This window comes from Pseudoalteromonas sp. APC 3893, assembly GCF_030408095.1.
GTDB lineage: Bacteria > Pseudomonadota > Gammaproteobacteria > Enterobacterales > Alteromonadaceae > Pseudoalteromonas.
In genome coordinates this window covers 1-115,343 of record NZ_JASDCD010000013.1, presented here as the reverse complement: position 1 = coordinate 115,343, position 115,343 = coordinate 1, and the positions used below count along the sequence as shown (strand labels likewise).

Annotated in this window: 110 protein-coding genes, 1 tRNA gene, 1 rRNA gene and 1 pseudogene (1 of these 113 running past the window's edge); 45 read left to right on the top strand and 68 right to left on the bottom strand. The window is 41.1% G+C overall.

Annotated features, from left to right (window positions below):
- The 3 genes from QMA12_RS14900 to yjjG all read left to right on the top strand — a co-directional run.
- Window positions 1-75, top strand: the end of a protein-coding gene (locus tag QMA12_RS14900; protein WP_087531090.1) for a phosphoribulokinase. The gene continues 825 nt to the left of window position 1, outside the view; 75 of the gene's 900 nt are visible here — the last part of the coding sequence; its start codon lies beyond the left edge, outside the window; the stop codon is at window positions 73-75.
- Between the two features lie 70 nt (window positions 76-145).
- The gene (gene yjjX / locus QMA12_RS14895; protein WP_290210475.1) at window positions 146-700 is read left to right on the top strand and encodes an inosine/xanthosine triphosphatase; all 555 of its coding nucleotides are present in this window, start codon (window positions 146-148) and stop codon (window positions 698-700) included.
- Window positions 701-1,375 carry a pyrimidine 5'-nucleotidase gene (gene yjjG / locus QMA12_RS14890; protein WP_290210474.1) on the top strand — a complete coding sequence of 225 codons (675 nt, stop codon included), beginning with the start codon at window positions 701-703 and terminating at the stop codon, window positions 1,373-1,375.
- Window positions 1,376-1,494: 119 nt separating this feature from the next.
- Here yjjG and lpxC read toward each other — a convergent pair whose 3' ends face one another.
- The 16 genes from lpxC to mraZ form a co-directional block, all read right to left on the bottom strand.
- Window positions 1,495-2,406, bottom strand: coding sequence for a UDP-3-O-acyl-N-acetylglucosamine deacetylase (gene lpxC, locus QMA12_RS14885; RefSeq protein WP_290210473.1), 912 nt, complete (start codon window positions 2,404-2,406; stop codon window positions 1,495-1,497).
- A 105-nt stretch (window positions 2,407-2,511) separates the two neighbouring features.
- Entirely contained in the window at window positions 2,512-3,753 is a 1,242-nt protein-coding gene (ftsZ, locus tag QMA12_RS14880; RefSeq protein WP_290210472.1) for a cell division protein FtsZ, read from the bottom strand.
- Window positions 3,754-3,774: 21 nt separating this feature from the next.
- On the bottom strand, window positions 3,775-5,007 hold the full coding sequence (gene ftsA, locus QMA12_RS14875) for a cell division protein FtsA (protein WP_087531095.1): 1,233 nt from the start codon (window positions 5,005-5,007) through the stop codon (window positions 3,775-3,777).
- Entirely contained in the window at window positions 5,004-5,783 is a 780-nt protein-coding gene (locus QMA12_RS14870; RefSeq protein ID WP_087531096.1) for a cell division protein FtsQ/DivIB, read from the bottom strand. The genes ftsA and QMA12_RS14870 overlap by 4 nt, the downstream gene beginning before the upstream one ends.
- A gap of 1 nt (window position 5,784) precedes the next feature.
- Window positions 5,785-6,705 carry a D-alanine--D-alanine ligase gene (locus QMA12_RS14865; protein WP_290210471.1) on the bottom strand — a complete coding sequence of 307 codons (921 nt, stop codon included), beginning with the start codon at window positions 6,703-6,705 and terminating at the stop codon, window positions 5,785-5,787.
- Entirely contained in the window at window positions 6,702-8,111 is a 1,410-nt protein-coding gene (gene murC, locus QMA12_RS14860; protein WP_217896156.1) for a UDP-N-acetylmuramate--L-alanine ligase, read from the bottom strand. The genes QMA12_RS14865 and murC overlap by 4 nt, the downstream gene beginning before the upstream one ends.
- A gap of 53 nt (window positions 8,112-8,164) precedes the next feature.
- Window positions 8,165-9,247: an undecaprenyldiphospho-muramoylpentapeptide beta-N-acetylglucosaminyltransferase gene (murG, locus tag QMA12_RS14855; RefSeq protein ID WP_290210470.1), complete on the bottom strand. Its 1,083-nt coding sequence runs from the start codon at window positions 9,245-9,247 to the stop codon at window positions 8,165-8,167.
- Window positions 9,244-10,419, bottom strand: a complete 1,176-nt coding sequence (ftsW, locus tag QMA12_RS14850; protein ID WP_087531100.1) for a cell division protein FtsW — start codon at window positions 10,417-10,419, stop codon at window positions 9,244-9,246. Before ftsW ends, murG begins: the two co-directional genes overlap by 4 nt.
- Window positions 10,416-11,741, bottom strand: a complete 1,326-nt coding sequence (murD, locus tag QMA12_RS14845) for a UDP-N-acetylmuramoyl-L-alanine--D-glutamate ligase (protein ID WP_087531101.1) — start codon at window positions 11,739-11,741, stop codon at window positions 10,416-10,418. The genes ftsW and murD overlap by 4 nt, the downstream gene beginning before the upstream one ends.
- Window positions 11,742-12,824, bottom strand: coding sequence for a phospho-N-acetylmuramoyl-pentapeptide-transferase (mraY, locus tag QMA12_RS14840; protein WP_087531102.1), 1,083 nt, complete (start codon window positions 12,822-12,824; stop codon window positions 11,742-11,744).
- Entirely contained in the window at window positions 12,818-14,206 is a 1,389-nt protein-coding gene (murF, locus tag QMA12_RS14835; RefSeq protein WP_087531103.1) for a UDP-N-acetylmuramoyl-tripeptide--D-alanyl-D-alanine ligase, read from the bottom strand. The genes mraY and murF overlap by 7 nt, the downstream gene beginning before the upstream one ends.
- Complete coding sequence (gene murE / locus QMA12_RS14830; RefSeq protein WP_290210495.1) at window positions 14,203-15,681, bottom strand: UDP-N-acetylmuramoyl-L-alanyl-D-glutamate--2,6-diaminopimelate ligase; 1,479 nt, start codon at window positions 15,679-15,681, stop codon at window positions 14,203-14,205. The genes murF and murE overlap by 4 nt, the downstream gene beginning before the upstream one ends.
- Window positions 15,674-17,491 (bottom strand): penicillin-binding transpeptidase domain-containing protein, encoded by a 1,818-nt coding sequence (locus tag QMA12_RS14825; RefSeq protein ID WP_290210469.1) that lies wholly within the window; start codon window positions 17,489-17,491, stop codon window positions 15,674-15,676. Before QMA12_RS14825 ends, murE begins: the two co-directional genes overlap by 8 nt.
- On the bottom strand, window positions 17,488-17,814 hold the full coding sequence (gene ftsL / locus QMA12_RS14820; RefSeq protein ID WP_290210468.1) for a cell division protein FtsL: 327 nt from the start codon (window positions 17,812-17,814) through the stop codon (window positions 17,488-17,490). The genes QMA12_RS14825 and ftsL overlap by 4 nt, the downstream gene beginning before the upstream one ends.
- Window positions 17,811-18,749 carry a 16S rRNA (cytosine(1402)-N(4))-methyltransferase RsmH gene (gene rsmH / locus QMA12_RS14815; protein WP_290210467.1) on the bottom strand — a complete coding sequence of 313 codons (939 nt, stop codon included), beginning with the start codon at window positions 18,747-18,749 and terminating at the stop codon, window positions 17,811-17,813. The genes ftsL and rsmH overlap by 4 nt, the downstream gene beginning before the upstream one ends.
- Window positions 18,750-18,779: 30 nt before the next feature.
- Window positions 18,780-19,238 (bottom strand): division/cell wall cluster transcriptional repressor MraZ, encoded by a 459-nt coding sequence (mraZ, locus tag QMA12_RS14810; protein WP_087531108.1) that lies wholly within the window; start codon window positions 19,236-19,238, stop codon window positions 18,780-18,782.
- Window positions 19,239-19,731: 493 nt separating this feature from the next.
- Between mraZ and QMA12_RS14805 the strand changes: the two genes are divergently transcribed.
- The 4 genes from QMA12_RS14805 to QMA12_RS14790 all read left to right on the top strand — a co-directional run bounded on the left by QMA12_RS14805 (window position 19,732) and on the right by QMA12_RS14790 (window position 24,184).
- Complete coding sequence (locus QMA12_RS14805; protein WP_290210466.1) at window positions 19,732-20,067, top strand: DUF883 domain-containing protein; 336 nt, start codon at window positions 19,732-19,734, stop codon at window positions 20,065-20,067.
- Window positions 20,068-20,074: 7 nt separating this feature from the next.
- Window positions 20,075-20,521: a hypothetical protein gene (locus tag QMA12_RS14800; protein ID WP_290210465.1), complete on the top strand. Its 447-nt coding sequence runs from the start codon at window positions 20,075-20,077 to the stop codon at window positions 20,519-20,521.
- A gap of 21 nt (window positions 20,522-20,542) precedes the next feature.
- Window positions 20,543-20,800 carry a hypothetical protein gene (locus tag QMA12_RS14795; RefSeq protein WP_290210464.1) on the top strand — a complete coding sequence of 86 codons (258 nt, stop codon included), beginning with the start codon at window positions 20,543-20,545 and terminating at the stop codon, window positions 20,798-20,800.
- Between the two features lie 294 nt (window positions 20,801-21,094).
- Window positions 21,095-24,184, top strand: a complete 3,090-nt coding sequence (locus QMA12_RS14790; RefSeq protein WP_290210463.1) for an EAL domain-containing protein — start codon at window positions 21,095-21,097, stop codon at window positions 24,182-24,184.
- A 4-nt stretch (window positions 24,185-24,188) separates the two neighbouring features.
- Here the strand turns inward: QMA12_RS14790 and QMA12_RS14785 are convergent, their stop codons facing one another.
- Window positions 24,189-25,169, bottom strand: coding sequence for a YihY/virulence factor BrkB family protein (locus QMA12_RS14785; RefSeq protein ID WP_290210462.1), 981 nt, complete (start codon window positions 25,167-25,169; stop codon window positions 24,189-24,191).
- A gap of 125 nt (window positions 25,170-25,294) precedes the next feature.
- Here QMA12_RS14785 and QMA12_RS14780 point away from each other — a divergent pair, with 125 nt between their 5' ends.
- The gene (locus QMA12_RS14780; protein ID WP_290210461.1) at window positions 25,295-26,407 is read left to right on the top strand and encodes a mechanosensitive ion channel domain-containing protein; all 1,113 of its coding nucleotides are present in this window, start codon (window positions 25,295-25,297) and stop codon (window positions 26,405-26,407) included.
- A 57-nt stretch (window positions 26,408-26,464) separates the two neighbouring features.
- On the opposite strand, the gene QMA12_RS14775 is transcribed toward QMA12_RS14780, so the two are convergent.
- On the bottom strand, window positions 26,465-28,894 hold the full coding sequence (locus QMA12_RS14775) for a zinc-dependent metalloprotease (protein WP_290210460.1): 2,430 nt from the start codon (window positions 28,892-28,894) through the stop codon (window positions 26,465-26,467).
- A gap of 162 nt (window positions 28,895-29,056) precedes the next feature.
- Here QMA12_RS14775 and QMA12_RS14770 point away from each other — a divergent pair, with 162 nt between their 5' ends.
- From QMA12_RS14770 to QMA12_RS14745, 6 genes are all read left to right on the top strand, one after another.
- A complete protein-coding gene (locus tag QMA12_RS14770) occupies window positions 29,057-30,025 on the top strand; it encodes a class 1 fructose-bisphosphatase (protein ID WP_290210459.1) in 969 nt (322 codons plus the stop codon).
- A gap of 522 nt (window positions 30,026-30,547) precedes the next feature.
- Window positions 30,548-31,168 carry a guanylate kinase gene (gmk, locus tag QMA12_RS14765; RefSeq protein WP_087531117.1) on the top strand — a complete coding sequence of 207 codons (621 nt, stop codon included), beginning with the start codon at window positions 30,548-30,550 and terminating at the stop codon, window positions 31,166-31,168.
- Window positions 31,169-31,272: 104 nt separating this feature from the next.
- A complete protein-coding gene (gene rpoZ, locus QMA12_RS14760; protein ID WP_058560306.1) occupies window positions 31,273-31,548 on the top strand; it encodes a DNA-directed RNA polymerase subunit omega in 276 nt (91 codons plus the stop codon).
- A gap of 128 nt (window positions 31,549-31,676) precedes the next feature.
- Window positions 31,677-33,782: a bifunctional GTP diphosphokinase/guanosine-3',5'-bis pyrophosphate 3'-pyrophosphohydrolase gene (gene spoT / locus QMA12_RS14755; RefSeq protein ID WP_087531118.1), complete on the top strand. Its 2,106-nt coding sequence runs from the start codon at window positions 31,677-31,679 to the stop codon at window positions 33,780-33,782.
- 10 nt (window positions 33,783-33,792) lie between these two features.
- On the top strand, window positions 33,793-34,185 hold the full coding sequence (locus tag QMA12_RS14750) for a RidA family protein (RefSeq protein WP_087531119.1): 393 nt from the start codon (window positions 33,793-33,795) through the stop codon (window positions 34,183-34,185).
- Window positions 34,186-34,586: 401 nt separating this feature from the next.
- Window positions 34,587-36,191: a FapA family protein gene (locus QMA12_RS14745; RefSeq protein WP_087531121.1), complete on the top strand. Its 1,605-nt coding sequence runs from the start codon at window positions 34,587-34,589 to the stop codon at window positions 36,189-36,191.
- Window positions 36,192-36,241: 50 nt separating this feature from the next.
- Here the strand turns inward: QMA12_RS14745 and asnA are convergent, their stop codons facing one another.
- Window positions 36,242-37,237, bottom strand: coding sequence for an aspartate--ammonia ligase (asnA, locus tag QMA12_RS14740; RefSeq protein ID WP_290210458.1), 996 nt, complete (start codon window positions 37,235-37,237; stop codon window positions 36,242-36,244).
- A gap of 189 nt (window positions 37,238-37,426) precedes the next feature.
- On the opposite strand from asnA, the gene asnC reads away from it, so the two are divergent.
- Genes asnC through recG form a run of 3 tightly spaced genes read left to right on the top strand, consistent with a single transcriptional unit; the run spans window position 37,427 to window position 40,756 of the window.
- The gene (asnC, locus tag QMA12_RS14735; protein ID WP_087531123.1) at window positions 37,427-37,885 is read left to right on the top strand and encodes a transcriptional regulator AsnC; all 459 of its coding nucleotides are present in this window, start codon (window positions 37,427-37,429) and stop codon (window positions 37,883-37,885) included.
- Window positions 37,886-37,927: 42 nt separating this feature from the next.
- A complete protein-coding gene (trmH, locus tag QMA12_RS14730) occupies window positions 37,928-38,614 on the top strand; it encodes a tRNA (guanosine(18)-2'-O)-methyltransferase TrmH (protein WP_087531124.1) in 687 nt (228 codons plus the stop codon).
- A 60-nt stretch (window positions 38,615-38,674) separates the two neighbouring features.
- Window positions 38,675-40,756, top strand: coding sequence for an ATP-dependent DNA helicase RecG (gene recG, locus QMA12_RS14725; protein ID WP_290210457.1), 2,082 nt, complete (start codon window positions 38,675-38,677; stop codon window positions 40,754-40,756).
- Window positions 40,757-40,850: 94 nt separating this feature from the next.
- On the opposite strand, the gene QMA12_RS14720 is transcribed toward recG, so the two are convergent.
- A complete protein-coding gene (locus tag QMA12_RS14720; protein ID WP_087531126.1) occupies window positions 40,851-41,768 on the bottom strand; it encodes a porin in 918 nt (305 codons plus the stop codon).
- Window positions 41,769-42,369: 601 nt separating this feature from the next.
- On the opposite strand from QMA12_RS14720, the gene QMA12_RS14715 reads away from it, so the two are divergent.
- Genes QMA12_RS14715 through hisC form a run of 9 tightly spaced genes read left to right on the top strand, consistent with a single transcriptional unit; the run spans window position 42,370 to window position 53,960 of the window.
- Window positions 42,370-44,475 carry a TonB-dependent siderophore receptor gene (locus QMA12_RS14715; protein WP_290210456.1) on the top strand — a complete coding sequence of 702 codons (2,106 nt, stop codon included), beginning with the start codon at window positions 42,370-42,372 and terminating at the stop codon, window positions 44,473-44,475.
- A gap of 9 nt (window positions 44,476-44,484) precedes the next feature.
- Window positions 44,485-45,204, top strand: coding sequence for an ABC transporter ATP-binding protein (locus tag QMA12_RS14710; RefSeq protein WP_087531128.1), 720 nt, complete (start codon window positions 44,485-44,487; stop codon window positions 45,202-45,204).
- Window positions 45,204-46,604: a DUF3526 domain-containing protein gene (locus QMA12_RS14705; protein ID WP_087531129.1), complete on the top strand. Its 1,401-nt coding sequence runs from the start codon at window positions 45,204-45,206 to the stop codon at window positions 46,602-46,604. Before QMA12_RS14710 ends, QMA12_RS14705 begins: the two co-directional genes overlap by 1 nt.
- Window positions 46,601-48,070: a DUF3526 domain-containing protein gene (locus QMA12_RS14700; RefSeq protein ID WP_290210455.1), complete on the top strand. Its 1,470-nt coding sequence runs from the start codon at window positions 46,601-46,603 to the stop codon at window positions 48,068-48,070. The genes QMA12_RS14705 and QMA12_RS14700 overlap by 4 nt, the downstream gene beginning before the upstream one ends.
- On the top strand, window positions 48,067-49,401 hold the full coding sequence (locus QMA12_RS14695; protein ID WP_290210454.1) for an alanine racemase: 1,335 nt from the start codon (window positions 48,067-48,069) through the stop codon (window positions 49,399-49,401). Before QMA12_RS14700 ends, QMA12_RS14695 begins: the two co-directional genes overlap by 4 nt.
- A 35-nt stretch (window positions 49,402-49,436) precedes the next feature.
- Window positions 49,437-50,495 (top strand): cysteine synthase family protein, encoded by a 1,059-nt coding sequence (locus tag QMA12_RS14690; protein ID WP_290210453.1) that lies wholly within the window; start codon window positions 49,437-49,439, stop codon window positions 50,493-50,495.
- Between the two features lie 2 nt (window positions 50,496-50,497).
- Window positions 50,498-51,481, top strand: a complete 984-nt coding sequence (locus QMA12_RS14685) for an ornithine cyclodeaminase (protein ID WP_290210452.1) — start codon at window positions 50,498-50,500, stop codon at window positions 51,479-51,481.
- Window positions 51,475-52,851, top strand: a complete 1,377-nt coding sequence (locus QMA12_RS14680; protein WP_290210451.1) for an MATE family efflux transporter — start codon at window positions 51,475-51,477, stop codon at window positions 52,849-52,851. The genes QMA12_RS14685 and QMA12_RS14680 overlap by 7 nt, the downstream gene beginning before the upstream one ends.
- Complete coding sequence (gene hisC / locus QMA12_RS14675; protein ID WP_290210450.1) at window positions 52,848-53,960, top strand: histidinol-phosphate transaminase; 1,113 nt, start codon at window positions 52,848-52,850, stop codon at window positions 53,958-53,960. Before QMA12_RS14680 ends, hisC begins: the two co-directional genes overlap by 4 nt.
- Window positions 53,961-53,982: 22 nt before the next feature.
- On the opposite strand, the gene QMA12_RS14670 is transcribed toward hisC, so the two are convergent.
- Window positions 53,983-54,891 carry a DUF1015 family protein gene (locus QMA12_RS14670; RefSeq protein WP_290210494.1) on the bottom strand — a complete coding sequence of 303 codons (909 nt, stop codon included), beginning with the start codon at window positions 54,889-54,891 and terminating at the stop codon, window positions 53,983-53,985.
- Window positions 54,892-54,934: 43 nt separating this feature from the next.
- Window positions 54,935-55,792: a LysR family transcriptional regulator gene (locus QMA12_RS14665; protein WP_087531131.1), complete on the bottom strand. Its 858-nt coding sequence runs from the start codon at window positions 55,790-55,792 to the stop codon at window positions 54,935-54,937.
- A 91-nt stretch (window positions 55,793-55,883) separates the two neighbouring features.
- Here QMA12_RS14665 and QMA12_RS14660 point away from each other — a divergent pair, with 91 nt between their 5' ends.
- The gene (locus tag QMA12_RS14660; protein ID WP_290210449.1) at window positions 55,884-56,258 is read left to right on the top strand and encodes a DUF413 domain-containing protein; all 375 of its coding nucleotides are present in this window, start codon (window positions 55,884-55,886) and stop codon (window positions 56,256-56,258) included.
- Between the two features lie 106 nt (window positions 56,259-56,364).
- Complete coding sequence (locus QMA12_RS14655) at window positions 56,365-57,600, top strand: response regulator (RefSeq protein ID WP_290210448.1); 1,236 nt, start codon at window positions 56,365-56,367, stop codon at window positions 57,598-57,600.
- On the opposite strand, the gene rarD is transcribed toward QMA12_RS14655, so the two are convergent.
- A complete protein-coding gene (rarD, locus tag QMA12_RS14650) occupies window positions 57,597-58,520 on the bottom strand; it encodes an EamA family transporter RarD (RefSeq protein WP_087531134.1) in 924 nt (307 codons plus the stop codon). The genes QMA12_RS14655 and rarD overlap by 4 nt on opposite strands.
- A gap of 52 nt (window positions 58,521-58,572) precedes the next feature.
- Window positions 58,573-59,028 (bottom strand): thioesterase family protein, encoded by a 456-nt coding sequence (locus QMA12_RS14645; RefSeq protein WP_290210447.1) that lies wholly within the window; start codon window positions 59,026-59,028, stop codon window positions 58,573-58,575.
- Between the two features lie 109 nt (window positions 59,029-59,137).
- On the opposite strand from QMA12_RS14645, the gene recQ reads away from it, so the two are divergent.
- From recQ to QMA12_RS14625, 4 genes are all read left to right on the top strand, one after another.
- On the top strand, window positions 59,138-60,961 hold the full coding sequence (gene recQ, locus QMA12_RS14640; RefSeq protein WP_087531135.1) for a DNA helicase RecQ: 1,824 nt from the start codon (window positions 59,138-59,140) through the stop codon (window positions 60,959-60,961).
- 15 nt (window positions 60,962-60,976) lie between these two features.
- A complete protein-coding gene (locus tag QMA12_RS14635; protein WP_087531136.1) occupies window positions 60,977-61,276 on the top strand; it encodes a DUF3630 family protein in 300 nt (99 codons plus the stop codon).
- A gap of 114 nt (window positions 61,277-61,390) precedes the next feature.
- Complete coding sequence (locus QMA12_RS14630) at window positions 61,391-63,046, top strand: BamA/TamA family outer membrane protein (protein ID WP_290210493.1); 1,656 nt, start codon at window positions 61,391-61,393, stop codon at window positions 63,044-63,046.
- Window positions 63,047-63,099: 53 nt separating this feature from the next.
- Entirely contained in the window at window positions 63,100-63,663 is a 564-nt protein-coding gene (locus tag QMA12_RS14625) for a mechanosensitive ion channel domain-containing protein (protein ID WP_254911131.1), read from the top strand.
- A 54-nt stretch (window positions 63,664-63,717) separates the two neighbouring features.
- Here QMA12_RS14625 and QMA12_RS14620 read toward each other — a convergent pair whose 3' ends face one another.
- Genes QMA12_RS14620 through QMA12_RS14610 form a run of 3 tightly spaced genes read right to left on the bottom strand, consistent with a single transcriptional unit; the run spans window position 63,718 to window position 66,107 of the window.
- Window positions 63,718-64,776: a succinylglutamate desuccinylase/aspartoacylase family protein gene (locus tag QMA12_RS14620; RefSeq protein WP_290210446.1), complete on the bottom strand. Its 1,059-nt coding sequence runs from the start codon at window positions 64,774-64,776 to the stop codon at window positions 63,718-63,720.
- Entirely contained in the window at window positions 64,763-65,668 is a 906-nt protein-coding gene (gene rimK, locus QMA12_RS14615) for a 30S ribosomal protein S6--L-glutamate ligase (RefSeq protein WP_087531138.1), read from the bottom strand. The genes QMA12_RS14620 and rimK overlap by 14 nt, the downstream gene beginning before the upstream one ends.
- Window positions 65,669-65,678: 10 nt before the next feature.
- Window positions 65,679-66,107: an ATP-dependent zinc protease gene (locus tag QMA12_RS14610; RefSeq protein WP_290210445.1), complete on the bottom strand. Its 429-nt coding sequence runs from the start codon at window positions 66,105-66,107 to the stop codon at window positions 65,679-65,681.
- A 150-nt stretch (window positions 66,108-66,257) separates the two neighbouring features.
- Here QMA12_RS14610 and zntB point away from each other — a divergent pair, with 150 nt between their 5' ends.
- Window positions 66,258-67,229, top strand: a complete 972-nt coding sequence (zntB, locus tag QMA12_RS14605; protein ID WP_290210444.1) for a zinc transporter ZntB — start codon at window positions 66,258-66,260, stop codon at window positions 67,227-67,229.
- Here zntB and QMA12_RS14600 read toward each other — a convergent pair.
- Complete coding sequence (locus QMA12_RS14600; RefSeq protein WP_290210443.1) at window positions 67,207-67,428, bottom strand: Rho-binding antiterminator; 222 nt, start codon at window positions 67,426-67,428, stop codon at window positions 67,207-67,209. The two genes, zntB and QMA12_RS14600, sit on opposite strands and share 23 nt — an antisense overlap.
- Before the next feature lie 67 nt (window positions 67,429-67,495).
- Window positions 67,496-67,570, bottom strand: a tRNA-Arg gene (locus QMA12_RS14595).
- Window positions 67,571-67,822: 252 nt separating this feature from the next.
- On the opposite strand from QMA12_RS14595, the gene QMA12_RS14590 reads away from it, so the two are divergent.
- Window positions 67,823-68,005 (top strand): helix-turn-helix domain-containing protein, encoded by a 183-nt coding sequence (locus QMA12_RS14590; RefSeq protein WP_087531142.1) that lies wholly within the window; start codon window positions 67,823-67,825, stop codon window positions 68,003-68,005.
- A 29-nt stretch (window positions 68,006-68,034) separates the two neighbouring features.
- Here QMA12_RS14590 and QMA12_RS14585 read toward each other — a convergent pair whose 3' ends face one another.
- Genes QMA12_RS14585 through QMA12_RS14575 form a run of 3 tightly spaced genes read right to left on the bottom strand, consistent with a single transcriptional unit; the run spans window position 68,035 to window position 69,735 of the window.
- Window positions 68,035-68,826, bottom strand: a complete 792-nt coding sequence (locus tag QMA12_RS14585) for a phosphotransferase (RefSeq protein WP_290210442.1) — start codon at window positions 68,824-68,826, stop codon at window positions 68,035-68,037.
- A gap of 8 nt (window positions 68,827-68,834) precedes the next feature.
- Entirely contained in the window at window positions 68,835-69,458 is a 624-nt protein-coding gene (gene pnuC / locus QMA12_RS14580; RefSeq protein WP_290210441.1) for a nicotinamide riboside transporter PnuC, read from the bottom strand.
- A gap of 25 nt (window positions 69,459-69,483) precedes the next feature.
- Window positions 69,484-69,735, bottom strand: coding sequence for a hypothetical protein (locus QMA12_RS14575; RefSeq protein ID WP_087531145.1), 252 nt, complete (start codon window positions 69,733-69,735; stop codon window positions 69,484-69,486).
- A 132-nt stretch (window positions 69,736-69,867) separates the two neighbouring features.
- Between QMA12_RS14575 and QMA12_RS14570 the strand changes: the two genes are divergently transcribed.
- Complete coding sequence (locus QMA12_RS14570) at window positions 69,868-70,107, top strand: DUF2960 domain-containing protein (RefSeq protein ID WP_087531146.1); 240 nt, start codon at window positions 69,868-69,870, stop codon at window positions 70,105-70,107.
- Between the two features lie 2 nt (window positions 70,108-70,109).
- On the opposite strand, the gene alr is transcribed toward QMA12_RS14570, so the two are convergent.
- From alr to radC, 23 genes are all read right to left on the bottom strand, one after another.
- Complete coding sequence (gene alr, locus QMA12_RS14565; RefSeq protein ID WP_290210440.1) at window positions 70,110-71,189, bottom strand: alanine racemase; 1,080 nt, start codon at window positions 71,187-71,189, stop codon at window positions 70,110-70,112.
- Window positions 71,189-72,568: a replicative DNA helicase gene (dnaB, locus tag QMA12_RS14560; RefSeq protein ID WP_087531148.1), complete on the bottom strand. Its 1,380-nt coding sequence runs from the start codon at window positions 72,566-72,568 to the stop codon at window positions 71,189-71,191. The genes alr and dnaB overlap by 1 nt, the downstream gene beginning before the upstream one ends.
- A gap of 108 nt (window positions 72,569-72,676) precedes the next feature.
- Window positions 72,677-73,621 (bottom strand): DUF4097 family beta strand repeat-containing protein, encoded by a 945-nt coding sequence (locus QMA12_RS14555; protein WP_087531149.1) that lies wholly within the window; start codon window positions 73,619-73,621, stop codon window positions 72,677-72,679.
- 9 nt (window positions 73,622-73,630) lie between these two features.
- Window positions 73,631-74,113: a hypothetical protein gene (locus QMA12_RS14550; RefSeq protein ID WP_176372485.1), complete on the bottom strand. Its 483-nt coding sequence runs from the start codon at window positions 74,111-74,113 to the stop codon at window positions 73,631-73,633.
- Window positions 74,100-74,651 carry an RNA polymerase sigma factor gene (locus tag QMA12_RS14545; protein WP_087531150.1) on the bottom strand — a complete coding sequence of 184 codons (552 nt, stop codon included), beginning with the start codon at window positions 74,649-74,651 and terminating at the stop codon, window positions 74,100-74,102. Before QMA12_RS14545 ends, QMA12_RS14550 begins: the two co-directional genes overlap by 14 nt.
- A gap of 197 nt (window positions 74,652-74,848) precedes the next feature.
- A complete protein-coding gene (locus QMA12_RS14540) occupies window positions 74,849-76,669 on the bottom strand; it encodes a hypothetical protein (protein ID WP_290210439.1) in 1,821 nt (606 codons plus the stop codon).
- A complete protein-coding gene (locus tag QMA12_RS14535) occupies window positions 76,670-77,191 on the bottom strand; it encodes a prepilin-type N-terminal cleavage/methylation domain-containing protein (RefSeq protein WP_290210438.1) in 522 nt (173 codons plus the stop codon).
- A 1-nt stretch (window position 77,192) separates the two neighbouring features.
- Entirely contained in the window at window positions 77,193-77,594 is a 402-nt protein-coding gene (locus QMA12_RS14530) for a prepilin-type N-terminal cleavage/methylation domain-containing protein (protein ID WP_290210492.1), read from the bottom strand.
- A complete protein-coding gene (locus QMA12_RS14525; protein WP_290210437.1) occupies window positions 77,594-78,043 on the bottom strand; it encodes a GspH/FimT family pseudopilin in 450 nt (149 codons plus the stop codon). The genes QMA12_RS14530 and QMA12_RS14525 overlap by 1 nt, the downstream gene beginning before the upstream one ends.
- A 2-nt stretch (window positions 78,044-78,045) precedes the next feature.
- The gene (locus QMA12_RS14520) at window positions 78,046-78,480 is read right to left on the bottom strand and encodes a type IV pilin protein (RefSeq protein WP_290210436.1); all 435 of its coding nucleotides are present in this window, start codon (window positions 78,478-78,480) and stop codon (window positions 78,046-78,048) included.
- 285 nt (window positions 78,481-78,765) lie between these two features.
- Window positions 78,766-79,218, bottom strand: coding sequence for a 50S ribosomal protein L9 (rplI, locus tag QMA12_RS14515; protein ID WP_087531154.1), 453 nt, complete (start codon window positions 79,216-79,218; stop codon window positions 78,766-78,768).
- Between the two features lie 35 nt (window positions 79,219-79,253).
- The gene (gene rpsR, locus QMA12_RS14510; RefSeq protein ID WP_002962753.1) at window positions 79,254-79,481 is read right to left on the bottom strand and encodes a 30S ribosomal protein S18; all 228 of its coding nucleotides are present in this window, start codon (window positions 79,479-79,481) and stop codon (window positions 79,254-79,256) included.
- Between the two features lie 12 nt (window positions 79,482-79,493).
- Entirely contained in the window at window positions 79,494-79,796 is a 303-nt protein-coding gene (gene priB / locus QMA12_RS14505; protein ID WP_087531192.1) for a primosomal replication protein N, read from the bottom strand.
- 68 nt (window positions 79,797-79,864) lie between these two features.
- Window positions 79,865-80,206: a 30S ribosomal protein S6 gene (gene rpsF, locus QMA12_RS14500; protein ID WP_036980061.1), complete on the bottom strand. Its 342-nt coding sequence runs from the start codon at window positions 80,204-80,206 to the stop codon at window positions 79,865-79,867.
- Window positions 80,207-80,499: 293 nt separating this feature from the next.
- Complete coding sequence (lpdA, locus tag QMA12_RS14495; RefSeq protein WP_290210435.1) at window positions 80,500-81,927, bottom strand: dihydrolipoyl dehydrogenase; 1,428 nt, start codon at window positions 81,925-81,927, stop codon at window positions 80,500-80,502.
- 195 nt (window positions 81,928-82,122) lie between these two features.
- Window positions 82,123-84,021, bottom strand: coding sequence for a pyruvate dehydrogenase complex dihydrolipoyllysine-residue acetyltransferase (gene aceF / locus QMA12_RS14490; protein WP_290210434.1), 1,899 nt, complete (start codon window positions 84,019-84,021; stop codon window positions 82,123-82,125).
- A gap of 11 nt (window positions 84,022-84,032) precedes the next feature.
- Window positions 84,033-86,699, bottom strand: a complete 2,667-nt coding sequence (gene aceE, locus QMA12_RS14485; protein WP_290210433.1) for a pyruvate dehydrogenase (acetyl-transferring), homodimeric type — start codon at window positions 86,697-86,699, stop codon at window positions 84,033-84,035.
- A gap of 96 nt (window positions 86,700-86,795) precedes the next feature.
- Window positions 86,796-87,545 (bottom strand): pyruvate dehydrogenase complex transcriptional repressor PdhR, encoded by a 750-nt coding sequence (pdhR, locus tag QMA12_RS14480; RefSeq protein ID WP_087531158.1) that lies wholly within the window; start codon window positions 87,543-87,545, stop codon window positions 86,796-86,798.
- An 825-nt stretch (window positions 87,546-88,370) separates the two neighbouring features.
- The gene (gene ampE, locus QMA12_RS14475) at window positions 88,371-89,222 is read right to left on the bottom strand and encodes a beta-lactamase regulator AmpE (RefSeq protein WP_290210432.1); all 852 of its coding nucleotides are present in this window, start codon (window positions 89,220-89,222) and stop codon (window positions 88,371-88,373) included.
- 23 nt (window positions 89,223-89,245) lie between these two features.
- Window positions 89,246-89,791, bottom strand: coding sequence for a 1,6-anhydro-N-acetylmuramyl-L-alanine amidase AmpD (gene ampD, locus QMA12_RS14470; protein ID WP_290210431.1), 546 nt, complete (start codon window positions 89,789-89,791; stop codon window positions 89,246-89,248).
- Between the two features lie 141 nt (window positions 89,792-89,932).
- Entirely contained in the window at window positions 89,933-90,088 is a 156-nt protein-coding gene (gene rpmG, locus QMA12_RS14465) for a 50S ribosomal protein L33 (RefSeq protein WP_004587947.1), read from the bottom strand.
- A gap of 11 nt (window positions 90,089-90,099) precedes the next feature.
- The gene (rpmB, locus tag QMA12_RS14460) at window positions 90,100-90,336 is read right to left on the bottom strand and encodes a 50S ribosomal protein L28 (protein ID WP_006793236.1); all 237 of its coding nucleotides are present in this window, start codon (window positions 90,334-90,336) and stop codon (window positions 90,100-90,102) included.
- 273 nt (window positions 90,337-90,609) lie between these two features.
- Window positions 90,610-91,284, bottom strand: coding sequence for a DNA repair protein RadC (gene radC / locus QMA12_RS14455; protein ID WP_290210430.1), 675 nt, complete (start codon window positions 91,282-91,284; stop codon window positions 90,610-90,612).
- A gap of 164 nt (window positions 91,285-91,448) precedes the next feature.
- Between radC and coaBC the strand changes: the two genes are divergently transcribed.
- From coaBC to QMA12_RS14440, 3 genes are all read left to right on the top strand, one after another.
- On the top strand, window positions 91,449-92,642 hold the full coding sequence (coaBC, locus tag QMA12_RS14450; RefSeq protein WP_290210429.1) for a bifunctional phosphopantothenoylcysteine decarboxylase/phosphopantothenate--cysteine ligase CoaBC: 1,194 nt from the start codon (window positions 91,449-91,451) through the stop codon (window positions 92,640-92,642).
- 112 nt (window positions 92,643-92,754) lie between these two features.
- Window positions 92,755-93,342, top strand: a complete 588-nt coding sequence (gene slmA / locus QMA12_RS14445; protein ID WP_087531162.1) for a nucleoid occlusion factor SlmA — start codon at window positions 92,755-92,757, stop codon at window positions 93,340-93,342.
- A gap of 207 nt (window positions 93,343-93,549) precedes the next feature.
- Window positions 93,550-96,309: a prolyl oligopeptidase family serine peptidase gene (locus tag QMA12_RS14440; protein ID WP_290210428.1), complete on the top strand. Its 2,760-nt coding sequence runs from the start codon at window positions 93,550-93,552 to the stop codon at window positions 96,307-96,309.
- A gap of 65 nt (window positions 96,310-96,374) precedes the next feature.
- On the opposite strand, the gene QMA12_RS14435 is transcribed toward QMA12_RS14440, so the two are convergent.
- Both QMA12_RS14435 and QMA12_RS14430 read right to left on the bottom strand, forming a co-directional pair.
- Window positions 96,375-98,549 (bottom strand): YgiQ family radical SAM protein, encoded by a 2,175-nt coding sequence (locus QMA12_RS14435; protein ID WP_087531164.1) that lies wholly within the window; start codon window positions 98,547-98,549, stop codon window positions 96,375-96,377.
- A gap of 103 nt (window positions 98,550-98,652) precedes the next feature.
- Window positions 98,653-100,848 carry an EAL domain-containing protein gene (locus QMA12_RS14430; RefSeq protein WP_290210427.1) on the bottom strand — a complete coding sequence of 732 codons (2,196 nt, stop codon included), beginning with the start codon at window positions 100,846-100,848 and terminating at the stop codon, window positions 98,653-98,655.
- 186 nt (window positions 100,849-101,034) lie between these two features.
- Here QMA12_RS14430 and QMA12_RS14425 point away from each other — a divergent pair, with 186 nt between their 5' ends.
- Entirely contained in the window at window positions 101,035-101,613 is a 579-nt protein-coding gene (locus QMA12_RS14425; protein WP_290210426.1) for an SRPBCC family protein, read from the top strand.
- On the top strand, window positions 101,582-102,469 hold the full coding sequence (locus tag QMA12_RS14420) for a TIGR03899 family protein (RefSeq protein ID WP_087531167.1): 888 nt from the start codon (window positions 101,582-101,584) through the stop codon (window positions 102,467-102,469). The genes QMA12_RS14425 and QMA12_RS14420 overlap by 32 nt, the downstream gene beginning before the upstream one ends.
- 25 nt (window positions 102,470-102,494) lie before the next feature.
- On the opposite strand, the gene QMA12_RS14415 is transcribed toward QMA12_RS14420, so the two are convergent.
- From QMA12_RS14415 to QMA12_RS22225, 8 genes and pseudogenes are all read right to left on the bottom strand, one after another.
- Window positions 102,495-103,274, bottom strand: a complete 780-nt coding sequence (locus QMA12_RS14415) for a TIGR04219 family outer membrane beta-barrel protein (protein ID WP_290210425.1) — start codon at window positions 103,272-103,274, stop codon at window positions 102,495-102,497.
- Between the two features lie 3 nt (window positions 103,275-103,277).
- Entirely contained in the window at window positions 103,278-104,264 is a 987-nt protein-coding gene (locus tag QMA12_RS14410; protein WP_290210424.1) for a DUF2333 family protein, read from the bottom strand.
- A gap of 8 nt (window positions 104,265-104,272) precedes the next feature.
- The gene (locus QMA12_RS14405) at window positions 104,273-104,794 is read right to left on the bottom strand and encodes a copper chaperone PCu(A)C (protein ID WP_290210423.1); all 522 of its coding nucleotides are present in this window, start codon (window positions 104,792-104,794) and stop codon (window positions 104,273-104,275) included.
- Between the two features lie 89 nt (window positions 104,795-104,883).
- The gene (locus QMA12_RS14400; protein ID WP_087531171.1) at window positions 104,884-105,216 is read right to left on the bottom strand and encodes a hypothetical protein; all 333 of its coding nucleotides are present in this window, start codon (window positions 105,214-105,216) and stop codon (window positions 104,884-104,886) included.
- 10 nt (window positions 105,217-105,226) lie between these two features.
- On the bottom strand, window positions 105,227-105,430 hold the full coding sequence (locus QMA12_RS14395) for a PspC domain-containing protein (protein WP_290210491.1): 204 nt from the start codon (window positions 105,428-105,430) through the stop codon (window positions 105,227-105,229).
- 11 nt (window positions 105,431-105,441) lie between these two features.
- A complete protein-coding gene (locus QMA12_RS14390) occupies window positions 105,442-106,110 on the bottom strand; it encodes a PspA/IM30 family protein (protein ID WP_290210422.1) in 669 nt (222 codons plus the stop codon).
- Between the two features lie 259 nt (window positions 106,111-106,369).
- Complete coding sequence (gene dusA, locus QMA12_RS14385; protein WP_290210490.1) at window positions 106,370-107,302, bottom strand: tRNA dihydrouridine(20/20a) synthase DusA; 933 nt, start codon at window positions 107,300-107,302, stop codon at window positions 106,370-106,372.
- 231 nt (window positions 107,303-107,533) lie between these two features.
- Window positions 107,534-107,626: pseudogene (locus tag QMA12_RS22225) on the bottom strand (MarC family protein); the annotation flags it as partial.
- Window positions 107,627-107,780: 154 nt separating this feature from the next.
- On the opposite strand from QMA12_RS22225, the gene QMA12_RS14380 reads away from it, so the two are divergent.
- The 4 genes from QMA12_RS14380 to QMA12_RS14365 all read left to right on the top strand — a co-directional run bounded on the left by QMA12_RS14380 (window position 107,781) and on the right by QMA12_RS14365 (window position 110,528).
- Window positions 107,781-108,215 carry a transcriptional repressor gene (locus QMA12_RS14380; RefSeq protein WP_087531174.1) on the top strand — a complete coding sequence of 145 codons (435 nt, stop codon included), beginning with the start codon at window positions 107,781-107,783 and terminating at the stop codon, window positions 108,213-108,215.
- Between the two features lie 81 nt (window positions 108,216-108,296).
- The gene (locus QMA12_RS14375; protein ID WP_087531175.1) at window positions 108,297-108,764 is read left to right on the top strand and encodes a chemotaxis protein CheX; all 468 of its coding nucleotides are present in this window, start codon (window positions 108,297-108,299) and stop codon (window positions 108,762-108,764) included.
- The gene (locus tag QMA12_RS14370) at window positions 108,761-109,189 is read left to right on the top strand and encodes a secondary thiamine-phosphate synthase enzyme YjbQ (protein ID WP_290210421.1); all 429 of its coding nucleotides are present in this window, start codon (window positions 108,761-108,763) and stop codon (window positions 109,187-109,189) included. The genes QMA12_RS14375 and QMA12_RS14370 overlap by 4 nt, the downstream gene beginning before the upstream one ends.
- 250 nt (window positions 109,190-109,439) lie before the next feature.
- The gene (locus tag QMA12_RS14365; protein WP_290210420.1) at window positions 109,440-110,528 is read left to right on the top strand and encodes a GGDEF domain-containing protein; all 1,089 of its coding nucleotides are present in this window, start codon (window positions 109,440-109,442) and stop codon (window positions 110,526-110,528) included.
- A 72-nt stretch (window positions 110,529-110,600) separates the two neighbouring features.
- Here QMA12_RS14365 and QMA12_RS14360 read toward each other — a convergent pair whose 3' ends face one another.
- A complete protein-coding gene (locus tag QMA12_RS14360; RefSeq protein ID WP_087531178.1) occupies window positions 110,601-111,785 on the bottom strand; it encodes an NAD(P)/FAD-dependent oxidoreductase in 1,185 nt (394 codons plus the stop codon).
- A 313-nt stretch (window positions 111,786-112,098) separates the two neighbouring features.
- Here QMA12_RS14360 and QMA12_RS14355 point away from each other — a divergent pair, with 313 nt between their 5' ends.
- Window positions 112,099-114,228 (top strand): S8 family peptidase, encoded by a 2,130-nt coding sequence (locus QMA12_RS14355; RefSeq protein WP_290210419.1) that lies wholly within the window; start codon window positions 112,099-112,101, stop codon window positions 114,226-114,228.
- Between the two features lie 87 nt (window positions 114,229-114,315).
- Here QMA12_RS14355 and QMA12_RS14350 read toward each other — a convergent pair whose 3' ends face one another.
- Together QMA12_RS14350 and rrf are read right to left on the bottom strand one after the other, a co-directional pair.
- The gene (locus QMA12_RS14350) at window positions 114,316-114,789 is read right to left on the bottom strand and encodes a peroxiredoxin (protein ID WP_290210418.1); all 474 of its coding nucleotides are present in this window, start codon (window positions 114,787-114,789) and stop codon (window positions 114,316-114,318) included.
- 429 nt (window positions 114,790-115,218) lie between these two features.
- Window positions 115,219-115,333: ribosomal RNA gene (gene rrf, locus QMA12_RS14345) — 5S ribosomal RNA — on the bottom strand.
- Window positions 115,334-115,343: the final 10 nt, after the last annotated feature.

Below are 115,343 nucleotides of genomic sequence, written 5' to 3'. Positions count from 1 at the left end.
ACACCACTTATCAAAGACATCATTTTAAAGAAACGCGCCCTTGCTGATCTGTCTCCTGTAGATATCCCTATTTAATCAGTTCTTTAAAATATACTTTTAATACAAATAACGTACACTACGACTTTGCGATGTAAAGGAGTAGTGTATGAAGTCTCATACTCAGATACTAAACATTCTTGTTGGCTCAAAGAACCCAGTTAAGATCAATGCCGCAGCGCATGTTTTCACTGCGTTTTTCCCACAACACGAAATAAAGTGTGTAGGTATACATGCCCCTTCAGAGGTGCCAGATCAACCGATTGGTGAAGAACAAACCCGAGTTGGCGCAGAAAATCGCGTAACGTATGTAAAACACCATCACCACGCAGATTTTTATGTTGCGATGGAAGGTGGAGCTGCGCAGTTTAGCTATGGGCCAGCCACTTTTGCTTATGTTGTGATAGCCAATACAGCACAACAAAGTATAGGCCGCAGCAGCAATTTGCCTTTGCCTCAAATTTTATATAATGCCGTCTTATATGGTGAAGAACTTGGCGATGTAATGGACAATGCATTTAATACCCACAATATTAAGCAGCAAGGGGGCGCTATTGGCTTATTAACTAATAACCAAGCCACACGTCAAAGTACATATACTCAAGCACTCACACTCGCTATGGCGCCTTTTTTACATCCCGAACTTTATGCTAAGGAAGTTTAAATGAAGTATACCCATGTTCTATTTGATGCTGACGAAACATTATTTAGCTTTAATGCCTACGCTGGCCTAAAGCGCATGTTCGCCACTTACGATATAGATTTCACCCCGGCTGATTACGATCATTACCAACTAACAAATAAGTCTCTATGGCTCGCTTATCAAGATAATAAAATATCGGCGACTCACCTTCAGGTTACGCGCTTTAGTGAATGGGCCACTAAACTCAAAGTGCCAGCACAGCAGCTTAATGATGACTTTTTAACTGCAATGGCAGAAATTTGTCAGCCGCTACCCGGTGCAGTGGAGCTTTTAACTAAACTTAAGCCCAATGCAAAACTGGGCATTATCACCAATGGTTTTACGCAATTACAAGCACGTCGCTTAGAACACACTGGTTTAAAAGATATGTTTGATTGGCTGGTTATCTCTGAGCAAGTGGGTATTGCTAAGCCTGCTGTAGAAATTTTTGACCATACATTTGAGCTTATGGGCAACCCTGCGAAAGAGCAGATTTTAATGGTGGGTGATACTGCTAACAGCGATATTCTCGGTGGTATGAATGCAGGTATAGACACATGTTGGTTACAGCACCCGGGCTTTGAACTACCATCAGGAATAACGCCAACTTATAAGATTACTGAACTGGTGCAATTACAACAGCTTTTGAGATTGTAGCAAGGTTCAAGGTTCAAGGTTCAAGGTTCAAGGTTCACAATTAAAAACTAGGGCATAATATTTAAGCAAAAAAAATGACGCTAAAAGCGTCATTTTTTATAACTGTTTAGTGTAAGCAATTAAACTGTAGCTACTTCAAGCCCTGGTGCTGGCATTGTAACTGGGGTATCAAATGTAGCCCACTCCCATGCTGACTCAGTTGCCATAATTTTACGAAGTAATTTATTGTTTAAGTCATGCCCTGATTTGTAAGCAGTAATTTTACCTAATATATTGTGGCCAGTCATAAACATATCACCCACACAGTCTAGTATTTTATGCTTTACAAATTCATCGCTGTAGCGCAAGCCGTTTGGATTGAGTACTTTAAATTCATCCAATACAACTGCGTTATCCATGCTGCCACCAAGTGCTAAGTTATTAGCATGCATGTACTCTATGTCTTTCATAAAACCAAAAGTACGAGCACGACTGATCTCTTCAGTGAAGCTTTGCGCCGTAATATCTAAACCAATACGCTGGCGGCTTTCATTGATTGCAGGGTGATCAAAAGCAATTTCAAAGTCGATATGAAAACCATCGTACGGTTCAATCTCAGCCCATTTATCGCCTTCTTCAATGCGTACTTTTTCTTTAATACGAATAAAGCGTTTAGCAACTTTTTGCTCTTCAATTCCGCCTTTTTGTAACAAGTATATGAATGGTAATGCACTACCATCCATAATAGGCACTTCTGAGCTGTCTAATTCAACGATTAAATTATCAATGCCCATTGCTGCAACTGCCGCAATAAGGTGCTCAGTTGTAGATAAGCGAACGCCATCTTTATTTGTTAAACAGGTACACAATTGCGTATCACCAACGGCTTCAGGTGTTGTTTCAAAATCAACAACCGGATCAAGGTCGACACGACGAAATACAATCCCAGTATTTGCGCTCGCAGGTCGGAGAGTTATTGTGACCTTCTCACCTTTATGAAGTCCAATTCCTATGGCTTTGACTACTTTTGCAATCGTACGCTGTTTAATCATAGGTTCGCTCACTTATAGTTACAGTTAGACGGCGGATTGTATCACAAATACTATCAGCTGCCAAATTTGTTTACTTTTCACACAAAAACATTATTATTTTTGTGCTTAATCAGCCTGCTTTCTCAAAAACGCAGGGATGTCGAAATAATCGCCACCTTCTGATTTATCAGATTTACCACTGCTTTGTTCTGTTTTCGCATTGCTGTTTTGCGTGGTCATGCTTGACTCTTGCTTTTCAATTGTAGGCGCTGCATCCGCTTCTTGGCTGCTATTGCCTTGGCTTGCAAAGCTTGGTACATACATGCTGCTTGTTTGATTAGTAGAGCTTGTCACATCAGAGCCTGATGCTTTTTTAAAGCCATTATCTACAATACCAAACTGTGGACGACGATCGCCACCAAGACCAGTTGCAACAACCGTAACACGTAACTCGTCACTCATTTCTGGATCAATTACGGCACCAACAACAACCGTTGCGTTTTCTGATGCAAGTGCTTTAACGTGGTTACCAACAATTTCAAACTCTTCAATTGCGATATCCATACCCGCGGTGATATTAACCAAGATACCTTTGGCACCAGTTAAATCTACATCTTCTAATAATGGGCTAGAAATAGCGGCTTCAGCTGCTTCTTGTGCACGATCAGGACCTGATGCAGACGCTGTGCCCATCATCGCTGTGCCCATCGCTGACATTACAGTACGAACGTCGGCGAAATCCACGTTGATTAGACCTGAACGGGTAATCAACTCTGCAATACCTTGCACCGCACCAAACAATACGTCATTTGCTTTAGCGAAGGCATCTAGAAGTGTAGTCCCTTTCCCTAAAACTTTAAGCAATTTATTGTTAGGAATTGTAATAAGTGAATCTACAATTTCTGACAATTCATTAATACCTTGTTCAGCAGCAGCTGCACGCTTTTTGCCTTCAAAGTCAAACGGGCGTGTAACCACAGCAACCGTTAATATACCTAAATCTTTAGCAATCTTTGCAACAACAGGGGCTGCACCAGTACCTGTACCACCGCCCATACCAGCGGCGATAAATACCATGTCAGCGCCTTCAAGGCTGTTGCGAATCGTCTCAGCGTCTTCTTCAGCTGAATTACGCCCTACTTCAGGGTTTGCACCCGCACCTAGCCCAGATGTGATCTGAGTACCTAGTTGCACGGTAATATCCGCAGATGAGTTACGTAATGCCTGAGCATCTGTATTCGCTGCGATAAAACGCACACCTTCGATTTGTTGTTTCACCATGTGCTCAACAGCGTTACCGCCGCCACCGCCCACGCCGATTACTTTTATGACAGCTTCTTCGCTGTGTTGTTCCATCATATCAAACATGTTTACTCTCCGACTTGAGTATTAAAACTCGCCTTGGAACCACTTCGTTATACGGTTCCACCAATTGTTATCACCTTCAGGTTTCGACTTTTGTGCATTCATCGATTGCATTGTACGGCCGTACTTTAATAAGCCCACCGCCGTTGCATATGAAGGATCATCTACATAATCTGTCAAACCAACCATCCCGATTGGTTTGCCTACTCTTACTGGCATTTGGAAGATATCTTCTGCTACTTCCATTGCACCGGCCATTTTAGCACTGCCGCCTGTTATGACGAGCCCTGCTGCAATTTGGTCTTCTAAACCTGAACGACGAATTTCTTCCATCGCCAGTTCAAATAATTCTCTAAAACGTGGCTCAACGACTTCTGATAAAGTATGACGCGACATTAACCGTGCCGGTCGCCCACCTACGCTTGGTACTTCAATCGTGTCTTCGCTACTGGCCATTTGGCTGCTCGCACATGCGTATTGTACCTTGAGAGATTCAGCATGTGATATCGGCGTGCGAAATATTTTTGCAATGTCACCGGTTACTTGGTTACCTGCAACGGGGATCACTGCCGAATGACGTAGCGCGCCGTTAATATAAATAGTGATATCCATTGTACCACCACCAATATCGAGCACGGCAACACCGAGTTCTTTTTCATCATCAGTTAATACTGAATAGCATGACGCTAAGGCGGTAAATATAAGTTGGTCAACTTCTAAGCCACAACGCTCAACACACTTTTCAATATTTTTTGCCATATCGTTTGAGCAAGTAATGATGTGAGCGCGGGCTTCCATTCGTACACCACTCATACCTAATGGGTTTTTAATCCCCTCTTGCATATCTATGCTGTACTCTTGTGGTAAAGCATGCAACATTTTGCGTTCAGCAGAAATCGGTACCGAGCGCGCAATGTGAATGACATTCTCAATATCTTCATCAGTGACTTCGGTATTATTAATTGCCACCACACCGTTTTCGTTTTGACATTGAATGTGCTTACCCGAAATACCCAAGTAAACTGAGCTAATACGACAATCAGCCATTAGCTCTGCTTCATCAATTGCTCGACGAATAGACTCTGATACCAAATTAAGGTCGTTCACACCACCTTTATCCATACCATGGGATACTTGGCTACCAACTCCAACAATGCTGAGTTTATTATCTGCGGTGATTTCACCAACCGTGGCCACCACTTTTGAGGTACCAACGTCCAATCCAATCACTAGGTTTCTTTCTGCTGACTTAGTCATGCCTTACTCTTATTTTGTAATTGTGCTTCTTCCAGGAGCTTCCAGCTCACCGCAAGGCCGGTATCATACCGTAAATCCACTACATCTACTTGTGCATCTGCACGTTTTTCCATTCTCGGGTACACATCTATAAACCGCTGCACCCGCTTTGCTTTTTCTTTTCGGCCCAAATTAAGCTTAATACCATTTGCAAGCCACAACTGCCATGAAAAGCGCTCCGACAACGCCAAGCTAGTGAGTTGTAAGTTGTTCAAACTAAGCATGTCATTAAACTGTTTAAATGCAGTCCAAGCCTCTATTTCACTGCCTTCAGGACCGTATAACTGAGGTAGTTCATCAACTAGCTGCTCACTACTGGCCTGAAACACCTCGCCGCTTTGGTTAAGCAATAAATCACTATTCCAAATAGCAACAGCTTGATGTTCAACAACATAAACCTGTAGTGTGTCTGGCCACTGTTTACGTACTGATGCTGTAGCTACCCAAGGTAAATCCTGCACTAAATTTTGTACATGGATGACATCTAGATCAAAAAAACTTGATAAATCAGCTTGTTTAATCGCTTTAATAATGGCTGTTTCATCAGTGTATTTTGGCTCACCTAGCACTGCTAAATGTTTTATTTGAGCATCTTTATTCTCTACTAGCCATTGTCTAACACCACTGGTGACTTGCACTAAACTAAATATCACCACCAAAAAAAAGCTAACACCAAAAATCAGCGACCAATTTAATCGCTGTTTTAACTGCTGCGCTTTTTCCAAAAGGGGATGCATATTAAAGTGTTTGCTCCAAAATGCGAACAACTAATTGCTCAAAGCTTGCACCATTTGCTTTTGCAGCCATTGGCACTAAAGATTTTTCAGTCATTCCGGGTACAGTATTAACTTCTAATAAATAGAAGTTACCATGCCCATCCTGCATAGCATCTACTCGTCCCCACCCACTGGCACCAACTAAGTCAAATGCTTGTAGTGCCATATCTTGCAGTAGTTGTGTATCTTGTGCTGGTAGATCTGCAGGGCAATGGTACTGCGTTGTGCTTGATTGATATTTAGCTTGATAGTCATAAAAACCATTCGGCGTGGTCATTTCAATCACAGGTTGTACATCATCACCAAGTACCGTGATAGTAAATTCACGGCCAGATATCCATTGCTCAACCAATACTTGGCTGTCAAATTTAAACGCTTCATTGAGCGCTGCGGTTAATTCATCAGCATTATTAGCCTGTGCCATACCAATGCTTGACCCTTCATGAGAAGGCTTAACCATTACTTTTTTCAGCTCAGTCATTATCGTTTGAGCATCAAAGCCACGTTTGTTATCAACCACAGCATAAGGTGCCGTACTCAAACCTGCCGATTTAAATAATTGCTTACAACGAATTTTATCCATTGCCAGTGCCGACCCTAGTACATTACTACCCGTATAAGGTATGCCCATAAATTCAAGCGCACCTTGAATAGTACCATCTTCACCACCGCGACCATGTAGGGCGATAAATACGCGCTCTACAGCAAGCTCTTTAAGCTGCCATAAAGGCTGCTCTTTCGGGTCAAAAGCAATGGCATCAACACCCGCATTTTGCAATGCATTAAGCACTGCTTGACCTGATTTTAGCGATACTTCACGTTCAGCTGAATGGCCGCCTAATAATACTGCAACCTTGCCAAATTGTGTGCTTAAATGAGTCATACTTCTACCTGCTTAAGTTGTTCTATTGACAACTCGGTTGCTGCTAACTTTTTAACTAATTGACCTATATTACCAGCCCCTTGCGTTAAAACTAAGTCATTGTCTTGTAATATATTTGCCAACACCCCAGCCAATTCTGAATTACTTGCTATATGCAACGGCTCTTTGCCACGCTGACGCAGGCTACGACACAGACTTTTACTATCAGCACCTATAATTGGATCCTCGCCTGCACTGTATACATCAAGCAATAAAAGTTGATCAACATCAGCGAGAACTTTAACAAAGTCTTCATATAAATCACGGGTTCGAGTAAACCTATGCGGCTGATAAATCATAACTAAGCGCTTATCAGGCCAACCTTCTCGCACTGCTGCGATTGTAGCCGCTACTTCTGATGGGTGATGACCATAATCATCTACTAACATCACATCACCACACTCGGTGGCAAAATTACCATAATGCTGAAAACGACGGCCCACGCCTTCAAACTTTTGTAAGGCCTGTAAAATTGCTTGATCAGAAATATTCTGATCTTTGGCAACAGCAATCGCAGCCGTTGCGTTAAGTGCATTGTGTATACCTGGCATATTCAGTTGAATATTTAGCTCATTGCCTTGCTTTGTTCGTACTGTAAAGTCACAGGTATTACCTTGTTGGCTAAAGTTCAGCATGCGGTAATCTGCATCTGCAGATTCACCATACGTGATCACTGGGCGACCAAAGCGTGGGATAAGTTCAGCGGCCACCTCTGAATCGATACACACCACGGCTAAGCCATAAAATGGTAAGTTATGAATGAAATCCACATAGGTGTCTTTCATTTTCTCTAAACTACCACCATAGGTTTCCATGTGATCTTCTTCGATATTAGTGATCACTGAGACCATGGGTTGTAAATGCAGAAACGACGCATCACTTTCATCCGCTTCAGCAATTAAAAAATCACTCTTCCCAACCTTTGCATTGCTGCCGGCACTATTAAGTAAACCACCAATAATAAAGGTTGGATCAAGCCCTGCTTGGGCATAAATACTAGCAATTAGGCTTGTTGTAGTGGTTTTACCATGAGTACCTGCAATCGCAATACCGTGGCGAAAACGCATTAGCTCAGCTAACATTTCAGCACGGCGAACAACGGGAATACGCGCCGCCTTTGCTGCAATAATTTCTGGGTTTGTTTCATCGATCGCACTTGAAACCACAACTACATTGGCATCTTTTACGTTACTTTGATGATGACCAATAAATACTTCTGCACCTGCTTGAATTAAACGCTCTGTCATGGCGCTATGAGCAATATCAGAACCTGTGATTCGATACCCCTCAAAGGCAAGCACTTCTGCAATACCGCCCATGCCAGCACCACCAATTCCTATAAAGTGAATGGTGTCGATTCGTCTCATCGCTGGGCGTGTTGATCTTTGTTGCTCAACATTTATTTGTTTATTTAATTCGTTCACACGGCTCTCTTTTTATCTATTACTTGCTCACAATGCTGTGCAACATGCGCTGTGGCATCCAGTATAGCGAGTGCTTTAGCACGTTTCGCCATCTGATCAATTAATTCAGGTTTTGCTAAAAATGAGCGTAACATGTCAACAATGGCGTCTTGTTGAAATTGTCCCTGTGGCATTAATAAAGCAGCGTCAGCGTTTACCAAAAATTGAGCATTAGCAGTCTGATGATCGTCAACAGCATGAGGAAACGGCACAAATAGCGCCATTTTTCCTGCCGCTGCTATTTCACTCACAGTTAACGCCCCTGCGCGGCAAATAACAATATCTGCCCAGCCATAAGCGGTGTCCATGTCATCAATAAATTCAGCCGCTCTTATTTGCTCAGTATTAAAATTTTGCTCTGTGTAAGCCTCTGTAACCGCACCTAAATGCCCTTTACCCGTTTGATGCCAAATATTTAGCTCGCATATATAAGATAATTGCTTAAAGGTTGTAGGTAGTGTGCTATTTAGTACCTGAGCTCCTAATGAACCACCTACAACTAAAATATTAATAGGGCTGGTAGCATTGCGAACAGCTACCTGCGTTACACTTTGGCGAACAGGGTTACCGACAACCTCACTCTGACCACTCGCAAATGCACTGGGAAATGCAGCCAGTACTTTATTAGCAAATTTTGCCAACCACTTATTACTCATCCCAGCGACCGCATTTTGCTCATGGATAACCAAAGGTATACCTAAGCTTTTTGCTGCAATACCAGTTGGCCCTGTGACATACCCCCCCATCGCAAGTACCACATCGGGGCGCTGTTGTTTTAATACTTTACGAGCTTGTAAAATGGCATTAATTACCATAAAAGGTGCTTTAACTAAGCGTTTTAAGCCATTACCACGCACCCCTTTGACGTTAATGAAATCAATCTCAATATTATGCTTAGGTACAACCTGCGCTTCCATTCTATCAGCGGTACCAATCCAGCTTACTTGCCAACCTTGTTGTGTTAAATGTTGTGCTACAGCTATACCAGGAAAGATATGCCCGCCCGTACCACCGGCAACGACGACTAATTTTTTGCTCATCGCTTACCTCCTCGGGATGTTGCTTGTTTGGTTGCCATTTTTGTTTCAAAATCAACGCGGAATAAAATCCCTGCGGCAATGGTCATAATCAATAAACTGGAACCACCATAAGAGACAAATGGCAAGGTAAGCCCTTTGGTTGGTAAAATACCGGCACTGGCGCCTACATTAACCATCGTTTGAAAGGCAAACCAAATACCTATCGCTAATGAAAAGTACCCTTCATATTCTTTGCCACATTTAAGCGCTTGTTGCCCAATTAAAAGAGCACGAAAAACTAAAATGCAGAACACCATTAAAATACTTAATACGCCGATAAAGCCAAGCTCTTCGCCTATTACAGCAAAAATGAAATCGTTGTGTGCTTCTGGCAGGTATTGTAATTTTTGTACGCTATTGCCAAGCCCTTGACCAAACCAACCACCTTGACCATAAGCCATTAATGATTGTACCAGCTGGTAACCTTTACCAAATGGGTCATCCCATGGCTCTAAAAAGCCAACTACACGTGCCATGCGATAAGGCTCAACAATAATGAGTAATACCACTAAACCTATACCCGTTAAGATCAATGCAAAAAACTGCCAAAGTTTAGCGCCCGCTAAAAATAACAGACCAACGGTGGTCACAAACATAACCACCACAGTCCCTAAATCCGGCTGGAGTAAAATTAACAGTGCGTATACTGCAAATACTGCTATAGGTTTGGCAAAGCCTTTGATGTTCTCTTGCACTTCAGCACGCTTGCGCACCAGGTAACCGGCAATATAACTAAAGAAGAACAGCTTTGCGGCTTCTGCTACTTGAAAACCAATAGGGCCTATGGGGATCCAACGTTTAGCACCGTTCACTTCGCGGCCAACAATTAATACTATAATTAACAGCACCATTCCCAATAATAATAAATATGGGTTGGAGCGCTTCCACCAATCCATTGGCATACTGCAAGCTATCCAAAATAACGCAAAGCTCATGGCTAAAAACATACTATGGCGAATAGTGATATGGTAAGGATTATCAAATAAACGCTCAGCGGTAGGCATTGAGGCGCTGGTTACCATGACAAAACCAACACCAATAAGCATGATCACACAATAAAGCAAAGGCACATCATAAAGCTGAGCCGACTGCTTAGGTGTAAGCGCTTCTCGAATATCTGTCAGTGCTATCATTGCTCACCCGCCCTAACGCACTCGCTAAAATGATCGCCACGTTGCATGTAGTTGTTATACATGTCGATACTGGCACACGCTGGTGCTAGCAGCACATAATCACCGGTTTCAGCCAATGTTTTAGCCAGATTTACCGCCTGTGGCATGTTTTCTGTCAAACGGCCTTTATCACTCAGTGCCACAAGTGCATTCGCATCTTTACCAAAACAAATCAGTGCTTTAACTTTATCTTGCAAATAAGGTTTTAGCGCATCTAAATCCGCACCTTTGGCATCTCCGCCAGCAATAACAATAAGTTGCTTTGCTTGCTCTGAAAGACTATCTATTGCGGCAATTGTAGCCCCTACATTCGTTGCTTTTGAGTCATTAAAGTATTTAACTCCATCTTGCTCAGCAACAAACTGACAACGATGAGCAAGTCCTTTAAATGCAGAAAATGCCTTAGCAAATTGCTCAACTGGCACCTCAAAAGGTTGCAATAACGCCATAACTGATAACGCATTGAGTTGATTATGACTGCCCACAACACCTAGCTTGCTCACAGGTAAAACGGCTTTACCATAAGCTGTAAAATACGGCTCGCCATTGTATGTTGATATACAATAATCTGCGTTTGATAAACCAAAGCTCACTTGCGGATTAATATCGCAATGTGTCGCCACATCACTTTTGTTAACTACAGCTAAAGCAGCATGGCTATAAATTGTTTGTTTTGAGTCTATGTAAGCTTGGTAATTAGCATAACGATCAAGGTGATCTTCTGATACATTTAAGACCGTGGCGCTAATAGGTTTTAAGCTTTTAGTGGTGTCTAATTGAAAACTCGAAAGCTCCAGCACAAACACATCAAAATCGTCTGCAAGTAAATCAAGTACCGCTGTGCCAATATTGCCACCTAAACCCACTTTGAACCCAGCCGTTTTGAGCACATCAAAGGCAAGTGTCACCACGGTTGATTTACCATTTGAGCCTGTAACCGCAATCACTGGTTTATCGTTAAGTCGGGCAAATAATTCAATATCACCTATTACTTCAACACCCGCAGCAATTGCCTCAGCCACAACGGGTGTCGATAAGCTAAGCCCTGGACTGATAATAATAATATCTTGAGTGTTGAGTTCAGCATTATTTAAATCACCAAACTGAGTACTAAGCTGTGAGGCATGCTGGTTTAACCAATCTATACCCGGTGGAGATTGGCGACTATCAGCAATGGTTGGCGTAATATTATGAGACAATAGAAAACGCACAATGCCCAGACCGGTTACACCGAGTCCGAGCACTGTTATACGTTTGTTTTGTATCTCGTTTAAATAGCTCATTTACCTGATCTTTAATGTTACTAAGCCTGCCAACACAAGTACGATTGATATAATCCAAAAACGTACAATTACTCTAGGCTCAGGCCAACCTTTTAATTCGTAATGATGGTGAATAGGTGCCATTCTAAAGATTCGCTGACCGCGAAGTTTGTATGAGCCCACTTGTAAGATTACTGACAAAGCTTCCATTACGAACACGCCGCCCATAATCACCAATACCAACTCTTGACGAACCAATACGGCAATAATACCCAGAGCGCCACCAAGTGCAAGGGAACCTACATCCCCCATAAATACTTGCGCTGGATAAGTGTTAAACCATAAAAATCCAAGCCCAGCACCAACTATCGCAGTACACACAACAACTAACTCACTGGCTAGCGGTAAATGCGGAATATGTAAATAAGCTGAGAAATTAACGTTACCGGTTAAATACGCAATAATTGCCAAGGCCGCCGCCACTAAAATGGTTGGTACAATTGCCAAGCCATCAAGACCATCGGTTAAATTCACCGCGTTCGATGTACCTACAACCACAAAGTAAGTCATTACGATATAAAACAAACCTAATTGCGGTAATACATCTTTAAAAAATGGTACTACAAGCGAGGTTTCATTAGCGTGATTGGCAGTGAAAAACAATGCACAGGCAACAACCAACGCGATAACTGATTGCCAAAAGTACTTCCATTTAGCTATCAGGCCTTTAGGGTCTTTTCGAATTACTTTTCGATAATCATCCACAAAGCCAACAATACCCAACGAACCAATTACAAATAAAGTTGCCCATACATATTTATTTGCTAAATCTGCCCACAACAATGTACTGGTAAATATTGACGCTAAAATAAGTAAGCCCCCCATCGTTGGGGTGCCTTTTTTCGATAGGTGGGATTCTGGTCCGTCATTGCGTACTACTTGGCCAATTTGCATTTTTTGCAAGCCACGTATTAGCTTAGGGCCAAAATATAACGAAATTAATAACGCCGTTAAAATACCAAATACGGCGCGAACCGTTAGGTATGAAAATACATTAAATGCACTGTAATATTGAGTTAAATATTCTGCCAGCCAAACTAACATCTAGGTACTCCATTGCTGCCAACTTGCTGGCTGTTAACTAAATCTTGTACGAGTAATTCCATTCGAGAACTGCGCGATCCTTTCACGACTATGGTGGTTTTTTGTGATTTGTCAGTTAACCCAGCTTCTAATTGCTGTAGCAATTGGTCACGACTAGAGAAATGTCTATTTGGTTTTTCAAATTCATCACTGGCATACTTACTCAGCACACCTAAGGTGTAAAGTTCATCAATGTCTTTATTTTTTGCGTATTCACCTACTTGCTGATGGTACATACGAGCTTCTTCACCAAGCTCCCCCATGTCACCAAATGCTAATATGCGCTGTCCTTCAATATCACTCAGTAAGTCAATGGCTGCTTTTACAGATTCAACATTTGCATTATAAGTGTCATCAATTACAGTCAACGTGTCGCTCACGTTGATTATATTAACGCGCCCTTGCACTGCGCTCATAGTAGCAAGTGCGACAGCTGCGTTTTCAATACTGACACCAAACTCGCTGGTTAATGCAACGGCAATTAATGCGTTCATCACATTATGACGCCCAGGTAAAGCCAGCTTAACGGGCACTCGGTGAGCTTTATTACAAATATAAAATGATGCGTGAGCATGTGCATCAAGGGAAATGTCTTCAGCCCATACATCTAGCTGCTGCGAGCTGGATATACGTTTAACATTATTTTGCGCTAGTTTATCTAACCATTGTTGGCTAAATTCACTATCACAATTAACAATAGCGACACCATTTGGCTTTAAACCATCGTATATTTCGCCTTTAGCAGTAGCGACACCTTCGAGTGAGCCAAACCCTTCTATATGTGCAGCTGCAACATTGCATACCACAGCAACATCAGGTTTTGTCATCGCTGCAGTATAAGCTATTTCACCGAGGTGGTTTGCACCTAACTCGATAACTGCATATTGGTGTTGTGGCTCTAACCTAAGTAAAGTTAATGGCACACCTATATCGTTATTAAAATTACCTTTAGTGGCAAGTACTTCACCGTGCGATGAAAGAATGGCCGCGCACATTTCTTTCACTGTGGTTTTACCGACACTACCGGTAATAGCGATGGTCTTAGGAGCAACAGTTGCCATTACTGCCGCACCTACTTCACCTAAAGCTAAACGAGTATCTGCCACTAAAAATTGAGGAATATCTACATCAACTTTACGGTGGACAATCGCCGCGATTGCGCCTTTACTTTTTGCTTGTTCGACGAATTTGTGGCCATCAAAATTAGGCCCTTGTAGCGCTAAGAACACCTCACCGCCGCACAACGTACGGGTGTCGGTGTTTATGTTTTTTATTATTTGATTGCCACGTGGGCTATCAGTTGCCAGCACACTCGCTAGCCAATCAAAATCCATAGGGATCATAACTGCGATCCTCTTATTTGTTCTTTTAAGTAGTGTTGTACAAATTTGCGGTCACAAAAATCAATTTTTTGCGACCCTATAATTTGATAATCTTCATGCCCTTTGCCAGCGATTAAAACCACTTCATTATCTTTAGCATTATCAATAGCAAATGCGATTGCTGCGCCACGATCCGATTCTAAGTGTGCTGCTTGCGGTTTATCTAAGCCTGCCGCGACGTCTGACATGATCTGTTCAGGGTCTTCACTACGAGGATTATCGCTTGTTACAATCACTTTATTCGCATACTGCTCAGCAGCCTTAGCCATCATCGGGCGCTTACCCTTATCACGGTCACCACCACAACCAAATACACAACTTACACCACCTGGCACATGTTGTTGTAATGCTTGTAATGCCAGTGCTAAGGCATCTGGGGTGTGTGCATAGTCAACAATACATGTTGGTTTATTTGCTGCACTAAAAGCCTGCATACGCCCAGCGACAGGTTGCAAACTTGCACAGCCTGCGGCCAAGTTTTGTAGTGGAAAACCAAGCCCCAATAAGGTGGCAAACGCAGCAGTTAAATTATATAAATTAAACTCACCAAACAATGGGCATTCTATAGCGATATCGCCCCAACTTGTCGTTAACTGTGCCGAAATACCTGATTTGTGATAGTTTACATCGGTAAAGTACACAAACCTAGCGCCTTTGGGCACTAAATTTTTGCGGCCATAGCATATTAAGTTATTGAAATCGTATTGCTCTAACCACTGCTGCACTTGATTATCATCTTGATTTAAGATGACTAATTCGGCCTCAAAGTCTCGCATTAGCATTAACTTAGCATCAGCATAACTTGCCATATCACCGTGATAATCTAAATGATCACGAGATAAGTTAGTAAATACAGCTGCTTTGAATTGGCTACCAGTAACACGGTGTTGCACTAGTCCATGAGATGATACTTCCATAGCCACGAGCTGTTTTTGCTCTGTCACTAATTCAGATAAAATACGTTGTAAATCAACACACGAAGGCGTGGTATTGATAAGTGGTATTAGCTGCTCAGGTGCGCCATACCCTAAGGTGCCAATAATAGCTGCGGGCTTTGCACAGTAATTTGCTAAATGAGCAATCATCGCTGTGGTTGTGGATTTACCATTCGTGCCGGTAACACCAATTAAATCGAGCTGTTTACTAGGCTTTTGGTAAAAATGATTAGCAAGTACAGGAAGTTTTTTATCTAAATCCGAAGATAGATATAATTGCTCAAAGTCGCTCTCAAATTCACACAATCGATCTGCAATAACTGCCACCGCGCCATTGTCAATTGCTTGCTTTATAAAATGACCGCCATCCAACTGATGACCTTTAATGGCAACAAATACATCACCGGGTTTTACCTCACGACTATCAAGTCGCAACTCATTAACCACTAGGCTGGTTGCATCAATCTCAATATGTTTTAGTATCGCTTTTAAATCACGCACCATCGTCTTCGCCCTTTACGTATGCCATTGCATCTTTATCTGGCGCTACGTTTAAAATTCTTAGTGAGTTAGAGATTATCTCGGCAAATGCAGGTCCTGCTGTTGCACCGCCATAATAAACATCTCCACCGGGCTCATTGATCAATACCACCACTGCTAAACGTGGATTACTTGCTGGCGCCAAGCCTGCAAAATAGCCAACATATTCATCGCCATAACCACCCACAGCGGCTTTTTTAGAGGTACCTGTTTTACCTGCAGCACGATAACCATCAACCTTTACGCGCCTAGCGGTACCACCTTCATCAAATACGCTTTCCATCATATGAACCACAGCTTCAACATCTTGCTGCTGAAAGATTCGTTCACCTTCAGGAATGCCATCTTGTTTTAAGATAGTGAGTGGGCGATTCACACCACCAGCACCTAACATCGCATAAAACCGCGCCATTTGAGCAGTACTTACGGCAAGATTATAGCCAAACGATAGTGCTGCAATTTCATGATCAGACCAGCGACGGTTTGGATAAAATAGCCCACTACTCTCGCCAACCATACCTGTACCACTGTCACTACCAAAGCCTACTTTTTGATATAAACCTACAAAGTAATCTTTAGGGACTGTTTGGCTTATTTTGGTCACGCCCATATTGCTTGAGTATTTTAAAATCTCACGCAGAGTCATTTCACCATGGTTACGCGTATCTTGTACTAAGCTGCCACCTAAACGCATCCAGCCTGGGTAAGTATCGACCTTGTCATCCGGTTGGATTGTGCCGTAGTCTAATCCAGCCAAAATGGCTAGAGGCTTAACGGTTGAGCCCGGTTCAAACAAATCGGTTATTGCGCGGTTGCGACGTTTATGTGGGGCAGCATCATTTAAGTTGTTCGGATTAAATGAAGGGCTATTGACCATTGCTAGTACTTCGCCAGTTTTAACATCAACCACCATGGCAGAGCCCGAAGTGGCTTTATAAGTTAACACCGCTGATTTAACAGCTTTATAAGCAATAGCTTGAATACGTTGATCTATACTTAATTGGATATTTTCAGGCTCTACACGTTCACGTTCGTCAAGCACTTCTACTTCACGGCCTCTAGCATCTTTACGAATAGTGCGTCGGCCTTCTTCACCTGTAAGCGCATTTTCGTACAGTTTTTCGATACCTTCAATTCCTTTACCATCAATATTGGTAAAGCCAAGAACATGGGCTGTTACTTCGCCAGCTGGGTAGTATCGTTTTGACTCATCCAGTAAGTGAATACCAGGTAGACGTAAGTCTCCTATGTAATTAGCTACGGCAGGTGTAACCTGACGCTTTAGATAGACAAAGCGACGGCTGGCATCATTACGTAAACGGCTGTCGATTTTGTTCGGCTCAATCCGTAACACATCAGCGAGTTCTCGCCAACGAAGATCGTTTTGATAGTATTGTGCCACTCGTTGTTCAAGTAAAGGGGTGTTCTGTGCTAATGCTTTATGATCTTCGCCATTTTTACGAGCTTGTTTTAATACTTTAGATACCAAAGATTTATGTAGTGCTTTTGGATCAGCATACACGCTTACAACTGGAACACTTACAGCAAGTTCTTTACCGTGACGGTCAAATATCATTCCGCGTTGAACATGGAGCTTTTCAACTCGTACTGTCCGCTTGTTACTTTCTGAGCGCGCTTTATCTGGCTCAATAACTTGTAAATAAGCTGCCCGCGCTACCAAAGTAACAAAGACAAGCAGCACAACAGAACACACCAGCATAAAGCGCCACGTGATCAAGCTATTGACTGGTCTCTTACCTTTACTTCTCATGGCAGTATTATCACCTGTTCATCTTGGCTAGTAGGCCGTTTCATCTCAAGTTGCATAGTGGCAATTTCTTCAATGCGCGCATGCTGTGAATAAAATTCTTCTTCTACGAGTAAATAACGCCATTCAAGATCAAGCTCATCCCGCTCTTGCAGCAGTTGATCTTGCTCAATTAACTCTTGGCGAGCTAAATGGGTAATTTGCACAACGCTCAAACTTGATGCGAATATCACAACCAATAAGGCCGAGGTTAGCTTATTTGCTCCTAGGCCTTTGATAATCTCTAAAAATAAATTGGGCTGACGATGATTCGCTTTTGCCTTCATCCCAGCCTCTGCGCAACCCTAAGTACTGAACTACGCGAACGTGGATTACGTTCAATTTCATCTTTGCTTGGCTTAATAGCTTTACCCACAGCTTTTAACGTTAGGTCTTTATTTATTTGTGCTTCAGTTAAAGGCAGACCTCTGGGTAATGCTGCTCCCTTACTCTGTTTTTTAATGAACTGTTTAACAATGCGATCTTCAAGCGAGTGAAATGAAATAACAACGAGTCGCCCGCCTGGTTTTAATACATTGATCGCTGCTTGCAATGCGGTTTGAATCTCTTCAAGTTCACTATTGATATAGATACGAATAGCTTGGAATGTTCGAGTCGCAGGGTGCTTAAACTTATCTTTTACTGGCACCGCTTCATCAACTAAATCAGCTAACTGCTTAGTCGTAGTGATGGGTGTATGCTCACGAACCTCTAATACCTTGTGTGCTATACGACGGCCAAACTTCTCTTCGCCGTAGGTTTTTATCACATGAGTAATATCTTCAAGCTCAGCTTCTGCGAGCCATTGCGCGGCACTTCTACCACTAGTCGGGTCCATACGCATATCGAGAGGTCCGTCTTTCATAAAACTAAAACCTCGCTCAGCGTCATCTAGCTGTGGTGAAGACACCCCAATATCTAGCAGGATACCATCTACTTTACCTAACAGATCGTTTTGCTGTGCGACATCGTATATATTTGAAAAACGCGTATGAGCAATGGCAAAACGGTGGTCGTTCGCAAATTTTTCAGCAGCTTTAATTGCTTGGGGATCCTGATCAATTGCCTGTAAACGGCCTGTATCTCCTAAGCGCGCTAAAATTTGCCCAGAGTGTCCGCCACGACCAAACGTACCATCCATGTAAATACCGTCAGGCTTAATAGCAAGGGCATCGATGGTTTCGTCCATTAGCACGGATATGTGTTCAAATTGCGCTGTCATTAGTTAGTTTTTGCCTTTTTATTTCGCTGATCAGAGTGAGAAATTATCTAAGTCAGGGCTAGATTCAAAGTCACCAAGTCTTTCTATTTCGGTGTCTTGGCGCATTTGTTCATGCCAACGCTCTTCATCCCAAATCTCAAATTTATTCATTAAACCGACCAACATTATTTTTTTACCTAAATCTGCGTGCGCACGAAGTGACGGTGCAAGTAAGATTCGGCCATTTTTGTCTAGTTGGTATTCTGTCGCGTTACCTAACAGCATGCGTTGCATGCGTCGGGCGCGTGGGTTCATATTAGAAACTTTAGCTAAGCGCTCTTCAATATCTTGCCATTGCGCAAGTGGATACAACCACAGACAAGGCTCATTAAGAGCTATTGTGCATATCACTGTGCCAAAGTCTTCAGACAATAGAGTATCTCGGTACTTAGTCGGTACCGCAAAACGTCCTTTGTCATCCATACTAAGTGAACTCGCACCGCGAAACATAAAAGCCTATTTTAAATTAGTTGTTAATCCATTTAGATTAAGTTTGATCCAATTTGATCCACTAAAAACCACTTTTTACCACAGTGCTCCAGTTTAGGGCTTGACAAGCTATTTTGTCAAGTCGGCAAAATCTTATAATCCCCTGTTCAAGCCAGAAAATATAAGGGCTCACGCAAAGCTACTGAATTACGTGGGAAAAAGGGGGGAAACATAAAAAAATATTTTTTTATGGTTTTTTAGCATGCTAGGTGGTTTAAACCGCTTAATGAATGAGCAATGAATAGTAACAAAATAGAAGACATGTAAAACGGCTGGATTTGCTCGTTGTAAAATTTACTCAATCAGCCTGAAATTGTTACGCCAAAATTTTAAATAAGAAAATATTTCTTTTAAATTAAAAGTCAAAACATTGATTTTTAATAATTTTTAAGAATGGTATAAAGGCTGCATAGTTAAATGCACATCGAGTTTAATTATTTAAGGAAGGAATACTATGGCTACTACAACGACGAATACGACCACATCAGCAAATAGCAAGACTGATCCAAAAATGCCACATGCAGAAGCTCCATTAACTGATAAAGCAACTTCTGCTGCTCACAACGCGGTTGACGCCTTATCTACTCGCGCAGCAACAGCAGAGCAAAACATCCGTGAAGGTGCTAATAGCTCAGCTGAAACATTGTCAGAAAAACAGCAAATTGCGCGTGAGAAACTAAACCAATACAGTGGTAAAACCCGAAAATTTGCCGCTGAAAACCCATTAGCAACAGCGGGAATAGCTTTTGCTGCGGGTATGTTAGTTTCAGCACTAGTTCGTAATAAGTAATCTGACTATGGAACAGCCTACCAACTCAGGCAATAGTGATCATTCAGCCACTGAGACTGCATCGCAAGGTGCAGAACAGTGGCAAGATCATCTAGCTAAACTTGCTCAATATGGTGAACAGATATATCAAGATTATCGCCAGCAAGCAGGTATCTGTAAGCAGGTTGCCGTTGCCGAATGGCGCTTATCTACCCGTTCACTTGCTCTTACGATCATATTACTGGTTAGTTTTGCAGGCGGACTCGTTTTACTATGGGCCGGCCTTTTAGCAACTATTGGCTTAGCTATTTTTTCTGCAAGTCATTCCATTTGGTTAGCTGCGTTATCATTGATAGTGATGCAACTGCTGTGCTTAGCTTGGTTATGGAAAAATATTGGTCATATAAGTCGTAAAATCGGCTTTGATAAAACTTCTCGCAGCGTCAAGCAATTATTCAATATTAACGAAGAGTAAATCTGTGTATTAAGGATAGCCATGTTCATTGATTATTTTATTCATAAACCCCAAAGCAAGGTCGACCAACTCAGTACCGAAATGGATACCTTAGATGAATTAAAACGCCAACATCAACAAGCATTTAAATACAGGTTAAAACGCTTTACCGTCTCTAAGGCAGGTTTAGCAAGTGCCTTCACGGCAGGCGCAGGTTACCAAGCTTTAAAATCGAATGAGAACTCAACTAGTGTTATCAGTACTGTGGGTAAATTCACTTGGCTTTTGCGCTTACTGTAATAATTAAAGCCCCAATAGAGCAAAACTTATTACACATGATAAATCAAAGAAGTCTTTAACCCATAAATCCGAGTGTGCGATCAACTTATGCTTATCTATAAATGCATAGCTTTCCAACGGATATATTTTTACTAATATTCTCTTATAGTTAAATAAAAATGCCTCATACTTTAATCACACTCTTTAAAAAGTCCTGTGGATAAAACAGTTTATTACATTCGGTTACACCAAAAGTGCTATAACCTTATTAAAAGCATGGTTTTTTAGTGAGTTATTGACTACAATTTGGTCCAAATGTTAAGAGTAAAGAGTGTCGTCATTTTATCATCATCATTACAAGAGCGTCTTTATCGTTTATTCGTCTTATTAAGCTTACCCGGCGTTGTAGTAATTCTATTTAGTCTTTGGCATGCAAAAGAAAATGTGCTCAAAGAAAGCCGTTTGCAAGCATTAGCTATTGCAGAACAGTTAGCGGCGCAACAAACAAGCTTACTCGATGAGATTGAACATTTTACTGTCGAGCTTGCACAACTAGACGCTTTTACGGCTCCGTTACAGTCTGGTTGTCCGCCTTACCTCGAAAAAATACAGTCCCTTAATCCTGAAATTGCAAATATCGGTATTATTAACCTTAAGGGTCAACCGCAATGTTTACTAAGCGGAATGAATAAAGACATAAATATTTCAGATCGCCAGTACTACATCAACGCACTCGAAACTCAAAGTTTTGCTATAGGTTTTTTTCAAAAAGATCGAAGTTTAGGTACACATACAGTCAATTTCGCATACCCGCTGCTCGACACTCAACAGACCCCATATGGCGCAGTCGTAACTGTAATCACTTTAGATTGGTGGAGTAAAAAGCTAGCCAACTTTCGCTTACCTGATGGAGCTATAGCCGTTATCACCGATAACCACAACCGTATTGTTGCTAATTCAAATCATGATAGTGACATGTTTGGTCAAAGCATAAACCAGTATGGATTTAGCAATAGCACTTCAGGTGTGAGTAACATTGTTGATTTTAAAAACAAAAGCTATGTAATTCATAGTCAGCAAATGTATAGGGATAACGTTAATAATTCACTTAATGTTTATGTTGCTATTCCTTTTAACGTGCCAATAGGTAAAGCGAATCAATTATTTTTTAATACTCTGATCGCTTTTATCCTGATGATAGTTCTACTTTGCATTTTTGCCCGTATACAATTAAAACAAGTCGTATTAACCCCCTTAGCACGCTTAACTACAGCAATACAAGACCTTGCAAAAGGTGATTTACCCAAACAATTTAGCCTTAAAAGTGAAGAGCTTAATAATTTATATAAACATTTTGAATATATGGCTCAAACTCGTTTAGCTTCTGAAGCACACATAAAACGGCAGCACGACGAGCTTAACGGCTTATTAAGTGCTCTACCCGATATTTATATTCGCATCAATATCCATGGTGATGTACTTAATTTAGGAGGCCAATTCTCTAAGCTAAATAGCCCTTTGAAAGTGCGAGACAAATTGCATTTACGAGATCTGCTTGATGAAGAAGCTAGTAAGCAAATACTAAAAAAATTACCCACACAAAATGATACTGCACAATTTGAGGTAGTTCAAAGTAGCCCTAGTACTAAGCATATATACGAAGTCAGGATCAGCGCTAAACAAACCAGTAATGAATATACTATTGTATTACAAGATATCAGCCAGAGAAAAAAAGCCGAGCATGCCTCAAATTTAGCCTCTTTAGTTTACGCTAATAGTAGTGAGGGCATGGTTATAACTGACCCAAGTGCAATTATATTAGATGTTAATCCCGCATTTTGTGATTTAACCCAGTATCGTAAAGATGAAGTATTAGGGAAGCCAATATCAATTCTTAGTTCAGGCAATCACAAAAAAGTCTTTTATAAAAAAATGTGGCAAGCAATAGAAGAAACAGGCCGCTGGCAAGGAGAAGTCATCAACCGACGTAAAAATGGCGAGCTATTTACCGAATGGTTAACCATAGACACTGTTTATGATGAACATTACCAACCTCATCGTAGGGTTGCTATTTTTACTGATATTACAGAGAAAAAAGCAGCCGATGAACTTATTTGGCATCAAACCCACTTTGATCATTTAACGAACTTGCCCAACAGAATTGAATTAAAAGAGCGTTTAAATCAACGTTTAGCTAGCAACGTTAGCGTAAATGAACCTCTGGTGGTCATGTTACTTGACCTTGATCACTTTAAAGATATCAATGACACTCTGGGGCATTTTTATGGTGATAAATTATTAAAACTCACTGCTAAAAGGTTGCTGGAGAATATTACAGACATTGAATTTATTGCCCGTATTGGTGGTGATGAGTTTGTTATAGTACATTCCAAATTGATCAGCGAAGAGCACATTAAAAAAGTTGCCCAAGATGTACTTGATGCCATGTCAGCATCCTTTAAATTAGAAGGTGAAGAAGTTTATATTGCAGCAAGTATCGGTATTGCTATTGCTCCTAATGATGGAGATAGCTGTGAACAATTACTTAAAGCAGCCGATCAAGCAATGTTTCAAGCTAAACAAAATGGCCGTAATTGTTATAAGTTTTTCAATGTAGATTTACGAGAGCAAGCCCAAGCAAGGATGGAGCTGTTAAAAGATATGCGCCACGGCATTGAGCAACAAGAATTTGACTTACACTATCAGCCAATTGTAAATCTTGATACAGGTAAAATACATAAAGCTGAAGCTTTAATACGTTGGCAGCACCCAGACAAAGGCCTAATTAACCCTGCACATTTTATCCCCTTAGCTGAAGAGTCTCGGTATATTAATCCATTAGGTCAATTTGTATTTACTACTGCAATAGACACACTAAACACTTTAAGATCACAAGTGGATGAAGGTTTTCAATTAAGTATCAACGTGTCACCTGTACAATTTAGCTGCTTAGATAGTGGTATAGATGAGTGGCCTGAGCTACTAAAGGCTGCTAATTTACCGCTCAGTTCAATCGTCGCAGAAATTACAGAAGGGTTAATGATAACCCCTGAGCCATTAACTCAAAGACGTCTTAAAACATTAGAGCATTCAGGTATGGAGTTAGCTCTTGATGACTTTGGTACGGGCTATTCTTCTCTTGCTTACTTACAGCAAATGGATGCTGATTACTTAAAAATAGATAAATGCTTTGTCGATAACATAAAGGCAGGAAACCAAGAACTCGCTCTTTGTAGAGCAATCATTACTATGGCTCACCAATTTAATCTCAAAGTTATTGCCGAGGGGATCGAAACCCAAGAACAACATCTGCTACTCCTTGGACTCGGGTGCGACTACGGCCAAGGTTATTTATTTTCTAAACCATTACCAAAAGCTGATTTTTTAACTCTCTTAAAAAAGTAACGTGCTAATCTTGGTAATCTTTACTGTGTATTTGTTGTTGCTTACTCGTTAGTTCGTCAGCAACAAAAGCACCACGCTCACCACGTTTTTTTGCTTTACCTTTGGTACTATCTTGCATGGTTTGTTGTTCAATACTGGCATTCAGTGCTGCACCAAAAATGATGATGTATGCACTTAAATACAACCACATAAGCATAATTACCACCCCACCTACTGAACCATACGTTTCATTATATGAAGCGAGTGTAGCAACATAAAATGAGAAACCAAGTGACGCAACAATCCATAATATAGTTGCCAATAATGAACCTGGTGTCACCCATCGCCATTTAGCTGCTCGCCTGTGAGGGGCGTAACGATATAGGCAAGCCAACGCAAAATTAAAAATAAATGCGAGCAGCGGCCAAGATATCAATTGAATAATGAGATCAATACTTTGAGTAAAGCCAACTAAATTAAGAACAATCGGCAAAATACCAATAATAAGTAACGCTACAACAGCAACCGTAATTGCACCGACTGAAAAAATAAATCTAAACAGCAATGCGATAAAGAATTGCCGCGTATGATTTTCATGATAAGTAATATTACATGCAGTGATCAGCGCTTGGCTACCCTTACTGCTACTCCAAATAGCCAGCAATAATGTACTCAAAGCACTTAAACTCAATGACGCTTGTGATCTTTGGCTCACTGCTGTGACTTGCTCAAGTACTATTTCACTGGTGCTTGGTGGTAACAAGGTGATGAATTTACTCAATAGAGCCGAGATATCAGCTGGTGACGCAAAATAAGCATAAACAGAAACTAAAGCTGCAATTGCCGGAAAAATAGCAAGTAATGCATAAAACGCCACACCCGCGGCAACAAAAGATAAATTATCTTGCGCAAGGCTTGTATAAACGCGCTTACAAATACTCCACCAACCCCGCAATGGGATTTCATTTGGCTTGTTAGCTTGATAACCATATTGACTTTGTGGCATTTGAGAACTCTGAATTATCGTTATGTAATCTTTTAGATATAGCAATCAGCTTGCCAATACAGTATGGCCTTCGACTTGCATTAAAAAACTGAGATGGAGAGTGTAGAACGCATCAGGAAAAAGCCATGTATAATTTTTTTAGCAATATAAATCAATACGCTAGCACTTTATCTAGTAATGAAAAAATACTACCAAACGAGCAAACATGGCAGTTAACTCTTGCAAGTGTTAACTCTCAAGTCATGCAGTTTTTACATGCTGCTGGGCAAATGCTACCCGCATTAATATTAGGTGTACTCGCGATTATCGGTTGCTATTTTCTTGCTCGACCACTCTCTTACTTACTCATAAAACCACTGGGGTATGTCAGTGAAAGTCGCTTATTACATGTCGTAACTAGGCGCTTTATTAGCATATTAATTATATTATTTGGCGTATATTTATTTCTTCGCTTAGCGGGGCTGACCCAATTTGCTGTGGCCGTAATGAGTGGTACTGGCTTACTAGGTTTGATACTTGGTTTTGCTTTTAGAGACATTGCCGAAAACTTTATTTCAAGTATGCTCTTGAGTGTACAAAGGCCATTCAAAATAGATGATGTAATAGAGGTAAACGGTCATCTTGGCGTAGTAAAAAAGGTAACTGCCCGTGCCACCACTCTGGTTGATTTTGATGGTAATCATATCCAGATACCAAATGCGAATGTATATAAAAACGTTATTAAAAACTTAACCGCCAACCCGAAAATGCGTGGTCATTTCACCTTAGGTATTGGCTATGATAATGATATTAAAGCGGCTCAACGACTTGCATTAAATATTCTGAACAAACAAGCGCCGGTTTTGAGTGAACCTGCCCCACAAGTACTTATTAATGACTTAGGCTCAGCCACTGTTAACTTCACTATTTATTTTTGGGTTAACAGTGAACAGCACAGCGTATTAAAAGTTGCATCACAACAAATGCGAGAGTTGGTCAATAACTTCACTGAGCAAGGTATTAGCATGCCCGACGATGCGCGTGAGCGTGTACTCGTAAATAGCCAAGGCGATGATATTTATCCTACGCTCGATAATGATGAAAAGTCAGCTCTTAAAGCCAAAAGAGCTAACAGAGTCGATACACCGATTCACCAAGATGACGACACAAATATTGATGATGTCAGTAGTGATACAGATGAAATTAGAGAGCAAGCAGAAGAGTCTCGTGACCCCGAGCAAGGCAATAATATAATTTAGCGTAAATCTAAGGGAGCATTTATTCGCTCCCTTAAAAAATGAGTGTAATAACCCACTTTAAATAGGCGAACCCGGTGGTATTGGCAACGCTTTAAAGTTATCTGGCCACTGTCCAGATGATAAGAACAGCTTAACTTGCTCCGCTAAGTATTGCTTAAAGGCACTTTCACCAATGCTGACACTGCTAAGCAGTGAACCTTGTTGGAAATCTTTACTGAGCTTAACTAAATAATAACGAAGCTGTGCTTGCACCTCCGGAGCAACACTATCACTGGCTGCCAAGTCAGCAAATTGCTTGGCCGTTAATAGTTGTACGCGCTGGTTAATTTTAGCGGCCATTGGCGTTTCATTACTCGCTGTAAACACTTGCTCATATACTTGTGCAAGCATTTCATCAAGACTGAAAAACGCATTACTGCGCGCTTGCTGTTGAGCTAACCGATTTAACCGTTGGCTATTTAGCATAAGCGATAAACTATGCTGTGCTGCGACTTCCGGCAACGCCATAGCATCCAGTGTTAAACCAGTGCGACCAACAATACTCTCACGGTTTTTAGACTCACCGTAAGCCTTAGGTGGGATAAGAGCCAAAATACTTTCTGGTAAAACTAAGTTGTCAGCCTTTAACGTGCTAAGCATTGCTGTGAGTGCATGTTGTTGCACTTCTTTACTTACAACTTGCGCGCCTTTTATAGCGCCTTCACTACGTATTTCATAGTCATAATCAACACCTGCAATCAGCTTAACCGCAGATTCTACTTGGTAACGATGAAATAAATACAGCGGCACCAGCATTTCCTCAAGCTGCGACAGTGCAGTACCTGTTTTAATATTGTTAATACCAAAATTAGCTAATGCATGTTTGCGCACCTCAAGCACTCGGGTTAGCTCATCACTGGGTGAAGTGCCATTATCCCAAAGATGGGCCGTTGGGTGTGCACCACCTTTTGCTCGTGCATCGCTATCAGAGATAAACTCAAGTCCCTTGCTTTTATTCTCGGCTAAAATAGCAGCCAGCTTTGTGTTCTCATCAAAGCCAGTAAAGTCACTGTAACCATATTTAATAACTTGAGTATCCCACTGCCCCATACCGTGCGCATAGCCACGGCTCACATCAAGCTCACCTTTATCATTGAAGCTTAATAATGGGTGAGGATAATCCATTACAGATGCTCTATCGGCCACTGATGCAGCAAAGTTGTGTGCAATCCCTAATGTATGGCCAATCTCATGCGCACTCAATTGACGGATACGGTCTAGCGCCATCGCTTGCAAGGTTTTAGTAACCTCATTCCCTTCAACATAAGGCGCAGCAAGAGCTTCAGCAATTAAAATATCTTGGCGTACACGTAGTGATCCCAAGGTAACGTGACCTTTTAAAATTTCACCTGTACGAGGGTCAATCACTGAACTGCCATAAGACCAACCACGCGTAGCACGATGCACCCATTGAATGACGTTATAACGGATATCCATAGGATCTGCGTTATCAGGTAATACTTTGACGATAAATGCATTTTTATAACCTGCTGCTGCAAATGCATCACTCCACCATTTCCCGCCTTCTAATAATGCTGTTTTTACTGGCTCTGGTACGCCTGGATCTAAATAATATACAATTGGCTCGATAGGTTCACTAATTGGCAATGATGGGTCTTTTTTAGCAAGACGATGGCGCGGAATATAACGCACTAACATAGAGTCACTTAATGAAGCCGCGTAATCTTTATGCTCAACACTCCAGTAACCAGATTGCGGATGAAATGCACGTGGTGTGTAGTTATCGTCAGGCAGTTTAATTAACGAGTGATGCATATGTACCGTTAGCGCATATGGGTCAGCACTGACTTGGCGAATATATTGCCCCGGCTTGCTACCTTTAAAGGTAAGCACCGCTTCAAGCTCAGTATTCTTCATAAACGCTTTAGAGCGTGGCATAAATACCGCACTACGATTTTCATCTAAACTAAAGCTACCTTGTTTACGAGCTGCAAGCGTGCGACTAACACCGTGAACGTCACTTAATAAATAAGGCGTGTAATCAATTAATACCGCTTGCGGGCTTTGCGCCACGACCTTAAAGCCAGCTAAAATACTTGAAGCAAAGGCTTCTTGAATACTTTTTTGTTCAGCTTTATTACTGGTATTTGCGCGGTAATATGTATTAATTGCTCTGAGCATCACTTTGTCGCCAAAGTGCTCAAACTGCACCAGGTGAGTATTGCCTAATTGGCCACGATCAAGACCTATATCATTCGAACCAACACCATAAGGTAAGCTTTGCTGTAATAAAAACTGTTGCTCTAATTTGTCTACCTTTAAGTAGACTTTGCCATTTTCGGTATCGTAAAAGAATGAAAAATAGCCAGGAAAATGATTCATTTGTGAAGTAAAATCATTTATAGACTTAATTGCTGCGTGCGCTTGGGTTATCATAGTTAGCAACACAGTAAAGAGTATGTAACGTATCAGTGGTATTTTTTGCATAATCTTATCTTTGTTATTCGCGTTTTAAATAAGTTTAAAGGTGATGCCAGTATAATGTATCCACTTTAAAATACATCTATTTAAGACGAAATTCAGCGCTAGCTTTGATGATCCCTCTCACCCTATGATTATCATGGCCCTTAACGTTATCAGGAAAATAGAATGCGTAGACTACCCCCAGTATTACTTGAAGACGGTTGCCCTAGAGATTTAATTTCGTTGATCAGAACAGTATTAGCGGCATGTAAAGAAATTTCATTCCGTGTCGGCCAAGGCGCATTATCTGGCGTACTTGGTTCAACCCTCGACGAAAACATTCAAGGTGAAACACAAAAGAAACTTGATGTACTAACCAACCAGCTACTAAAAGACATATTACTGGAATCAGGTTACGTTAAAGCCATCGCATCAGAAGAAGAAGACTACACGGTTGCAGGCAACCCAGATGCAGATTACATCGTAGCGTTTGATCCGCTCGATGGCTCGTCAAATACTGATATTAACTCATTAGTAGGCACTATTTTCTCAATAATGAAAGCGCCTGAAGGCTCTGATCCTGCCGATCAAAGAATTTTTATGCAACCGGGTAAAAATCAAGTTGCAGCGGGCTACGTACTTTACGGCCCATCAACAGTTTTAGCCCTAACGACAGGTAAAGGCACTCGCTTTTTCACTTTAGATAAAACTCACGGCACGTTCTTGTTAACTGAAGATTTCGCTAAAGTACCAGAAGATACCAATGAGTACGCTATTAACGCATCAAACCAGCGTCACTGGCAGCCAGCTATGCAAAACTATATTAACGATTTAATTGCTGGTGATACAGGCCCTAGAGCGCGCAATTTCAACATGCGTTGGATTGCCGCTATGGTGGGTGACGTCCACCGCGTATTATGCCGTGGTGGTATTTTTACCTACCCTACCGACACTAAAGATCCTAACAAACCAAATAAACTGCGTTTACTTTACGAAGCAAACCCAATGGCCATGTTAATCGAGCAAGCTGGCGGTATCGCGTCAACAGGCACTGAGCGTATTATGGATATTCAACCAGATGCCATCCACCAACGTGTAGCAGTGATTTTAGGCTCTAAAAACGAAGTCGAAACCTGTTTGGGATATCATAAGTAACTCTCAGCCTATCTCTTGATCACAAGTCGAGTTCTTTCATAAAAGCATAGGACTCGGCTAGAAATACCAATTTCACCTAGCCATCTCAGATGGCTTTTGTGCCGACTCGACCTATTCGTTTGCTGTCATGCCAGCCCCCCAGCTTTGCTATCACATAGAACAACCAAAAAGTGGCCAGGCTATGTTGATGGAAATCGTGCTCGATAAAGCCCTTCAAAACTGCTATGTTTTAATCCCAACAACAGCGTTAAACAGCACTGTTTTTCCATTGTTAACCACTAAAATTTAGTAAAAGCCATAGGCAGTTTGGTGGGGAAACAAGCACTTTTGAACGCTTTACTTTCGGTAAGCTATTGAGTTTGTTAAGGTCTAGGCCGCTACTCAATAAGCAGTTCCAGAATATTGTATAAGTGTTTATTCGCTCAACTTGAGCACAATTACTTAAATAAAGTACAATAGAACTATTAAAGGCTTGAGTTACTTGTAACTCGAGCCTATTTATTTTTAGTAGAGAACCAAATCATGGCGCAAACTCGCGGAAATTTATTTATATTATCAGCTCCTTCTGGGGCTGGTAAATCAAGCTTAATCAATGCACTACTAGCTAAGCATAGCGATATGAAAGTATCGGTATCGCACACGACTCGCTCGCCGCGCCCAGGTGAAGAAAATGCTGTTCACTATCATTTTGTAACAGTCGATGAGTTTAAGCGCTTGATTGAACAAAATGACTTTTTTGAATGGGCGCAAGTATTCGATAACTATTACGGCACTTCTAAGCAAGCGATTGAAGAGCAACTTGCTGCTGGCATCGATGTGTTTTTAGATATTGACTGGCAAGGCGCGCAACAGATGCGTAAATTAGTTGATAACGTTGAAACTATTTTTATTCTGCCCCCATCCAAACAAGAATTAGAATCACGCTTAAATAGCCGAGGTCAAGATTCAGCCGAAGTAATTGCTGGACGTATGGCACAGGCACAATCTGAAAGCTCTCACTATGATGAGTATGACTATTTAGTTGTGAATGATGATTTTAATACTGCACTGGCACAAATTGAAACAATAGTGCTTGCAAAACGCTTGTCATTGCAGTGTCAGTCAGTTCGTCATAAAGACCTAATTGCTGACTTAATAAAATAACTATTGATATATTTATAGATAAAAATTAACCACTAGCTATTGGCGAATCTTGCTGGGTGCAGTAAACTACGTCTTTGCTTAAAAATTTATTTGGAGTGCTGAAGATGGCTCGCGTAACTGTTGAAGATGCAGTAGATGCAATTGGTAATCGTTTTGACTTAATTTTAGTTGCGGCTCGTCGTGCCCGCCAAATCGCAGTGGGCGGTAAAAACCCATTGGTTGACCCAGAAAACGATAAGCCAACAGTCGTTGCTTTACGTGAAATTGAACTTGGTTTAGTTGATAGTTCATCAATGGATGTTATTGATCGTGAAGAGCAACAACACCAAGAAGCGGCTGAAATGGCTGCCGTTGCCGCTATCGTAGGTGGCAACCAATAATCTGACTTCCCGGTCTGATTTAGCCAACGGTGTAGTATTTCTACTCTAGCCGTTGGCAATCCCTTCTTTTCATCGTATATTCTTAACATACCGTTACCTATTTGCTTCACGAGAACATTGGAGTGTGAATGTATCTTTTTGAAGGTTTAAAAAAGAAAATATCAGAATACTTGCCACCGGCAGATGTAGAACTGGTACAAAAAGCCTATGTAGTTGCTCGAGAAGCGCACGAAGGTCAAACTCGCTCAAGTGGCGAACCTTATATAACTCACCCAGTTGAAGTGAGCCAAATTCTTGCGGGCATGCACTTAGACCATGAAACTCTCATGGCTGCCTTGATGCACGATGTAATCGAAGATACCGACTTCAGCCAACAAGACTTAGCCGAAATTTTTGGCGACACAGTTGCAGAGCTCGTTGAAGGCGTGAGCAAGCTCGATAAACTCAGCTTTAAAGATAAAAAAGAATTTCAAGCTGAAAACTATCGTAAAATGATTATGGCGATGACGCAGGATATCCGTGTTATTTTAATTAAGCTTGCCGATCGTACTCATAACATGCGAACTTTGGGAGCGCTTCGTCCTGATAAGCGACGCCGAATTGCAAGAGAAACACTTGAGATTTATGCACCCATAGCTAACCGTTTGGGTATTCATGATATTAAAAATGAACTAGAGGATTTAGGCTTTCAAGCCCTCTACCCTATGCGCCACAGAGCGCTAAAATCGGAAGTTGCAAAAGCACGCGGAAACCGCAAAGAAGTTATCTCAAATATTCAAACAGAAATAACAGCGCGCCTTGAAGAAGCCGGTATTACTGCGACTGTATCTGGACGTGAAAAACACTTATATAGCATATATAAAAAGATGCTAAATAAAGAGCTATTATTTAATGAAGTCATGGATATTTACGCGTTTAGAATTGCCGTAGAGTCTATGGATACCTGCTACAGAGTGTTAGGTGTTGCGCATAACTTATATAAGCCTATAGAAACGCGCTTTAAAGATTACATTGCCGTACCAAAAACCAATGGTTATCAATCTTTGCACACTTCACTTGTCGGCCCTCATGGTATTCCAGTTGAGATACAAATTCGTACTCATGATATGGACCATATGGCTGATAAAGGGGTCGCAGCACATTGGATGTACAAAAAAGCGGGTGATGGCGCTGGCCATACGGCGCAACAACGTGCTCGTCAATGGATGCAAAGCTTATTAGAGCTGCAGCAAAGTGCAGGTTCATCATTTGAATTCGTTGAAAACGTTAAAACCGAATTATTCCCTGAAGAAATTTACGTGTTTACTCCCGATGGTCGCATTGTCGAGCTACCTATGGGTGCAACGGCTGTTGATTTTGCTTACGCTGTTCATACAGATGTAGGCAATACCTGTGTTGGGGCTAGGGTTAACCGCAAGCCTCACCCACTGAGTCAAGCATTAGATACAGGCCAAACAGTCGAAGTCATAACCAGCTCTGGTGCACACCCAAATGCAACTTGGCTTAACTTTATTGTTACCGGTAAAGCACGCTTAGGGATTCGTAATTACTTAAAGAATCAACATCAGGAAGAAGCACTGCAATTAGGGAGGCGCTTACTTGATTCAGCATTAGGTGAAACAAAATTCAGTGACTTACCTGATGAAAATATAACACGAGTATTGGACGAGCATAATTTAAACACTGTATTAGAGTTACTGGTTGAAATTGGCTCTGGCAATCTAATGAGTATGTTAATCGCTCGGCGCTTGCTGCAAAACGATGATGAAGATTTAAGCGATATAGCGAAGAATGCCAAAGCAACTATCATCGGCACCGAAGGCATGCTGGTTAACTACTCAAAATGTTGCCGCCCAGTGCCAGGTGATGCTATTACTGCCCATATAAGCCAAGGTAAAGGCGTTACCGTACACCGCCAAGAATGTAAAAACATTCGAGGCTGGGAGTCTGAGCGCTCTAAATACCTGGTCGTAAAGTGGGATGATAACCCAGAAAAAGAATATATCGCTGCCCTGCGCGTTGAAATAATCAACCATCAAGGCGCGCTGGCAAAATTAACCAATGTCGTGGCAACTACACAAGCAAATATAGTTGAAATAACGACTGACGAAAAAGAAAGTAATCTCTATGTGATAGACCTTGGGATCACCGTTAAAAACCGTGTTCACGTTGCTAACATCATGCGCCGTATTCGCGTAATGCCTGATGTGCAAAAAGTCTATCGTAAAAAATAATAGGAAAATCATGAATAAAGCATTTATTTCTACCGAACAAGCCCCTGCAGCTATTGGTACATACAGCCAAGCAGTTAAGGTCGGCACTGCCGTTTACCTATCAGGGCAAATACCACTTGTGCCTGAAACAATGGAAGTGATTTCAGAAGATTTTGCTGAGCAAACACATCAAGTGTTTAAAAACGTCAGCGCAGTTTGTAAAGAAGCCGGTGGGACTATTCAGGATTTAGTGAAAGTGAATATTTACCTAACCGATCTATCAAACTTTGCTACTGTTAATGAAGTAATGAGCCAGTATTTTAAAGCTCCTTATCCTGCCCGTGCAGCAATAGGCGTTCGCGCTTTACCTAAAAACGTACAAGTTGAAATAGATGGCATCATGGAATTGCCTTCAACCAACTAAACCTATCAGGCATCCAAACTATTTGGATGCCACTCCCCTCTAATAGCCACCCTAATTTCTTGACAGTTATTAATTTCTCTAGCACTCTATACCCAAGCCACCTCAAGGTGCGATTTTCAGTTGGAATTAAAAGCGATTTAGGCAAGGCATTGATTGCAAGTAATAGTGGTTCTATTGTTAAAATCAATAACGCAGTATAAATCGCTTTTAAACCAACCCTTTGGGCGTTTCACAGAGACTTACTCTCATCGTTGTTACTTCTTAAAAGGGATGGCCATTCTTGCAAAGTAACGCCTTGATATTAAGCTCCTGTGAAACGCTGAATTCTGCATATTGAGGTGGTTTGGGTATATAATAATAAAAATAAAACCTTTAACTTTAGCAGTGCAAAAGGATAATGTGTGTTTAAGCTAGCCCATAATGGTAACGTATTACTGGATGTAATAGAGCATTCACCTCCCAGCGCCGCCTTTGTAATTGAAGCGCTTGAACGTTCTAAGTTTTGTGAATGTCGTGTTGAGCAAGAGTCCATTAAAGCTTATTTTGATGCGCCTAATAATGAGCGTACTATTGTCGTTGCCAGTAAACATGATGCTACTCTCGTTGTAGCTATCAGTGACGATAAAATGCTTGCAACCGGTGAACTAACATTAGCGCAAGGTGGTAAAGTTCTCGACTTGGATACAGCCAAACAACAATTAATAAAAGCAGGTATCGCAAGAGGGTATAAGCAAGCCTTTTTAGAGCTGCTATTACAACAACAATTTGAACTACCCGCGGGACATACAGCGAAAGGAATATTAGCCAAAGGCCGCCTCCCGGTAGATGGGTTATCGTCACGATTAATCCCGCAAGTACAAACTTTAAAAGAACGTTTAAATGCCCCCAAACTGCGTGAAGATGGCACCGTAGATATGCGTGACTTCGGCAAGCTCGCAAGTGTTGAGCCTGGTGTACTACTGATTCAACAACAACCTGCAACTCCCGGCAAAGAAGGCTTTACGGTGACTGGTGATTCGCTTCCAGCAAAACCAGGCGAAAGCTTCTCTTTAGTCGCAGGTGAAGGCACTGAAATATCAAAAACAAACCCTTTAGAACTGGTCTCGACTATTTCCGGAGTGCCTGTTGAAATAACCAATGGTATGCGCGTTGATGACATTTATACCGTTAAAGACGTAAACGTTAAAAGCGGCCATGTTAACTTTGATGGCAGTGTTATCGTTACCCAAAATATTGAACCTGGTATGAAGGTCACTGCAAAAGGTGATATTACTGTCATGGGTACCGTTGAGTCTGGCGAACTCACCGCTCAAGGCAATATTACTATCAAGCAAGGAGTTATCGGCCACCAGCTAGATGATAAGTCCTTATCTTGCAAAATTATCAGTGCTGGTGATATCCACCTTTCTCACGCTCAATATAGCTTCATCAGCGGCAACAATATTTTTATTGAGCGCCAAGCGAGCCATTGTATGATGAAAGCCACGCGTTTATTACAAGTTGGTCAAAAAGATAACCCTCAAGGCAAAATATTTGGTGGTGAAGTACTTGATGCCGGTATGGTCATCGCTGGCGAAATAGGCAATGAATCTGGCGCCAAAATGTTAATTAATATGGCAACTTCTGGTAAAGAGATCACTGAAGAAACGGACAACTGTTTTAAAGAGTTAGCTAAAACAGATGAGCAACTCGACACCTTGCAAGCAGCCTTAGAAAAAGCTGATTTAGTTAAAGATGCAGATAAGAAAAAGCAACTTATCGCAAAAATAGGTGCCACCCAACAGCATTACTGCCAGCAGGCGGAGCAACTTGAACAACGCCTTTCAAAATTAGAGCATCATTTACATGACTTACTTAATGACGCAAACTTAGCAGTGAACAAGGTGCTTCACTCCGGTGTTGAAATTCATATTTTTGATAAAGTTTTAAAAACCAACCGTAACTATCCTCCTTGCAATGTAAAATTACAAGAAGGTAAAATTGAAGTAGAGTTTAAAACTAGTTAACTTCAAAGTTAAACATTCAGAGGCCTTACGCCTCTGGATCTGAACTTATTTTAGAGTATTCCTGCTACTTCTTGCTTTAGCTCTTCGCTCCAAACACCAACCTGAACTTGACCAATATGTGGCTTTTGTAACAGCAACATTGCTAGTCGAGACTGCCCGATACCACCACCAATGGTTTGTGGAAATTCATTTGCCAGTAGCTGTTTATGCCAATCGAATTCTAAACGCGCTTGATCTGCAGTAATTTCAAGCTGCTTCATTAATGCATCTGGACTTACTCGAATGCCCATTGATGATATTTCAAAAGCATCTTCTAGTACTGGATTCCAGACAAGAATATCACCGTTTAAGCCACTGTATTGTTCACACGTTTGGGTAGACCAATCATCATAATCCGGTGCACGCACATCATGTATTTTACCATCACCTAGTTGACCACCAATACCAATTAAAAACACAGCGCCATACTCTTGTGTAATCGCTTTTTCGCGCTGCTTTGCGGTAAAATCAGGATACATTTGGCGAAGTTGCTCAGAGTGTACAAAGGTAATTTCCTCAGGTAAAAAACCTGTAATACCAAATTCATCAGCTACAAACTGCTCTGTAGCTTTTAAACCTTGATAGAGTGATTTTACCGTCTCTTTGAGTTTCTCGAGTGAGCGTTCTGACGTGGCACAAATAACCTTTTCCCAATCCCATTGATCAACATAAACAGAATGTATTGGGCTCAAAGAGTCTTCATCTGGGCGCAATGCTTTCATGTGAGTGTATAGCCCTTCGCCTACCGCAAAGCCATGTTGTGCCAAGGTTTTACGCTTCCACTTAGCGAGCGAGTGAACAACTTCGAATTGACTACCTGGGAGCGTTTTTACCGATACACTTACCGCGTTTTCAGTGCCACTTAAGTTATCTTGAATGCCATCACCCACTTTAGCCAAAATGGGTGCCTGTACTTCAATTAGCCCTAATTTCTGCTCAAGCTGCTGTGAAAAAAACTGCTTAACTTTACTTATTTGCTGCTGTTGCTGCACATAGTGTGAACTCATAATAATTGGCCTCATTCCCAGTTATTGTTATTTGCTTATTTTGTCGCTGCGACAAACTTCAATAAAGCAATCCTCAAACATTTAGCAACAAAATTCAATAACCCACAAAAAAAACAGCCTTAACATATAATTTCAATTAAAATAGTGGTATAAAAAACAAAGATTCAATAATTATAGAACCAAAATTATATGGAAAATTATCAAATCGATAATCTCGATAAACAGATACTTCACGCCCTAATGGATAATGCCCGCACAGCTTATGCCGAATTAGCTAAACGCTTTGCTGTAAGTGCCGGCACAATTCACGTGCGCGTAGAAAAAATGAAGCAAGCTGGCATTATTACTGGCACGCAAGTAAAAATTGATGCAAAACAGCTTGGTTATGATGTGTGCTGCTTTATTGGCATTAACTTAAATAACGCACGAGATTACCCACAAACCTTGATACTGCTTAAGGAACTTGAAGAAGTTGTTGAGGCGTATTACACCACCGGTAACTACAGCATATTTATAAAGGTAATGACCCGTTCAATTGACCACCTACAAGATGTATTAATCAATAAAATACAGGCCATAGAAGCAATACAATCGACAGAAACGCTGATCTCACTGCAAAACCCCATTAGCCGCAGTGTTATGCCTTAAGGTATAATCACTCTAATTACGAGAGCAAAGAGAAAATAAAGAATGGAAAACACACGTTTTCATCGAGTTAAAAGTGTATTGGATCGCCGCCAAACAGATTTAACTGTATGCTTAGAAGATGTGCATAAGCACCATAACTTATCAGCCATAGTAAGAAGCGCTGATGCAGTGGGCTGCCACCATGTGCATGCAGTGTGGCCTGAGAATCAAAAATGGCTTACTAATAACACCTCTGGTGGTAGCAAAAACTGGATTGATACACACCTTCATAAAAATATAGATGATGCAGTTAGTACTATGCGTAGCCACAACCCAGACGTACAAATACTTGCAACACACTTGAGCCCAGATGCAATTGATTATCGTGATATTGATTACACAAAGCCCACCGCAATTATTGTAGGCCAAGAAAAAACCGGGATTTCGCCAACCGCACTGGCCCACGCCGATAAAAATATCATTATTCCAATGCAAGGAATGGCACAATCATTAAATGTATCTGTGGCTGCCGCACTGATTTTATTCGAAGCACAACACCAGCGCTTAAAGGCGGGCTTATACAACCGTGATATGCTGCAAAGTAGCATAAAGCATACGATGCTATTTGAAGGCTGCCATCCAATTATTGCACAAAAGTGCAAAGAAAAATCTTTACCTTACCCTGCACTGGATGACAATGGCGAGATCATCGCGGATGAAGCTTTTTGGCATACACTAAAACATGCTTGATGCCTTGCTAGTTCGCACGTAAACTCAAAAATATCTAAAAATGAAAGTGTTGAGCCTATTTTGTCAAAACCTGATTTAAGCTATTACCCAATTACCGAGCTCAAAGGTGTTGGGCCAAAAATGGCTGAGCGCCTAAAGAAGTTAGGTATTATTACAGTACAAGATATGCTCTTTCATTTGCCGTTACGGTATGAAGATCGCACTCGAATTTATGCCATCAATGAGCTACAACCTCACAGCCATGTCAGTATTGAAGCCACCATCGAAACCAGTCAAATAACCTTTGGTAAGCGCCGAATGCTGGTGTGCCAAGTAAACGATGGCACTGGTAGATTAACACTGCGATTTTTTAATTTTAGTGCTGCGCAAAAAAATGCCATGAGCGGGGGAAAAATCATTCGTTGTTTTGGGGAAATTCGCCGCGGTCGTGTTGGCTTTGAGATGACCCATCCTGAGTACAGTATTAGCGACACACCTTCTGAGCAACCTACAGCAACAACATTAACACCTGTGTACTCAACCACCGACGGTTTAAAACAACTCTCTATTCGCGCTTTGAGTGATCAAGCCATTACATTATTAGAGAAATATCAAATTGAAGAGTTATTACCCGAGCAGTTTCAACATGCAGGGATAGGACTGACACAGGCTTTATATCTACTTCACCGTCCTAACAATGATGTAGATGTTACCGCGTTAGAGCTTGGCACTCACCCTGCTCAACAAAGGCTGGTATTCGAAGAGCTATTGGCACAAAACCTAAGCTTATTAAAGTTACGCCAACAAGGTCAGCAAGTAAAAGCCGTCGCGCTTAGTGCTAGCCAGCAACTTGAAAATAACTTTCTTGCTCAACTCCCCTTTGCTCCGACTAACGCGCAAAATCGCGTGGTGAACGAGATTAAAGCCGACTTACAACATGCTTATCCAATGATGCGTTTGGTTCAAGGTGATGTAGGCTCTGGTAAAACCTTGGTAGCAGCATTAAGTGCGCTTACAGCAATTGCACAAGGCTATCAGGTTGCATTAATGGCCCCTACTGAAATCCTCTCAGAACAACATGGTATTACCTTTACTCAGTGGTTTACAGATTTAGGCATAACAACTGCTTGGCTTGGCGGTAAAACTAAAGGCAAAGAGCGTAGTACAACACTAGAAAAAATCGCATCAGGTGAAGCGCAGATGATTGTAGGGACGCATGCGTTATTTCAAGAACAAGTTACATTTAATAACCTGGTACTAATTATAATTGATGAGCAACACAGATTTGGTGTCCATCAACGATTATCACTACGTGAAAAAGGTCGCTTTGGTGACTGTTACCCGCATCAACTAGTAATGACAGCAACACCCATCCCTCGAACACTTGCGATGACAGCCTACGCCGACCTAGAAACATCAATAATAGATGAATTACCACCTGGGCGCACACCAATCACCACAGTTGCAATACCCGATACGCGCCGTGATGAAATCATTAATCGTGTGAAAACAGCGAGCAATGAGCAAGGTAGGCAAGTGTATTGGGTGTGCACCTTAATTGATGAATCCGAAGTACTGCAATGCCAAGCGGCTGAAGACTCTGCATTACAATTAACCCAAGCACTCCCAGAGTTAAAAGTGGGCCTTGTACATGGACGAATGAAACCCGCAGAAAAACAAGCCATCATGAGTGATTTTAAAGCAGGCAATATTCACGTATTGGTGGCAACAACAGTCATTGAGGTGGGCGTAGATGTACCAAATGCCAGTTTAATCATTATTGAAAATCCTGAGCGACTGGGACTTGCACAGTTACACCAATTACGCGGACGAGTAGGCCGTGGTGCTGTTGCTTCTCACTGTGTGCTGCTTTATCACGCCCCTTTATCTGCAACAGCACAAAAACGCTTAGGAGTATTAAGAGATAGTAATGATGGCTTTGTTATTGCTGAGCGTGATTTAGAAATACGCGGGCCAGGTGAGGTGCTTGGTACTAAGCAAACAGGATTAGCTGAGTTTAAAATCGCTGATTTAAACCGTGATAAACAAACACTCAATCAAGTTAGGCCTATCGCAATGCAAATGCTTAACCAATACCCTGAGCAAGTAGAAAAGCTCATCCAGCGCTGGCTTGCTGGTAAGTCAGCTTATGCACAGGCTTAAAGCATTAAATATTGTGCAAACAAAGGTTAAACATACAAAGAAGCTACAAGGCCCCAAGCAATAGTAACAGGGCCTTAAAAATTAATATAGAATCCTAAAACTTATATTCCATACCTAACGCGATATAGTCTTGATCCACATCACTCTCTAAATCATAGGTTGAATAAAAGCCAAACAACTTAATATTTTTTGTAAACTTATGATCAACACCTACTGAGATCGCAGAGTTGTTATCACCATCTTTAAAATCAATCGTTTGATACTGTAATTTGAACGTATTGCTATTCAAAGTATATGCCGCATTAACTAAATAGCCATCAGCTTCACCAGTCCCATCAACCTTTTCTTGCTTTTGATACATAGCGCCTAATTTAATATCAGCCACTTTACCTTGAAGACTTGCGCGGATGACATCATATCCATTTACTTCGCTATCAGCTGCAATAGATGCATAAAGTTTGCTTTTTTTAAGACCCGAATCTCCGTATGTAAGAGCTAATGAATAACCATTCTCTCCTTCACTGTCTTTTTCGGCAACATAAGTTGCAAGCACTTTTAAACCATTAAAGTCATTCGAAGAATAGGTAACCGTATCGCTTAAGCGGTTATCACCTTTAAATAGATTTTTTATATCACCTTCAAGGTCGTTAAATAAGTCCAACTTCCCTTGAGATTGCTTTAAAGCTGTATCATTGCGACCAATCACGAGTTGCCCAAAGCTGCCTTGCAAACCAACATATTGATTTCGAGAAGTAAAAGTATCTTTTGAGTCATCTGATACATTGACCTGAAATTCAAATTTGTAAACAGCTTCCAAGCCTTCACGCAGCTTTTCTGAGCCTTGGAACCCGATACGAGAAGCATTACTCTTAACTTCTGTAAACGACTCATCGTCTTCATCAGAGGACTGCACTGTTACATTTGCTTTACCATATAGATCTACATCAGCTAATGCAGAAAAAGATAAACCACCAAATAAAGCTAGGAATAAGCTAGACTTTGCAAATTTCATGTCGTTTCCTCAATAATCGCAACGAAAAACACATACTCGTGTTTGATTGAGCGCAGTGTGCCAATAAAAAATGACAGAAAGATGACAACTGAAATAAAAACGTCAATTTACATTCATAAAAAGTAATTGTTTTTGTAATTAAAATATATTTTTAAGAACATGCGTTGGTTATAAAGTTAGACAGTCTGTAGCATATGTTGGACTTTTTTAAAACTGTACTGCATCACAACTTATAAACACAAGATCAATTCATTATAGAAGCAATACGATTAGTTTAAACAAAAATAAATATTTTGCTATATTACAACTTCATTTACACTTGTTTACATTAACTTTATACCGAAAAGCGTAATAATATAACAACACATAAAATAACTAATAATATGCTTTGTTCACTTAATACTTGCTAGTAAAGGTGATCTCCGCCAGCCATAATAAGCGCTCATTTTTTATTATCCCCATTCTCAAAATAAAAAAATAAATACAATAAAATGATAACTATTATCACTTCCAATTAAAATTCAAACATGCCAAGCTTGATACGTTATAACATTTGAAAACCAATAATTACTTACACTATTTAAATTCAGGTTGGAAAAAAATGAAAAGGTCAGCTCTAACAGTAAGTGTTCTTACTGGTTTATTTTCAATGCAATCATTTGCAACTCAATCTATTGAAAAACTTGAAGTTCAAGGTACGCGTACACCACTTTATAGTACCCGAGATGTAAATGCCTCGGCACTAGGGATCAAAGATCCTCAGTTTTTACCTATTTCTATTCAATCTTTTTCTGAAGAGTTAATAACGAATCAAAGAGTAAAAACTTTGAGCGAAGTGCTTGCTAATGATGCATCTGTACAAAATACGGCTATCGGCACAGTCTTTGATTTTGTCAGCCTAAGGGGCTTTCAACTCGATTGGACAAATGGTCTAAGACGAGATGGGCTCGCTCTTGCTCCTTATCAGGATGTTCCACTGGAGAATATTCAACGAATCGATATTATTAAAGGCCCATCAAGTTTGGTCTCAGGTTTTAATAATCCTGGCGGTACGATTAACTATGTAACGAAGCGCCCAACGATGGACTCCTTTTTAGATATCACGACAGAATTTCGTAGTCGTGCGGGCCGTTATATTCATGTAGATTTTGGTGGCCCCTTAGATAGTGAGCAAACTTTTGGCTATCGTATCAATGCCGCAGCAGAAAAAAATGGCGACTTTACCGGTGGTGACGATCTAGAAAGGCACTTTTTCAGCGCAGCTCTAGACTGGCAACTGTCTGACCGTATTTTTATTCGCTTAGATGGCGACTATCAAGACAAAAGCACTGTATCACAACCACTTATTGGTTTAGCGCGTGACCCAAATGATGATAGCCATTCCGTGCTCCCTCCTTATGTAGACACGAGTGAAATATTACTTGGCCAACCTTGGGCAAAATATAAAACCGAGTCCTTCAATATAGCGGCGCGAGTGGATTTTTGGCTCAATGATAATTGGCAGTGGGTTAACCAAGTCGCACTTTCTGGGAATGACCGGTTCACTATTTTTCCTGATATATATTCAGTTGATTTAGAAGGAAATGTTCTATCAGCAAGTATTCAAGTCACGCCAGATGAAACCTATGATACGGTTTCTGCCCACAGCTTCTTTACAGGGCAACTTGTTACTGCAGGTATTGAACATGAACTAGTTATTGGCGCAAGTATTCGTGACTACCAATCTAAAGATGGTCGCTGGTTTGAGTTAGACAATCCTGTTGGTAACATATTTAGCCCTACACATGTAAGTAAACCTGAATTCCCCGAATACCCCGATCCAACAACAACAGACACAATCGAAAGCTCATTTTTCATTACCGATACCCTGCATTTTAATGATGTATTTTATGCGACTCTAGGGCTGCGTCATATTCAATATAAAAAAGATCAAACCGCACCAAATCAAGCTAAATCAACATTAGATGATCGCACCTTCAACACACCTATCATTGGCTTAAATTATAACCCGAATGATCAACTTGCTTTTTATGCCAGTTACTCTGAAGGTGCTGGAGAAGGTGGCGTAGCAGTAATTGGCAGTGGAGCAATTAATGAGGGCGAATCGTTAGGGCCACAAGAAAGTGAACAAATAGAAGCCGGTATAAAATACCAAACTGACTCAATGAACTATTCCGTTGCAGTATTCGAAATTGAAAAAATGCTGGAATACCATAACCACATCACCAATTACTTTGTACAAGATGGGACTCAATCTCATAAAGGTATCGAACTTAATGCCAGCGGCTCGTTTATTAAAGGCCTATCGACTGTTGCTTCGATAACATTTATGGACCCTAGTTTGGATGAACTTGATGGTGAACCCGCACTCAATGGTAACCGTCCTGCAAATGTACCTAAATTCCAAGCAAATTTATTTTTAGATTATCAACTACCTTTCTTAGAAAACCTAAGTGTAAATGCTGGCATGTTTCATGTGGGTGAACGGGAACAAAATGTTAATAACAATTTGAACCTTCCGGCTTATACACGCTTTGATTTAGGTGCCAAATATCACTTTAGTGATTTTAACACCACACTGCGAATTAAGGCCGAAAACCTATTTGATAAAGAATACTGGCTGTCTGGCGGTGCTAAAGGCATAGATTGGGGCATAGCGCCAGGTCGCGGCCGGACACTTATTGCATCATTAAGCGTCAGCTTTTAAGGATAAATCATGACCACACCCATTATTCAAATTAATAACTTACAAAAGCGCTTTGGAGAATATCAAGCCCTTCAAGGTTTAAGCTTGGCCGTACATCAAGGAGAGATTTTAGCGCTGCTTGGTCCTAATGGCGCAGGAAAAACAACCACCATTAATTGCCTGTTAGGTTTTTTACAACCTGATGCAGGTGAAATCAGCATTGCAGGGGTAAACCCACAACTCGATGTCGTAACAGCAAGGCAGCATTTAGCGTATATTCCCGAGCAAGTGGCTCTCTACCCTCGCCTTACTGGACTTGAGAATCTCGCCTATTTCAGCAAAGTGGCGAGCATCGAAAAAACCGATGACGAATTTCGTGCCCTACTCGCAGAAGTAAAACTACCAAGCCATGCTGTAGATAAGTCCGTTGCAACCTATTCAAAGGGAATGAGACAAAAAGTAGGGATCGCTATAGCACTTGCAAAAGAAGCTAAAGCATTGATTTTAGATGAACCAACTTCAGGCCTTGATCCATCAGCCAGCCATGAGTTTAGTCAACTCATACAATCACTAGCGAAGCAAGGTGTCGCAATTTTAATGGCGACCCACGACTTATACCGTGCTCAAGAGGATGCGCATCGCGTTGCAATTATTAATCAAGGGCAATTAGTCGACACGTTACTTTTCGAACAATTAAAAGAAGTCCAACTTGAATCTGTATACCTTAAACATATCAAGGTGGACGCCTAATGTTACAAAGTACTTTTAAAAAAGAATGGATCGATACTAAGCGGCAAGGTCAAGCACTCTGGCTAAGTGGCATTGCTGTTTTGTTATTATTACTGGCTTGTGTGACTGGTTTTAAGAGCCATCAAACCTATCAGCAAGCCGTAAACGAGGTATCTCAATCAGAGCAATTACGCTGGCTGAACCAAGGTGAGAAAGGCCCCCACTCTGCAGCTCATTACGGCATTTATGTCGTTAAGCCTACCACGCCACTGGCAGCACTCGATGATGGATTACAAGCTTACCAAGGAAATGTATTGAGGTTAGAGGCGCACATTCGTAACGATAGCTTATTTAGAAGCGCACAAGATAACTTGCCATTGTCGCGCTTTGGGAGCTTATCACCCGCCTTCGTGTTGCAAGTATTATTACCCTTATTGATCATTTTAATTGGCTACCCATTACTTGCACGGGAGCGTGAGCAAGGCACTTTAAAACAACTACTTGCAGCAGGTGCAAGCCCTGCAAAGTTGTTTTTTGCTAAATGTGCTTTGCTTTTCACACTTTCATGCCTGTTCTTGCTACCCGTTGCACTTTTTTTACTTTATAGCCAAACTGCAAACGAGGCGCCTTATACGCTAAGAAGTGCTCTATTTTTACTCTCTTATTTAATTTATCTATTACTTTGGTCATTGATCACTACGACACTCTCTAGCCTACTCCCTACGGCACGACGCACATTAATTACATTACTTACTATTTGGGCATTCACAACATTATTACTGCCAAAACTTGCAATGAATATTGCAACCACCTTGCATCCACAAGGGTCTGGTCAAACGTTTCAGGCAAAACTTGAAAGCGAGGTTTATACCGATGCACGCCTCGATGCGATTGAAAAATTTAAGCAGCAAACACTCGCCCAATATGGCGTTAGCCAAGTAGCAGACTTACCCTTCGATTATGCCGGAGCACAACTCCAATTTGGTGAACAATACGCCGACAAAATCTTTGATCGCTTATTTGAAGCCCGTTTAGAACAGCTTGAAGCACAGTCACAAAGCTACCAGTTGGCAGGGTTGTTAACACCCTTTATCGCAGTACAAACACTCTCGATGGCGACCGCAGCCACTGATTTTAGCCACCAGCAATCTTTTGAAAATGCAGCAGAGCAACATCGTCGTCTAATGCAAGAAGTCCTTAACTTTAATCAAAGAGATCATGGTCATAAGGCTGAAGGACATTACACCGCTGGAAAAGAGCTATGGCAGCAGATCCCTGAGTTTTCATATCAATATCCACGTTTTGCTCACTACCTGCCTCACTACGTTATTAGCATTATATGCCTTGGCTTTTGGCTGATTGTACTGGTGCTACTTAGTTTATTTGCAATTAAAAAGCTACGTTTAGAGGAACAAAGATGAAGCGCCTAATACTAGCCACTGAGCTTAAAAACCTATGGCGAGAGAAACTCGTACTCACACTTTTTCTTACCACCAGCGTGCTTGCACTCGTGGCATTCCTTAATGCCCATTATTTTGCTAATAAGCAGCGCGACGTAGTACTTGCTGCTCAACAAATGCAGCAACAAACAATTCAAAATGCTAAAGCAGGATTGCCCGAAAGGCTCGCAAGTACCGAAAATCATAAATGGTGGGAAGACCCGTACGACCTGCGCGGACAAGCTTTTTACTTGATGCAAAATTACGCTATTAAAACTCCGCTCGCAACGGCTCCTATCGCAACAGGACAAGCTGATGTATTACCGTATTATTTTAAAATGCTGATTAAAGAAAAGCAGCATATTGTTCATCAATATGATTATGTCCACCCGCTTTCACTGTTACTTGGTCAGTTCGACTTAAGCTTTGTAGTTATTTATTTACTGCCATTGCTCATTATTAGCATTTGTTTTAATGCTTTAGCGAGTGAACGCCAAGGCGGACAGTTAAGGTTACTAATGCTTCAAGGTGGCAGTGCCACGCATCTACTCACCTACCAATTACTACTACGAAGTGCGTTGATCGTAATGCCATTTTTACTCATAAGTAGCCTGCTTTTGGTTATCATAAGAGACCAGATAGGTGTTACTGAACTACTTAGCTATAACTTCATTGTACTGTGTTATTCTGGGTTTTGGATTGCTATAACAGCTTGGGTTAATAGCCGGGCCAAAAGTGCCGCAAACAATGCTGCGACTCTCGTTACCTGCTGGCTCGGCTTGGTGATTGTTGTTCCAGCTTTAGTCAATACAAGCATTGCTTTACTCGACCCAACGCCTTCACGTATTCACTATATAGATAGTCTTCGAGCAGCCAGCGATGACGCTCAAAAAGCGAGTGAAAAAACCTTAGCTCAGTATTTTCAAGACCACCCAGAGCTTGCAAAAAATGGCAGTGGCGCCAGTGATTACGCCACTAAAAAAATTGCAACAATAAACTCTGTTGAACGCGCAATGGAAGTTCAAGATGCACGCTTTTTAAACACGCAGCAAGCACAACAACAAAGCGCCCAAAAACTACAGTATCTTTCCCCTGCGCTTATTGTCCAAACACTATTGGTTGATTTAGCTGGAAACGGTTTGACGCGTCATCACGCTTTTATGTGCGAAGTTGAAGCTCATCATCAAGCACTACAACGTTTCTTTGCCAATGAGATTGCCAAAGCCAATCAAAGAGGAGACTTTGCACCATGTGATGGTTGTAGCGCAAAGCCAACGCTCACGAATCTTGAGGATATACCTCAATTTAGCAGCGAATTTTCTACACCTGTGTACAGCTACACGCCATTAGCCTGGTTGCTGCTACTAGCCGTTGGCCTTCTCCTTATAGCAAAACGTCGCGTCAACAAACTAGACAGTGCGAGTAACAAAGAGGTGCTAGTAGTATGAATAACGCCCTCGCTGCAAAACTTCATTCACAAACACAAAGCTTACTAATAGAAAGTAAAGCTAAACTATTTGAATGGATAGCGGCGTTGGGCGCGCCGCTACACTTAGTGTTTCCACAGCGTTTTTCTGAAAATATCGAAACACTGCAAGATGCCTTCACTAAGCAAGGACTCAAGCATGAGATTTACTTCGCGAAAAAAGCTAACAAAGCTCAATGCTTCACCCAAGCCGCGTCTAAATACGATATTGGAGTGGATGTTGCGAGTGTACAGGAGTTTGAACTTGCCTTAAGCGGTGGTATTCAAGGTGTAAAAATTGGCGTATCTGGCCCACATAAGTCAGATACACTTATTAACTTAGCACTTGTTCATCAAGCACTTATCGCCATTGATTCAAATGCTGAATTAGACTGTGTCATTGCCATAGCCAAGCAACGAAAAATCCCCGCAAGAGTGCTGCTGCGTTTGCAAACACAATCGACTAAAACCTCACGATTTGGCAGTTCCCTGTGCCAACTTTCGTCATTATTAACCCAATGCAGAGAATACAAGGAATGGGTGGGCTTAGAAGGGTTTAGCTGTCATCTAAGCGGTTATTGCCCACATGCACGTGGTAACAGCATTCATACTTTAGTCAGGGCAATAGATGAGGCCCAGCAAATGGGGCTCTCGCCATCAAAAATTAATATTGGTGGCGGTCTCCCAATTTCCTACTTAGAGGACGAACACTGGCAACACGCCTTGGACTTTGAATGCTTTTTTGCAGGTAAAACCTTTGCAGGGTTTTACCCCTATTACACCAAGCAAAACCTTGAGGATACCTTACTCGCTATTTTGGCGGTGAAGAACAAGCATGGACAAAGTGCATTACAAGCATTACAGCTAAAGGACCTTACACTGATGCTTGAACCTGGGCGCGCACTGCTTGATCAAGCTGGTATTAGCTTATTTAAAGTACAAGGGGTTAAGCCCCATCTTGGCACATCAGACTGTCATATCGCGACACTTTCTGGCTCAAGTTTATCATTATCAGAGCAATGGTTTGAAAGTGAATATTTACCGAGCCCATTACTACTTTCACAACATTCAAACGGCATATTAGGGGAGTATCGAGTAGCCTTTGGCGGCGCAACATGCCTAGATAGCGACATGTTGAGTTGGCGGTTTATTCCCTTATCGCAACTACCACAGCGCGATGACCTTATGGTTTATCTCAACACCGCAGGATATCAGATGGACTCGAATGAATCCGAGTTTCACTCTATGCCATTACCTCGAAAAATCGCCGTAACGTGGGAGAGCAATATGCTTTCTTGGCAACTACTTAGCTAAAAATACCCAACGACATAACATAAAGGAGCCTATTTATGAACATAAATGTGCAGTATCCGCTCGCCTCAACATTGCATTTATCCCCGTATTTAAGGGTATCGCAAAGTATAGGTAACACGCCGCTAATGCAGTTTTTAAGCCTGCCGAACGGCAGTAAGCTGTACCTTAAGCTTGAGCAGTTTAACCCCACTGGCAGTGCTAAAATTCGCATGGCAAAATCAATGTTAGATGAAGCAGAAGCCAGTGGCCAACTAAAGCCTGGAGGCTGGGTTGTTGAGTCAACCTCTGGCAATACCGGTGTTGGTCTCGCACTGCTTGCGGCAGAGCGCGGCTATCGCTTTACCGCGCTTGTAGATAACCATGCGGCAAAAGAAAAAATTAGCAATATGAAAGCCTTTGGCGCAGAAGTGATCTGCGTTAGCGAAGCCGGAGATGACAGCTTATCGACCGATATTCGCGATGCAATGGCTGCCACACTAGCAAAAGAACAAGGGGCTTTTTGGACAGCACAACACAATAATTTTGCCAATAGCCGCGGCTATACAGGGCTCGCACAAGAGGTGTTTCATGAACTAGGTGAACACATTACTCACCTTGTCGGTGCAGTTGGTACGGGTGGTTCGCTATGCGGCACAACAAGGGCTCTTCGCGACTTAGGTTGTCATCAACTAACAACGATTGGTGTAGAACCTGTGGGTTCTATGATTTTTGGCGGGCCTGGGCTGAATTATCATCAATCTGGAACGGGTACACCAGAAGGTGCAGAGATAGGGCCTGTCATTGAATACGAGCTTATCGACAAAGGCGTAAAGGTATCTGACAAACAAGCGTTTAATACCGCCAGATACCTTGCTAAACATTACGCCCTGATGGTCGGTGGCTCGGCTGGTGGTGTTATTTATGAAGCACTACAAGCATTAAAAACCGCCCCCGCCGATAGCGTATTTGTGGTGCTCGTTTGTGATGGTGGTGAGAAGTATCTCGACACGCTTTTCAATGATGATTGGATGGCAAAACACGATCTTATCGACATTAACATCGAGCAAGAGCTCGATGACCTATTAACGCAATATAAACCTGCCGTGAGAGCATAACCATGCCCCAACAAACAACGCTGCCGATACTGAATGAAGCCCGACTAGCGCAACTTAATTTCCCCTATAACAAAGTTATTGAGGTGGTGGAAAATGCCTTTCGCTCACTGCACCACCCTGACTCTGCCAACCCACTCAAAGTCATTATGACACCACAAGATGGCCGCTCCATTGCCTATAGCATGGCCGGTCGCGATGCTGCAAGTAATACCGTAGGGTTTAAAGTGGTCTATGAATACGACCCTGACAGAAGCCGTAACCAATACCAGTTCTATTCTTTTATCTTTCTTTGCGATGATGCCACAGGCCACCCTGTGGCTTTAATGGATGTAAAAGAACTAGGTCCTATGCGCACATCAGCCACCTCCGCCTTGTTTGCAAAATATGCCGTTCATTCAGATGCCAAGCATGCATTAATTGTGGGCACAGGTGTTCAAGGGCAAATCGCTTTACCTATGCTCGTCACGGCGTTACCGCAACTCACACACCTGACCGTTCATGGCAGTTACCAAGCAGGTTTAGAAGCGGTTCAGCAAAAACTAAAAGCCCATCACCCACAGCGACAAGTTGCGGTATCACAAGACTTAGAAGCTTCTGTAAGACAAGCCGACGTGATCCTTGCCGTTACGGGATTATCCGCCAAAGAGAACATCAAATATGAATGGTTAAAACCCGGCGCGGTGGTGATTTTAGTTGGCTATGGAATCGAAAAATCGGTGCTACACCGAGCTGATAGATTGCTCACAACGGATGCAGAACAAATGAAGGTCACCGGAGACGATTTATTAGACGAGAACGGCAAACTACCCGCTGTTGATGCAACATTGACTGAAATACTAAATGGTGAGAAGCCGGCACGAACTCACCCTGATGAAATTATCTTTGTCTATAACAGCGGCATGATCATTACTGACGTGGCGCTCGGACGAGCCGTTGCGGACTTTGCTATCACACAAGAAAACGTGGAGGAAGTAACGTTATGGTAGCTTCAGCTCGCGCCGATATTTTTAAAGTAAGCCAGCTCGCAGGGCCCCTTATTCTGACTAACCTGCTCTACGTGGCAATTGCAACTATTGATCTCATCATGCTCGGCATGCTGAGCCCACTAGAGCTGGCTGCTGGCGGCCTCGCCATTGGTATTTTTAATCAATTTAGAACCATGGGAACTGGCGTGGTAACGGCAACAGGCAATTTGGTGTCTGATGCGATCGGCAAAGATAAGCGAGATCAGATCACCTCTCTTTTTAACGCCAGCATGCTTATTGGGACATTTATAGGCCTAGTATTCGCCGCCATAATGTTTGCCATGGGACCTTTCTTAAGGTTTATTGGTACATCCGAGTCTATTGCCAATTTGACGACACAATATTTAGCCGTTGTCGCGTTAGGATTATTACCCTGTTTTTGGTTTCAAAGTATACGCCACTTTAGTGTTGGGCTAAAAAGACCAGGATCTCTAATGTTGATAACTAGTGTGTCTGTTGTTCTTACGATTGTGCTCAATTACGGCCTTATTTTTGGTAATTTTGGTCTACCACAACTTGGCTTTGTAGGAGTTGCAGCCGCCACATGCATCGTGCTGTATTTATCATTTTTACTGTTTGTACTATTTGCCAAACGTGATGTCGTACTAAGCCCTTACCTCACTTTGAAGTTTTGGCAAACCGACCGCGAAGCGCTTAGCAAAACATGGAAAATGGGAGTGCCGATTGGCGCAACATATGGGCTTGAAGCCGGATTTTTCACCATACTTGCGTTATTTGTAGCAACACTCGGCGTAAATGCGTTAGCCGCCCACAACGTGGTAAGCCAAATGGTGTACATCGTATTTATGGTGTCTGCTGGCATTTCATCCGCTTGCTCTATATACATCAGCGAAGCCAATGCTACGGGAGACTTTCATCATGCCAAACGCATCGGCAATTTGGGCATTGCTTGCGGTGCAGCGGTCATGACTGTCTTCGCCTTAATCTATTTATTCGCGCCCGAATTTGTGCTGCTGCCATTTTTAAGTGCTGAAGAATTACAAAACTCCGATGTAGTGGTTATCGCCATAGAGTTACTTGTTATTGCCGCCTTTTTGCAGTTTTTTGACGCATGGCAAAATATCGGGCTTGGTATTTTGCGCGGACTTGGCGATGTTAAAAGTACTCTCATGCTGTCTTTAATTGGCTATTGGTGCATTGGCCTTCCCGGTGCTTGGTTATTTCAACAATTTTGGGGGTTGGGTATTTTAGGTGTTTGGTACGCCCTAACGTTAGGGCTTGCGGTCACAGCGCTATCAGAGATTTGGCTTTTTAATCACAGAGCTAACCTCTTACTTAACCCCGCATCACTCAAGGAGCAAAACGCATGACAACGACAATGCTAAACCCAGCCCGCAAAGAAGTGATTGCTCTGCCCCCCTACGGAGCAGGGCAAACCATCGAGCAAGCAACAGAGCACAATCTGCACCCCAATATGATAAACCTGTCTGTCAATGAAAACCCGTTAGGGCCTAGCCCTGCAGCGCTTAATGCATTTAAAGCACAGCTGCATACCACTAGCTGCTATCCAGACAGTCAATGCACAGAGCTAAGCGAACGACTAGCTACTAAACTTAACGTTGCTAAAGAACAAATTGTTATCGGTAATGGCTCTGAGGATGTACTCTCGATGCTCTGCAAAGCGTTTCTTAATCAAGGCGATAAAGTATTAGTGGCCAAGCCTAGCTTTGTGCTGCATGGAATTTACGCCAATATGATGGGGGCAAAGGTCCTAGAAGTGCCGATGCAAAGCGACCTATCTTATCGAATTGATGATTGGCTCGATACTATCGCACATTACCCAGACTTAAAAATGCTGATGCTTGCCAATCCGTCCAACCCGGTTGGTTGTACGTTTGATGCCAAGAACCTACAGCGTATAATCAATGCCTGTCCACTCAATACGGTTATCGTCATCGATGAAGCATATTGCGAATATGCCCAAGGCCATAAAGAGTTTGTCGACAGTTTAGCACTACTTCAAGCACAACCTCGTCCCTATGCGGTATTACGGACTTTTTCTAAGGCTTATGGTCTTGCAGGACTTAGAGTGGGTTACGGCGTAATGGCAAATGCACAATTAGCAGATTATCTACATCGCATACGTACACCTTACAATGTGAATCGATTGGCACAACTGGCGGCGATTGCTGTACTGCAAGATCCCGCTTATTTGGCAGACACAGTCACGCAAACAAATCGCGAAAGAGAAAAACTCAGCACCGCACTCACTGAACTTGGGTATTTTGTCGCGCCAAGTCTAGCCAACTTTTTATTTATTGATGTTAAGCAGCCGTCTACGCATGCCGCATCTTTGCTTCTGCAACAAGGAATAATGATAAAACCTTGGCTAGAATCTGGTTTTGATCATTTTGTCAGAGTAACCATCGGGCTTCCAGAGCAAAATCTTAGAGTGCTTGAAGCATTTAAACAATTATAAATATCGCCCTCTGCGAGGGCTTTTAAGCACAAACTGCCTGTTGATTTAAATAATCAAGCACTCGACTGTCGGCCTTATGAGTAAATAAGGTCGACTTTTCAGGAAAGTATTTGCCCGCTTTGGCGGCAGCAAATATATCTTCAATGTGAGGATCTCGGCATGACACAGTGATCGTTAATGCGTCCTCACTAGTCTTACTAATAGATGACGGAACAAGGCTCACAAACTGCGCTAGCTTGCACAAAGCCTGACGCAGCTGAGTTTGAATACGATAAGAGTCAGAATTATTTCCGTATAAAGAGAAGCTCCTTGTCTCGCCTTTATTCACAAGCGAGTAATCGGCTAGCTTCTTATCACATTCAACAATACCAAATTGCGCTAGATGTTTTACAAGGGTTTGCATGTGCAGGGGGGTTGAAATTTTGACTTGAAGCGTAAAACTTTTCACGACAACATCTTCTTTTGCTGTAAGCCAAACCATTAACTTTCTTTGAGATGAGTGTAACTGTTTGGCTGCAAATACCCGATGGTGGCCATCTGCAATCAGCCAATCTTGCTTGTTAGATAATAATTTATAAAGTTGCTGGTTTATGGAGTCACATTTAATTAAATAAACATTGTGTTCGCTTTTATCGCTCTCATTTTTCCAACTAGCTACTTTTTCACTTGCAGTGCGCCAAGCAAATAAATTTATGTCAAGCGGGCCAATTAAGAGACTAGGAGGTAAAAGAAACTGCTTTTGAGTAACGTCTTTTTTTAGTTTCATCGCATGTGAAACACTAATAGACTCATGAGGTAATAACTCATGGCTATTCAAATCTGACAAGTCAAATTCAGTCAACACACCCGCAAGCAGAGAGTTTTTTTGAGACACCTCATAAATACAAAACGTCCGTTTATCGAATCCCACTAGACATTCATCCCTAAGCAGTATTGATATAATATATCATATTATAAATTTCACTTAACAGGAACTATTTATAACTTATTTTTAGCTCCATCAGGAGGTTGACCAATTTTTCCAGTAGTGGGGTTTGTTCATTGTCTCTATGATATGCAACAAACACATCCCGGGATGTGTGGGCCACATCTTCAACATGATAAAGCTCACCTGCCTTTAATTGCTCCCCAACAAGCAACTGAGGAATAAACGCACTGCCGCCGCATTTTAAAATTAAATCGAGTGCTATACGCCCTGTACTGGTTCTAAAATAAGGAGGTGCGTGGCCATTAAACTCACGTGCATGCCATAACGAAAAGGACGTTCCCCAATCAACATACACATACTGATTATCGAAAAAGTTTTCACTATTTGCAGCTTCAAAAGCACTAACAGGAATGATTGGTAATTCACATATTCGCTTAACAACAAGTTCATCAACCTTCGGAGGGTCGAACAGCACAGCAAGATCTAATGTACGCTCTAGTAATAAACGAGTGCTTTCTTGCTGAGCCTTAACTTCAGCCACAAGTGACACACCCGGCATCGCAGAGACAATATTAGTAATACCAAACTGCAAAAATGCATCCCAAACATTTGGGGTGCCTGCTAGGCTAATTTGCTTGTGCATATTATCTGCAAGCGCAACATCAACTTTAGCTCTTTGCATCCCGGTTATAATCATTTGTGCATGGGGTAATAAACGCTCGCCCGGAGCTGTTAATTGAATATTGTTACGCTGGCGAATAAACAGATTAACTCCAAGCCCTTGCTCTAATTGTCGGATCCTAAAACTCACCGCAGACTGAGTTATATATAAGTTTTCAGCCGCTTTACCAAAATGGCGAGTACGCACTACTTCAACGAACGTTTTTAATAAATCTATATCCAATTATTTATCCTCACGATAAAAATTTTTTGTTTAATAAATTGCGCAACTTGATCCATACTCCTGCATGAAAATAGGGCATGAGGAAACAGCCATGAGCAATGATATTTCACTACTTCGCCAAGCGTTCGTTAGTCAGCGCCAGTTCTATGATGATCAAAACTTTCCGCGAGGCTTTGGCCGCAGCGGTAACTTTACTTTACTCGAAGCCAGTATTCTTGAACAACACGGTATTGTGCTAAAAGGTTTATACAATAAAACCTTGGAACCTCAAAACGAAATTCAAGAACAATTTTTAGCCGTGATTACAGGAAATTTAGAGCCAAGTAACCCAATTGAAAGAGCATGGCTAAAGTATCTAAAATTAACAACTTGTAAAACCAAGTTTCATACTTTATTTGGTCGTTCAAAAATGTCGGGGCCCGTGCCGCGCAACCAAGATTATTATATTGAGTCTGACGGGGTATAAAGTAAAACAAGCAATTTACATATAATGTAATTTGCTTTTTTGTGTATTACCAGTTACAACTTGTATAAGTTATTTTTCTTATACAAGTTAGTAAACAAGGTGTTGCGTGACACGAAAGATACTCATTATTGAAGATACGCCAACCATCGCCCGTGTTCAACAACATATCGCCATGAAGATTGGCTATGATGCCGACATAGCGGGCTCTCTGGCAGACGCACAGGACTTAATAAGTAAAAATAACTACTATTGCGCAGTGGTGGACTTTATTTTACCTGATGCGCCTAATGGTGAGGCCGTGCCATGTACTGTGGGAGCAGATATACCCACCATAGTAATGACGGGCAATATAGACTCTACCACGCGAGACACCGTTGAAAACTACCCTATCATTGATTACATCACTAAAGAAAATAAACAAGCTTATCATTATCTAGAAAAACAATTGCAACGCCTGCCACGCAATGAGAATGTTAAAGTGCTCGTAGTTGATGATTCTGTAGCCACTCGCTTGCACATCTGTGAACTATTGAGGCGTCACAAATACCAAATCCTTCAGGCAAATAACGGTATTGAAGCGCTTGCTATGCTTGAAGAAACACCCGACATTGCCGTAATTATTACCGATAATGAAATGCCTAAAATGAATGGCGATGAATTATGTAGCGAAATCCGCCGGCGTTATAGCAATGATGAAAAAGCGATTATTGGCATTTCAGGTTCAGATGCGCCCTACCTATCAGCTCGTTTTTTGAAGGGCGGAGCAAACGACTACCTCCGAAAACCATTTAATAACGAAGAGTTTTATTGTCGCTTAAGCCAAAACGTTGACATGCTTGAGCAAATAAACACCATTCGGCTACAAGCAAATACCGATTATTTAACTAAACTCCCTAATAGACGGTATTTTTTTGAAGAAGCAAGTAAATCACTGAAGCAACTAAAAAAACAGCAACTAACCTCAGCCATGGCCATGATTGATATTGATCATTTTAAAGCAATTAATGACACCTATGGTCATGATGCGGGTGATGAAGTACTCAAAGGGTTATCTATTTGCTTTGCAAAGCACTTTGAGCAACACTTGGTTGCTCGATTAGGTGGTGAAGAGTTTGCTATTTACTTTGCTGACACGAGCAAAAATAAAGCGATAAAACAGTTAGAAACATTCCGCCGTTTTATTGAAATAAACAGCCCTGAGTTTAGCAAAGAAAGAATCAAATTTACGATCTCTATTGGCCACGCTGAAGGGTCTGTCTATCAAATTGATGAATTATTAAAACAAGCCGATATAAAATTGTATGACGCCAAAGACACCGGCCGTAATAAAGTCGTTGCTTAAACAGGTTTGGTTGCGGTAAAGCTATTTTCACGCTTGCGCTTTTTTGATTGTCGGTATGAATCCCAACTAAAAATAGCTAATGCACTCCAGATACACGCAAATGTCACCACTCTTTCACTGCTAAATACTTCCCCATAAAACATCACAGCCAGCACAAACATTAAACTTGGTCCAATATATTGGAAGAAGCCCAAAGTTGTATACTGTAAACGCTTAGCAGCCCCCGTAAAACAAAGCAGCGGTAATGTAGTAATAACACCAGCGCTGATCAACAATAGATTAGTATGCCACTCATTTAACATTAAGTTAGAGCTTGTAGAGGGGGTCATAAAGCCCCAATAAGCAATTGCAACAGGTAATAAAATTACCGCTTCGAGTAATAAGCCTGGCAAAGATTCTATTGGCAGCTTTTTGCGTAATAACCCGTATATAGCAAACGAACCAGCTAAAGAAAATGCAACAACAGGGAAAGAGCCAAAACTGATCAGTTGTATTGCCACACCGCTCAATGCTAAAGCTACTGCAACCCCCTGCCACTTACGTAGCTTCTCCCCTAAAAACACCATGCCAAGTAATACATTTAATAATGGGTTTATGTAGTAGCCTAAGCTTGCATCAAGCATATGATCGTTATTCACAGCCCAAATAAATAACCCCCAATTAAAGCCTAAGAGAGTTGCCGTCAAAGCTAACATTAATAATAATTTAGGCTGCTTTATAACGTGTTTAATTTTATGCCATTGCCTCATCACTGAGACAATTACAATAATAAATAGAACAGACCACACAACACGGTGCATGAGTATTTCAAATGCTGATATATGCTGTAACAGCTTAAAGTAGATAGGTGCAAGGCCCCACATAAAAAATGCTAAGCAGGCTAAAATAACGCCTTTACGTTGTTCAGGGTTAGTTGGCATAAAAATATTCTAAACATGAAAAAGGCGGCTAGTTTACTCCCCGAATAGGGTTTTATCCAACTAAATAAGTCCCAGTGCCGAATGCTATTTGCACCCCCTGTTCATTATGCAGTTCCATTCTACACACACATACCTTATTACCCGAACGAATAAGCTTAGCACTGGCTGTAAATTCAAGCCCTTTACCTGGTCGTAAATAGTCGGTTCGCAAATCAATAGTGCCTAAAGTGGCCAACTTCTTTTGAATACTTAACACATCAATTTCTTCTAACTTGTCAATAATAGAAGCCGCGGCAAGCATGCCGCCGACATTATCAAGCACAGCAGAAATAACCCCTCCATGGAGTATTTTTTGAGTAGGGTTGCCAATAAAAACATCCTGCCATGGGAACGTAATTTGTGCTTGCTCAGCATCAAGTGATTTCACACTGATTTTTAAAAACTGATTAAACGGCATTTTTTCTACAAATACGTTTGCGACCTGGCTAATTAACATTGTTTTATTCATTATTATTGTCTGCCTTTCATAACTGGTAAGATGAGTAAAGCACAACTAAAAGAAAAGTGCGATAAAAAGCACCTATGCAAGGTCGTCTAAAAGCTCTAAAATAGGCGAGATGAATACACAAACTCCAACACCAAGTACTATAGTACGCAGTCCAGCAGCCATACTTAAACAAGTTTTTGGTTATAGCGAATTTCGTGATGGCCAAGAAGCGGTTATAAATGCCGCGCTTAACGGCCAAGATTCTCTTGTACTGCTACCTACTGGTGGCGGAAAATCTGTGTGTTATCAAGTTCCCGCGCTAGCCCTCGATGGCTTAACAGTGGTTATTTCGCCATTAATATCTTTGATGCAAGATCAGGTTGCACAATTGCAAGCTCTCGGAGTTAAAGCTGCCTATGTCAACAACAGCCTTAATCGAGACGAACAACAGCAAATTTATCAGCAGTTACACAATGGTTTAATCAAGCTATTATATGTTGCCCCTGAAAAAGTTCTGCAAAGAGAGTTCTTAGAACGCCTCAATCACTTGAATATCAGTTTATTTGCAATCGATGAGGCACATTGTGTATCGCACTGGGGCCATGATTTTAGACCCCATTATTGCCGCCTAAGTGAACTAAAACAGCACTTTCCTGCGGTTCCAATGATGGCACTGACCGCGACCGCCGATAAAGCTACACGTTTTGATATAGTTCAACAATTAGGCCTGCAAGTTCCTTACATTCATACGGGAAGCTTTGATCGGCCAAACATTCGTTACACTATAGAAGAAAAGTTCAAACCTTTAGCACAGCTGCTTCGCTACTTAAAAGAGCAACAAAATCAAAGCGGAATTATTTATTGCACTAGTCGTAAACGGGTTGACGATATTGCCGAAAAACTGGCTGATGCGGGTTTAAATGCAGCCGCTTACCACGCAGGCATGAGTAATGAGCAACGCCAATTTGTGCAAACAGGCTTTGCCCGTGATGACATTCAAATCGTGGTTGCCACAGTTGCCTTTGGCATGGGCATCAACAAACCCAATGTACGTTTTGTATTGCATTACGACATTCCAAAAAGTATTGAAGCTTACTATCAAGAAACCGGCAGAGCTGGCCGTGATGGTCTTGCAGCAGAAGCTATTATGTATTTTGACCCAGCCGACATTGGCCGCGTTAGGCGTTTTTTTGAAGACATTGAAGATGAGCAACGCCGCCGAGTAGAAGAGCAACGCTTTAATGCGATGGCAAGCTTTGCTGAAGCCCCTACATGCAGGCGACAGATATTGCTTAACTACTTTAGCGAGTACCAACGTGAACAATGTGGAAACTGTGATATATGCTTAAATCCACCAAAAACATTTGATGGCACCCTTGTAGCTCAGCAAGCACTTTCTTGTGTTTACCGCGCTGAACAGCGCTTTGGCTTAGGGTACATAATTGAACTACTTCGCGGTGCGAATACCAGCCGAATTCGTGACAATAATCACCACCAACTTAGCACCTATGGCATAGGCAAAGATCGCAGTAGTGAGTTTTGGCTAAGTATATTACGCCAATTGATACATCAAGGCTTATTAAGCCAAGATATCACCCAAGGCTCAGCGCTTCGTTTGACCGAAGGCGCTCGTGCTGTTTTAAAAGGTGAATACGCTTTGCAAATGGCTGAACCGCGGCTGCAAGCTAAACATGTTTACCAAGATAAACTCGCGCAATTTAATTACGATAAAAAACTATTTGCTAAACTTCGAGCCTTGCGTAAGCAACTTGCTGATGACGATGATGTCCCGCCATATGTGGTATTTAACGATAAAACACTCGCTGAGATGGCACAGTTAATGCCGACTAATGACAGTGAGTTTTTAAAAGTGTCAGGTGTTGGCTTTACCAAACTTAATAAATACGGCAGTCCATTTTTAACAGCTATTCGCAACTACCTCGCACAGCCATAAAGAACGAGAAACACAATGACCGACTTTCAATTAGACAACCAGCATAACGCTATTATTGTCATCCCTAGTCAAATGCCAAACGACGACGATTTTGAGCTGTGGGCACATTTATTACTACATCTGCCAGAGCTTAAAATAGCTGAATTTGAAGCCGGTGCAGATCGCCATCAGTTACGTTTTAACTACGAACAGCAAAACTTCAATTTGAACTTTGAACATTATAGTAATAGTGTGTGGATAAACGGTGAAGGCACCGAAGCTGAGCATTTACTTGCGGCACTCACACATTACTTTCTTACAAATATGCAACAATGAACTAGACATACATAATTAGTTAGTGTGTAGTGTATACATACTAAAAATTCATGTTAAAGGGTTTAAATGGTCGTTAACTGGTATCGAAAAGCATTACTGCTTAGCTACTGTAGCATGGTTCTATTTAGCTCTTTTATAAGGGCTAGTTCTATCGAAACTAGCGGATGTAGTAATCAACGAACGGTTACCCCTGCAGAACAAAATTTGCGCCGCCAACTCGAAGGTGATGAGCGACTTCCGAAGAAAACAGCGAGTGCTAAAATAGCAAGTATCAATTTAGATCAGCTCAACGTATTCAATACCCAATTAGAAGCAGAAAACAACGCGCTGTTTAGATTCGCCAATCGCGTCCATATGACGACAGAACCAGATGTAATAAAAAATATATTGCTCTTTGAGCCAGGTGACGAATACCACCCCAAAAAGCTTTCAGAATCAGAGCGCCTTTTACGCAAGCAAAGCTACTTATACGATGCAGATATCAGTGCTGAACTTAACTGTGATGGCGACATAAATGTCAATGTTGCTACCCGTGACTTATGGACATTACTGCCAGAAATAAGCTTCAGTCGCAGTGGCGGGGAGAATAAATCCAGTATAGGCTTTAGAGAGTCTAATTTATTTGGTTGGGGTAAGCGCCTGTCTATCTCTCGCACCAGTGACGCTGATCGCGATGGCTATTTATTTGTGTATGACGACCCTAATATTTTCTCTAGCCGCTACCGTGGTCGTGTAGAGTATTCAGATAACGACGATGGAAAACGTCATCTATTAGAATTGACTTACCCCTTTTATTCAATTGATACACCTTATAGCTATGGCCTTGTTAGCTATTCAGATCAACGTATTGAATCTCTCTATAAACGTGGTGAAGTATTTAGTGAGTTTGACCAAAAAACCGATTACAACCAATTGCACTTTGGTCATTCAAAGCAATTAGGTAATAGTTGGACGCAACGTTTAAGTGTTGGCTACATTTTTGAAGAACACTCATTTAATGCCATACCAGCGACTCATACACCACTGGCCGAAAGCCGAGATTTGAGTTATCCCTATGTCAGCGGTCATTGGTTTGAAGATCATTTCATTAAAGTGCGCAATTTCGACAGCATTTACCGCACTGAAGATTTAAACCTCGGCTGGAATGTAAAAGGTTTAATAGGTTACTCCAGCGAAGAAATAAGCGACGACGATAGCCGTGCTGTGTATTCATTTAATGCTAAAAAAGCTCACTTTAGTGGTGACAACACCCTATGGCGTTTTTATGCTAGCCTGGATGGTTACTGGAACGAACAACAAGGAAAAGTCGAAAACCTGTTTGCCACCAGCCAAATGCAATATTATTTAAATACCAGTTTTGAGCAATCTTGGTACGCTAAAATACGTCTTGATTACGCAAAGAACCTTACACACGATAAACAGCTTAACTTAGGTGGCGATAACGGCTTGCGAGGTTACCCCCTTAATTACCAGCAAGGTGATCGAAGCTTTTTAATCAACTTGGAAAAACGCTATTACTGGGAATACGACTTACTGCAATTATTTAAGGTCGGTGGTGCTGCCTTTGTTGATATTGGACGCGCATGGTTCGAAGATAAACACAATGGCGCCAACGGACAAGTTTTAAAAAATGTAGGCTTGGGTCTCAGACTTGCGCCGAGCCGTGCAAATGCAGGCACAGTGATCCACTTAGATATAGCAGCTCCGATTGATAGAAATGATGATGTTGATTCTGTGCAATGGTTGGTAACTGTTAAAAACTCCTTTTAAAGGCTGCTAGAAAGGCTAAAATAACTTAACTGTGCAACTGATTTGGATAAACTGTGGAATTACTTGATATTCTTAGTATGCAATATAAATGGGTAGTAACCTTAGTTGCCTTATTAACCTTTCCTTTACTGTTAAAATTCACCAAAAAATTACTCGAAAAAACCATCAAAGGTAAAGTCGATGTACACCGTAAATACCGTGCAGAGCTACTACTAAAAATTATCTTAGCGATTGTGATGATTTGTTTAGTACTGGTATTTTGGGGCATTGAATTACGGGGCTTGTTAGTACTAGGCTCTTCATTGTTTGCAATGCTTGGCGTCGCTTTATTCGCTGCGTGGTCATTACTGAGTAATCTTACTTCATTTTTATTGATGTTTATTCAAAACGACTGTCGAGTGGGTTACTGGGTACGAGTCATTGATGGTGCTAACTTTGTTGAAGGCCGTATTGTTGAAATGGGCTTGATGAATGTTGTATTAGAACATATTGATGGCCATCGTGTTATTTACCCTAATAACCTATTTGTAACGCGCCCTGTTATGGTTTTAAACAAAGAGCCCAAACCGACGAAGCCCGCTGCAATAAAAAGAATCTTAGGCCCTAAAAAACCCTAAACTTAAAAGGCGCTTGTCAGTCACCCAACAAACGCCTTATTACAGCAGATTTAATTAATTATTTAGATCAGCTGTTTTTAATTCGTCATCCAAATCATTAATACCATCTATAAAGGTTTCGAGCTGCTGTTCAACTAAGCTATTTGCATGGGCAAAATAAGCAATATGAAACACCGCATCCCCTTCATTTACCAATGGCATTGTTTGCTGACCAATAATAATTCCACTACGCGGCGCTAGTAACTCTAGTTCAGAATCACCTAAAGGGCTACTAATATAAGCTAAGATCTGCCCTTTAGTGACTCTTTCTCCTAGCGATACTTGCGCACGAACAATACCATCAACCTCTGCGCGCACCCAACTAGTTGAACTTGCGATAATCGGCTCTGGTAGCTTTTTCGCACGTTTCCCTCGAATCATTTTCAAGTGACGCATCACATAATCGACCCCTTGCATACCTGCAGCAATGGCAATGGGATCAAACCTAAGCGCTTCACCCGCTTCATAGGTAATAACTGGAATACCTAAATTAGCCGCTTCACTACGTAAAGAGCCATTACGCAGTGAAGCGTCAATTACCGCTGGCGTGCCAAATGCTTTGGCCATTTCAGCCGTCGCTTCGTCGCTTAAGTTTGCCCTTATTTGCGGCAAATTAGTTCTGTGTATAGCGCCAGTATGCAGATCAATAATATGGGTGCAATGTACGGCCACTTGCGAGAAAAACATATGCGCCATACGACCCGCTAATGAACCGCGAATAGATCCTGGAAAACTGCGATTCATATCACGACGATCCGGTAAATAGCGTGACTTATGAATAAACCCAAAAACATTAACAATAGGCACAGCAATTAAGGTTCCACGTAATTGGCTGGCATCAATTTTAGCAAGTAACTGGCGTACAACTTCAACGCCATTTAGCTCATCACCATGTATGGCAGCACACACCATCAAAACAGGACCTTCTTGCACCCCGTTGACTACTTCAATAGGGATATTCAACGGCGAGTGGGTATAAAGCTTTGCCGCTTCTAATGCCAGCGTCTTGCGCTCTCCTACTCCGACCGTTTCACCTAATAAAGAGAAAGCACTATTAATTTTAACCTTTGCCACGAGTTGCGGTTCCTTTTGTTGCAGCGGCTTTTTCAATAAAATCGATCACCATGCCTGCAATATCTTTACCCGTTGCGACTTCAATTCCCTCAAGGCCAGGAGATGAGTTTACCTCCATCACTAACGGACCACGAGATGAGCGCAGTAAATCAACCCCAGCAACATTTAGACCCATTGCTTTAGCAGCAGCAACCGCTGTTTTACGCTCTTCGGGCGAAATACGAACCAAAGTAGCGCTACCACCACGGTGTAAGTTTGAACGGAATTCACCTTCTTGCGCTTGGCGTTTCATTGCGGCGATAACTTTGTCACCCAATACAAAGCAGCGAATATCCGCGCCGCCGGCTTCTTTAATGTATTCTTGCACCATGATATTCGCTTTTAAGCCCATAAATGCTTCAATCACACTCTCGGCAGCTTTACGCGTTTCAGCCAATACAACACCAATACCTTGTGTGCCTTCTAATAACTTGATCACCACTGGCGCACCGCCAACCATCTCAAGTAAGTCTTTTACGTCATCAGGCTTACTAGCAAACCCTGTTACCGGCATGCCAACGCCTTTACGTGATAATAACTGTAATGAGCGCAATTTATCGCGAGAACGTGAAATAGCCACAGATTCATTCACAGGAAATACATTCATCATTTCAAACTGACGTAAAACAGCACAACCATAAAATGTAACCGATGCGCCAATACGTGGAACAATCGCATCAAAATCTTTTAAATTTTCGCCACGATAATGGATCTCCGGTTGCTCAGAGTTAATATTCATATAACAACGCAAGGCATCGATGACCTTTACTTCATGGCCACGTTGCTCTGCGGCCTCGATTAAACGACGCGTTGAATACAAATTTCTGTTACGAGATAAAATACCAATTTTCATAGTTAAAACCTTAACTACCTAATAAATGAGATAAAGCCGGATCAACGACTATGCGATTTTCCATTGCTGTACGCCCTAGTAACATTCTAAACTTCATATTTGAGCGACGAGTAAGCGTCACATCAATAGGCCAGCTGTTGTTACCTGCATGGAGCATGGTTTCAATAAAGTAACGTAATTGGCGCTCTCCACTAGAGCTGGTGACATACTTTATTTTTTTTACTTTTGCTTCACATACCACCTCGGTATGTTCGTCACTTTGCAAAGGTTGGACTATAAATTTCACCCATTTCTCACCTTCACGATCAAATTCTTCAATATTAATGGCATGTATACATGACGTACGGGCGCCCGTATCAACTTTGGCTTTAATTTTAGCTATACCAAGCTCAGGTAAACTGAACCACTCACGCCAACCAACTGTTATTTTTACCGTCATAAATGCGCCCTTTAATAAAAAAATGACTTATACGCGATTGCCAAATAAACACCAACGAAATAAATTACTCTTATCGATAAAAAACTTTAATTGACCTGTTCTTAACTATAGTCAACTATATTCATCATAAAGCATTAATGGAAATCTTCTATGTTCAATGGCTTACTTCACGCAGTGCTACTCGATGGAAAAGGCGGTGCACGCACACTAGACACTAGTAGCACTCTTGATAATTGGCAACCGCAGCAAGGAAAACTTTGGCTGCATTTAGATTACTCTCAAGATCAAGCGGTTGACTGGCTAAAAAACAGCGGGCTTTTAACTGATTATGAATTAGAATCATTGATAGCCGATGAAACTAGACCGCGCCTAAGTAAAGCGGCTAATGGCTCGATGTTATTTTTGCGCGGCGTAAACCTCAACCCCGCACAAAGCCCTGAAGATATGGTGTCACTGCGTCTATTTATTAATGACGATATTGTGATCACAACTCGTAGGCGTCGCTTGTTATCTGTACAGGATGTACTGGAATCATTGATGCAAAACGATGGTCCATGTAATATTTCTGAATTAGTGTGTCATCTAACACAAAATTTAACTTCTCGAATGCAAACTGTGATTGATGAACTCGACGATACTTTAGATATTTTTGAAGGTGAAATTGATGAGCCAACAAAGCGCTTCGATAACCAAGGTTTATCACAACTACGCAGACAAACTATTGCTTTAAAACGATACTTACGCCCACAAAAGGAGGCACTAAGCTCGCTTGCAACTAACCGTTTTACATGGCTGGAAGAAACCGATAAAGCAAAACTAAATGAAACCACTAACTTGCAGGTGAGATACCTTGAAGAATTAGATAGTGCGATTGAACGCGCCCAAATTATTCAGCAAACAATCACCAATCAAGTGTCAGAGCAACTTAACCAGCGTATGTATGTAATGTCTGTTGTTGCCGCGTTATTCTTACCGCTAGGCTTTTTAACAGGCCTGCTCGGCGTTAACGTGGGAGGGATCCCGGGCACTGATAACCCGTATGCGTTTAGCGCATTTGTAATATTTTTAATCGTGCTTACTGGCGGTATTGGCGTTTATTTTAAAAATAAGCAATGGCTTTAATTTTATCGAGGCGGACTTTATGTTCGCCTTGAGGCAATTCCAACAACAAAAACTCTCCCAGCCCTTTATGGTTTTCAAGGTTAATCGCTTTACCAATTAGAGTTTCATCGTCAGTTGTTGTAATTGTGACCTCAGCTTGCTGTATACAAAAAAGCTCAAACTGATCGTAATCACCACACGCTATTGGTTGATAAGCCATAATTGATCTCAAAAGAGTAAAGTTAAAGTATAACAAAGGAAATTAGATGATATATGAGAAAAGCAAATGGCGCTCTCGGCAGGAATCGAACCTGCAACTTAGCTTCCGGAGAGCCACGTGATATCCATTTCACCACGAGAGCACATTTGTTGCCGCCACACCGACTCGCGATATCGATGCTTTAGCACGGGCAATAATAAAGATATCTTCACCGAAATGCTAGCATCTGTTGCTTATATGCCTATTTATTACACTAAAAATAATAATTTACTTCACAACAACGCAAAAAACAGCTATTAAATAATACTGAACAAAAAATAATAACCATTTTATAACATATATCAGGTTATGAAGCCTTCTTTTATAAAATGGCTAAGCACGAGGAAGTAAATCTATGAGTTTAATGTCAACCGAACAAGTGGCAGAGTTTTTAGGAGTTAAAGTAGAGCGTGTTAAACGCCTAGCAAGAGAGAGTTTACTTATTGCTAAAGGCGAAGATGCCAATGGTGAACCACAATTTGATACTGATGAAGTAGCTAAGTATAAAGAGCTAGCGGCACGATTTGGTGGTTTATAGCCAAACTCTTTACTATGTGACTTGCTGGGTTATTTAAGTAAATACTCCAGCTGCTTATCCAATATCTCAACTTTTTCATTCACTCCACGCTCGTGGTACCAACATATACACAACACTAAAAACACCACTTGATAATGTTTCAGCTTTTCTATTGAGAAGTTAAACGACTGCCCTTTGGCTAAACAGCGCTGATAAGTATTAAGTAACGCCATTTTTTGCTGAAGGTTTAACTCAAAACTAACCACTAGTGCAGCTAAGTCAAAGTAAACATCATTGCTTTTAGCGTACTCAAAGTCGATTAAATACATACCCGATGAGTTAGTGATAATATTCTCTTTGACCAAATCATTGTGACAAAAACCATTGTCTCTAGGTTGACTATAAATATACTCAAGCGATGCCTCAACGGTTTGTTGATAGCCTTGGTAGAGTACGCTGTTACGGTAATAATCAAGCTCGTACTTTATATCCATAGGCTCTGTTGACACAGTATGCTGATGTAGACATACCAACTTGTTGATAAGCTTTGCGGTGTAACTACCTTGTGCTATATCGCCCTCAATATATTCAAAAATAGCGAGCCTGTTCGCTTTATCAGCCCAAATTGGCGCGGGGCAAATTTGGAGTGCTGCAAATCTAGCTTGTGCATCTAACCCAACCTGTGGCCAATGATCGCGATAACATTTTAGTAAGTAGGCGCTGCGGTCTGTGCGCACTAAAAAATTGTCATTACTTAATCCACTGTGTAAACGTTCACTGCTTAGAATATTCAGCTGAGGGTCAAAAGCGCTAAATATAGCGCTTATTTTATTCATAGTCATAGCTAGTCTTATAACTGTGCTAATGGCTTAGCTTGGTCTTGTTCGTACTCTTCGTACCAGGTTTTAAAGCCCCACGCTGCCATAATGGTGTAGAACACAAACAAGGCTAGCGTTGGGTAATAGCCCTTTTCGTAATATAAATACATTGATGCAGCATCAATGACTATCCAATATAACCAATTCTCAAGCACTTTTTTAGCCACTAAATACGTCGTCACCACGGCAAAACAAGTGGTAAAGCTATCTAGATAGGCAAAGTCTGCATGAGTGTAGGTCGTCATGATATACCCAAGGATAAGGGCGACAAGTGAAGTAATAGCAATAATAACTAGGTGCTGATTTAGGCACCATGAGGTTATTGCCAACTCATGTTTATTTGCTCCCCCCTTACGCCACACTAACCAACCATAAACGGCCATGTACATATAATAAAAGTGCAGTAACGACTCCATTAATAAAGCACCGTTCCAATACATAATGGTATAAATTAATGTACTAAAAAATGCCGCGGGCCAACACCAAAGGTTTTCCTTGATAGCTAGTAACAGATAGGCCATAGACAACGCCACCGCGATATATTCCCAATGCGACATTGCAGTAAAGCCTGCCAGAGTTTGATTTATAAAGTCCATTATTGGCTCACTAAGGTATTAATGGTTATTCAGGAGAAAGATCGCCAGATAGAAACTTACAAACAAAAATCGCTTTACCAAATTCTTCATATGAACGCTTTATTTCGGTATTCAGTACCGACATAACAAGCTCATAGTCACCAAATATTTGAGTTGATAGCGTATTAGTGATGACTTTTAAATCATCATACGTATTTAAACGGTCAATAAACCCTTTAATAAATGGAATGTAGTCTTGGTGCAGTGGGTATTTACTGATCTCTACAGATAATTTCATTGTTAATTGTTTCCATCACTAAAAATAGTGTCGCTATTGTAACTCGGCGTTGCTTACAAGTCATTCAAAGGTAGAGAGGATGGCAAAGAAGGTGTAAAATCAGTTTAATTTAGTTTTCCTTTTGAGCATCTCATGGCACGACGCATTACCTACACCTTTAAAAACCAACCTCGTGAAATAAATTTTGCTAAAGATAAATACCAAGATATGTATCAAGCAATCGCCGCGGCTGAAGGCATCGATTTAACCAACTATTTAAATATGGTACGCCAAATTGAAATGACGTCTAAGGGTTCTGCAGCGGTACGTAACTTTCGCGATCAAGAGTTTGCTCGAATGGGCTTTGCTGATATCTACTTTATTAAAGAATAGTATTAATCAAGATACTCGTAGCTTACTCGTGGGGTTATATTACACAGTAACTCATAAGGGATAGTCGTTGCACATTGCGCTATCTCTTCAACAGGTAATTCTGGTCCCCACATTACGACCTCGTCACCTACTTTGATATTGTCGCTATTGTTGCCTATGTCCACACTTATCATATCCATAGATACATTACCGGCAATGCCATAGCGCTTATCGCCAATTACCACAGGTGTGCCATGCTTTGCATGACGAGGATAACCATCGCCATAACCCATTGCAACTACAGCAAGTTTAGTTGGCGTGTCACTTTTCCAACGCCCGCCATAGCCTACGCATTGCTGTACATCTACATCACGAATAGCAATAACGCGGGTAGTTAAACGCATCACAGGTTTTAACCCATGATCACTGCCTATTGCGCCTAACATAGGTGATACACCATACATCATCAAACCTGGGCGCACCCAGTCACCATGACTATTAGGCCAGGCGATTATACCTGCTGAATTTGCTAAACAATGTGCTTGTTGCTTGTCTGCAACTAACGTATCAAACAAAGCAATTTGTTTTGCTGTTTTGCTGTCACTAATATCATCTGCACATGAAAAGTGAGTCATTAAATTAATGCAACTCTTGGCGTTTTTGGTGGCACTTAAACGCTGATAAAAATCATCTAATTGCTCTGGCGCAATTCCTAGTCTATGCATGCCGGTATTTATTTTTAACCAGCAACTAATTGGCGCATCAAGTTTTGCTTGTTCAAGTGCGATAAGCTGATTTTCGTCGTGAATTATTGTTTGGAAATTATTAGCTAATAAAATGGGTAAATCATCAGGATGAAACACCCCTTCTAACAACACAATAGGCTTTGTAAGGCCACCAGCGCGCAGTGCTAATGCCTCGTCAATTCTTGCTACGGCAAAGGCATCTGCATCATTTAAATGCTGTGCTATTTTAACTAAGCCATGGCCATAAGCATTGGCTTTTAATACTGCCATCACTTTACTGTTAGGCGCAAAATGCTTCACTTGCGCAAGGTTATGCGCAAGGTTAGTTAAGTTAATTTGGGCGACAGCTAAACGCATTAGTATTCATCATCAACGGCTGGGCCCGCGTAATTATCAAAACGCGAAAATTGCCCTTGGAAGGTTAAGCGTACTTTACCGATTGGGCCGTTACGTTGCTTACCAATAATAATCTCAGCGATGCCTTTTTCTGTACTGTCTTCGTTATAAACTTCGTCACGGTATATAAACATGATCAAATCGGCATCCTGCTCGATAGAGCCTGATTCACGTAAATCAGAGTTGATTGGGCGCTTATCTGCACGTTGCTCTAGGGTACGGTTAAGCTGTGATAACGCGATTACAGGGCATTGCAGCTCTTTAGCTAGGGCTTTTAGTGAGCGAGAGATTTCAGCAATCTCTAAAGTACGGTTATCCGATAAACTAGGCACTCGCATCAACTGTAAGTAATCGACCATAATCATACTAATACCGCCATGATCACGGGCAATACGACGTGCTCTTGAGCGTACATCAGTTGGCGTTAAGCCTGATGCATCATCAACATACATTTTGCCTTTTTCCATTAACAAACCCATGGTTGACGATAAGCGAGCCCAATCTTCATCATCAAGTTGGCCTGTACGTACTTTGGTTTGGTTAATACGACCAAGGGATGCCAGCATCCTCATCATTATTTGTTCTGAGGGCATCTCTAGTGAGTAAATAAGCACGGGCTTGTCTTGCGTCATCGCGGCGTGTTCGGCTAAGTTCATCGCAAACGTTGTCTTACCCATCGATGGACGTGCTGCCACGATAATTAAATCTGACGGCTGCATACCGGCAGTCATTTTATCTAAGTCAGCATACCCGGTACTTACCCCTGTAACACCATCTTGCGGTGATTGATAAAGCTCTTCGATTTTATCAACGGTTTTTTCAAGTATGTTATGAATGCTTTGCGGGCCTTCGGTACTTTTAGTACGTTGCTCGGCAATTTTAAATACTTTGCTTTCTGCAAAGTCGAGCAAATCATGGCTTGTTCGCCCTTCTGGGTTAAAACCCGCCTCTGCAATTTCATTAGCCACACCAATCATTTCACGAACAACAGCACGTTCTCGAACGATATTGGCATACGCGTCTATATTCGCTGCGCTTGGGGTATTTTTCGCGATTTCAGCTAAATAAGCAAAACCACCAATATTACTCAATAAGTTCTTTTTCTCTAAACTCTCAGAAATCGTGATCAAATCGATAGGATCGCCTATTTCTGCAAGCTCAACCATGGCTTCAAAAATAAGCTTATGGGTACGGGTATAAAAGTCTTGCGAAACGACTAATTCAGCAACACGGTCAAAGGCTTGATTATCAAGCATTAAGCCACCTAAAACAGATTGCTCTGCTTCAATGGAATGGGGAGGAACTTTAAGGGTGTCGACTTGTTTATCTGGTTTAGCCATAACTTCGCAATACTAACAGTGAATAGCCCTATTCTATCGACTTGCTGGGGTTGTGAAAATAGCTAAGCAGGAATTCTTTTCCTGCTTAGCCTTTTGAAGACTTTATGACTAGTTATGTTTTTTCAATTCAATGCGCCCGCTTATGGTATCCATTTCTACATCTGAATTACCACCATTGATACTAAACTCGAGTTCGCTAGCCGGGCCATACTTCGCCTTGTTCACTTTATCTGAACTTAATTGGTTGATAATTTTACCATTAGCATGGGCTTCTATTTCGAACTCTGCAGAAACATCCGCAGGAAAATAAAACTCTGCATCCCCACTGACTGACTCAAAGCGAACATCTGCTTTATCAAGTAGACGATTAATACGTACTTCAGCCTCGCCATTAACCGTGTTGATACGTAACTTTTGAATAGTATCAAGGGTAAAGTCGATATCTCCATTAACATTTTCTAATCGTACATTTTGTGCTTTCGACGTTGATTTAATATCACCATTTACAGCTGTAAAACGTAATGTGCCTTGTGAGTTTTTATCGTTAATTTCACCGTTCACAGTTTCATAACGAATATCACCAATTAAGTTTGTCGCATTGACATCGCCATTAACCGTTTCAACGCTTATATCCCCCTCAATAGCAGATAGAGTAATATCACCATTAACTACATCAATCTCTGCTCCATTGCTTAGCTTGCTCGCGATAACATTTACATTCACGCCAGATAACTCTAACTCACTACTGTTAGGCATGAAAATAACCAGTTCAGAGCCATCTCCACTATTCCAACCAAAATTACTGCTACGTGGCATTTTTACAATAAACTCAATACGATCTTCTTCAACTTCAAGGCGGTAACCTTTAGCTTTATCATCAAGTTCACCACTAATTTTAAGCTCAGCTTTATCCCAACCTTCAACACGCACGTCCCCACGCTGGTTATCAATAAAAATACGTTTACTAGCTGGTACGCTAATTTGTTCATCGATTTTTTGTCCTGCGGTTGCCATCAGTGGCAATAACCCAACTGCAAAAATTAATGCTTTCATTTTCTACTCCTAAATTGTTTGCCACTTAGGTGCATGCACCTTATTAATTAAATCTAATTGCTGTTGATAAACTTGCGCTAACATACTTAACAATGCTGAGTTATTAGGTTCATTTTCAAGCGCTTGTTTTATTGCGCTTTCAGCTTCTTCAAGTTCACTCAATTGTTGCTGCCAATTATCTGTAACCGCTGGGCTACCTTCGTATTGCACCAGTAAACTTTGTTTTTGCTTTGCAAAAAAATCACTCATTGCCGCAACACTATTAGTCTGCGGTGTTTTTATAAATAACTGCGCAGTCAAAAGCGCTGCTACGGTACAGGCTGCAATAGCGGCTAGTTTATTCCAGCCGTTTTTTACTGGTTTAGCTGCTTCAGATTTTGCCAGTGCTCTTTCAACACCAGGCCATAAATCTTTCTCAGGCGTTAGTTCATGCTTTGTGTCATTTAATGACTGGGTTAAAAACTGCTCGAAATCTGGTTTATTCATTTTCATACCACTCTTTTAATAACTGCCTTGCACGATGATATTGTGATTTACTTGACCCAACTGCCATACCTAACATGGTTGCGATCTCCTCATGGCGGTAGCCCTCTATAGCATGAAGAACAAACACCATTCTCGCTCGCTCTGGTAATCTTAAAACTAGTTTATCTAACCCATTTAGCCCTTGGCAGTCAGCGGTGCTTTGCTCATCCATACCACTTTGTTCAAAACTCACGACCTTTTGCAGCCAGTTTTTATGCTTGCGCAAATAACTAATCGCAATATTGCTAGTCACGCTATGCAACCAAGTGGAAAACTGCGACTGCCCTTCAAAGCTCGCTATTTTATGCCACAGCTGCACAAACACTTCTTGGGTGGCATCTTCGGCATGCTCTTTATCGGCAAGCAACCGCAAGCACAAGGCATACACCCGCTTCACATGTAATGTATATAGCTGAGCATACGCCTGCTGATCGCCACTTTTTACTTTCGTAATAAGCGCATCTTCAGAGTTTGACGTAAAAGCCTCTTTTGCATCTATCAACATCGCTGATGTTGTCCCTTTATGATTGTTATTCTAAATTTAGTGTATACCCAAGTACTATGGAAATACGATTTTCAGAGTTTTTATGTTTCTTGAATAGTTAGACGTGCGCAGGTGGTAAAAAGGTTTAAATGGAATGAAATTTTTTAGTTTTAAAAAAATACGGCTAACTTAAAATTTAGCCATTTTACGGAATTTATTTAAATTTTTGATTCAACCGGTTCTTCGATGCTTTTGTTAGGAACTTTATACGACCAACCAAGAAAAACTAACTTTGCATCTGCTGTAGTCCCCCCGCCGCCCACATTTGCTAAGCTCATGTCGTGATGAATCCCTCCATCCCCTGAGGCTGTGACGGTTTTACCTCGAATCGACCCACTAAACCCACCATTAGCTACTACGTTAACATCTGTTTTAGGCGCATAAATTGCTGCATATAAATCTGAATTAGCACTAATATCTATCCCATCAGGCCCAGTAAACCCCGAGTAGATACTAAACACAGGCTTTCCAGACTCAGTTAAACCGTGCTTCATAGTAATTGCTCCATCATCAGCACTCATTGAAACTGTACCTGAAATATAAAGAGTTAAACTACTATCTACGGCAATATCAATGAAGGAGTCACCTGTCATAATAAAATCACCACTAACAATTAAAGTAACATCACCACCTGTCACCTTTAAGTTGCCGTTATTTAGAGTGAAACTTCCTGATCTAAGTACTTTTTGGTCAACTTGCTCGTTAATTGTAGCCAGTTGATAATTCAGCGTTGCCGGTGGCTCTCCTAACCAACTTTCCCAAGTGTAGCTCCCAGGATTCGCTATTTTAGATTGGCCAATTTCAGGTGCTAACTCATAAATCACTCGAGTTTCGGGCTTGCCAACAACTAAAGTTGTGGTGCTGTGCTTAACTACAATATCTTCGGCTGTTGGGTCGATTAGATCATTTACAAGGTTTTCAATATCAATAGGATCGCATTGTACTTTGCTGGCTTCGAAGTTATCAGGATCTTGATAAGGCACCAATTCGACACCTGGCGATTGCTTAAACTTAGCATCAGAATATGCAATACCATCTTGCTTTAAGTGTTCAGCTAAGCCCGCTGGCGCTTTTAATGTATTACCATACATAACATCAAGTGGTTCATTATTTTTATTTACGAGGATTGTGCTTGCACTATTATTTGGAAAAATTAAATCGTTATTAGCGCGAACAACCCCCAGTATTTTCCCTTGCTTCCATATTACGTCACCTGCCGATAATACATCGCCGCCCACAGCTGTATCTAAAGGAAACCCTTCAGGTAAAAGTGGATCTGTAGACACCGTAAAATTAGAGTCTATAGTGATATTATTATTCGCGCGCAATGATCCCGTAATGGGTGATGAGCCACTGAAAATAATACTCCCCGTTGCATGAACGCTCCCCCAAATAGTCGAGGCGCCAGATAACGTCACGTCTTTGTCTTTATAAAGGGTGCCAATTACAGCTGCGGCTTCTGCTTTATCAGCTTCATACTCGCCTAAGCTCGAATCGTAGCTATCAATGCGGCCGCTAGCACTGAGTGACACCCCCTCACAACCCACGATTGCATTTTCAAAAGGAGAGCCTGCTTTACTAGGTGAGAAGCCAAACCGTGCAACTAAATTACTTTGTGCATCACCATTATAACGCTGTCCAAGACTGGCTATTTCAAGCTCACCGACGGCATTTTTAGATATAGTGGCATTATAAGTTGCATCATCACCAATCAAGCCAACACCAGTAGCACTGCCTGTTGCTGCAATTAAGCCATCAACGTCTAAACTAGAGTCTGCGTCTAAGGCTTGCTGTAATAATTTGGCTTCTTCAAAAACACCTTTTTCAGCAAGCAATCGGCTATTCATTTTCTTTTGAAAATTACCGCTCATGCGCTCTTGAACTATATTTTCACGTAATGAATTTAGTACCACAATACTTGCCATGCTAGTCAGTATAAGTACCGTTATAAGTGTAAAACCATGTTGTTTGTTATTCACTTACACTCCCCCAAAGGCATTATTTAAAATCACATTAGATACAGCGACATCAATTTTAATTGTATTACCAAACTGCGCTGGTAAGTTTTCAGGGCCAACATTAATGCTGACCAAATTATTATTAATTGAAAATGTTAACGCTTTAACTCCTGTTAAAAGTCGCTCAGCATCTGCGGCTCCGAGTTTGCACATCAAATTTTCTTCCTGCAAACTGTAAATCTCATCAACAGCCGCAGCAGACACCTCTCCAATACAAGTGATAACACCTGTAGGTTGTTTAATAGTGATACTCAAACCATCTGCTGAAACCACCGGTAATTCGGGTGTTTGCTTGATACTACGAGTAAATACTTTGCTGCTATACCGTATTACTTCTTGTGCATTTTCCAGCTCTTTGCTCACCATAATCGTGCCTTTTATTGCAGAGTAAGACAGGCTTACCCCGGCTAATAAAAATGCTCCCGCAGCCAATGCAACCATTAACTCAACTAAGGTATAACCTCGATTACTTAGACCTGTCACTTTAGATACATCCTACTGGTAGTGCAGGAAAACTGGCATTTAAAGAAATTTGGTTCTCCGCTGTGTCCGTCATTCGTTCATCTGACCAAGCGATGCTTAGTTGCATATCATCCGCATATACAGCAGGTAAAGTCAGTTGATAATCACTTGTTTGAGGTCCAAGTGAAGCACGAAATCCAACGTCATTAAAAAGGTCTGGGTTAGTGACTTGGAGTTCACATAATCGCGGCCAAATACGCTCTAACGTGTTTTGTCCTTGCACTAGTGATACTGTATAATTAAAACTATTAGTTGCGTACTGTAATGACTTAAGCTGCGCAGCTGCCAAGCCTAATAAAGCAATGCCAGCTATCACAACCGATAACATCACTTCTAATAATGAAAAACCATTTTGTTTCGTCATCATGCACATGCCGCAGTTTTCTCTGCTAGCCAATTTTGACCGCTTTTTAAAATGCACAAATAGTAATCGACCGTTTTATAATTATCATCTTGAATTAAAATTTCGCTCGCTGCTGATATTTCACCACTAGCCCAGACAGTACGATCAACTAAACCTACCGAGATACCTTGATGTTGAATTACAAATTCTTTTAAAACGGTTTCAACACCATCTACAGGGGCTTTTACTTGCCACTTAGCGCCACTGACCACTAACTTAATATCGCGATCGCGTTTTACCGCCTCACTACGAGCGTATTTATATACGCTATTCAACTGATTAGCCGTAGTCACGACACGATCTTGCATGATTTGTTGACTAAAAGACGGAAACGCTAATAGCGCCATAATCGCAACGATCCCAACCACAATCATCAACTCTACTAAGGTAAACCCTGTTGTTTTAGCCATTATTACTCCCAACAACCATTGGCATCAGCAGCCTGTGTGCCATCATGCTTTATGACTAATGCTCCACAGCGATCTCCCGCTTGAGCTGTGCCCCCCTTTGGTGTTGCTGTTAATGTGAATGCCCGACTTTTAAAATTTGCATTGGCAGCACCACCTGCAGCACGATCAAATGCGACATAGGTAAAAGTATAAAATTCAGTATTCGTCGCAGTATCAAAAGTATTGGGATAGCCACCATTACGCGAATAAATACGTTCTAATACAGCTCCATGCTGTAGCATCACCTGCTGAATATCGGCACGACGACTACGTTGCATATGCTCAGTATAAGAAGGCATAGCAACACTGTATAAAATACCTAAAATTGCCACAACAATTAATAATTCAACTAATGTGAAACCTGTAAGCTTTACATTATTTACTGTCAGATCTTTCAATTTCTACATCCTTAACACTATGCCCAGTGCACAAACAATATACATTGACAACGCTGTCAATGTCAAGATTTTGTAATCTTATAACAATGTAGTTACATCATTCTAAGTATAAACTATTGATTTTTATTTTTTGGGATTTAGATCAAACAAGGTAGAGACGTTATCTAAAAAAGGAACTTTAATGTATTGCGGTTAAATTTAAGCAATCACCCAATCGAGGTGCGAGTGATATAATAAATAAAAAAGCCGTACTTTTCAGCACGGCTTTTTCGCTTAATTTAAAAATTAAGCTTCAGCGATCACGATTACTTTGATAGTAGCCGTTACGTCTGAGTGTACTGCGATTGCAACGTCAAATTCGCCTGTCTCACGGATAGTACCTAGAGGTAAACGAACTTCTGATTTAGCAACTTCAACACCAACAGCTGAGATAGCGTCAGCGATGTCACGAGTACCGATTGAACCGAATAATTTACCTTCGTCACCAGCTTTAGAAACTAGTGTAACTTCCGCTAATGCTTCAAGTTTATCAGCGCGTGCTTGTGCAGCAACAAGCTGTTCAGCGATTTTCGCTTCAAGCTCTGCACGACGTGCGTCAAAAGTTTCAATGTTAGCTTTAGTTGCAGGAACTGCCTTACCTTGCGGGAAAAGGAAGTTACGTGCGAAGCCAGATTTAACAACAACCTGGTCACCTAGGCCACCTAGGTTAGCGATCTTATCTAGTAGAATAACTTGCATGTTTCTACACCTTTTAAAAACTGTTAATCCGCTGCTTACTTATGTAAGTCAGTGTATGGAAGAAGGGCTAAGTAGCGAGCACGCTTAATAGCAGTTGCTAGCTGGCGCTGGTATTTAGCGCTTGTACCTGTGATACGGCTAGGTACGATTTTGCCACTTTCTGTAACATAGTTTCTAAGAGTAGCTAGATCTTTATAATCGATTTGTTGTACGCCTTCCGCTTTAAAGCGGCAGAACTTACGACGTCTGAAATAACGTGCCATGAGATAAATTCCTCAATTAATTCTTTCTATATGCTGAGCATGCAAAACCAATTGGCTAAGGCCGTTACGGCCTTCGTGGCGATTTAAAAAACCACTCACTTGCAATGCCTGCCCAACGTGCAAATGTTGAGTCTGTTGTTGCATTTGCTTACCACTAGCAACCACTTGAAGTCTGACATAACTATTACGGTTAAGGTCTGCTTCAATTTGCATCGATTTATGTTCTACAACAAAAATACAATGCGGGATGCCAGCAGGGCTTTGGCTATATTTGGGCGTTTTACAAACGACTCCAGATAATGTCAGTTGATTCATGTAAGGGTTAAGCTTTTGGCTCATCTTAATAACTCAACTGCACAGCGCCATGCTTGGACTCAAAACAATTAAGCAGCTGGTGCTTCTTTCTTCTCTTCTCTTACAAGAGGAGACGCTTCAGTTACAGCGTTTTTAGTACGCATAACTAAGTTACGAAGCACTGCATCGTTGTAGCGGAAAGTAGTTTCTAGCTCGCTGATTACTTCAGTTGGTGCTTCAACGTTCATAAGAACATAATGAGCTTTATGAAGCTTGTTGATTGGGTAAGCCAATTGACGACGGCCCCAGTCTTCAAGACGGTGGATAGTACCACCAGCTTCAGTGATAGAACCAGTATAACGTTCGATCATACCAGCAACTTGCTCACTCTGATCAGGGTGAACCATGAATACGATTTCGTAATGACGCATGGATATTCCTTACGGTTAATAGAGCCTTCTACCGTTTCAGCCAGTCGGTTTAAGGCAAGGAATTAATATTAATTAGGCCGAAATGAGCGCGCATTTTACGCTTAGTTGGATAATTAAGCAATAAATATTTTAGGTTAGCTACCAGCTACAAAATTTTGCTCATATTAACTTAGTTGCCAAGAGAGCTTGTCTTTTACTGACGGCTGACGGCTGACGGCTGACGGCTGACGGCTATAAAAACAAAAAACCCAAGCACAGGCTTGGGTTTTTAAACAATTAACTACAAAAACAGCTTACTTCTTCTTTTTAACTGCTTTTTTGTTTGGTAAATCAGTGATTGAACCTTCAAAGATTTCAGCAGCAAGACCGATTGATTCGTTCAATGTTGGGTGAGCATGAATGGTAAGCGCTAAGTCTTCGCCATCTGCACCCATTTCAACTGCTAAGCCGATTTCGCCAAGCATTTCACCTGCGTTAATACCAACCATAGCACCACCAATTACGCGGCCACTGTCTTTATCAAAGATAAGCTTAGTTTGACCTTCTGTACGAGCAGATGCAATTGCACGACCTGATGCAGCCCACGGGAATACCGCAGTTTCGATGCTTAGGCCTTGCTCTTTTGCTTCTTTCTCAGTTACACCAACCCAAGCGATTTCTGGATCAGTATACGCGATTGAAGGAATACATTTAGGGTCAAAGAAGTGTTTTTGACCTGAGATAACTTCAGCAGCAACGTGTGCTTCGTGAACCGCTTTATGCGCAAGCATAGGCTGACCAACAATGTCACCAATCGCGAAGATGTGGTTAACGTTTGTTTTAAGCTGCTTATCAACATTAATGAAGCCACGCTCATCAACGTTAACGCCCGCTTTGTCAGCATCAAGTAATTTGCCGTTTGGTGTACGACCAACAGCAACAAGTACTTTGTCGTAACGTACAGGCTCTGCCGGTGCATTTTTACCTTCAAACGTTACATATAAACCGTCGTCTTTTGCTTCAACGCCAGTTACTTTTGTAGAAAGCATTACGTTGAACTTTTTGCTCACGTATTTTTGATAAATCTTGATTACGTCTTTATCTGCTGCTGGTACTAATTGATCAGCAAATTCAACTACGTCGATGTCAGAGCCAAGAGCACGGTACACAGTACCCATTTCAAGACCAATGATACCACCACCTAATACAAGTAGTTTTTCTGGTACATCTTTAAGCTCTAATGCGCCAGTTGAATCAATTACACGGTCATCTTCAGGGATGAAAGATAGGTTAACTGGTTGAGAGCCAGCTGCGATAATAGCATTATCGAACGTGATTGTAGTTTTGCCGTCTGCGCCTTCAACGTCAAGGGTGTTGCTGCCAGTGAATTTACCGTAACCGTAAACTACTTTCACTTTACGCATTTTAGCCATGCCGTCTAGGCCGCCAGTTAGCTGACCAATAACAGACTCTTTCCATGAGCGGATTTTGTCTAAATCGATTTCAGGCTTACCAAAAGTAACACCATGAGATGACATTTCTGCAGCGTCATCAATTACTTTAGCTACGTGTAAAAGTGCTTTTGAAGGGATACAACCCACATTAAGACATACACCGCCTAATGTGTCGCGAGATTCTACTAATGTAACTTCTAAGCCCAAGTCAGCAGCACGGAAAGCCGCAGAATAACCACCAGGACCACCGCCTAGTATAACAACTTGAGTTTTTAATTCGTTGCTCATGCTTTTACCTTAATTGTTTGAACGGGACACTGCCCTAAAGTTTAACTGCCATGTTTCTGCATGGGCAGAAAGTCAGAGCAGATCAAAAATTTATGCAAAGTATACAAAGATTGTATCATTGCAAATGGTAAAAATCCCAGCAAAAAACAACTGGCTGGGATTTGATTCTATTTATTTAGCTACATGCATCAATTATTACATTACTAGTTGACGAATATCACTCATGTAACTTGCAAGGGTTACAGTAAAGCGTGCTGCTAGTGCACCGTCAATCACCCTATGGTCGTATGACATTGAAAGTGGAACCATTAATTTAGGTTCAAATTCTTTACCATTCCATTTTGGTTTCATTTCAGATTTAGATACACCTAAAATAGCAACCTCTGGCGCATTAACGATTGGTGTAAATGCAGTACCACCAATGCCACCAAGGCTTGAAATAGTAAAACAGCCACCTTGCATGTCAGATGCAGTTAACTTGCCTTCACGCGCTTTAACAGATACTTCCATTAATTCACGTGATAGCTCAATGATGCCTTTTTTATCAACATCTTTGAATACTGGTACTACAAGACCATTTGGCGTATCGACAGCAACACCAATATTGATGTACTTTTTAAGGATTAAGCTTTCACCATCTTCAGATAAAGACGAGTTAAATGTAGGGAAGTCAGCCAATGCTTTTGCTGCTGCTTTCATTACAAAAACTAAAGGTGTAATTTTAACACCTAGCTTTTTCTTCTCTGCTAGCGCGTTTTGTTCTTTACGGAACGCCTCAAGGCTAGTGATATCTGCTTCATCAAATTGTGTAACGTGAGGGATTTGTACCCAGTTACGGTGTAAGTTTTTACCAGATAGCTTTTGAATACGAGACAGCTTTTTCTCTTCGATTTCACCAAACTTGGCGAAATCAACTTTTGGCCATGGAATTAAACCAAGCTCACCGCCACCCGCGTTGCCTTTGCCAGCTGATAACTGACCAGACTCAACTTGCTTAACTAAGTTTTTAACATAGTTTTGCACGTCTTCTTTAACAACACGGTTTTTACGACCAGAGCCTTTTACGTTCGCAAGGTTAATACCAAACTCACGGGCTAAACGGCGAACAACTGGCGATGCATGAGCATAAGCACTGTTGTTCTCAAAGCTTTCATTACTGGCTTTTGCTGGTGCTGCTTGCTCTGGTGCAGGTTTTGATTCTGCTTTTGGCGCTGGCGCTGATTTTTCTGCAGGAGCTGAAGCTGGTGCGCTACCGGCAACTTCAAAAACAAAAATAAGTGAACCGGTCGATACTTTATCGCCTGTGGCTACTTTTATTTCTTTCACTGTACCTGCAAACGGTGCAGGCACTTCCATTGCCGCTTTGTCGCCTTCAACGTTTAAGATTGATTGATCTTCTTCAACCTTATCGCCAACCGCAACCATGACTTCAGTTACTTCAACTTCGTCACCGCCAATATCAGGCACGTTGACTTCTTTACTGCTTGACTGGGCACTTGCTGCTGGTGCAGATTCTTGTGCTGGTTCGTCTTGTGCAGGTGCAGTTGACTGACTACCAGCGATTTCAAAAACAAACACTAAAGAACCTGTTTTTACTTTATCGCCAGTCGCAATTTTAATTTCTTTAACAGTACCTGCGAACGGTGCTGGTACTTCCATAGCCGCTTTGTCGCCTTCAACGTTTAAGATAGATTGCTCTTCTTCAACGTTGTCGCCCACTGCAACCATGATTTCTGTTACTTCAACTTCATCATCACCGATATCTGGTACGGTCACTTCTTTAGTCGTTGAGCCTGAAGAGGCAGCAGGAGCTGCGTCTTCGGATTGAGCCGGGGCTTCTGGCGCTTTTTCTTCGCCAGCGCTTTCGCCTTCAAAAATCATAATTAAAGAGCCTGTGGTAACCGTGTCACCTTCGCTTACTTTAATTTCTTTAACTGTACCCGCTTGAGCAGCTGGTACTTCCATTGAGGCTTTATCGCCTTCAACAGTAAGAAGTGATTGGTCAACTTCAACAACGTCGCCAACACTTACTAAGATTTCGGTTACTTCGACTTCATCACCACCGATATCTGGTACATTAATTTCAATACTCATTGCAAAACCTCTTAAGCGTACAGTGGGTTAAGTTTGTTAGTGTCGATGTCGAACTTCTTAAGTGCGTCAACAACCACTGACTTTTCAACTTCACCACGTTTAGCAAGTTCAGATAACGTAGCAACAACAACATAACCTGCGTTAACTTCAAAGTGACGACGTAAGTTTTCACGGCTGTCTGAACGACCGTAACCGTCAGTACCTAACACTTTGTAGTTGCTGCTAGGAATGAAAGAACGCGCTTGCTCAGCGTAGTTTTTCATGTAATCCGTTGCAGCAACTGTCACTGAATCATTTAATACGCTAGTGATGTAAGCAGTTTTTTGCTCACCTTCAGGGTTAAGCATGTTTGAACGCTCAACGTCTTGACCATCACGAGTAAGTTCGTTGAATGACGTTACAGAGAAAACATCTGATGCAATGCCATAGTCATCACTTAAGATAGCTGCCGCTTTACGTACTTCAGTCATGATAGTACCTGAGCTTAATAGTTGTACGTTGGCTTTTTTGCCTTCGTAGCTTTCAAGCTTATAAATACCTTTACGAATACCTTCTTCAGCACCTTCAGGCATTGCTGGTTGCGCGTAATTTTCATTCATTAGCGTTAGGTAGTAGTAAATGTTTTCTTGATCTTCACCGTACATACGACGAATACCATCTTGAATGATCACCGCTACTTCGTACGCATACGTTGGGTCATAAGAGATACAGTTAGGTACAGTGTTTGCAAGAATATGGCTGTGACCATCTTCGTGCTGTAGACCTTCACCATTTAGTGTTGTACGACCCGCCGTTGCACCGAGTAAGAAACCACGTGCTTGTTGGTCACCCGCCATCCATGCCATGTCGCCAACACGTTGGAAACCGAACATTGAATAGTAGATGTAAAATGGGATCATTGGTAAGTCATTCGTGCTGTAAGACGTTGCCGCAGCAACCCACGATGACATTGCGCCTAACTCATTGATACCTTCTTGCAGTACCTGACCTGATGTGGCTTCTTTATAGTAAGAAACAATATCACGGTCTTGTGGCGTGTAGTTTTGGCCATGCGGGTTATAAATACCGATTTGACGGAATAAACCTTCCATACCAAATGTACGCGCTTCATCGGCAATAATTGGCACGATGTTTTTGCCAATACCTTTGTCTTTTAGTAACACGTTAAGTGCACGCACAAAGCCCATTGTTGTTGAAATATCACGCTTTTGCTCTTCAAGTAATGGCTTGAATGCTTCTACTTCTGGTAGCTGCAGTTTTTCAGAGAAATTAGGGATACGAGTAGGTGTATAACCTTCTAAGTCTTTACGACGAGCATGTAAGTACTTGTACTCTTCAGACCCTTCTTCAAGCTCTAAGTAAGGTAAGTCTTTAATTGCTTCATCAGACACAAGATCTTGTAGACCTAAACGCGAACGTAAGTGTTCAACATGTGTCATGTCCATTTTCTTAACTTGGTGAGCAATATTTTTACCTTCAGCCGCTTCACCCATGCCGTAACCTTTTACAGTTTTAGCTAAGATAACCGTTGGACGGTCATTTGTTTGTTCAGCTTTTTTGAATGCAGCGTATAGTTTAGATGGCTCATGACCACCACGCTTAAGCGCAAAAATTTCGTCATCTGTCATATCAGCAACAAGTGCTGCTGTTTCAGGGTAACGACCAAAGAAGTGTTCACGTACGTAAGCACCGTCTTTCGCTTTATATGTTTGGTAATCACCATCGATGGTTTCGTTCATCAATTGTAATAACTTACCCGTTGTATCTTTAGCAAGTAAGATATCCCAACCACTGCCCCATACAACTTTAATTACGTTCCAGCCAGCACCTTTGAATAGACCTTCAAGCTCTTGAATGATTTTACCGTTACCCATTACTGGGCCATCTAGGCGTTGTAAGTTACAGTTGATTAGATAGCAAAGGTTATCTAACTTCTCACGAGCAGCAAAAGAGATAGCACCACGTGATTCTGGCTCATCCATTTCACCATCACCTAAAAACGCGTATACACGTTGGTTTTTAGTATTTTTTAAGCCTCGACCATCTAAGTATTTTAAGAAACGCGCTTGATAAATAGACGCGATAGGACCAAGGCCCATAGATACTGTAGGGAACTGCCAAAACTCAGGCATTAACTTAGGGTGAGGGTATGATGGCAAACCGTTACCGTCTACTTCTTGGCGGAAATTATCTAACTGGGCAGCAGATAAACGACCTTCAACAAATGCACGTGCGTAGATACCTGGAGAAATATGACCTTGGTAATAAACTAAGTCACCACCGTCTACGTCATTCGGTGCTTTAAAGAAATGGTTAAAACACACTTCATAAAAAGCAGCAGAAGACTGATAAGACGCCATATGGCCGCCTAAGTCGAGATCTTTTTTCGATGCACGCAATACAATCATGATCGCGTTCCAACGAATAATAGAACGAATACGGCGCTCAAGGTTTACATCCCCTGGGTAAGCAGGCTCTTGTTCTACCGGAATCGTATTAACGTAGTTTGTGTTGATGCCTGTAGGCATATCAACACCGTCTAAACGGGCTTGCTCTAATACTTGCTCAAGTAAAAACTGAGCACGTTCAACACCTTCTTCACGCACAACTGATTCAAGAGCTTGTAACCACTCTTGTGTTTCTAGCGCGTCTACGTCAATTTTATTGACTTCAGACATACGGAGGTTTCCTTATGTTTAAAATACGAATGTTTTTAATTAATACTGTGTATTGTGTGTTTCAATACCGTACTTGGTTAAATTATTATCTTGTTTCTAATTCTGTTTAGTGCGTCTTAAACTACGTTCAATACGCGAGTGCTCTTTGCCTGCTTCAAGTAGCGCTTCTTCAATGAAAGCTAAGTGAGCATTACTAGCAAGACGAGCTTGTTCAGGATTCCCTTCTATAACTGCATCCATTAATAAACGGCGATGCTCTGCTAACTGCTTACTAATATGCGGTTTTTCTAGCAATACCGTTAAATTCTGTAATACATTTTGTTCAAGTAGTGCTTGCATCCCGCGCACTAAATGAAGCAACACCACATTATGTGAAGACTCTGCAACACTAAAATGAAATGCATTAATTGCTTTGGCTTTTTGTTGTAAATCATCGTTCGCTAAAGCGATACACTCAAAGCTTTGCTTAACTTTCTCAAAGTCAGTACTGGTGCCACGAAGTGCTGCATAGTATGCGGCAATACCTTCGAGTGCATGACGAAACTCTAATAAATCAAACTGTGATTCTGGGTGCTTACTGATCAAATCAAACAATGGATCAGTGAGCCCTTCTTCTAGCTGATTTTTTACAAAGGTACCGCCACCCTGGCGGCGCGTGACCAGCCCTTTAGCCTCTAGCTTTTGAATCGCTTCTCTCAATGAAGGGCGAGATACTTCAAACTGCTTTGCTAATTCGCGTTCTGGCGGCAGTTTCTCACCCGGTGCTAATGACCCCTCAAGAATCATATTCTCAAGTTGCTGTAAAATAACATCCGACAATTTTGCTGCTTTAATCTTTAAAGACATTAATCAACGTCCGCGTTGTAATAGGCTCTGGCTTCATAAATACCAGTTTGTGCCTGTAGCCGAAACCAAAAGGTAAATTGGTCATACCAAATTTTGGTCATACGTTATCAAAAAGCAAGTTTACTGTCAATTTCATGAGCAGCCCGCATACAAAACTAGCCTAACGCATTTAGCTCAAAGATTAAACAGCAGGTGATAACGAGTGGCTTTGGGAAGGTTTTTCATTAAGTCTTTAAATGGTCTGACCAGACAGTTAAGCTCTGAGAAGCCGATGATTTACTATCAATAAATGACTTATAGACTTTTATATACAAAGAAGTGAATGAAAAAAGCCACGGGCTAAGGGTAGCGAGCTTCGGGCTATAAAAATGTATTTAACACTATATACCATCGTAGGAGAGCGCTTTAGCGCCGATTGGTTTTAACACATAACCAAATACAATCACGGCTAAAGCATGTTCCCACAAAGTAAAGTACACCTTTAACCTCATAAGCGAAGCGCCTCTTTACCTCTTTGTGAATAAATCACTTAAAACCATTTTGCACAGAGAAGTGAATGAGAATAAAATGAGAAAAACCACGGGCTGCGGGTTACGAACTATGTATACACCTAGCGCCTAGTTACTTCCCTAGCACCGAAAGTCTTTAATCTTTCCTCTGTGCTCTTCTTGATCTCTGTGGTGAATTAATCACTTAAACAATTTTTATCACCGAGGGCACCGAGACGCTTCGCGCTACACCGAGAAGAAATAACCATGGGCTGTGAGCTATGAATACACCTAGCTCCTAGTCACTTTCCTAGAACCTAGAACCTTTCACTACCCCTTACGCCAAACCACCAAATAAGGTAAGCAGTGCAATCAGTACCAAATAAAACAAAACGTTACGCTTTACCAGCTTCATCATACAGGTTGCTTCAACCGCACAACCAAAGTGCTGCTGCTCAATTTGCTCCGCTGCTAATGCGGTATTTGTCACTACTTTTCGATTACTCACTGAAAAGTCAAATGCGTAGCGCAGTAAGCAACTGGTGCCTTTATTAAAATTACCAATAACTAAAAAGCCAAAGCTGGTAATTCGTGCTGGTAGCCAATCAAGCCAAAATAATAACTTGTGAATCAATTTGAAGCGTGCCACATATGCGACTTTTTTGTCTTCGCGCACTAAATCAGCATAGGTTCGTACTAACGCATAAAGTACAGCACCTGGCGCACCTAATATGACAAACCAAAAAATCACCGCACAATAAAAACGAAAATTTATCCACGCCAATGTTTGACCAAACGTTTCACCATCAGGTTCATCTTCAGTTTTATTTTGGCCCATTTGTAAGGCATATAGGCTAGCCGCCTCACGGTCTTCTCTGGTGAGTGCATTTAAGTAAGACTTATATAAAGCACGATGTTTAGCACAACCAAAGCAAACCAATAGCACCACAATATTGACAGCAAGTTGCCAAAGCACAAAATCAGAAAACGTATAAATCAAAGCGATTGCTATAACTGGCAGAATTAACCAAATTAAAAATCCATGGTTAGAATTAAACAAGCCTTTTTCGCTTAGCTGCCTATTAGAGCGTGTTAAATAGCTCTGTGCATAATGGCTTATCTGCCAATAATCTGAGCGTGCACCTAAACGTTCCAAAATCAATGCGATAATAATAGAAATTAAAATCATAGCGGTCTCTTTGCTAAAGCAGGTTAAAAAAGGGCAGCTAAATAATGTTGCCAATCAAAGCTTTCACCAGGATCTGTTTTTCGCCCTGGCGCAATATCACAGTGCCCAACAATACGTTTTTTAGTTATTGCGGGGTATTTATTCATCAATAACTTAGTTAATGATTGTAATGCATTATATTGCATTTGGGTATATCCACTCACATCTGTTCCTTCAAGCTCAATACCAATACTAAAATCATTGCATTGTTCACGTCCTAAAAAATCAGATTTCCCTGCATGCCAAGCTCGCTTTGTAAACGGCACATACTGTATAACCTCGCCCGTACGCTTAATAAAACAATGAGCTGACACTCTAAGCCCTTGCAGATCGCTAAAAGAAGGATGAGCTAGGCAATCAATATTCCCCATGAATAAATCATCTACATAAGGTGTTGCAAACTGCCCTGCTGGCAATGAAATATTATGAATAACTAATAAAGAAATGTCTTCTGCGCATGGTCGCTCATCGAAATGAGTACATGCTCGCTGAATGACTCCTTGTACCTTTCCCGCATTATCAATATACATAGTAGCTTACCGCCATGACAATTTGTTGATTATGCTAAAGGATTTATAAAGTTAATGATAGCCGAAAGCAGCGCTGAGAGTTGGCTAAAAACAAAAAACCCAGCATAAGCTGGGTTTTTGATATTCTGAAGAGAACTAAAATTACTTGATTTTAGCTTCTTTGAAAATCACGTGTTTACGAGCCTTAGGATCGAACTTTTTGATTTCCATTTTTTCAGGCATGTTACGCTTGTTTTTGTCGGTAGTGTAGAAAAAACCAGTACCAGCAGTTGAAACTAAACGGATTTTATCGCGCATGATTCAGTTCCTTAAACTTTTTCGCCGCGAGCACGGATTTCTGTAAGAACCGCGTCGATGCCTTTTTTATCGATAATACGCATACCTTTAGTAGTAGTGCGTAATGTTACAAAACGTTTTTCACTTTCAACCCAAAAACGGTGTGTTTGTAGGTTAGGTAGGAAACGACGTCTAGTCGCGTTTCTCGCGTGTGAACGGTGATTACCAACCGCAGGACGCTTACCTGTAACTTGACATACTTTAGACATGTCTATATATCTCCAATAACTTCGCTCGAGCTTAATTTAACCTAAGGCCATGTATTTCTGCCCTAGAGAATAAATCGAAGGGCGCTCTTTATACAGCTTTTACAGGCAAAGATCAAACAATGATCTATCCAATCAGCTCATATGTAAATTTGATAGCGGCTAATTATAAAGATCGAAAGCCCTTAGGGAAAGTAAAAACTGCATTTAAATTAAACTAATTTGTCAAAAACACTTAAACAGCCTATTTTTAACACACTTAACTAGTAAGCAAAGCTAAATAAGGCCCCTCTCTGCGAACGAAATACAATTATCTGCACCCACAATGATGTGATCTAAGATATTTATGTCAACTAATTGTAATGCTTGCTGCAATTTATTAGTGATAAGTTTGTCTGCTTGACTGGGCTCAGCAATGCCTGATGGGTGGTTATGGGCTAATATAAGTGCCCCGGCATTATTTTTAAGCGCTGCTTTTACAACCTCACGCGGATAAACCGATGCTGAGTTAATAGTGCCATAAAAAAGCGTCTCCTCTTTAATAAGTCTATTTTGGCTATCAAGATATAGCACCATAAAAACTTCTTGCTGTAAGCCTCTAAGTTCAAGAGTTAAATAGTCGTAGACTGATTGCGGTGAATTAAATACCGCTTTTCGCTGGCATTGCTCTATCATATAACGCCTACTGAGCTCTAGTACGGCTTGCAATTGTACGTACTTTGCTGTGCCTAAGCCTTTTTGGGCGCAAAAATCTTCCAATGATGTATTAAATAAATTGTGCAGTGTTTCATTTTGAGTCATTAAATGTTGTGCAAGCTCAACGGCATTCATACCAGGCAAGCCTGTTCGTAAGAATATAGCTAACAACTCAGCATCGCTTAGCGACTTTGCCCCCTTATTTAATAATTTTTCACGCGGGCGTTGCTCCACAGGTAATGAATTCAGCTGCATTATTTTGTCCCTAAAACAAACCATTCATTTAACTGTAATCTAAAAATAAAATTTCGCCTGTAAAACCGTAAATAAAATTCAAATTAAAAGCTTCGTGCCAAAGCCAAAGATTTGCTATCGTTAGTGCATATCGACAAAGGTTTTATCAGCACATGGCAGAGTTAATGACAAAGTTAAAAAATAAAAAAATTGTACTTGGGATCACCGGTGGTATTGCGGCTTATAAATGCGCAGAGCTAGTAAGGCGATTAAAAGAGCAAAGCTGCGAGATAAAAGTGGTTATGACCGAGTCAGCAAAACATTTTATAACACCTTTAACTATGCAAGCCGTTAGCGGTGAAATGGTATCAGACTCGTTGCTAGACCCTTCTGCAGAAGCTGCAATGGGCCATATTGAGTTTGCCAAATGGGCTGATTTAATTTTGGTTGCCCCTGCCACCAGTAATATCATTGCAAAAATGGCTGCAGGCATCGCTGATGACCTACTAACAACCTTATTATTAGCAACACCAGCAAAAGTAGCCATCGCGCCTGCCATGAACCAGCAAATGTATGCTCACCCAGCCACCCAAGCTAACTTATCAACGCTAGCTCAGCGCGGTGTAGACATTTGGGGCCCAGGTAAAGGCGAGCAAGCGTGTGGTGATATTGGCGCAGGAAGAATGCTCGAACCAAGCGAGTTAGTTACTCTTTGCACTAAGCCAACTCAGCCACAGTTGCTCGCTGGTAAAACAGTTACAATTACCGCAGGCCCCACTCGTGAGCCTCTTGATCCTGTTCGTTTTATATCTAATCATAGTTCAGGAAAAATGGGCTACGCACTTGCACAAGCAGCACTTGACTTAGGTGCAACGGTAAACCTTATATCAGGCCCTGTTACTATCACTCCGCCGAGCGCAGCAAAACTTACAAATATTGAAAGCGCAGAACAATTACTTCAAGAGTCTCTTTCTCTGGCAAGACAATCTGATGTATTTATTGGCTGCGCCGCAGTGGCCGATTATCGTGCTGCAAATATTGCTGAACAAAAAATGAAAAAACAAGGTGACGAGCTCACTCTTACATTAGTAAAAAATCCAGATGTAATTGCTGCGGTAGCAAACCTAACTCAAGGGCGACCATATACCGTAGGCTTTGCTGCAGAAACACAAGATGTTGCTAGCTACGCCAAAGGTAAACTGACCAATAAAAACCTCGATATGATTTGTGCAAATGACGTATCACAATCAGGCTTAGGCTTTAACTCAGATCATAATGCTTTAACACTGTACTGGCATACTGAGCAAAAAGAATTAGCAATAGATACAAAAAGTGCGCTCGCACTAAGTGTGATGACTGAGCTTGCTAAACGATTGTAAAAAGGCTGGAAAGAAGCTGAATAAAACATTAACATACCACCACTCATTAGCTCAAAAAATGAGTGGCCAACACTGGCAAAGCTCAATAAATAATTAAAAGAAAGGAATGTTCATGCCTGCGACAAAAAGAAGTAATCGCAAAGAGCAAATACTACAAGCACTCGCACAGATGCTAGAAACCAGCCTAGGACAACGTATAACTACGGCAAAACTCGCTGCCGAAGTAGGTGTGTCTGAAGCTGCGCTTTATCGTCATTTCCCGAGTAAAGCACGGATGTTTGAAGGCTTGATTGAGTTTATTGAAGATACGCTATTGTCACGCATTAACCTTATCCTTGAAAACGAAAAAGAAACCCAAAGCCGCATCTACAATATTTTATTACTGCTGTTGGCGTTCGCTGAAAAAAACCCAGGTATCACCCGAATTCTAACCGGCGATGCACTACAAGGTGAGCAAGAGCGATTACGAGAACGTGTACAAAGTTTATTTGAAAAACTAGAAACTCAAATAAAACAAGTGTTACGTGAACGAAAACTACGCGAAGGAAAAACTTTCCAAAGTGATGAACTTACAATAGCAAACTTTTTACTAGCCTATATTGAAGGTAAAATGAATCAATTTGTTCGTAGTGACTTTAAGGTTAAACCAAGCGCTCAATTTGAAAAGCAGTGGCTAGAACTACAAAAGATTTGGTTATAAGTTTGCTAGTTTGCTAGTTTGCTAGTTTGCTAGTTTGCTAGTTTGCTAGTTTGCTAGTTTGCTAAAACATTAACCTTGTGAGTTATGCTTACAAGGTTTTTTTGTATTTGCTATCTTAACTCTCATTTTCGTGCGCTTATCGCTTCTACTCGAATTGTTTAACAAACTCGTTATGATAAGGGTAATGAAACAAAACGAGAATTAATAATGAAAGCGCAACTCTCTCTACTCAGCATTGCCCTTGTAGCAAGCTTAAGTAGTGCAACAGCAAATGCTAAAGATGCACTACAATTTAAAGATGTATTTGATTTTAAAGCAGCCAAAGGGACTCAGCTATCTGAAGATGGTAATATTCTTACCTTTAGCGCGGCACCTTACCGTGGTGATGCAACTGGCCAAGTTTATAACCTAACTAATAACAAATTGATTGCAGAAGTACCTCGCGGAACAAAACCAACAATAAACAAAGCCGCTAACTGGGTTGTATTTACTCAAACCCCTACCTTGCTCGAAAAAGAAACCACTAAAAAGAAAGACACACTTAAAAATAACCTCGTGTTAGTTAATACCCTCAGTGGTGGGCAACAACAGTTTGATGATGTAAAAGACTATAAGCTTTCAGATGATGGTAATTGGCTCGCTTACCGCGTAAATAAAAAAGCCGATAAAGAAGATGATTCGAGTGGCACTGATAGCAACAAAACAAGTGAAATCAAACCAGATAAAAAAGACACGTCTTATGATTTAATCGTTGTTAACTTAAACAATAAAACTAGCTATACTATCTCACAGGTGTTCAGTTACGCAATAAGCAGTAATGCAAGCCAATTGCTTGCAAGCCAAGTAGACAGTGATGGCACAGATAACCAAGTTACTTTGCTAGAGCTTAACAATGGCTTTACCAGCAGCGTGCTGATTGATGAGCCAGGTGTTGTAGTTAATAAAATAGCGTGGCACCCAACACAAAATATTGTGGCCTTTACTCTAGGCAATTATGTTAATGATGATATGCGCCGCCGTGACTACCAATTAAAGCTTTATAAAAACGAGCAACTAACTGATATAAAATCGGCTAATACAGCATGGCAAATAGGTAAAACGGCTAAGCTAGAATGGTCAGAAGACGGTGAACGCCTATACTTTGAAAACAGACCAAAGCTTGCAGCTAAAATAAAAGCAAAAGAATATACCGATGAAGCATCATTGTATGATTACGATACTATTCGCGACCAAAAAGGCTTAAATGTTTGGCACAATAACGATGCTGAAATTAAACCTCGTGAAGAGCAACAATGGAATAAAGCCAATAAAAACCGCCACTATCAAAGTGTTTACTTCCTAAGCAACAACACGTCAGTACAATTAAGTACACCTGAGATGCCTGAAGTTGCACTCAATACAAAACGCGATGCACTGCTTGGCTACTCTAACCAAGCGTATTTAGAACGCATTATGTATGGTGGCTTTTTTGCTGATTACTACGCAGTAGATGTAAAAACCGGCGCACAGAAAGCGATTATTAAAGACTATCCGTTTAGACCAAGCTTATCGCCAAATGGTCAGTTTGCTGCTTATTTTAATGACAGCCATGTACAGCTTAAAGATTTAGCTAACAATAAAGTAAGTACGTTAACTAAAGCGATTCAAGCAACTTTTGCTGATGACAAGCACGACTACCCATCAGCACAACCAGGCTATGGCTTTGCAGGCTGGCTTAACGATAGCAGCCAAGTATTGGTTTATAGTAAATACGATGTTTGGGCGTTTGACGTAAATACGCAGCAGGCAACACGTTTAACAAATGGTAAAGAAAGCAACACGCAATATCGTGTTATCAAGCTTGATAAAGACCTTGTAGGCTTTACTAAAGGCCAAACTTTGCTATTAAGCGCAACAAATTTACAAGATAAGCAAACTGAAATTGCCAAGTTAAACCTAACAGATAACTCTATTGCTAAAGTTTTAACTGGCAACAAACGCTTTGATGTTATTAAAAAAGCGAAACACGCCAATAAGTATTTATTTACTGAGCAAACCTATCAGCAGTTCCCTGATATTTACCAAACTGATTTTAGCTTTAATAAGCCACAAAAGGTCACTAATTTAAACCCGCAAGTTGATAACTTTGCATGGGGCCAAGCGCCTGAGCTTATCAGCTATAAAGGGTTTGATGGAGAAGACCTACAAGGCGTACTCATTAAACCTGCGGGCTACAAAAAAGGCGATAAAGTGCCAGTGGTGGTGTATTTTTACCGTTATATGAGTCAACGCATGTATGACTTTCCTAAAATGGAGCTAAATCATCGCCCTAACTTCCCGATGTTCACATCAAACGGTTACGCAATCTTTTTACCTGATATTCGCTTTGAAATAGGTCATCCAGGTAAGTCATCGACAAAGACCATGATCAATGCAACCCAAAAGCTGATTGATTTAGGGATTGCCGACCCAGATAAAATTGGCTTACAAGGCCATTCATGGGCGGGATATCAAAGTGCTTTTATGATCACCGAAACTGACATGTTTAAAGCCGTAGTATCGGGTGCCCCAGTATCTAACATGACCAGTGCCTACAGTGGTATTCGCTTAAAGTCAGGGCTTGCGCGCCAGTTTCAATATGAAACAGGGCAAAGCCGTATCGGTAAAAACTTGTTTGAAGCGCCTGAGCTTTATATTGAAAACTCACCGGTGTTTTTTGCCGACAAAGTAAATACCCCTATCTTAATCATGTTTGGTGATAAAGATGACGCTGTGCCATGGCATGAAGGTGTGCAATATTACTTAGCACTGCGCCGTGCTGGTAAAGATGCCACCTTCTTACAATACGAAGGCGAACCACATCATTTAAAGAAATTCCCGAACCAAGTGGATTTCTCGATTCGTATGATGCAGTACTTTGATCACTATTTAAAAGGCAAACCGGCCGCTAAATGGATGACTGAAGGTGAAGCATTTATTGAGGAATAAGCTGAAGAATAAGCAGCTATATAAAAACGCCCAGCAATTGCTGGGCGTTTTTATGAGCGCTTAAGTTATCTTGCGCGCTGGCGGTTACCGCCCACTTTAGGCTTGGTATTGGCCTTTTTAAACTGACTAAAGCCAGTATGGCGACTCAACGCTGGGCGACCCCCCTTGCCTGGCTTAGCTGATTTTTCATCGCGGCTTTCTTCTGGTACTAAGCAGTTAGGTCCTTTACCAATAAGCTTTGCTTTACCCATTTTGCGTAATGCTTCACGGATCATCGGCCAACCAGCTGGATCGTGATAACGTAAAATAGCTTTATGTAAGCGACGTTGACGCGCACCTTTTGGTACTGCTACTTGCTCAGTGTTATTTTTAATATTACGTAACGAATTCATCTCAGTATGATAAATCGTGGTCGCATTGGCCATCGGTGATGGATAAAAGTTTTGTACTTGATCAAGTTTAAAGTCATTTGATTTAAGCCACAATGCCATGTTGACCATGTCTTCATCTTTTGTGCCTGGGTGAGCTGAGATAAAATACGGGATCAAATACTGCTTTTTACCCGCTTCTTTAGAGTACTTATCAAATAGCTCTTTAAACTGATCATATGCGCCCATGCCCGGTTTCATCATCTTAGATAATGGCCCGTCTTCGGTATGCTCCGGTGCTATTTTTAAGTACCCACCTACATGGTGAGTTACTAGCTCTTTTACATAGCGAGGATCTTGTACAGCCAAGTCATAACGCACACCCGATGCTATAAGGATTTTTTTCACTCCTTTTACTTCTCGGGCCTTTTTGTAAAGATCGATAGTTGGCGTATGATCGGTATCCATGTGCTTACAAATATCAGGATAAACACATGATAAACGGCGGCACGTACTCTCAGCTTTTTTACTCTTACAACGCAGCTTATACATGTTTGCTGTCGGGCCGCCTAAATCTGAGATCACCCCAGTAAAACCCGGTACTTTATCGCGAATTTGTTCAATTTCATCAATGATCGATTCTTGCGAACGACTTTGAATAATGCGTCCTTCATGCTCTGTTATTGAACAGAACGAGCAACCACCAAAACAACCGCGCATAATATTCACCGAGGTTTTGATCATATCGTACGCAGGAATTTTCGCATCACCATAACTTGGATGTGGAATACGCTGATACGGCAGGCCAAACACAGCATCCATTTCATGAGTTTCTAACGGGTATGCCGGTGGGTTTACCCAAATAGAGCGATCGCCATGGCGTTGAAATAACGCACGGGCACAACCTGGGTTAGTCTCTTGGTGCAAAATACGTGAGGCGTGTGCATACAAGGGTTTATTAACGCTTACTTGTTCAAACGCAGGTAACTTTACGTAGGTTTTTTCCCAAGGTTTAGGGCGCGCTGGTTGTATAGTAATCGGCTTAGCGGCTTCAGCTTTTAAATCAATGCCCGCTTTTTTAAATTCACTTTTACTACAGCCAACATCGTCCGCACCATATGGGTTTGGAATAGGATCTATTTTGCCAATTTTATCAATGGCTGTGGAGTCACTGCCACGCCATCCAGGGATAGGCTCTTTACGAATAACCGCAGTACCACGAATATCTTGAATAGTATCCATGGTTTCACCTGCAGCAATGCGATGAGCAACTTCCACCAGCGGGCGCTCAGCATTACCATAAATAAGAATGTCAGCTTTGGCATCAAATAAAATACTACGGCGTACTTTTTCTTGCCAATAATCATAGTGTGCTATACGGCGCAGGCTCGCTTCTATACCGCCAATAACAATAGGGATACCTTTATAGGCTTCGCGGCATTTTTGCGAGTAAATCATAACGGCACGATCTGGACGCTTACCGCCGATATTATCCGGTGTGTAAGCATCATCATGGCGCATACGCTTTTCAGCCGTATAACGGTTGATCATCGAGTCCATGTTACCGGCAGTCACACCAAAAAATAGATTTGGGCGGCCAAGCTCCATGAAGGCATCTTTAGATTGCCAATCCGGCTGGGCAATAATGCCGACTCTAAAACCTTGCGCTTCGAGTACTCGGCCAATAACCGCCATGCCGAAACTAGGGTGATCAACATAAGCATCGCCACTAATTATAATGATATCGCAGCTATCCCAGCCAAGTGCATCCATTTCTTGTCGTGTAGTTGGTAAAAATGGTGCAGTGCCATAACACTCAGCCCAATACTTAGGGTATGAGAATAAGGCTCGCTCGGCTTTTAGTGCGCTCATAATTAATGACCAATTGCTTTAAAAAAGGTCGCAAAGTATACCCGAATAAATCGTTAAGCGATATTAACGATTATCCTAAATACTTTAATAGCAGCCTTTGTGGCTACCTCTGCTGTTCAATAAATTGAACTAGCTCGGCTTCAGGCATTGGTTTTGCGTACATAAAACCTTGCACTTCATTACAGCCTAGTTGCTTGAGTAAATCTGCTTGTGCTTGAGTTTCAACACCTTCCGCAATTGTTTTCAGACCTAACTGAGCGCCTAGTGCAATAACCAATGCAGCTATTGCACCCGAGTCGTTGTCAGGAATATCTTTAATAAAATCTCGATCAATTTTCAAACGATTAACTGGCAATTTTTGCAAATAACTCAATGACGAAAAACCTGTTCCAAAGTCATCAATCGCCACTTCAATACCGCAGTTTTTTAATTCTTGCAGAGTAGCTATTACCATGCCAAGTTCGTCCATTACCACGCTTTCAGTCACCTCAAGCTCAATGTACTTTGGTGATACCTGATATTTTAATAAGGTATTTATTACTTGCTGTGCATAACCATTAACTTTAAATTGCGGCACTGATACATTCACTGCAATTCGCACAAAAATGCCCATAGCCTCTAAACGCTTTTGCTGCTGACACGCTTGCTCTAACACCCATTGACCAATATCAACAATCAACCCTGCATCTTCTGCAAGTGGCACAAAAATAGCGGGAGAGATATAATTGCCTTGCCCTGATGGCCAACGTAACAGAGCTTCACAACCAATTAATGATAAATCATCAAGAGCAAATTGCGGTTGGTACCACACTTCTAATTTATTACTTTCAAAATCTTGGCGCAGTTGACGAATAATGCCTAATCGCCACGTCATCTGCTCTTCCATATCTGGAGTATAGTAAACCGCCAAATTACTTTTTTGTTTCTTTGCTTGATTCAGTGCTATATAAGCAAGCTTTAATGTTTGCATTCCTGCTGCTTGAAAATCCTTTTGCTCACACACACCTACTCTAAATTTAATTGGCAACACATGCTCAGCAGCAAGAAAAGGCAAATTTAGATGTTCAAACAATTCTTCTGTATCAAAGCGTTCGCGTTCTATTAAAAAACCAAACACATCAGCGCCAATACGCGATAACAGCTTGGCGGTTGAGTATTCCTGCTTTAGCCTCTCAACGATGGCAACCAATAAGTGATTGCCAGCTTCTTGACCAAGACCATTATTTATATCTGAAAAATGAGCCACATCTATTATCACAAAGACATGTTCGTTATTATTCACTCTATGGTACTTTTCTATTTGCTCAATAAAATCAGTACGATTAGCAAGACCTGTCAGTGCATCTTTAAACGCAGCGTCCCTGAGTCGGTTAAATAACCTAACGTTATCTAACCCCACACTAACGTTAGTTAAAAATATTTCTGCAAATTGTAATTGATCTAAACTTGGCTGTTTTGCATAGTCTAAAAATAATGCTGCTTGGCGGTTTTTACTTTTTAATAAAAATGTTGTGTCGTGTTCGGTGTATTGATGTTCACCCAGCTCTAAGCATTTTTGCACTTGTAGAATTATTCGGCCATCATCAAGCTGCTCAATTCCTTGACCAAAAAATTCACTAAACTCGCTGCAACCACCTAATACAAATACCCGATTATTGTCATCTAATGTGCCGCACACAATGCCTCTTGGTTTGCAATCGAGTATCACCGATAACTGTTTTATCACAGCCATGGTGAATGCTTTAATATCCGTAAAACCTAAAATAGCTTTTGAAGCGCATAGAATATTATTCAGTGCTTTGCTTTGATATTCTAATTTGCAAACTTGCTCATACGAGCGAATAGCTGTCACTAAAGAGGTTACTAACTTACTGCGGGTCAGCTCAGTTTTAGTTTTATAATCATTAATATCATAATTACGTATTACCTGTTCTTCCGGCGCATAACCCGGCTGACCAGTACGTAAGATTATTCTCACATTATGATTTTGTAATGTCTCTCTCACTTCTTTTACTACTTTTAGACCTGCATCATCAGATTCCATAACAACATCAAGCAATAAAACAGACACATCACTAATACCACAAAGTAATTCAACGGCTTCACTGCCGGAGTAAGCATGATGAAAACGTAACGCCTTTCCCCAGAGCTCTACACCTGATAGTGCAAGTTTAGTAACAGAATGAATTTCAGGGTCATCATCAACGATTAAGATATCCCAATACCCTGAAGGTATAGTTTCAGTAAGCGGCTCTTCTTCATGATCAGTAAATAAAAAATCATTGTGCTCTGACGACATTATAAATCCTTCAATTATAAATACTGCGCACGGCACCTAAACTAAAACCATGTCCTATAAGATTTTAACTTATCATTATTTGGCATATGGTACAGTAATAATGTTTAATATAGGTGAATGACACATTAGCTATTATAGTCAATGATTAACGCCTTGTTACACTCGAAATCAATTATATTTTAAGGAATGAATATTAAGATTTTACAAAAATTTATACGGTTTACTTTCTTTATTAGCATTGTAATTGTTGTTGTTGGCTTATTGTTACCGCAACAATACCAAGTAAGTAAGAGCGTCAAAATAAATGCTAAAGCAACTGAAATAGCACCGTATATCAGCGATTTTGGCAGATGGCAGATTTGGTCGCCATGGGAAAAACTCGACCCGAGCATTAAGTTTCACATCGCTGAGCCGAGCTCTGGAGTAGGCGCCCATCAATTTTGGCAAAGCCAGTGGGGCGCTGGAGAAATGACTATCACAAGTATTAGTGAATCCACCATCAAGTTTAATATTTTATTTAATGATGAGCATATTGCCAGCGGAATAATTAGTTTTTTTGAGCAACAAACTTACACGCGTGTTGTTTGTGAGATCACCGCAGAAGTAACAACGTCACTTGTTGGTGGCTATCTGGCCTTATTAAATCAATATATTTTGACTAATACGGTTGAACTTGGCCTTAATAACTTAAAAACCACTATGCAATTACACATCATAGATAACGAGAGTCACGATGACAGTCAAAGCAGCTCAAGCAAAAATTAACCTAGCACATATTATAGAGTCAAAGCTTGGCTATGCGATGGTAAAGAATAGCTCTACTCGCATAAGCTCTGATAGCGATAACAGTTATAGTGCTCAAGGGCAAAGTAAATTGCCGTATAAAATAAACAGCGACAATACAGTACTGACTCGCGCACAAAACCGGCAACAGCTGCTTTTAGTGAATCAACAACAAAATATTGAAGCAATAATGGCTATGGCATTGAGTTTTTGTCCTGATGTTACCTGCAACGGGCAGCCTGACAGCGACTGGGTTGAGCGCTTTATTGCATTGTGTGAAGATACATCGAGTGAGTCGATGCAAAAGCTTTGGGCTAAAATCTTAGCGGGTGAAACAGTCTCTCCAGGTACTTTTTCAATTAAGAGTCTACAAACTCTCAAACAAATGACCCAACGTGAAGCCGATGCATTGCAAAAATGTACTGCTATATGCGGTTTTAATGAAAAAGATGACAGCCATCTCATCCTTCTAGGGTTTTACAAAAAGCCCTCTATTTTTGACTTACTACGTAAAGGAAATAAGGTCTCGCTTAATTTAGGTAAAGCTGGGCTTAGCTTTCCTGATGTACTCACCCTAATGGACATAGGTTTAATTTATCGTAAAGAAATAGAATCTGCGGCACTTAAAAGCGAGCAGGAACTTAATCTAATATTTTTAAACCAGCGCGTTACACTGAAATCTAAAAACAATGATTTGGTATTAAGTTACTATAAATTCACACAAACTGGTGATGAGCTACGAAAACTTATCAACATCCCAATTAACAAAGGGTATAAACAACTGTTAAGCACGGCGCTAGAGGAAGAGTTTGAAGTTACGTGGCACACTAATAAGTAATGCCACGATGAACATCTAAAGTGATTTAGAAGTGAACTTGGATACCCGCGAATGGGCCTGATGCATCTAGATCAGTATAAATATCATCAATATCATCAAGTTCTAAAGTCATTTGGCGGTAACCTGCTTTAATTGCTACATCTACAGCTAAGTTATCAATTAATTCCCAAGCAATACCAGCTTGGTAATCTTGCACTTTACTATCATCAATTGCTAATAAGCTGCCTTCGAAGAAAACACTCAAACCAGTTAAAGGTAAGCCCACTTCTGCACGACCATATACCAATGGTATAAAACCAGAGAAATCGACGGTTTCTGTAACCCTATCCCCTTGCCCATCAGAAGTATTAATATCGCCAGTAACAACAACTTCCCCATCAAACTGCTTAGCATTCACACCTAAGTCAATTGATACTAAATCATTGTCAAAAATCTCATAATAAAGAATATAATCAACATGAGAGAAGTCAGTCATTGCTGTTGCATCTGTTCCAGGTTTAAAAGTAGAACCATCAAACGTAAAGCCATCACCACTAATAGTGGTGTTACCATTTAACTCAAGCTCGGTATATTTTAGCTTTATATTTGGCACCAGTGGAATTGGGTGTTCTAAAGCAGCGTAGTAACTTGTGAAGGTTTCATCATCGAAATTAAAGCTCTGCATATTACCTCTATCTGCAAAGCTACCCGAGTTGTCCGCTTGCCAAGCATCAACCCCTACGTATAAGCCTAATAAAGTGTCAGCGTGAGCTGCTGGTGCCAAACATGCCATTGAAAGGGCAGCAGCTAGACAGTACTTTTTCATGTTTTATCCTTGCGCTAAAAGTTCGCTAAGTTCAATAAGAGCCGCATTGGCTCGTGAAATATAATTTGCCATTACTAATGAGTGATTTGCCACAAGTCCAAAACCACTACCATTTAAAATCATCGGACTCCAAACAGTTTCTTGGGTTGCCTCTAACTCACGAATAATCTGTTGTAAGCTAACACGGGCATTTTTCTTTTCTAATACATCAGCAAAGTCGTATTCTACAGCTTGCAAAAAATGTAATAAAGCCCAAGTTGCCCCTCGCGACTCGTAAAAAACGTCATCTATTTTCCACCATGAAGTTTTAACTTGATTCTGTAGTGGGCTATAGGTCGCTTGATGAGCTTCTTTATCACCCGCTAAATCGGTATTTAATCTATCTTGGCCAACACTTGCACTTAAACGCTGGCTTAAACTACCAAGACGTTTTTCAGCCTCTTTTAACCAACTGCGTAAATTGTCAGCACGTGCATAAAATTGACTTTCACGATCGCTTTGATCTGCAATTTGCGTTCGATAAACAATTAAAAAATCGATACCTTTTTGATATTCACTTTCAGCACTAGGCCACGCCCACGCCTCTGAGCTAATATTAAATTGTGGTTGTGCTTTTTTCAAAGCTACATGCTCAGTAGACTGAGATTGGGAACGGCTAAAATCTTTACGCATAGATAAAGCAAGATCACGAGACATCTCTAACGCCCCATACTCCCAAGCTGGCATATTATCCATAAGTATACTCGGCGGCATCATATCATTAGATAAATAACCTCCAGGCTTATTTAACAATGTACTGGTTACGTTTATTAGCGCCGATGTAGTGGTATAACCTGTAACAAGTTTTTCACCGCGTTGCTGGGCATCTTGCTTAGCTTGAGTTAAAACATTTACTCGGCTAGGCTCTGCGCTCCAATAAACAGCTAATGCGTAAAACAAAATAAATATAAGTACAATTGCCCCAATAATTTTCCCTTTATGCTGTGACATTTAACCTCCTAATGATGCGTGTGATGCTGCTTAGATTGTGGAGCTTGCTCGACCTGACTTTCTAAAGAAACAACCTGAGCTTGAGTAAAAACTCGGTTTCCATCACTAAAATATAGCGTGAGTTTTAATTCTTGCCCGGCTTTTATTGCTTCGCTTGGCTCAAACGCCATCAAATGATATCCGCCAGGTTTAAAATCGAGTTGTTGATGTGCTTTGATTAATAATGTGTCGACTTTCTGCATTTTCATCATGCCATTAACATGAGCATGCTCATGAATTTCTACACGCCCTAAACCATCAATAGCGGCTTTTGTTAGCGTTACATCAGCATTACCATGATTAACAATACTTAGGTAACCTACTGTCGATTTGCTCGCTGGCAAGAAAACTCTTACCTGCGCATTGTTTACAATGATCTCACTATCCTCATCATGGTGATGATCTGCGTGTGCTTTTACCATTGACGGAAGAAATAGGCTCATAACTAAAAGAGCCGATGAAAGTAATGTGATTAGTGGCTTAAATGTCATCTCTATCCTTGTTATAAAAAATCATTTTATTGGCTAAATTTAGCATAATTGTGAAAAAATAGTCAGTAAAATTAGCAACGCCTCCACGGTTAATCAAATTTAGCTGTTTTTTTATTATCTAAAATTAACCAACATAAGCAGGCAATGAGTAATAAAGGCCAAGCTATCATTATAGAGCCAAACAATAATGCTAAGACCACGCCCATCCCAACAATAATACCTGCCCCTAATAATCCCGCACTTACCAGAGCTATCACAGCAATAACAGCTACAACAGCAAGCAACGCACCAAATAGCTCAATACCTACCCAGCTTAAATCAGCAATAATAAGCGGTAGTTGCCATGAATCAAACTGCACCGCCTGAAATGGGCTATATATTATAAATACGATTATTAATACGCAAATTGCAATTATTTTCATGACTCCCCCACTACGCCTTAGTATCTAAGCAAAAATGTGCAGCCAAATAACCGCCACCAATAAATAATGGAAATTGAATAAAAAGCAGAATAGTCACTAATCGCGTCGCCCAGATAGGAAAGTCAAAACGACGTGCAAAACCACTACACACACCCGAAAGTTTTTTATTCACCGCGTCTTTGTACCAATTCTTTTCATTGTTATAAGTATTCATCATATTATCTCCTAAGCTGTTTGCTTCATTTTTACTTTTAATGCTGCAAATTCTTGCTCTAATGCTTCATCTTTAACTAGCGCATCAATTTGCTCTGCTGTGCTACTTTGCGTTTTAGTCATATCATAAGCATCAACTTGTGACTCTATTGACTCAACACGGCGCTCAATAACATCAAAGCGGGATAACGCATCTGCTATTTTTTCACTATTTAATTGATGATTAACACGCATTCTGGCATCAAGTAGGTTATGAACTTTTTGCAAGCTTGCCTGCTTTGCTTTTGCCTCAGTCAATTTACTTTGTAAACGCTGGGCATCGTCTTGAAGTTTCTTCAGTGAATCGGCTAATTTAACAAGCTCTGGCTCAATAGCTGCAAGCTCATCGCTTACATGTTGTTTTTCTTTTAATGCAGCAGTTGCGAGGTCATCCCTTCCTTTTGCCACAGCTAGCTCTGCTTTAGTTTGCCAGCTATCAATGCTAACTTGCTTTTGTGCTTGTTCACGCTTTAATGCCTTTTCTTCACATAGAATGACTGCAGCTGTTGAGCGACACTCATCAAGTGCTTGCTGCATTTGTTGAATAAGTAAGTTTAATAATTTTTCTGGATCTTCAGCTTTATCTAATGCCGAAACTAAGTTTGCTTGAATAAGATCTGTTACGCGGTTAATTATGCCCATGATTATCTCCTGTTGATGATGGGTGATTACAACAAGTAGATTCCAAGACTTATGCCAAGTTAGTTAATTAAAAAACTTCACATTAAAAATCAATAAATTAAACTTAATGGACAATAAAGAAAGATGACTTGGAGCTGAATATAGATGTGTCAAATTGACTAAAAAACTAACTTTTTGACTAATATTTAAGATCAAAAAAGCTGCATTAAGCAGCTTTTATACTCGAATGATAACGCCAATTAACCTGCTTACTAATTAATTACTCCGGAACGAAACTTAATGCTTTGTCCATTACTGACAAGTCAGCTTGTTTACCATGCCCATTTTCAGACAAATGACGGCGAAAGCCTCTCGCTCCCGGCTGGCCTTGAAATATACCTAACATGTGTCGTGCAATATGCCAAAAATTTGCCCCTTGCTGCATCTCTGCCTCAATATAGCCATACATTGAACGCACTACATCATGGCGAGATAAAGTGAAAGGGTGTGCATTATAGATGGCTTCATCTACTTCACTTAAAATAAATGGATTACTATAAGCCTCTCGGCCAATCATTATTCCGTCTACATATTCAAGGTGCTTTTGGCTATCAGCAATTGTTTTGACGCCGCCATTTAAGCTTAAGTGCAACTGAGGGTAATCTTTTTTAAGTTGGTAAACACGCGGATAGTCAAGGGGTGGAACTTCGCGATTTTCTTTAGGGCTTAAGCCATTTAACCACGCTTTACGAGCATGAATAATAAAATCATCACAGCCAACTTTGTGACTGGCTTCAATCAACTCACATAAAAACTCATATGAATCTTGCTCATCTATACCTATGCGGGTTTTAACCGTTACTGGTATATTCACTTCGGCCTTCATTGCTGCAACACAATCAGCGACAAGTTGCGGCTCGCCCATTAAACAGGCTCCAAACCGCCCGTTTTGAACACGGTCAGACGGACAGCCAACATTCAGATTGACTTCATCATAACCACGTTCTGCTGCCAACTTAGCGCATTTAGCAAGTGCTTGGGGATCAGAACCTCCCAATTGCAAAGCAACCGGATTTTCATGCTGATTAAAATGAAGGTAATCACCACGACCAAACAAAATTGCGCCCGTAGTAACCATCTCAGTATAAAGCACTGTGTGCTTTGTCATTTTACGATGAAAAGTACGGCAGTGGCGATCTGTCCAATCAAGCATGGGGGCAACAGAAAAGCGTCTATTCAAAGTAAAATCCTTAGGCAGCAAAACAACATTAAAAGCGCTGCATTTTACACAAATAGCGCTAGCGCTTCAATGATAAGCTCTTCGTAAATAAGGGGAAGCTTAAGTAACTGTTTATCTGTTTTCTTTTACTAGGTTTTCGTAGTTAATACCAGCTAGTTCAACGTCCATGAAATCGAGCTCATTAAAATTATCAAACTACGACCTAGATAAAATTAACCCCATACTCCGACTAATTATACTTGTTCCACTATCTCTTATTAATTTATGAACATGAGTCGCTAACCGCAATAAAAACAGGGACCGTGCCTATTGGATCAATAACAGAAAAAAAGATAAATATCGCTAAAAATTAATTCAGAGCTAGACTTCCTAAAATAAAACTGTCTAATAAAAACGCTGCAACTACAACACAATATGTTAGTATATCATGGTAGCGTAAGGATAAGAGCAGATGAATATAGAATCACTCGTTAGTAAAGCAAAACAAGTGTGTGACAATCGTGGCGCACGATTCACACCAATCCGTGAAAAAGTATTTCGCCTTCTAGCAAGTGCGCAAGGTGGTGTTGGTGCCTATGATTTATTAGAGCAATTAAAACTCACTGAATCTGGGGCAAAACCAGCGACTATTTACCGAGCTCTTGATTTTTTAGCCGAGCTGGGTTTTATTCACAAAATAGAAAGTACAAATGCATTTATGTTGTGCCATCATTTTGATCATATTCATCCGGTGCAACTTTTAATCTGTGATAGTTGTGGCTTTGTTAAAGAGCTTCATTCCACTGTTATATCACATGAGCTAAATAGCTTAGCCGGTGAAAGTGGCTTTGTTGTTTCAGGGCAAACTATTGAAGCACATGGTAGATGTGCGTCTTGTATTGAATAGTTTTGTGCAGCGGTAAAAATAGCCGCTACACTTAAATGTATAATAACAGTGTAACTGTAAACCTTAAGGGATAATTTAAATATGAATGTAGAGTTCATCAATCCTTTTCTAGCATCATTATTAAATGTATTGAGCACCATGGCGCAAACAGAATTAAAGCCTGGCAAGCCTAGAATTAAAAAAGATGAAATTGCCTGTGGTGATGTTTCAGGCCTAATAGGTATGGTTGGCCCACAAACCAGAGGCTCATTCTCGATTACTTTTGACGAAAGTTTAGCGCTTACGATTATGGAGCGAATGCTGGGTGAGCGTCCTGACTCTGTCAACGAAGAAGTCACAGATATGGTTGGTGAAATAACCAATATGGTAACAGGTGGCGCAAAAAACCTACTTGGTGAAAAAGGCTATGACTTTGATATGGCAACACCTATTGTAGTCTCAGGTTCTGAGCATACTATTACCCACAAAAGTGAAGGTGCCAAAATATTAATCCCTTTCACTTCAGACTCAGGTAATGCAAATATCGAAGTTAGCTTTGATAAACTATGAGCTGGCTACAAAAAAGCATTAATTTGAAACCTCGCTCGCGAGGTTTTCATATTATTGACGAAGACATCACATCACAACTTCCCGAATTAGCCAATTATAAAATCGGTTTACTCCATCTTTTTATACAGCACACCTCTGCAAGTTTAACAATCAACGAAAATGCAGATCCCACCGTACGTATGGATATGGAAAGCCACTTCAATAAATTCGTACCTGAATGTCAATCTTACTATCGCCACGATTATGAGGGAGATGACGATATGCCAGCCCATATTAAGGCAAGCACCTTAGGCTGTGAATTATCGATCCCTATTAGCAATGGACACCTACAGCTCGGTACATGGCAAGGTATTTACCTAGGTGAACATAGAGATCACGGCGCAAGCAGACGCATCATTGCTACTTTGCAAGGGCAACTGCGATAGTATTTAAAACATGCGAGCACTAGAGTAAAAAGCAATAAAGTTGAGTAATATAGATTAAAATTTAAACCTTCACACTTCCCCCCTTACTTTGCATATACAATCAGGTAAAGTTTTTACTTTTATTATGCAAGAAAGCTCCAGAGCAGCGTATTATTGACCAATAATGATTGAAGCGTCCAAAAACTATAATAAAAGCCTAATATAAGTAATAATCAGTTATAGACGCTTCTCAAATTGAAGGAACAGTGGCATGCTCGATTTTTGGTACAAAAAACTACCAAAACACCCAAAAGATCATAAAGACTTTTGGCGCACAAAGTTAATAGCTCACACTTTGTTATTGGCAAGCTGCTACTTTGTAATTTTAACTTTGCTGAATATCTTCTACTTTGCAAGTTACGATATTGCTTTATTTGATACTGTTGGCCTTTGTATTACATTAGCTGTTTATTCATGGTTTACTAAAACAGCTGATGTAAATATGGCTGCTTGGGCCGTGGCTATAATCATCGTTAGCTTAATTATGCTGTTTGTTATTTCTGCTGGCGGGCGGGCGCACACTTTATTTTGGGCTACTTTAATCCCTCCTTTAACATTCTTTTTAGTAGGAAGAACTTGGGGCAGTGTTCTCAGTGGCATTGCTTTTTGTATTTGTGCTTATCTCACCTACAAACAGCAACAACAAGTCATTACCATAGGACTAGGCTCTTTATTTAATGTGATTGAAGTGAGTATTGCACATATTATAGTTTTTAGGTTTTACGAAAAAACTCGCTTTTCAGCTTACCAACATCTACAAGCTCGTAATATTGAAATTCAACATTTAGCCGAAACCGATAAGCTGACAGGGCTGTATAATCGACAAAAGTTTGATCAAACTTTATCGCTGTTATTAGCTGATAATAAAGACGCTACAACATCTAATAGCTTACTAATTTGTGATATCGATCACTTTAAAAATATAAATGATACATATGGCCATCTAGCCGGAGATAATATTTTGAGTACGTTTGCCACTGTGCTCAAACACAAAATGCCAACCAATTCGTTAATTGCACGGTGGGGAGGAGAAGAGTTTACCATTATTTTACCCAACACAACTCTAACTGATGCTGCAGAACTAGCTCATGAACTGAAACAATATATTAGTGAGCAAAAATTTGAAGATTCATTTTTCACTATAAGTATAGGTTTAACAGAGTTACACTGTGATGATACTGTAAAAAGCTCTCTAGAAAGAGCTGACAGCGCACTCTTTACAGCTAAAAGCAATGGCCGTAACACCGTTTATTATAGTGATAACAATTTTAAAATTGTGGCCTACCCTAGCGCCTCGTAGGAGAGCGCTTTAGCGTCGATTGGCTTTAACGCACACCCAAAATCATCACGGCTGAAGCTATTCTCACATTTCCTAACAATACTGCCCTGCTGCAAAGCCGCAGCTCCAAGCATACTGAAAATTATACCCGCCTAGCCAACCTGTTACGTCTGTAACTTCACCAATAAAATACAAGCCTTGGGCTTTTTTAGCCTCAAAGGTTTTTGAACTAAGCTCATTAGTATCTATGCCACCCAGAGTCACCTCAGCAGTGCGATAACCTTCAGTGCCATTTGGTTTGATTTGCCAATTATGAATGTAATTAGTTAACTCATCAATTTGGCTATGAGTGAGCTGATTAACATTGCAATCAGGGATTGCTTTACTGTCATGTAAAATTTCAATAAAACGTTTTGGTAAAATAGCCGACAAACTATTTTTCAATGACTTTTGCGCTTGAGTTTCTCGCCATTGTGCTAACTGTTCTTTTAAATCAACTTCAGGTAATAGGTTAATTGTTACCGCCTGCCCCGCTCGCCAAAATGAGCTTATTTGTAAAATGGCAGGGCCCGATAACCCTCTGTGTGTAAACAGAATATTCTCTTTAAAGCTCGTTCCATTCTCACTACTTACAGCACAAGGAATACTAATACCAGACAAGCCTTCAAAGCGCTCTTTATCATGTTGGTGCAATGTAAATGGCACAAGTGCGGCCATTGTAGGTAAAACATTCAAACCAAACTGCTCAGCAATTTTATAGCCTATGGGACTAGCGCCCAGTTTTGGCATGGTTAAACCGCCAGCTGCAACCACTAGAGATTCACAATCGTAGGAGTTTTGCTCAGTGATTACTCGGTAGCCACTATCTGTTCTTGCAACACTTAATACTTCATTACGAAGCGCTATATTAGCACCCGCCCATTCGCATTCAGTAAGCAAAATATCAACGATATCTTGAGCGCTGTTATCACAAAATAACTGGCCTAGCGTTTTATGATGATAAGCCAAACCATGACGGTCAACCAACTCAATAAAATCATGCTGGGTATAACGACTTAGACACGATTTCACAAAATGATGGTTACCGCATAAATAGTTTTCAGGGCTCGCATTTTCGTTAGTAAAATTGCAGCGCCCACCACCACTAATGAGAATTTTACGACCAGGCTTTTTGCCCATATCAAGTACTGTAACACTTCGGCCACGGTAGCCAGCTTGCGCTGCACACATTAATCCAGCCGCTCCGGCGCCAATCACTATTACATCAACTTGGGTCATTTAATTATCTCGAGCAAAATTTTCTAGATTATAACAAATTTAGAGCAATACCATGAGTTGAATTTAATTACTGTGTTATTCGCAATAAAATAAACAAATAACTCTCAACACGCCAAAAGCCAGCACTTTATAACTAATACACAATAAAAAACAACGACTAAATATCCATTTAGCCATATAAGCATCCCTATATAACCAAATTCGAGACAATCATAATAAAACGTTATTTTAACTATTTTAACAGATCATTTACTTTTGTTCCCCTTCACGATAATTCATTGCGAAGAAAAACCATAACAATCTAGGGATAATTATGACAACTACAACAGGTTTCAAAAAATGTGCGATAGCACTTACATTAGGCACACTCTTTAGCGCAACCACCAGTATGGCAAATCCAAGTCAAGCAATTATGCCATCAATGGCTGAAACAGCGGCAAAACTTCAAGGCCAAGACCCTTTAGGTACTCGCTTTATTATTAAATATAAAAACAATAGTAGCGAAATGGCAACACTTTCTACCGCAGATACCAGCCCACAAATAATGAATAAGAAAGCACAGGGCTTTGTTAAAAACTTTACCAGTAAAAAAGGCAAAGTTAAGGCGCAGTATATACGTGCAATGGCCTTGAGTAATCACCATGTTATGCGTGCCGAGAAAAAGCTAAGTCCTGATGAAGCACAAGAATATATGCAAGACGTTATCGCTTCAGGCAATGTTGAATATATTGAAATTGACCAGATGCTAAAACCATTCGCCACGCCTAATGATCCAATGTATGCCGATCAATGGCATTACTATGAGCAAGCTGGCGGCTTAAACCTACCAACAGCCTGGGATACCGCAACAGGTGCAGGAGTCACTGTTGCTGTACTTGATACTGGTTATCGTCCACATATTGATTTAAACGGTAATATTCTACCGGGTTACGATATGATTTCAGATACCTTTGTTGCCAATGACGGTGGGGCACGTGATAACGATGCTCGCGACCCAGGTGATGCGATTAGCGCAAATGAATGTGGCTACACTCATGGTGCACAAAACTCTAGTTGGCATGGTACGCATGTGGCAGGTACTGTTGCAGCTGTTTCTAATAATGGCGAAGGTGTTGCTGGTGTCGCTTATGACGCCAAAGTAGTACCTGTACGTGTACTGGGTAAATGCGGCGGCTTAACATCAGATATCGCTGACGGGATTATTTGGGCATCCGGTGGCTCAGTTTCTGGCATCCCAAGCAATGCAAACCCTGCTGATGTCATTAATATGAGTTTAGGCGGCAGTGGTTCGTGTAGCTCAACAACACAATCTGCAATTAACCAAGCTCGTGGAAATGGCACTGTCATAGTCATTGCTGCAGGTAACGATAACGATAACTCAGCTAACTACAACCCCGGTAACTGTAGCGGCGTAGTAAACGTTGCATCTGTTGGCCGTAATGGTGGCCGTGCGTACTACTCCAACTACGGTAATAATATTGATGTTGCAGCTCCTGGTGGCGCACAAAGCTTTGCAAATGATTCTGAGGGCGTACTTTCAACACATAACTCAGGTTCATCAAGCCCTTCTAGTGATAGCTATCACTATTCACAAGGTACATCGATGGCAGCGCCACACGTTGCCGGTGTTGCAGCGCTCATTAAGCAAGCTAACCCATCTGCTACACCTGATGAAGTCGAAAGCATTTTGAAATCAACAACACGTTCATTTTCAGCTACATGTACAGGTTGTGGAACGGGTATTGTCGATGCCGCAGCGGCTGTTGCAGAAGCATCGGGAGGCGCGACACCACCGGTAGGCACAAATGAGCTTCTTGATGGCCAAGCACAAACTGGTTTAAGCGGTGCAGCAAGCAGTGAAGTCTTTTACACAATGACCATACCAAGTGGTGCAAGCAATGTGACGTTCACAATGAGTGGTGGCACGGGTGATGCTGATTTATATGTGCGGGCAGGTAATGCACCAACCACTTCAACCTACGATTGCCGCCCTTATAAAGGCGGTAATAGTGAAGAGTGCTCTATCGATAATCCAACAGCTGGTACTTATCATGTAATGCTGCGAGGCTATTCTGCTTATTCTGGTGTTAGCTTAGTTGGTAATTTAACAACTACCGGTGGTGGTTCAGGCAGCCCACAAGCAGGCGGTGGTACTGTTGAAAACGTATCTGCTAATGCAGGGCAGTGGAAGCACTATACTCTTGATGTACCCGCGGGTATGGCAAGCTTTACTGTGACTACTTCTGGTGGTTCAGGCGATGCCGACTTATTTGTTAAGTTTGGTAGCCAACCGAGTGCATCAAGTTATGATTGCCGCCCTTATAAAAATGGCAATGCAGAAACTTGCACATTTAGCAATCCACAGGCCGGAACATGGCATATGAGCGTTAACGCTTATAGAACATTCTCTGGCCTTACCCTTGATGCTCAATACCAACCATAAATAAAGCGAGAGCGTCATTCAAGTCACTCTGGCATAACCAGTTTCCCCTGGTGATTTTTAGCCGAGCTTTTTTGCTCGGCTTTTTTATTAAAGCGTATTTAATACAGCTTCTGCTCGACTCACAATAAATTCCTTATCCTGCTCAACATATAAACCTATCACCGTCTGGTCGTCGATAACCATGGCATAACGTAATGAACGTACACCACCAAAGCCAGCAGTATCTTTATCAAGTCCTAGCGCTTTGGTAAAACTAGCATCACCATCAGCAAGCATATTTATTTCTTGTGCGTTATGTTGTTCACCCCACGCCTTCATAACAAAAGCATCGTTCACCGAAACACAATAGATAGCATCAATGCCCTTCGCTTTAATTTTATCTGCAAAAGTAACAAATTCAGGCAAGTGTGCATTTGAACAAGTTGGCGTAAACGCACCGGGCACTGCAAATAAAACCACTTTTTTATCTGCAAAAAGATCTTCATTTGTAAGTGTTTGCATTCCGTCATCAGTCAATTTAGTTAAACTTACAGCTGGTAAATTTTGGCCTTGAGTAATCATTTTATTTCCTTAGCTTTAGTGTGAGTAGTAAGTGTAAAACGCAAATAATAACAATGCGATGAATTTCAATAAATTAAAAAAAGGTGCTTTATAGCTAAAGCAAAAATTTCATTATTCAGAGCAAACCATTTATGTTTGCGGGTTTGACTATTTCTGATATAAGCGCGAGTTTGCATTCACTGATAAAGAGTGCGAGTTTTTCAAGATTAAAATACAAGCCAAGGTAAGGTGTTTTAAGGTGTATGTTGGCCCTGAGGGATTATGGCGCTCCTTTAACCGTGGGTATCAAATACTCAACCCACGCTACGGTGTATAGGTTGACGCTGTGCTACTCGCTAGCTTTACTCTCGCTAACTCGCTTACTATTTCACTTTACCCCAGACAACAAAAAACCCGTCACATTGCTGTAACGGGTTTCTCTTAATTGGAGCCTGGCGATGACCTACTTTCACATAACAAATGCTACACTATCATCGGCGCTGTTTCGTTTCACTACTGAGTTCGGCATGGGATCAGGTGGGTCCAAAACGCTATTGTCACCAAGCAAATTTGGT

Coding starts and splice junctions, on each gene's coding strand:
- QMA12_RS14390 (WP_290210422.1), bottom strand. CDS start 106,110: ATGGGCATAATTAACCGCGTAACAGATCTTATTCAAGCAAACTTAGTT.
- QMA12_RS14680 (WP_290210451.1), top strand. CDS start 51,475: ATGGTAGCTTCAGCTCGCGCCGATATTTTTAAAGTAAGCCAGCTCGCA.
- rpsF (WP_036980061.1), bottom strand. CDS start 80,206: ATGCGTCATTACGAAATCGTATTCATGGTTCACCCTGATCAGAGTGAG.
- QMA12_RS14750 (WP_087531119.1), top strand. CDS start 33,793: ATGAATAAAGCATTTATTTCTACCGAACAAGCCCCTGCAGCTATTGGT.
- yjjX (WP_290210475.1), top strand. CDS start 146: ATGAAGTCTCATACTCAGATACTAAACATTCTTGTTGGCTCAAAGAAC.
- pnuC (WP_290210441.1), bottom strand. CDS start 69,458: ATGGACTTTATAAATCAAACTCTGGCAGGCTTTACTGCAATGTCGCAT.
- QMA12_RS14545 (WP_087531150.1), bottom strand. CDS start 74,651: ATGTTGATAGATGCAAAAGAGGCTTTTACGTCAAACTCTGAAGATGCG.
- QMA12_RS14800 (WP_290210465.1), top strand. CDS start 20,075: ATGGAACAGCCTACCAACTCAGGCAATAGTGATCATTCAGCCACTGAG.
- QMA12_RS14375 (WP_087531175.1), top strand. CDS start 108,297: ATGAATGTAGAGTTCATCAATCCTTTTCTAGCATCATTATTAAATGTA.
- spoT (WP_087531118.1), top strand. CDS start 31,677: ATGTATCTTTTTGAAGGTTTAAAAAAGAAAATATCAGAATACTTGCCA.
- yjjG (WP_290210474.1), top strand. CDS start 701: ATGAAGTATACCCATGTTCTATTTGATGCTGACGAAACATTATTTAGC.
- QMA12_RS14360 (WP_087531178.1), bottom strand. CDS start 111,785: ATGACCCAAGTTGATGTAATAGTGATTGGCGCCGGAGCGGCTGGATTA.
- aceF (WP_290210434.1), bottom strand. CDS start 84,021: ATGAGTATTGAAATTAATGTACCAGATATCGGTGGTGATGAAGTCGAA.
- QMA12_RS14550 (WP_176372485.1), bottom strand. CDS start 74,113: ATGAAAATGAATAAACCAGATTTCGAGCAGTTTTTAACCCAGTCATTA.
- coaBC (WP_290210429.1), top strand. CDS start 91,449: ATGACAAAGTTAAAAAATAAAAAAATTGTACTTGGGATCACCGGTGGT.
- ampE (WP_290210432.1), bottom strand. CDS start 89,222: ATGATTTTAATTTCTATTATTATCGCATTGATTTTGGAACGTTTAGGT.
- aceE (WP_290210433.1), bottom strand. CDS start 86,699: ATGTCTGAAGTCAATAAAATTGACGTAGACGCGCTAGAAACACAAGAG.
- QMA12_RS14415 (WP_290210425.1), bottom strand. CDS start 103,274: ATGAAAAAGTACTGTCTAGCTGCTGCCCTTTCAATGGCATGTTTGGCA.
- QMA12_RS14410 (WP_290210424.1), bottom strand. CDS start 104,264: ATGTCACAGCATAAAGGGAAAATTATTGGGGCAATTGTACTTATATTT.
- QMA12_RS14370 (WP_290210421.1), top strand. CDS start 108,761: ATGAGCTGGCTACAAAAAAGCATTAATTTGAAACCTCGCTCGCGAGGT.
- QMA12_RS14600 (WP_290210443.1), bottom strand. CDS start 67,428: ATGGCTTATCAACCAATAGCGTGTGGTGATTACGATCAGTTTGAGCTT.
- QMA12_RS14635 (WP_087531136.1), top strand. CDS start 60,977: ATGACCGACTTTCAATTAGACAACCAGCATAACGCTATTATTGTCATC.
- mraZ (WP_087531108.1), bottom strand. CDS start 19,238: ATGTTTCGCGGTGCGAGTTCACTTAGTATGGATGACAAAGGACGTTTT.
- alr (WP_290210440.1), bottom strand. CDS start 71,189: ATGCGTTTAGCTGTCGCCCAAATTAACTTAACTAACCTTGCGCATAAC.
- QMA12_RS14570 (WP_087531146.1), top strand. CDS start 69,868: ATGGCACGACGCATTACCTACACCTTTAAAAACCAACCTCGTGAAATA.
- QMA12_RS14395 (WP_290210491.1), bottom strand. CDS start 105,430: ATGAATACTTATAACAATGAAAAGAATTGGTACAAAGACGCGGTGAAT.
- rsmH (WP_290210467.1), bottom strand. CDS start 18,749: ATGACAGCGCAATTTGAACACATATCCGTGCTAATGGACGAAACCATC.
- QMA12_RS14805 (WP_290210466.1), top strand. CDS start 19,732: ATGGCTACTACAACGACGAATACGACCACATCAGCAAATAGCAAGACT.
- radC (WP_290210430.1), bottom strand. CDS start 91,284: ATGCAGCTGAATTCATTACCTGTGGAGCAACGCCCGCGTGAAAAATTA.
- QMA12_RS14795 (WP_290210464.1), top strand. CDS start 20,543: ATGTTCATTGATTATTTTATTCATAAACCCCAAAGCAAGGTCGACCAA.
- QMA12_RS14720 (WP_087531126.1), bottom strand. CDS start 41,768: ATGAAATTTGCAAAGTCTAGCTTATTCCTAGCTTTATTTGGTGGTTTA.
- murD (WP_087531101.1), bottom strand. CDS start 11,741: ATGAGCTATTTAAACGAGATACAAAACAAACGTATAACAGTGCTCGGA.
- rplI (WP_087531154.1), bottom strand. CDS start 79,218: ATGCAAGTTATTCTACTAGATAAGATCGCTAACCTAGGTGGCCTAGGT.
- rpoZ (WP_058560306.1), top strand. CDS start 31,273: ATGGCTCGCGTAACTGTTGAAGATGCAGTAGATGCAATTGGTAATCGT.
- rimK (WP_087531138.1), bottom strand. CDS start 65,668: ATGAAAATTGGTATTTTATCTCGTAACAGAAATTTGTATTCAACGCGT.
- dnaB (WP_087531148.1), bottom strand. CDS start 72,568: ATGGCTAAACCAGATAAACAAGTCGACACCCTTAAAGTTCCTCCCCAT.
- recQ (WP_087531135.1), top strand. CDS start 59,138: ATGAATACACAAACTCCAACACCAAGTACTATAGTACGCAGTCCAGCA.
- QMA12_RS14400 (WP_087531171.1), bottom strand. CDS start 105,216: ATGAAAATAATTGCAATTTGCGTATTAATAATCGTATTTATAATATAT.
- mraY (WP_087531102.1), bottom strand. CDS start 12,824: ATGTTAGTTTGGCTGGCAGAATATTTAACTCAATATTACAGTGCATTT.
- QMA12_RS14775 (WP_290210460.1), bottom strand. CDS start 28,894: ATGCAAAAAATACCACTGATACGTTACATACTCTTTACTGTGTTGCTA.
- QMA12_RS14610 (WP_290210445.1), bottom strand. CDS start 66,107: ATGACGGTAAAAATAACAGTTGGTTGGCGTGAGTGGTTCAGTTTACCT.
- QMA12_RS14865 (WP_290210471.1), bottom strand. CDS start 6,705: ATGACTCATTTAAGCACACAATTTGGCAAGGTTGCAGTATTATTAGGC.
- lpxC (WP_290210473.1), bottom strand. CDS start 2,406: ATGATTAAACAGCGTACGATTGCAAAAGTAGTCAAAGCCATAGGAATT.
- rpsR (WP_002962753.1), bottom strand. CDS start 79,481: ATGGCACGTTATTTCAGACGTCGTAAGTTCTGCCGCTTTAAAGCGGAA.
- lpdA (WP_290210435.1), bottom strand. CDS start 81,927: ATGAGCAACGAATTAAAAACTCAAGTTGTTATACTAGGCGGTGGTCCT.
- zntB (WP_290210444.1), top strand. CDS start 66,258: ATGTTCAATGGCTTACTTCACGCAGTGCTACTCGATGGAAAAGGCGGT.
- QMA12_RS14785 (WP_290210462.1), bottom strand. CDS start 25,169: ATGCCACAAAGTCAATATGGTTATCAAGCTAACAAGCCAAATGAAATC.
- QMA12_RS14585 (WP_290210442.1), bottom strand. CDS start 68,826: ATGACTATGAATAAAATAAGCGCTATATTTAGCGCTTTTGACCCTCAG.
- QMA12_RS14695 (WP_290210454.1), top strand. CDS start 48,067: ATGAATAACGCCCTCGCTGCAAAACTTCATTCACAAACACAAAGCTTA.
- QMA12_RS14710 (WP_087531128.1), top strand. CDS start 44,485: ATGACCACACCCATTATTCAAATTAATAACTTACAAAAGCGCTTTGGA.
- hisC (WP_290210450.1), top strand. CDS start 52,848: ATGACAACGACAATGCTAAACCCAGCCCGCAAAGAAGTGATTGCTCTG.
- QMA12_RS14690 (WP_290210453.1), top strand. CDS start 49,437: ATGAACATAAATGTGCAGTATCCGCTCGCCTCAACATTGCATTTATCC.
- QMA12_RS14590 (WP_087531142.1), top strand. CDS start 67,823: ATGAGTTTAATGTCAACCGAACAAGTGGCAGAGTTTTTAGGAGTTAAA.
- ampD (WP_290210431.1), bottom strand. CDS start 89,791: ATGTATATTGATAATGCGGGAAAGGTACAAGGAGTCATTCAGCGAGCA.
- QMA12_RS14440 (WP_290210428.1), top strand. CDS start 93,550: ATGAAAGCGCAACTCTCTCTACTCAGCATTGCCCTTGTAGCAAGCTTA.
- QMA12_RS14770 (WP_290210459.1), top strand. CDS start 29,057: ATGCGTAGACTACCCCCAGTATTACTTGAAGACGGTTGCCCTAGAGAT.
- QMA12_RS14430 (WP_290210427.1), bottom strand. CDS start 100,848: ATGTCGTCAGAGCACAATGATTTTTTATTTACTGATCATGAAGAAGAG.
- QMA12_RS14825 (WP_290210469.1), bottom strand. CDS start 17,491: ATGAGAAGTAAAGGTAAGAGACCAGTCAATAGCTTGATCACGTGGCGC.
- asnC (WP_087531123.1), top strand. CDS start 37,427: ATGGAAAATTATCAAATCGATAATCTCGATAAACAGATACTTCACGCC.
- QMA12_RS14705 (WP_087531129.1), top strand. CDS start 45,204: ATGTTACAAAGTACTTTTAAAAAAGAATGGATCGATACTAAGCGGCAA.
- gmk (WP_087531117.1), top strand. CDS start 30,548: ATGGCGCAAACTCGCGGAAATTTATTTATATTATCAGCTCCTTCTGGG.
- QMA12_RS14870 (WP_087531096.1), bottom strand. CDS start 5,783: ATGCATCCCCTTTTGGAAAAAGCGCAGCAGTTAAAACAGCGATTAAAT.
- murC (WP_217896156.1), bottom strand. CDS start 8,111: ATGAGACGAATCGACACCATTCACTTTATAGGAATTGGTGGTGCTGGC.
- QMA12_RS14435 (WP_087531164.1), bottom strand. CDS start 98,549: ATGAGCGCACTAAAAGCCGAGCGAGCCTTATTCTCATACCCTAAGTAT.
- QMA12_RS14525 (WP_290210437.1), bottom strand. CDS start 78,043: ATGGCTAAAACAACAGGGTTTACCTTAGTAGAGTTGATGATTGTGGTT.
- QMA12_RS14780 (WP_290210461.1), top strand. CDS start 25,295: ATGTATAATTTTTTTAGCAATATAAATCAATACGCTAGCACTTTATCT.
- asnA (WP_290210458.1), bottom strand. CDS start 37,237: ATGAGTTCACACTATGTGCAGCAACAGCAGCAAATAAGTAAAGTTAAG.
- ftsA (WP_087531095.1), bottom strand. CDS start 5,007: ATGACTAAGTCAGCAGAAAGAAACCTAGTGATTGGATTGGACGTTGGT.
- rarD (WP_087531134.1), bottom strand. CDS start 58,520: ATGCCAACTAACCCTGAACAACGTAAAGGCGTTATTTTAGCCTGCTTA.
- QMA12_RS14530 (WP_290210492.1), bottom strand. CDS start 77,594: ATGACGAAACAAAATGGTTTTTCATTATTAGAAGTGATGTTATCGGTT.
- QMA12_RS14365 (WP_290210420.1), top strand. CDS start 109,440: ATGCTCGATTTTTGGTACAAAAAACTACCAAAACACCCAAAAGATCAT.
- QMA12_RS14715 (WP_290210456.1), top strand. CDS start 42,370: ATGAAAAGGTCAGCTCTAACAGTAAGTGTTCTTACTGGTTTATTTTCA.
- QMA12_RS14555 (WP_087531149.1), bottom strand. CDS start 73,621: ATGAAAGCATTAATTTTTGCAGTTGGGTTATTGCCACTGATGGCAACC.
- QMA12_RS14700 (WP_290210455.1), top strand. CDS start 46,601: ATGAAGCGCCTAATACTAGCCACTGAGCTTAAAAACCTATGGCGAGAG.
- murF (WP_087531103.1), bottom strand. CDS start 14,206: ATGATCCCTATGGATTTTGATTGGCTAGCGAGTGTGCTGGCAACTGAT.
- QMA12_RS14645 (WP_290210447.1), bottom strand. CDS start 59,028: ATGAATAAAACAATGTTAATTAGCCAGGTCGCAAACGTATTTGTAGAA.
- priB (WP_087531192.1), bottom strand. CDS start 79,796: ATGAATCAACTGACATTATCTGGAGTCGTTTGTAAAACGCCCAAATAT.
- ftsZ (WP_290210472.1), bottom strand. CDS start 3,753: ATGTTTGATATGATGGAACAACACAGCGAAGAAGCTGTCATAAAAGTA.
- ftsW (WP_087531100.1), bottom strand. CDS start 10,419: ATGATAGCACTGACAGATATTCGAGAAGCGCTTACACCTAAGCAGTCG.
- QMA12_RS14380 (WP_087531174.1), top strand. CDS start 107,781: ATGAATATAGAATCACTCGTTAGTAAAGCAAAACAAGTGTGTGACAAT.
- QMA12_RS14575 (WP_087531145.1), bottom strand. CDS start 69,735: ATGAAATTATCTGTAGAGATCAGTAAATACCCACTGCACCAAGACTAC.
- QMA12_RS14425 (WP_290210426.1), top strand. CDS start 101,035: ATGAATATTAAGATTTTACAAAAATTTATACGGTTTACTTTCTTTATT.
- QMA12_RS14685 (WP_290210452.1), top strand. CDS start 50,498: ATGCCCCAACAAACAACGCTGCCGATACTGAATGAAGCCCGACTAGCG.
- pdhR (WP_087531158.1), bottom strand. CDS start 87,545: ATGTCTTTAAAGATTAAAGCAGCAAAATTGTCGGATGTTATTTTACAG.
- ftsL (WP_290210468.1), bottom strand. CDS start 17,814: ATGAAGGCAAAAGCGAATCATCGTCAGCCCAATTTATTTTTAGAGATT.
- trmH (WP_087531124.1), top strand. CDS start 37,928: ATGGAAAACACACGTTTTCATCGAGTTAAAAGTGTATTGGATCGCCGC.
- slmA (WP_087531162.1), top strand. CDS start 92,755: ATGCCTGCGACAAAAAGAAGTAATCGCAAAGAGCAAATACTACAAGCA.
- QMA12_RS14660 (WP_290210449.1), top strand. CDS start 55,884: ATGAGCAATGATATTTCACTACTTCGCCAAGCGTTCGTTAGTCAGCGC.
- dusA (WP_290210490.1), bottom strand. CDS start 107,302: ATGCTTGATTGGACAGATCGCCACTGCCGTACTTTTCATCGTAAAATG.
- QMA12_RS14350 (WP_290210418.1), bottom strand. CDS start 114,789: ATGATTACTCAAGGCCAAAATTTACCAGCTGTAAGTTTAACTAAATTG.
- murG (WP_290210470.1), bottom strand. CDS start 9,247: ATGAGCAAAAAATTAGTCGTCGTTGCCGGTGGTACGGGCGGGCATATC.
- QMA12_RS14790 (WP_290210463.1), top strand. CDS start 21,095: ATGTTAAGAGTAAAGAGTGTCGTCATTTTATCATCATCATTACAAGAG.
- QMA12_RS14630 (WP_290210493.1), top strand. CDS start 61,391: ATGGTTCTATTTAGCTCTTTTATAAGGGCTAGTTCTATCGAAACTAGC.
- rpmB (WP_006793236.1), bottom strand. CDS start 90,336: ATGTCTAAAGTATGTCAAGTTACAGGTAAGCGTCCTGCGGTTGGTAAT.
- QMA12_RS14420 (WP_087531167.1), top strand. CDS start 101,582: ATGACAGTCAAAGCAGCTCAAGCAAAAATTAACCTAGCACATATTATA.
- QMA12_RS14355 (WP_290210419.1), top strand. CDS start 112,099: ATGACAACTACAACAGGTTTCAAAAAATGTGCGATAGCACTTACATTA.
- rpmG (WP_004587947.1), bottom strand. CDS start 90,088: ATGCGCGATAAAATCCGTTTAGTTTCAACTGCTGGTACTGGTTTTTTC.
- QMA12_RS14405 (WP_290210423.1), bottom strand. CDS start 104,794: ATGACATTTAAGCCACTAATCACATTACTTTCATCGGCTCTTTTAGTT.